Here is a 111959-nt window from a genome sequence, read left to right on the forward strand (position 1 = left end):
GAGATGGTCTTGAGCGCCGCGGCCTGCATCCAGTAGATGCCGACCGGCTTCTTGTAGCGGACGTCGTCCTGGAACCGGATATCGACGAAGTCGCCGCTCTCGACCATCTGCTTGGTCGCCTGGGCGAAGCGCACCTCGTCGCGGTCGATCGGCGGGATGGTGAAGAAGCCCGGCAGGAACAGCACCAGGCAGGTCAGCGTCAGGAATGCGATCGAACGCCAATGGCTGGCCGTCGCGAACTCGAACGCCATGAATAGCCTGCGGCTCGAATGCGCAGGTTTTACAGACTGTTGCCCTGCTCCAAAGCGCCGGGGTTGGAGGCTATCCACCATGGATTTCGCATACGATGAAACCGCAGCGCAAACAACCGTGCTGTTCCCCTTTCCACCCGTACCATTCCGCTTTCCCGCGCCATCATTGCACGCGGATCACAACGGTATCCGCCGCGCCGGTGGCGTCGATCACGGTCAGCCGCGCAAAACCCGGCCCGGGCGGCTCGATCAGGCGCTGCCGCCGGCTGTCGATGTCCCCGGCTGAGACACCATTCACGAGGACCGTCAGCGGCAGCACCCCGCCGGCGACCTTGACCGGCATCGCCGCATTGCGGCCGCCCTCGGATTGATCGACATCGATGCGCGAGCCGTTCAGCGGAAACTGGATATGCGGCGCCTGGTCGTTGCCGCTGCGGACCAGTTCGCCGAGCGGCCGGAACCGGCGCAGCGGCGGCGGCAGTTTTGCGTTGGAGGCGACCAGCACGCCGCGCGGCGGCTTGGGCAAGGCCGCCGGCATCTTCCCGGTGCGCGCGAAGGCGTCGAACAGGATCGGTGCCGCAGCCGTGCGGCCGACGAGACCCGGCACCGGTGCGCCGTCCGGACGGCCGACCCAGACGCCGATCGTGATACGGCCATCGAAGCCGACCGACCAGGCGTCGCGATAGCCGTAGCTGGTGCCGGTCTTGAACGCGATCCGGTTGTGCACGCCGTTCTCCGGCGGCGGCGTGCCGAGCAGGACATTGCCGACCTGCCAGGCGGCGGCCTGATCCATCAGCCGCATCGTGTCGCGGCGATCATTCGCCTGCACGATCTCGCGCAGCGGCCTGGTGACGCCGAGCCGCGCCAACCCGGAATAGAGCTGGACGAGATCCTGCAACGTGATGCCGACGCCGCCGAGGCCCATCGCAAGACCCGGCGCCTCGTCCTTCGGCAGCACCAGGCTGGTGCCGGCCTGCTTCAGCCGCGACGACAGCCGGCTCGCCCCGACCCGGTCGAGCAATGCGATCGCCGGCACGTTGAGCGACAATTGCAGGGCCTTGCGGATCGGCACCGTGCCCTGGAACGTCATGTCGAAGTTTTCCGGCGCGTAGCTACCGAAGCGGATCGGCCGGTCCTCGATCAGGCTATCGGGATGGACGAAACCATCCTCGAAGGCGAGACCATAGATGAACGGCTTCAAGGTCGAGCCTGGCGAGCGCACCGCGCGCGTCATGTCGACCTGCCCGGCCCGCCGCTCGTCGAAATAGTCTGCCGAACCGACCCGTGCGAGCACGTCGCCGGTCTCATTGTCGACCGCGACGATTGCGACGGAGACGTCAGGCCCCTGCGCGATGGCGCGGTCGCGCGCCAGCGCCTCCAGGTTACGCTGCAACGTGGCGTCCAGCGTCAGCTTGATGACGGGTGCATCCTTCATCGTCGCGACCGCCTGGTCAGCCGAGTGCGGCGCCAGGATCGGGATCTGCTTGCGCAGCTTCGGCACTGCCACGGCCCTGGCCTGCGCGGCATCGTCCGTCGACACCACGCCGTCCTCCACCATGCGGTCGAGCACGCGATCGCGCGCGGCATGAGCGGCTTCGGGGTAACGGTCGAGCCGCCGGCGCTCCGGCGATTGCGGCAAGGCCACCAGCAACGCGGCCTCCGCCAGCGACAGTCGCTTCGGCTCCTTGCCGAAATAGGCGATCGAGGCGGCGCGGACGCCCTCGAGATTGCCGCCGAACGGCGCCAGCGCGAGATAGAGATCGAGGATCTGGTCCTTCGAGAGCTGCCGCTCCAGCTCGACCGCCCGCACCATCTGCCGCAGCTTTGCGTAGACCGAGCGCTGATGCCGCGGCTCGATCAGCCGCGCCAGTTGCATCGTGATGGTCGAACCGCCGGACACGATATGGCCACGGGTGAGCAACTGGAATCCAGCGCGCGACAGCGCCAGCGGATCGACGCCGTGGTGCTCATAGAAGCGCTTGTCCTCATAGGCGAACAACAGCTTGAGGTAGCCGGGATCGATCGACGTCTTGGCGTCGACCGGCAGCCGCCAGCGCCCATCCGCCATCGCATAGGCGCGCAACAGCTTTCCGTTGCGATCGACGACCGTGGTCGAAACCTGCTGCGCCTTGTCGAGCGGCAACGGACCGAGCGAGACGACCCAGGCCGCGAAAGCGCCGGTGATCGCAACAAGCACGACCGCTATCGCAGCCGCGGCGCGCAGCACCAGACTCTTGCGACCGCCGTCATGGCCGGGCTTGTCCCGGCATGACGACTGTTGCTGGTTCACGGCTTCACTCATTTCGTCGGCTTTACCTCGACCGTGCCAGTGCCGCTGCGGCCGTAGCGCGAGGGGTTGTACATGTCCTCGACATAGGCCTGCGGCAGCACATATTTGCCCGGCGAGACCGCGCGCACCACATAGGCCACCGTGAACACCGACTTGTCGTTGGCGGCGCGGTCGATCGCCGCGGTGAAGCGATCATCGCGGAACTCGGTGTTCTTCGCCTCGACGCCGTCCTCGATCCACTCGAGCGTCCCGGAATCGCCCGACGACACCAGGTTCGGATTGTCGATCTCGAGCCCGGCGGGCAGATAGTCCGCCACCATAATGTGCCCGAACTCGGGTTTCGCCTCCGTGACCTTCAGGACAACCGCGAAGCGGTCGTTCTGTTTCGCCTTGGTGACATCGGCCGGCCTGCCGTCGAGCGTCAAATAGCTGCGCTCGATCTTGAAGCCGTTGGCAGCGGCGGGTTCCGGCGTCACCGGCGAGCCCGACACCGAGATCACCGCCTGCACCGGCGCATCGCCGGTGTTGGTGATCTTGAGCGGCTGGCCGGTCATCTCCTCGGCCTTGTAGCTGCGATAGACCGCGGTCTTGACGCCCTGGCCGTTGATGTCGAGCGCCAGCGTCTCCTTGGCGAGCGCACGCGCCGCCAGCACCATCCACGCATTCTCCTGCGTCGAGGTGTAGGGCGACAGACCCCGCGCCGCTTCCACCCGCAGCACGGCCTGCGTCAGCGTGGTGCGCGGCGCATTGCCTTCGCCCGCCAGCGAGACCAGGGCGGCCGCGTCGCGCAGCGCCGAGCCGTAATCGACCCGGCCGAACTCGAGCACCGGTTTCGGGTTCAGCGCGTCGAGCGCGGCTCCGTACACCCGCTCGGCCCGCGCCTTGTCACCGACCAGCGCCAGCGCCGCCGCGAGTTGCGCCTTGGAGATCGGCGTCGCCAGATTGTTCAGCTTGGTATCGGCGAGATAGCGCAGATCGCCGATCGGCGCCGCGCCGTTGCGCGCGAGCACATAAAGCCCATAGGCCAGATCACGGCCGCCATCCTTCTCCGGCTCGTTGGCATTGACCACCGAGTTCCTGACGCGGTCGAGCGCGTTCTTGAACAGCACGTCCGGCACCGCAAAGCCCTTTTCGCGGGCTCGGGTGAGGAAGTCGGTCACATAGGCATCGAGCCACGCGTCGTCGCCCCCCGCCGACCACAGGCCGAACGAACCGTTGGACCCCTGGCGCGCCAACAGCCGCTCGATCGCATCGCGGATGCGCTGGTCGACCGCGGTGTCCATCGCGAGATGGGCGCCGGCGGCGAGATCGTTGACATAAAGCAGCGGCAGCGCGCGGCTGGTGATCTGCTCGGAGCAGCCATAGGGATAGCGGTCGAGCGCCTTCAGGATGCTCGCGGCGTCGAGCGCGGTCGACAGGCTCGCCGAGATCGAGACGCTGCCGGTGCCCGGCACCAGGTCGGAGAACATGTCCGACGTCAGCGTCAGGCTCTCGCCCTTCGCCAGCGTGCGGATCGAACGGCGCGCCAGCACTTGCGTGGCCGGCTTGACGTCGAGCGCGTAGTGCCGCGTCAGCGTCAGCCCGTTCGGCCCGGAGATGTCGACATCGAAATCGGCACGACCCGCACCGCCGGCCTCGAGGCCGAGCGACAACGAGGTGCGCTGCTTGGCGGCGAGCTTCACGGTCGTGGTCGGATTGCCCGAGACTTTGATCGGGCCGCTTGCCTTGATGCTGACGGCATAATCGCCGGCGGCACCTTCGACATTGTCGATATCCATGCTGATGGTGCCCTTGTCACCGGTCAGCAGGAAGCGCGGCAAGGTCGCGGTCAGCACCACGGGATCGCGCACGGTCACGTCGACATTGGCGCGACCAAGCTTGGTGGCGCTCCACGCCACTGCCATCACGCGCGCGGTGCCGGCAAACTCCGGAATGTCGAAGCTGACCTCGGCCGTGCCATCGGGACCGACAGTGACGATGCCGGAATAGAGCGCGAGCGGCTTTTGCGTCGGCGGCGAGCCCTGTAGCTCGGCGCCGGCGGAATCGCCGCCGCTCCTGATCTGGCCGCGCGTGCCCTGCATGCCGTCGATCAGTTGGCCATAGAGGTCGCGGATCTCGGCGGTCAGACGACGCTGGCCGAGATAGTAATCGTCGGGCGCCGGCGGCTTGTAGTTGGTCAGATTGAGAATGCCGACATCGACCGCGGCCAGCACCACCTTGGCATCCTCGCCGGGATTGAGCCCGCCGAGCTTGACCGGAATCTTCAAGGTGGAGCCCGGCCGCACCAGGGCGGGCGGCGACAGCGTGACGGCGAGCGTGCGCGTCTTCTTGTCGATGCCGAACCATTTCAGCCCGATCGCGCGGCCCGGCATCCGCCCGGCCGCAACATCGAGCGGACGGCGCAGCGTCGTCATCACATAGGCGCCGGTGCCCCAGTCCCTGCCGACCGGCAGCTTGACCTGCTGGGTGCCTTCCTTGACGTCGACGCTTTGGGTCGTCAGCAGCCGGTCGCCGAGCACATAGACCGTGAGCTTGCCGGCGGTGCGCGCATTGACCGACACCGTCATGGTGTCGCCTGAGGCGTATTCCGGCTTGTCGATCGAGGTTTCCAGCAGGTCGGGCGTGTCGGCACTGCCGTCGGAGTACCAGCCGACGTCGAACTGCACCGAGGTCACCGGACCGTCGGCATCGGTCGATTTGACGTCGAGGCGGTAGCGGCCGGGCTGCGGCTGGAAGCTCAGGCGCAGCGGCTTGTCGGCCGTCAGGCTCGCGTCACCATCGGCCACGCGGCGCGTCGACTTGACTGGCTCATACTGCCAGGACGAATTCTGCCGGTACCATTGATAGCGCGACTCGAGCTTCAACAGCTCGTAGCGCAGCCCGTTGCGCGCCAGTTGCTTGCCGTCGGGCGCGACGAACACGACGTCGAATTCGGCCTTGTCGCCCTCGGCCACGCTCTTGTCGCCGAACAGCGGCTTGACGCCGATCAGCGAGGCGGCAGGGGCCACCGGCAGCACGATCTTGCGCTCGACCGAGCGGCCGCCGGTCTCCGCCATCCGGATAAATATCTGGGCCTCCTGCGGCCGGGTCGAGGTCGGGACCTTGTCGAGCTTCACCGGGAACGTCGCGGCACCATTGGCATCGGCCTCTGGCAGGTCCTCGATCGGGGTCCGCTCGTTGCTCGCGGTCTGCTCGTCGTCGACACCGAACTGGTAGCCGGCATAGCCGGGTCGCCCGCCTGCCGCCGGTGCGACCAGCATGTCGCCTTCGAGCTGCAAGCCCGAAGCCGGCGCGCCATAGAGGAAATGGCCGCTGACTTGAAGTTCCACTGGAACTTCAGCTTTGATCGTCTTTTCCTTGCTGGTCAGATCGAATTCGATCCGCTCAGGGATGTAATCCTCGACCATGAAGGTGGTCTCACCGACGGCCGAGCCCTTCGGATCGGTGAAAACGCGCGCCCGCCAGGTGCCGGTCGGCACCGCGGAATTCAACGCCACCGCCAGCATCCGGCCGCCGGCGCCCTGATCGGGCAGCACGGCGCGGCGAAACTCGACGCCGTCAGGCCGCTCGATCACCATGGTCAGCGGCGTGCCGGTCAGCGCGTTGCCCTGGCCGTCGCGCAGCAGAGCCGTCAAGTAAACGGTCTCGTTGGAGCGGTAGACGCCGCGCTCGGCGTAGACGAACGCGTCCGCGCCGACCGGGATCGCCCGGCCGGCGACGCCGCGGTCGGTGAGATCGAAGGCATTGCTCTTCAGGCTCAGGAAGGCGTAATCGGCCTTCTCGCCTGTCACCGTGAGTAGCGCCGGCGACAAGCCGCCCTCGCCGCGCGCCAGCCCCTGCTCGAACAGCACGTGGCCGGCGGCGTCAGTCTTCCGGGTGGCCAGGATCTCGTTGTTGCGGGCGACCAGCTTCACCTCGGCATTCGCGACAGCCTCGGTCGAGGCCAGCGAATTGACGAAGACGTGGATACCGTCGTTGCCGGAGAAGGCCGACAGCCCCATGTCGGAGACGATGAACCATTGCGTCGCCAGCGTGCCGTCATCGTCGCTGCCGGGGCCTTTGGCCGCCGCCGTCATCACATAGACACCCGGCTGCAAGTCGCCGAGCGCCTGGTCGACCGGAAATGCCGTGACGACGTCCTGGTTCAGCGTCGTGGCGGTCGCCAGCTCGCCCGACCAGACCTTGACGCCGCGCTGGTCGCCGAGATCGGAGAGCTGGTAGCGGCTCAGCGTGCTCTGGAAGTCAGAGTCGATCACCGTGTTGATCAGGTTGCGGTCACCGATCCGGAACACGTCGATCGTGACCGCCGGCGTGTTGACGCTGACCACCGGGATACCGCGCTGTCCAGTCCGGGGCAGCACATAGGCGCGCCCCGTGAAGCGCACGAACGGCTTGCGGTCGCGGACATAGATGTTGAACTCGGCCGATTTCGGCAGGCTCTCCTTGACCGTCGACGGCAGGCCGGCGCGCAAATTGATGTTGTAGCGTTCGCCGTGCTTCAGCCCGTCGACGCAGAGCTGCTGGCCTTCCGCCGACAGGGCCGGCTTGTCGGTGCCGGCCAGCGCCAGGAACGGCGCGAAGTCGACCCGTTTTGCCAATTCCTCGGAGAACTGGAAGCAGGCCCGCGGCGAGGCCGAATCGGAATCGACGGTATAATCGAGCAGCCGGAAGCCGTGCTCGTCGCGCATCTTCTCATATTGGCCCCTGACATCGGCGACCTCGCGCAGGTCGAGCGACAGCCGCAGGCTGTCGAGTGCCGGGCGCCACAGCTTGCGCTCGGCGAACGCCTTGCCGAGCACCGCCAGCGCATCGGCCTCCTCGGCCGGATTGCCGGCACGCTGATAGGCGATGTAGGCCGCCGTGGAGGCACGCTCCATCAAGAAGGTCTGTTCGGTAGAGCTGGTCGATCGAATCTGGAAGACGGTTTTGGCGAGCCGCAGCCAATTGGCGCCGTCCTCCGGCGCGGTCGCTGCGATCTGGCCGAGGATCTGCAACCCGCCGCGGAAATCATTGCGCCTGAAGGCGGCGTCCGCGTCGGTGCGCAACGTGGCAGCCGACTTGTTGACCGCGCCCGCCTCGCTCTTGATCTGCGCCTCCAGCTTGATCGCGGAATCGGCGAGGTCGTCGCGCTTGAAGGCCTTGTCCGCGGCCCCGGCGCTCACCAGGCCAAGCACCAGCGTGGCGCAAATCGCAGCGGCACGAACCAATCCGATCATGATGGAGCTCCTGAACGCCCCGCGGTCGAGCGCCGCGTTGGGATTAGAAAATGCGCGAAAAGGTGACGGAGTGAAGGCGCGGACATCAACGGGCGAAACGTCACAGATCGCATTGCCGACATTCCTTTGACCAGCCCCGGCGGCAGTGTCATGCCGGCTCGGGGGCTGGACCGGCCAACGCAGGCCGGGACCCCTGCTCGCCTTTGTCGTCCGCCCCCAGAAATCGGTTCGGACGGACTTGGCGGAAAGGCGGATTTTTCATAATGGCGGTGCTACAAGGCGGCCACGGTCCCGTAGCTCAACTGGATAGAGTAGCGGATTTCTACTCCGCGGGTTGCAGGTTCGAATCCTGCCGGGATCGCCAGCAAAAATGGCGCGCTGAAATCACTTCACAATCTGCCTCTGATTGACCCACTTTTTGGAACGCCTGTTCCGGTGGGTCACGTCGGCGGGAATATCGAAAAAAATTCCAAAGCCGATTGACCAAATTCTCGCGTTGACAACGCACGCGCCACTAAGGCGCCTGACTCGGCAGCACCCCTTCAGCATGGATCGACCGCTACAGCCTAATCAGCAACGGCAAGTGCCGATACACGGCGAAAGCGCATCATGAAGCCAACGCCGGCGAAGCCGAGGAGCATCATGGCCCAGGTCGATGACTCCGGCACCGACGGCGTGAAGATGCTGAAGTCAGTGATAGACCCCTCGAAAGAGAAGTTGGCTGTACCATCCAGCTGGGTCAGCGACGTGAAATCTCCAGCGTATGAATAAATGTCACCATTGTCGGCCTGGGCATGGAAGGAAATCTGCTTCACCACGGGCTGGACCTGGTAGTTCGACAGGTCGAGCGGAAAGATCGACGTCGAGCGGGTCGATCCATCCAAAATGATGGATATCCCGTCGCCTGACGCGGTGGATCCAGCCCATTGTGCCAGACCCGGCTGGTAAGAGACCTCAATATAGAGCGAGCCGCCGGCCCAATGAGTTCCATCCAGGTTCAACGAGATCGAACCGGCATTGTAGTAAGTTTCGTACACAAAGTTGGGATTCGCGGTGCAACTCGAGCACGACGCCGACGGATTGATCGTGAGGGTTCCGGAGAACTGATCGCCGATGTTGGCGACTGGCGCCGCAATTGCAGCGGTCGAAAAACAGAGCGCGGAAACAAGAACACCGACGCAACACGAAACGGCCTTCATTGCTAACAAACTCCCAACTGGTAACGGCCCATTTCTAAACATGTCCGTTTGGCAGTCAACCGACAGTTGATCGAATTGCCTGCTCCCCCGCGGCTTAGCTGCCGCGGTAACAATTCGCGCGCGCCACCTGATACGCAACAAGCGATCCAGACGCCGATCCCTTATGGCGAAGCAGGGTTCCACCACACGACGTCGTCCGAAACCAAGGCGACGAAATCGCCGCTCGCATCAAGGACACACGGTCATTGGTCGATTGCGATGATCACACAGAGATCACGTTGGCATTTGCCGCGCCGTGGCCGCGGCGGCGCTCACGTCGGCTAGCGATGATCGTGCCCGCGCGCTCCTCAGCGCCCAAGGCCGAGCTAACGCTCTCTTAACCACAAACGCGCGCTACGTGAGAGCGCGTGGGACGACTCTGCATCCATTCGCGTTGTCCGGCACCATGCGCATCATCGGTCATTCGCTGCTCGTTGCCGCGTGCAGCCTAGTTGTCCTCGCTGCACCGATCGCAACCGCCGACGCACAGCAGGTGCAGGCCGGGACGCTTGACTGTCATGGCGGCCCCGATGCCGGGTTCATCCTCGGACCGGTGACCAATCTCGATTGCGTGCTGCACGTCGATGCCGCGCCGGACAGCCGCTACGTCGCGGCTATTCGTAACTTCGGCGTATTCATCGGCGATCAGGACGTATCATTGACTTGGAAAGTGATGGCGACCGTGCCATGGATCGGGGTCGATGAACTGGCCGGCGGTTACGCCCACGCCGGCGGCACCGGCGCAAACGTTCTCAGCGGCGGCACCAATGCGCCGATCACATTGCATCCGCCGACCGAGCCAGACGGCACCTCGAAACCGCGGGTGCAAATCGAGGGCCTCGAACTCCGACCGGTGGATCACTGATCCCAGTCGTTTGCGCATCACCCCGAATGCACGACGCCGCCCGCTTGAAATACATGCGGACGGCGCCGGCACTAGCCCCAGGAAGGTGATGCAAAATCCTGACCGCTCCATGTCTGCACGTCCACGGCCGAGAAGCATGGCCCAAATGGGCTATCAGACGAAGCCGAAGCGAAGCTGGGTTCGGTGTCGGCTGCTCCCAGCATGGACCACGACGCGTTCATTGCTCTGATGTTCACGGTCTGCCCTGAATTCGCTTGGCGTTCTTATCATTCAGCGCACCGAATGTTTCCGTAGTTCTCCGTGCGTGAACCAGGTTCCGATTCCTTGTTGGATGCTGGATGCGAGCTGCTGGCGAAGCTCCTCATTCTCGCCGCGATTATAGGTCGGCGTGTTCGGTGATTTCTCGATCGATCGTCATTTTCAGCAAGAGCCCTTCCGAGCGCCGGCGCTCGCTATCGATACTGGAATTGTCATGGAAGATTCGGTCCAAGTCCGTTGCACGCGCTGCAAGAACGTCTTTCGCGACCGGGCCAAGCGGCTGCAGAACGGATATTCGCGCCAGTGCCCGAGCTGCGAGATCGTGCTGTTCTTCGACGAGGACTCGCACGATCCGAACATCAAGCGGGCGATGCGAGTGGCGCGGCGCGCGCGGAAGGCATTGCGAGAGAGCGAAGGCGCAAGCCCGAGAAGGGCCGAGCCGGCTCCCCGGCATTACAGCGGCCGCTCGGCCTCGAACTCACGGGGCACCGACGAAGAGGACAGCGATTGAACCTGGCGCGACCGACACAAGAATTTCGTCAGGAATGACGGTGTAGGAAAGGTCGTCGAAGGCCGGAGGACGCCATGCGGAACCTGAACACTGTGCTGAGCAAGCTGAACGACCGCCTGCTGCGGCTCGAAGGCGAGCTGTTCGTGTTGCGGTCGATCGCTCGCGCCTCGCTCACCGCAGGCGACGAGTCCGCAGTCCGTACCCGCAAACTGCTCGAGGGCGCCAAGCTCGCATTGTCCGACGAAGCCGAACGACCGCTGGACGCCGCGACCGGGAAATACGTTGCGGCCGCCGTCGCCATGGTCGATGAATTGCTCGAGCATCCCCGCGAGGCGGCGCCGCTGTTCCGGGTGATCGACGGCGGCAAGCGCGACGATTAGCGATCGAGTTGCCGACCAGGCCTAGCCCACGCCCAGGACCGCCCGGTCATAGGCCTCGATCGTCACACCGGCCCTGACGACAACATCGGCCGCCGTCATGCCCGGCTTGTAGAGGCTGCTGCCGAGGCCGAATGCGCGGATGCCCGCTCGCACATACTCCGCGAAATTCTGGTCGGAGACGCCGCCGACCGCGGCAATCATCACGTCCGGCGGCAGCACCGTGCGGATCGCGGTGATGCCGGAAGCGCCCAGCACGCTCGCCGGAAAGAATTTCAGGCTCGAAGCACCCACACGTGCCGCCAGCAATGCTTCGGTCGGCGAGAACACGCCGGGCATGGTGACCATGCCGTGGTGGCGGGCGCGAGCCAGCACGTCGACATCGACATTGGGCGACACCATGAGGCGGCCGCCGGTGTCACGGAGGCGATCGACGTCTGCGGCCGTCAGCACCGTGCCGGCGCCGATCAGGACGTCGGCAGGCGCGCGCTTCGCCGCGATCTCGATCGAGCGGAACGGCTCCGGTGAATTCAGCGGAATCTCGATCGCGGTCATGCCGGCCTCGATCAGCGCACTGACGATGCCGGCCGTTTCTTCCGGCTTGATCCCGCGAAGGATCGCGACCAGCGGACGCTGCATCGGCGGGAATGGAATGCTCATGCGTTGATCCTTCAGTTGCGCCAGATCGATGCCGCCGCGTGGCCGAGGCCACGGCGAACCGCCTCCTCCGCATCGATCACGTTGAACGGGATCGAAAGCCGTTCGAGTGCCGTTTGATAGAGTTGCCGAAGACGGCCCGAAGCGATCAGCGTGACCGGCGCGCCTGCCTCACGCTCCGCAAGGCCAGCGGCGAGCTCGGCGCCGATCAGCGTGCCCGAGATCGTCTCACGCGCCGACTGCGCGCTGCCGCCGAACAGCAGCTGCCGCGATCGCACCCGGAACAGCAGATTGGCCGACAGTGCCGGCGCCGCAAACACCGCCGCAACGGCCGAGCAAAACGCATCGCGATCGATCGCCCCCTCCGCGCCCGCGACCGCATGCGACAGGATGGTGTCGCGCGCGATCGCGCCGAACAGCTCTCCGGTCATGAAGGTCGCGAAGCGCTCGACCGTTCCGCTTCGTACCCGCACCCATTTGGAGTGCGTTCCCGGCAGGCAGACATCGGCGTCAATTGCCGCGTCCAGACCGAGTGCGCCGAGCAGCTGGGTTTCTTCCCCACGCATCACATCGGGTGCCGCGGCATCGCGCTGCGCGATCCCCGGCAGGATCCGAATGTCGCGCGCCGAGCCACGTACCGCGACAGCGCCGGTGAGGATGTCGGACAGACGTGCCGGCGCGTCGACATAGCCGGCCTCGACCCATCCCTGCCGCGCGCCCGCCATGCCGCAGATCACGACCGGAAGGTCGGCCGCAACACCCAGCGCATCGAGATGCGATTGCAGCACCGACGCAAAGCCGGTGCCGGCCGCGACCGTCATGCCCTGGTCGCTCCGGCGTTCGCCCAACACCTCGCCGTTCGCGTTCATCAGCCAGAGGCGGAAGCTGCTGGTGCCCCAATCGACCGCGACATAGGTAAGCCCGCTCATCGCTGTTCCACGCTCTCGGTTTCCGGCGCAACAACGGCGCCGCCGACCGAGACGCGATAAAGCCGTTCATCTTGCCGCGCAAGGCACGCCGTTATCGTGCGCCCTTCAACGTGCAGGAGGTCGTGCAGGTCGTGACAACGCCGTGGTCACATTTGATGCAGGCGTTGACGCACTGGTCCATGACCTTCGGATTGTACTGGCTGTAAAGATTGGACGCGCAGCTGTTGGTCGATCCCGTGACCTCCGGGTCGGACCAGCAACCGGACAGCAAAAATGCTGTGGCACCCAAAATGGCGACCTGGCGCATAAGGCCTCCTGCCACGCTGTATCCGAGTAACCTTGATAGGTTAGGTTAAATTCCGGTTTCAATTGCGACCTTATCCGGAAGCAGTATTGCTTATCCACCGGACACTTCCCCAAGGTCCGGGCCCACACCGGCAAGGCCGTCAGGCGACCCCGCCTGGCGGCCTTGTTGCCCTGCAATGCACAAGGATACCAACAAGATGGCCCGAAAGCCGCGGTGGTCGTTCAAGGAGGACCGGCGACTGATGGAATTGGCGCGTTCCTCGAAGTCACTGGAAGACGTCGTCAAGGCGACCGGCCGTTCGCCGGAGCGAATCAAGAAGATGGCGATGCGCCTCGGCCTGTCGATCAAGCCGCGCGGCGCCACCAAGAAGTAACCCAAGACGGCCGCGCCGCAGCGGCACAGCCGGCTAGAGTTCCGGCGGACAATCGTCCTTCGCCCGTACGGGAATTGCCCGGTTCTCGCCCACGGCCTCGGTTGCCCGGGTGCAGGTGGTGAGCACGAAAGCCACCCGGCTGCATTGCCAGTCCGGTCCGAGCCCGGCGCTCGACACCGGTTCGGGCGACGCCAGCGCCGCGAACAGATACGCCACCAAAACGGCACCCGCCGCCCCCGCGGCAGCCAGCGCCGCGCCCTTTACGGACCACAGCTTGGATATCATGGCCTTGGTTCCCGCCGATCTCTGGGAATCGATGAGACCGCCCGCCTGTCCACGCGTGACTGAAATCACAATCAGGACCAGACAGTTCGGGCTGAGTCTTTGGTTTTGATGTGGGAACGATATTGCACTGCCGCAAGATCGGATCAGCGTGCCGGCTCGATCACATTGCAGTTGGTGCGGCCCGACATCAGGCAGTCCTGCATCTTGCTCGCCGCAGTCAGGTCATGTGCAAGCCACAGGCCGACCGCGAGCATGACCACCGCGATCAGCAATCCGATCAGCGCGCCTCGGCGGTTGCCGCCGTCGTCGGATTCGCTCATGACCGCTGCGGTTCCCCTATTACCGTTGACCGTATCATGACCGTTTGCACGGTTGCGTGCGATCAATTTTGCAACACTCGTACAATGAATTGCGCACGCTCCGCGTCGGCGCTGCAATTCCATTGCGGGCGCCGGCGACTCGCGAAAAGCTGCACTCCGACGAGAGCGCGTGGTGCGGAGCGTGCCGGTGAGCGAACAAGAAGCGACCTACGACTATCAGCGTTACAGGCAGCTGCTCTCGGAGGCGGTCGACGAGACCAGCAGATTGCGCCTGATCAGCCTCCTGATCACCGAAAGGGCCCGCGACAGGCTGGAAGCCCAGCGCGCCTCGGACCGGAGCGCGATGACCGCCGAAACGGTCGCCCGCGTGCTGGGCAACGCCCGGCGCGAACAATTTCAACGCGGCTGAAATTCCGGCGCACCGGGTGACCAACCACTCACCAGGCCCCTGATCGGGTGGCTGCAACGGCCATGATCGATCGTTTGCTGTGCGCTCATATCTCCCTTGCTCCCCGGCGCGCCGTTCGCCACTGGCAATTTCGCCGCTGTTCACTTATTGAAGCGCCGAACCCCATCCCATCACTGAACAGAAAGCAGCAAGGCTTCCTCTATGAGTGGCTTCAAGGAACCGGGTTTTGCCGACCGCCAAAAGGCGGCCCTGCAGGCGCGGCAAAACCTCCTCAACAAGTTTCGCGCCCAGCCGGGTGCCGACGATCCCACTGTGAAGGCGCGGGCCGAGGAGCGTGCTGCGATCGCCGCGCGCCGCACCCAGGCCAAGGAGGCCCGCGAAGCCGAGAAGGCCGAGCAGCAGCGGCTTGCTGAAGAAGCCGCTGCGGCCGAGGCCGCTCGGATCGCGCGCGAGAAGGAAGAGGAAGCCGCCCGCGAGGAGGCGCTGCTCGCCGAGCAGAAGGCCAAGCGCGACGCCCGCTACGCGGCGCGCAAGGAGCGTGGCAAGAAGAAGCGCTGAGACGTGACCAGGCCCGCCACGACGGCGGGCCTGCTGACGACGAGGCGTGCCGGCAATCAGTTCTTCTTCATGCCGTCATCTTTCTTCATCATAGCGCCGCCATCCTTCTTCATGGCGTCGTCCTTCTTCATCATGCCACCGTCTTTCTTCATCGCATCCTTGGACATCGTGTCTTCCTTCTTCATCGCGTCGTCCTTGCCCATCTTGTCCTGAGCGAAGGCGGCCGGCGCCAGCGCGATGCTGAACGAGAGCAGTGCGGCGGAAAGGCCGAGGCGGGTCCTGGTGGTCATGATGATGTTCCTTGTTCGAATGTGAGCGCGACGACTGCCGCTCTCTGCTCGACGCATCCGCACCTTCAGCTGTTACCTCAATAACGAATTCTTGAACCATCGCGGCGCGCGCCCGAGTTGCGCCCCGTGCGTCGCCACGCCGCAGTGTGCGCCGCAACAAGGCAAGGACTTGCCGTCGCGCATCCGCCCGCACTATCAGGGCGCCTCGAACTATCAGATTAGAGAAAACTCACGCGAAGACCGGCTAAGCTAGAGCTCCGCGCCGGCCTAACAGCCACTCAAGAAGCTCTTCAGGGGAAGAACCATGCTCACACGCCGCCACGTCCTCGCATCCGCCCTCGCCGCGCCCGCCGTCTTGCGGATGGGCGTCGGGACCGCTCACGCCGCGACCACGCTGAAGATCTCGCACCAATTCCCCGGCGGCACGATCGACAAGGGCGACTTCCGCGATCGGCTGTGCCGGATGTTCGCAGCCGAGGTCGCCAAGCGCTCGGGCGGCGACCTCACGGCCGAGGTCTATCCGAACTCGTCACTGATCAAGACCAACGCGCAGTTCTCGGCGATGCGCAAGGGTGCGCTCGACCTCAGCCTGTATCCGATGCCGTATGCCGGCGGCGAACTGCCGGAGACCAATATCGGGCTGATGCCGGGCCTCGTCACCACCTACGACCAGGGCCTGCGCTGGAAGAAGGAGCCGGTCGGCAAGGCATTGAGCGACTTTCTCGCCGACAAGGGCATCCTCCTGATCTCCTGGGTCTGGCAGGCCGGCGGCGTCGCCAGCCGCTCCAAGGCGATCGTCGCGCCGGAAGATGCCAAGGGCATGAAGGTGCGCGGCGGCTCGCGCGAGATGGACATGGTGTTGCAGACCGCCGGTGCCGCGGTGCTGTCGGTGCCATCCAACGAGATCTACGCCGCGATGCAGACCGGCGCGTGCGACGCCGGCATCACCTCGTCGACCAGCCTGATCTCGTTCCGCCTCGAGGAAGTCGCGAAGTCGCTGACCTCCGGTGCCGGCGCGTCGTACTGGTTCATGCTGGAGCCGCTGATGATGTCGAAGGCGATCTTCGACAAGCTTCCGAAGAACCAGCAGGACATCATCCTCGCCGTCGGCGCCGAGCTCGAAGCGTTCGGCCGCAAGGGCGCGCAGGACGACGACGTCGAGGTCGCCAAGGTCTATGAAAAGGCCGGCGCCAAGGTCAGTGCGCTCGACGCCGCCATTGTCGGCAAATGGCGCGACATCGCCCGCGACACCGCCTGGAAGGACTACGGTGCCAAGACGGCGATGGCCGCCAACCTGCTGAAGCTCGCAAGCGACGTCCCCGCATGATGCATGGTCCGGTCGCGGATCAAGCCGAAACCACAGGCATCGCCACGGGCAATACACCCGTGGCCATGCTTGGGCGCGCGCTGTCCGTCTGCAACAACGTCATCGTGGTGTTCGCAGCCCTCGCCCTGATCGCGGCCTGCGTGATCCTGAGCTACAGCGTGCTCGGCCGCGCCCTGTTCCACAGCCCGAACTACTGGCAGGACGAGGCGGCGGTGTTCCTGCTGGTCGGCGCCACTTTCATGACCTCGGCCTATGTGCAGAGCCAGCGCGGCCATGTCAGCATCGAGGCCTTCGTCGGCCTGCTCTCGGCCCGCGCCAATGGCATCAGGCTGTGGCTGGTCGACGTCGCGAGCTTCGCGTTCTGCACCTTCTTCGCCTGGAAGTCCTGGACGCTCGCGCACGAGGCTTACGTCGACGGCCAGGTATCCAACTCGATGTGGTCGCCTCCGCTTGCGATCCCCTATGGCCTGATGGCGCTCGGCATGACCCTGCTCTGCGTCCAGCTGCTGCTGCAAATCCTCATTCCGTTGACCGGTGGCGCGCGCCGATGACCGTGTTTGGTATTGGCATCTCCTACGGACTTGCCACCCTGTTTGCGATGTTCTCCGGCATGCCGATCGCATTCGCGCTCGGCGCGGTCGCGGTCGTGTTCATGGCGATCTACATGCCGGCGGCCTCGCTCGATACCGTGACGCAGAACGTCTACGAGGAGATGGCCTCGATCACGCTGCTGTCGATCCCGCTGTTCATCCTGAAGGGCGCGGCGATCGGCAAGTCGCGCGCCGGCCAGGACCTCTATTCGGCGCTGCATGCCTGGCTGCACCGCGTGCCCGGCGGCCTCGGCGTCGCCAATGTGTTCGCCTGTGCGCTGTTTGCGGCGATGGCCGGCTCCTCGCCCGCCACCTGCTCGGCCATCGGCTCGGCCGGCATTCCGGAGATGCGCAAGCGCGGCTATTCCGGCGGCTTTGCCGCGGGGATCATCGCCGCCGGCGGTACGCTCGGCATCCTGCTGCCGCCCTCGATCACGATGATCCTGTTCGCGGTCGCCGCCGAGAAATCGCTCGGGCGGCTGTTCCTCGCCGGCATCGGCCCCGGCCTGCTGCTGGTGACTTTGTTCGGCCTCTACGCCGTGTTCCGCTTCCGCAAGGAATATGCGACGGCCAAAGCCGTCTATGACGCGACCGGCAAGGACGCTGCGATCCTGCAACGCGACGAGTTCACCATGGCCGAGCGCTTCAGCGCGCTGCCGCGGGTGATCCCGTTCGTGCTGTTGCTGACGGGCGTGATGATCGCGCTCTATGGCGGCTATGCCACGCCGTCGGAAACCGCGGGCCTCGGCGGCCTGTTGGCGCTGGCGCTGATCGCGGTGATCTACAGCGTCTGGAAGCCGAGCGACCTGTCGCCGATCCTGAAATCGACCATCCGGGAATCCACCATGCTGATGCTGATCATCGGCATGTCGCTGCTCTATTCCTACGTGATGAGCTATCTGCACATCTCGCAGTCGGCGGCCGAGGCGATCGTCGCGATGCATCTGCCGCGCTGGGAGCTGCTGTTTGCGATCCTGGTGATGGTGATCGTGCTCGGCTTCTTCCTGCCGCCGGTCTCGATCATCCTGATGACCGCTCCGATCATCCTGCCGCCGCTGCGCGCGGCCGAGTTCGACATCATCTGGTTCGGCGTCGTCATGACCATCGTGATGGAGATGGGCCTGATCCACCCCCCGGTCGGCCTCAACATCTTCGTCATCCGCAACGTCGCGCCCGACATCCCCTTGAGCGAGGTGATCTGGGGCACGCTGCCGTTCGTGCTGCTGATGATGCTCGCCGTGCTGCTGCTGTGTTTCGTCCCGGAGATCTCGACCTGGCTGCCCAATCTGGTGATGGGGCCGGACGGCGGGCGATAGAGCGCGCTTCGGATGGTTTGGCTAGGGGTCAGGCCGCTTCCTGCTCCCTGGCCGCGAGCGCCATTTCGATCCTGCGGACCAGCGACGCCGTCGGACGTCCCTCGCGCTGTAGCCGGCGCAGTTCATTCCATAGTCTGATGATTTCGCGGTCTCGTTCGGCATCCATGGCCGCATTCTCCCGAAGCGCCCCACTATGAACGAAACAGGAACAAAACTCAAGACGGAAAGATACCGGCCTGCATCCGGAACCAGACCGCCGCAACACGATTGGTTCCTCCATGAAAATGGCCAAGGCAATTCGCAAGCAGGCGCAAACCGCGGAACGGGTCGCTTCGGCGACGGCCGATGTCGTTGTCGCCGACGAGATGCGCTCCCTCGCCCGCGCCTTCAGGAGCCAGGCCGATATCCTGAAAAAGAAGGAGAAGATGGAGAATAAGCAGCCTTCCAGGCGGCCCTCGTCCAAATAGCCCTTTGCCGGTGAGGCACGGATCAGGGATAGCCGTCGCCTGGCGCATCGACCGCGACCACGTCGATCCGCGACACAGATTTGCCCTGCCTCAACTCCGCATACGACGTCGCCGCGCTGAGGCAGAACAACGTCCTGCGATCCGCTCCACCGAGCGCACAGGCCAGTGCGCGGCGCCCGGGGATGGCGATACGCCCACACTCCGCACCATCGCGGCCGATCCGGACGAAGGCGTCCTCCGTGAATGACGCGACCCAGGCCGCTCCATCGCGATCAAGGCAGATGCCATCGGGGTCGCTGACGCGGCCGAGCCGCCCACGGAGGTTCAGGCCGCCGTCCGACGCGATGTCGTAGTCGGCAAGGCAAGCGCCATCCATTTCAGCGACGACGAGCCGCCGATGGTCGGCGGAGACGGCAATGCCATTGGGAAACCGCAAGCCATCCGCGACGACGCGCGCGTTGCCGTCCGGCATCACCAGGATGATCCGGCCGACCGCGCCGCGGCCCTCCGGCGGCGGCAAGTCGAAGCCGAGATCGCCGACATAAGCGCGCCCCTGCCCGTCGACGATCATGTCGTCGATGGTGCCGATCGCGAGTTTCGAGAGGTCGGCATAGAGCGAGAGCGTCCCGCCGGAGAACCGCAGCAGCCGCTTCTTGAACATCGTCAGCACGACGATGTCCCCGTCGGGCAGCACGCCGAGACCACACGGCGTGTCATCGATCACTGCGGCATGCTCTTGCAGGTCACCCGACGGACTGACGCTAAGCAGCGTCCGCGCCATGCAATCGACGAACCACAGCCGTCCGCGATGCCAGCGCGGGCCTTCGAAATAGCGGCCGCCGTCCACAATGGTCGTGAGGCCAACCGTCATGGCGCGTTGGCCCGCAACAATTGATCCGTCCACGACATGCGCGCCCCCGGCCCTTCTCATCGAACATACAGGCCGGCCACGACCGGTCAAACCGCGATGTCGGCCCCCTGGACGCCCGTGGAATCCCGGTTCCGGCGGGTTCCACACGCCGCGTTCCATATTTCGCCGTGTTTTCCCTGTTGAGTTGCAGCCGCATTAACACTCGAGAATCGAGGGTGGTGGTAATCTGCGGCGGTTGTGCCGCCGTATGACGCGTTCTGTTGTGCCTCATGGTTTCTCAGGGGGGACCAGGGAATGAACCGTTGCCTACGTCCGCTGGCGTGCTTCGCCACCGCCGCAGCACTTGCGCTGTGTCCCGTTCAGGCCATCGCCAAGCCGCATCACCAGGCCAAGAGCGGCCACGGGGACAAGAAGGCGCTCAGCGCCAAGTCCAACACCAAATCGAACACCAAGTCCGCGCGCGAGGCTGCCTCCGGCAAGCGTCGCCATGCCAGACACAGCGCCGACAAACCCAAGTCAGCGAAGGCCAAATCCGTTCCGTCCAAGCCGGCTGAAACCGCGAAGGCATCCGAGCCGGAGAAACCCGCCGGGCCGCAACTGTCGGGCGACCTCGCCACGATCAGGGACGCCATCCTTGCCGCGCGCCGGGGCAAGACCGACGAGGCGACCGACATCCAGGCGAAGATCACCGACCCGGTGGGGCGGAAGCTCGTCGAGTGGTACCTGCTGCGGCATTCGGAATCGAGCGCGCCGTTCAGCCGTTACGCCGCGTTCGTCACCGCCAACCCGGACTGGCCAAGCGTCACGCTGCTGCGCAAGCGGGCCGAGGCGCGGTTGTGGCAGGAGCGCAGCGAGCCGGCCACGGTACACGGCTTCACCCTCGATCAGCCGATCAGCGCCAAGGGTAAGTTCGCGCTCGCCCGCACGTTGCTGGCCGAAGGCGATCGCGGTGGCGCCGCGCGGCTGGTGCGCGAGGCCTGGCGTTCGGAAGAGTTGCTGGACCGGACCGAGAGCGACGCCTACGACGCGTTCAAGGACCTGTTGACGTCGGACGATCATCGCGCCCGCATGGACAAGCGGATCGGCGCCAAGGATCTCGCCGGTGCCAGGCGCGCGGCGCAGCACCTCGGCAGCGACGCAGTGGCCATCGTGAAGGCCTGCGGGGCGGTCCGCGGACAATCGAGCAAGGCAGAGGACACGCTCAACGACGTGCCGGCCGATGCCCGCAGCGACCTCGGCTACACGCTCTGCCGCATCCAGTGGCTGCTCGCGAAGAACAGGATCGACGATGCGGCGCGCGTGACGATCGCGGCTGCGCCCGAGACGATGGCGCTGCAAGACACCGATCAATGGTGGCGCGAGCGCCGCATCCTCTCCCGCAAGCTGCTCGACCAGGGTGAGTACCAGGCGGCCTATGACGTGATCCGGGGCGCGGCGCCGCCGGACAACCCCTACTACCGTTCCGACATGCACTTCATGCGCGGCTGGATCGCGCTGCGCTATCTCGACGATGCCAGCACCGCCGCGGCGCATTTCGCTCACATCGACGAAGGCCAGACCAACCCGACCGTGCTGGCGCGCGCCGCCTATTGGCGCGGCCGGGCCGCCGAGGCGCTCGGCAACTCCGCGGCGATGCGGGCCGATTATCAGGCTGCTGCGCGCTACCCGACCGCCTATTACGGCCAGCTCGCGCTGGCCAAGCTCGGCCGTGATGGCATCGAGCTGCGCGCGCCGACATCAGCGGCCAACGCCGGCAGCATGGCCGCCGACGAGCGGGTGCGGGCCGCCGACATGCTCTACGCGATCGGCGAGCCGGACGTCGTGCTCTATTTCGTCGCCGACCTCGCCGAGGAAAGCACCGACGTCGGCATGCTCGAGGCGCTCGGCGAACTCACCGGTCGTCGCAACGATGCCCGCGCCATGCTGCAACTCGGCAAGATCGCGCTCGGCCGCGGCTTTGCCTTCGACCACTACGCCTTCCCGGTCATCGGCATTCCCAGGCACGCCCCGATCGCTCCCGATATCGGGCGCAGCATGACCTACTCGATCGCGCGTACCGAGAGCGCGTTCGACCAGCGCGACAAGTCGGCAGCCAACGCCGTCGGCCTGATGCAGGTGACGCCGGAAGCCGGCCGCGACACCGCCAAGCGCTTCAAGGTCAGCTACGACTGGGACAGGATGGTGTCCGATCCGGTCTACAACACACAGATGGGTGCGGCCGAGTTGAGCGCCCTGCTGTCGGAATACCGTGGCTGCCACATCATGACCTTTGCCGGCTACAATGCCGGCCGCGGCCGGGTCCGCGACTGGATCAAGGCCTATGGCGATCCGCGCGACCCCAATGTCGATGCGATCGACTGGGTCGAGCGGATTCCATTGTCGGAGACGCGCAACTACGTGCAGCGCGTGATGGAGAATTTCGCGGTGTATCAGGCGCGCTTCGAGGATGCAGGCACTGCGCTCGCAGCAAAGAGCAGCGACCGCGTCGTGACGCAGGAGAGCAACGCCGCGCCGGCGCAGTGAGATCAACTGCGGCCGCTACAGCAGATCGGTCTCCGTACGAACCTCGGCGCGGGCGAAAAACCAAGACACGCCTGCGACGAGGCAGGCGAACACCATCCAGGCAATCATCCCGCGGGCCTCACGCTGAGTGTCGATCCCGTAGTCGATGAAGAAGACCGGCAACAGGTACGCGAACGCAATTGTCCAAATACTCCAGAGCCCGCTTCGCGTCAGAATAAGGTAGACGAGGCCGCCGTAAACGAGCTGGACGATCAGCGCAGCAGCCAGGGCGATCAAGGACAAACGAAGAATGGCGCCTCCGGATGGAACGGGTGCACCATCCGACATCGCCCAATAGATCATCCATCCGACGAAGGCGACTGTAAAGGCGGCGCTGGAGACAAGCCAAGCAAGAACGAGATTCTTCATGGGCGCCCGCGCCGAAATGTGGACCGGCCTCTCAATCGACCTTCACATTGGCGGCCTTGATCATCGGCCACCATTTGGCGATTTCCGCCTTCTGCCAGGTACCGAGCGCTTCCGGCGTGAGCTGGTCCTGCGGCGGCATCTGCAAGCCGAGGTTTTCGAGCTGCTTCTTCACGGCGGGATCGCGCAGCGCCTGCACCGCCGCGGTGTTGAGCTTGGCCACGATCTCCTTCGGCGTGCCTTTCGGCACCCAGAGCCCGGACCACAGCGTCATGTGGAAGCCCGGCAGGCCGGCCTCGTCGACCGTCGGCACCTCCGGTGCGTTCGCAACCCGCTTGGAATCGGTGACGGCATAGGCACGGATGTTTCCGGCGCGGACCTGGTTGATCGAGTTCGAGGTCTGGTCGACGATGATGTCGATCTGACCGGCGACGAGGTCATTCAGCGCCGGCCCGGTGCCGCGATACGGCACGTATTGCAGCTTGATGCCGGAGACGTTCTCGAAATAGAGCCCGGCGATATGGCTGCCGCTGCCGGCGCCGGCGGTGCCCGCGGTCGGTGGCGATGGCCGCGACTTCAGCCACGCCAGCAGTTCCTTCAGCGATTTCGCCGGCACGTCGTTCTTGCTGACGATGATCATCGGGTTGCTCGGCAGCAGCACCACCGGCTCGAGATCGTCGACCAGGTCGTAGCCGAGCTTGTAGATCGCGCCATTCGCGACGTGGGTGCCGAGATGACCGAACGAGACGGTGTAGCCATCCGGCGCGGCGCGCACCGCGCGGCCGACGCCGATCGAGCCACCCGCCCCGGTCACGTTCTCGATCAGGACCACCTCGCCGAGCGACTGCTTCATGCGCTCGCCGAGGATACGCGCCATCGCATCCGATGGACCACCGGCCGCGAACGGCACCACGATGGTGATCGGGTGCGCGGGCCAGGTTTCCGCTGCGGCGGTTCCCGCGAACGCCACCATCGCCAGCACGGCCAGCACCAGCTTCCGCATCACGCTTCCCCTCGAATTTCGTTGTCGTATCATTTTTGAAGGGCCACCTTTCGACAAGATGGCCCTTCGGATGAGGCGTCAGAACTGCGAGAAGTCGATCGGCTTGTGCCGGTCGAGCGTGCGGGTGACCGGCGGCAACGGGTATTTCAGGCCGCTGGCGCAATTGAACAGCATCACGCGGTCGCTCTTGGTGACGCGGCCGTCGGCGAGGCTCTCTTTGTAGGCGGCGTAGGTCGCAGCCCCTTCGGGGCACAGCAGCAGCCCCTCCTCGCGCGCCACCTCGTTGAGCGCGGCAGAAATCTTGTCGTCATCGACGGCGATCGCAAAGCCCTTGCTCTCGCGCACCGCGCGCAGGATCAGGAAGTCGCCGATCGCCTGCGGCACGCGGATGCCGGAGGCGATGGTGTGGGCGTCCTCCCAGCGCGCCGCGTGTTCGGTGCCGGCCTCGTAGGCCCGCACCATCGGCGCGCAGCCTGCGGCCTGCACCGCGACCATGCGCGGCCGCTTCGAGCCGATGAAGCCGATCTTCTCGAGCTCGTCGAACGCCTTCCACATCCCGATCAGGCCGGTGCCGCCGCCGGTCGGATAGAAGATCACGTCGGGCACGTCCCAGCCGAGCTGCTCGGCGAGCTCGAGGCCCATCGTCTTCTTGCCCTCGATCCGGTACGGCTCCTTCAGGGTCGAGGTATCGAACCAGCCGACTTTCGCCTTGCCCTCGCCGACGATCTTGCCGCAGTCGTCGATATAGCCGTTGACGCGATAGACGGTGGCGCCCTGCAGCTCGATCTCGCTGACATTGACCTCCGGCGTGTCGGCCGGGCAGAAGATCGTGGTCTTGATGCCGCAGGAGGTTGCGTAGGCTGCCAGCGCCGCGCCCGCGTTGCCGTTGGTCGGCATCGCCATGTGCTTGATGCCGAGCGCCTTGCCCATCGACACCGCCATCACGAGCCCGCGCGCCTTGAACGAGCCGGTCGGCAGCCGTCCCTCGTCCTTGACGATGATCTCGCCGCCGCCAAGCTTCGCGCCGAGCTTCGGCAGCCGGATCAGCGGCGTCGTGACTTCGCCGAGGCTGACGATGTCCTGGCATTTGCGCACCGGCAGCAGCTCGCGATAGCGCCACAGATCGGCGGGACGCTGCGCCAGCGCATCCTTGGTCAGCGCCTTCTTCACGCCCGCCAGGTCGTAACGCACCAACAGCGGTTTGCCGGCCTTGGACAGATTGTGCACCTGGTCGGCGGGATAATGATCCCCCTCCATCGCGCATTCGAGATGGGTGACGAAGGTCGGGCGTTCGATGGTCAGGTTGTCGTTGTCTTTCATGGCTTCATCGCCTTTCTTGTTCTGATCTCATTGCTGTTGGACCCGTCACCCTGAGGAGGCCGCGCAGCGGCCGTCTCGAAGGGCGAACGGCCCCGCTGATCGATCCGGGCCGTGCATCCTTCGAGACGCGCTCCGCGCTCCTCAGGATGACGGGACCGTGGGCGCCGTCCGCGACCTCAAATATTCAGCACGCGCCCATAGGCGTCGAGCACCGCTTCCTTCATCATCTCCGACAGGGTCGGATGCGGGAACACGGTGTGCATCAATTCCTCTTCCGTGGTCTCCAGGTTCATCGCCACCACATAGCCTTGGATCAGCTCGGTCACCTCGGCGCCGATCATATGCGCGCCGAGCAACTGCCCGGTCTTCTTGTCGAACACCACCTTGACGAGGCCCTGGTCCTCGCCGAGCGCAATCGCCTTGCCGTTACCGACGAACGGGAAGCGGCCGACGCGGATCTCGCGGCCGCCCTCCTTGGCCTTGGCTTCCGTGAGGCCAACCGAGGCGACCTGCGGGTTGCAATAGGTGCAGCCCGGGATCAGCAGCTTGTCCATCGGATGCGGATGCAGGCCCTTGATCGCCTCGATGCAGATCACGCCCTCATGCTCAGCCTTGTGCGCCAGCATCGGGGGTCCTGCGACGTCGCCGATCGCATAGATCCCGGGGACGTTGGTCTTGCCGAGGCCGTCGATCACGATGCAACCGCGGTCGGTCTTGACGCCGAGCTTCTCCAGCCCGAGATTTTCGATATTGCCGACCACGCCGACCGCCGAGATCACGCGCTCGAATTCCTTGGTCTGGGGCTGGCCCTTGCCGTCGTCGATGGTCGCGACCACGCTGTCGGCCTTCTTCTCCAGCTTCGTCACCTTGGTCGAGGACATGATCTTGATGCCCATCTTCTCGAACCGCTTGCGTGCGAGCCCGGCGATCTCCGCGTCCTCGACGGGCAGGATCTGCGGCAACACCTCGACCACCGTGACGTCGGATCCCATGGTGTGGAAGAACGAGGCGAATTCGATGCCGATCGCGCCCGAGCCCACCACCAGCAGCGACTTCGGCATCCGCTCCGGCACCATCGCCTCGAAATAGGTCCAGATCAGCTTCTTGTCGGGCTCGAGCCCTGGCAGCACGCGCGGCCGCGCGCCGGTCGCGACGATGATGTGCTTGGCCTGATAGACGCCCTCGCCGCTGGCGCCCTTCGGCGCTTCGACCGCGGATTTCTTCACCGTGATCTTGCCGGGCGCGTCGATCGTGGCGTCGCCCCAGATCACCGTGACCTTGTTCTTCTTCATCAGGAAGCCGACGCCGTCGTTGAGCCGCTTCGAGACGCCGCGCGAGCGCTGCACCACCGCCTTCGGATCGAACGAGACGTTGTCCGCCGACAGCCCGTAATCCTTGGCGTGCTGCATGTAATGGTAGATCTCGGCCGAGCGCAGCAGCGCCTTGGTCGGGATGCAGCCCCAGTTCAGGCAGATGCCGCCGAGATAGGATTTCTCGACGATCGCGGTCTTGAAGCCGAGCTGGGCGGCGCGGATCGCGGTGACGTAGCCGCCGGGGCCGGAGCCGATGATGATGACGTCGAAGGATGTGTCGGCCATTATCTGTACTCCTGCCAGACCGTGCCGAGCAGCACGGCCCACACCAGCGCGAGCACGCCGGTCCCGATGATCATGATCCTGAACTGGATCGTGGAAATGAGGTCGCGGCTAACCGCGACGAGCAACGCGATGGCGATGGCCGCGAGGACGACGTACGGACCGTAGATCGCGTACATGGTCGATCCCCGTCAGACCATCATCATCACGGGGTTTTCGATCAGCTGCTTGAAGGCGCCGATCAGCTCGGCACCGAGCGCGCCGTCGATGGCGCGGTGGTCGCACGACAGGGTGACGCTCATCATCTGTGCGATCTCGATCTTGCCGCCACGTACGACGGGGCGCTCCTCCGAGGTGCCGACCGCGAGGATCGAGGCATGCGGCGGGTTGATCACGGCGGTGAAGTGGTTGATGCCGTACATGCCGAGGTTGGAGACTGCGGTGGTGCCGCCCTGGTATTCCTCCGGCTTCAGCTTGCGGGCGCGGGCGCGCGCGGCGAAATCCTTCATCTCGTTGGAGATGGTCGACAGCGTCTTGGTCTCGGCCTTGCGGATAATCGGGGTGATCAGACCGCCCGGCATCGCCACCGCGACGCCGACGTCGGAATGCTTGTGCTTGAGCATGCCGCCTTCGGTCCAGCTCACGTTGCAGTTCGGGATCTTCTGCAACGCCACCGCCATCGCCTTGATGACGAAGTCGTTGACCGAGATCTTGTAGAGCGGCTTCTTCTCCTTGTCCTTCGGCGCTGACGCGTTGATCTCCTCGCGCGCGGCGAGCAGCTTGCCGATGTCGCAGTCGATGGTCAGGTAGAAGTGCGGGATGGTCTGCACCGAGGCGGTGAGCCGCTGCGCGATGGTGCGCCGCATGCCGTCATGCGGCACGATTTCGTAGGAGCCCGGCTCGTACAGCGCCAGGATCTGCTTGTCCGACATCGACGGCGCGATGCTCGGGCCGGCCGCTGCGGGCGCGGCCGCCGGCGCCTTCAGGCCCTTGCCGGACTTGGCCTCCTCGACGTCACGCGCGACCACGCGGCCGTGCGGGCCGGTGCCGGCGATGCGGGCGATCTCGATATTGGCTTCCTTGGCGAGACGTCGCGCCAGCGGCGACGAGAAGATGCGGGCGTGTCCATTGGCCTGCGCCGCGGGAGCCGCTGCCGGCTGTGGCGCCGGTGCAGCGGCCGGTTTCGGCTCAGGCGCGGCCGCAGGAGCCGGCTTAGCTGCTTCGGCGGGCTTCGGTGCCTCGGCAGGCTTGGCCGCCGGTGCCGCGCCGCCTCCGGCGCTGGCCGCCGCCTTCACATCCTCTCCGTCGCCGGCGAGCACGGCGATGATATCGTTGACCGGCACATCCTGGGTCCCCTCGGGCACCAGGATCTTGGCGATCGTGCCTTCGTCGACCGCCTCGACTTCCATCGTCGCCTTGTCGGTCTCGATCTCCGCGATCACGTCGCCGGACTTGACCTTGTCGCCCTCTTTCTTGAGCCACTTGGCGAGGTTGCCCTTTTCCATCGTCGGCGACAGCGCGGGCATGAGAATATTGATCGGCATTGTCAGTGACCTTGTTGCGACCGCGGTTTGGTTTGGCCCATGTCGGTCGGCCGGGCGATTTCGGCTTCGAACATCTCGACGATGCGCGCGAGCGCTTCGTCCTCGGTGTATTCGCTCTCGCGCGAATAGGCACGCGCAGCATGGCGGGCGATGTCGACGAGCATCAGCCCCCACATGTCCGGCTCCTCGAAGGCGCGCTGGAACGCGATCGACAGGCCGCCATCGACGACGAAGGCGCGCAGCACCTCGATGGCATCGTCGCGCCCCATCACGTCGGGCGGCAGCGGCTGCTCTTTGGGACCGGCCATCGGCGTTACCGGTAGGACACGGCCTTGGCGGCCGCGACCACCTCGGCGACGGAAGGCAGAGCGAGCTTCTCGAGGTTGGCTGCGTAAGGCATCGGCACGTCCTTGCCGGAGACGCGCGCAACGGGAGCGTCGAGATAGTCGAACGCATGCTCCATGATGCGCGCGGCGACCTCGGAGCCGACACCGCTCTGCTGCCAGCCCTCCTCGACCGTGACCGCACGGCCGGTCTTCTTCACCGAATTGATGATCGTCTCGGTGTCCATCGGACGGATGGTGCGGAGATCGATCACCTCGGCCTCGATGCCTTCCTTGGCGAGCTCATCGGCCGCCTTCAGCGCATAGGACATGCCCATCGCCCAGGAGACGATGGTGACGTCCTTGCCGGGGCGCGCAATCCGCGCCTTGCCGATCGGCACCACGAAATCGGGCAGCTTCGGCACCTCGCCGGTGTGGCCGTACAGCATCTCGTTCTCGAGGAAGACCACCGGATTGGGATCGCGGATCGCGGCCTTGAGCAGGCCCTTGTAGTCGGCGGCCGAGTACGGCGCGATCACCTTGAGGCCCGGGATCTGCGAATACCAGGCGGCGTAGTCCTGGCTGTGCTGGGCGGCGACACGGGCGGCGGCACCGTTCGGGCCGCGAAACACGATCGAACAGCCCATCTGGCCGCCGGACATATACAGCGTCTTGGCCGCGGAGTTGATGATCTGGTCGATCGCCTGCATCGCGAAATTCCAGGTCATGAACTCGACGATCGGCTTCAGCCCGGCCATCGCGGCCCCGACGCCGACGCCGGCAAAACCGTGCTCGGTGATCGGCGTATCGATCACGCGCCGCGCGCCGAACTCCTGCAACAGGCCCTGCGTCACCTTGTAGGCGCCCTGATATTCCGCGACCTCTTCGCCCATGATGAAGACGTCGCCGTCGCGGCGCATCTCCTCGGCCATCGCATCGCGCAGCGCCTCGCGGATGGTCTGCGTGACCATCTCGGTGCCGGCGGGAATTTCCGGATCGGGCAGCGCCTCGCTGACCGGCGCGGCCGGCGCCTTCGCGGCCGGCGCTTCCGCCTTTGCATCCGACTTGGCGTCGGCAGCAGGTGCAGCCTCCGCGGCCTTCGGCTGCGGCGCCGCAGCGGCCGGCGCCTTGGCGAGATCGGCGGCGCTTTCGCCGTCGGCCAGGATGGTGGCGATCGGCGTATTCACCGCGACATCGGCGGTGCCTTCCGGAATCAGGATCTTGCCGAGCGTGCCCTCGTCGGTGGCCTCGACCTCCATCGTCGCCTTGTCTGTCTCGATCTCGGCGATGACGTCACCGGACTTGATGGTCTCGCCTTCCTTCTTCAGCCATTTGGCGAGGTTGCCCTTCTCCATGGTGGGCGACAGCGCAGGCATCAGCACTTGAATGGGCATATCGGCTCCCGAAATCGGTCTTGAAATTAGTCTGCGCGGGTGGGGTCAGCGGTAGATGTCGGTGTAGAGCTCGGACGGATCGGGCTCCGGATCGTGCTGCGCGAAGTCGGCGGCTTCGTTGACGATCTCGCGCACCTCGGCGTCGATCGCCTTGAGGTCCTGCTCGCTCACGCCTGAGGCCAGCAAGCGGTTGCGCACCTGCTCGATCGGGTCCTGGTCGTGACGAACCTTCTCGACCTCCTCGCGCGTGCGGTACTTGGCGGGATCGGACATCGAGTGACCACGGTAGCGGTAGGTCTGCATTTCCAGAATGATCGGACCATTGCCGCCGCGGCACCAGGCCGCAGCCTCATCGGCGGCGGCCTTCACCGCGCGCACGTCCATGCCGTCGATCTGCTTGCCGGGAATGTTGAAGGAGACGCCGCGCTTGGAGAAATCCTGCTGGGCAGACGCGCGCGACACCGAAGTGCCCATCGCATAGCGGTTGTTCTCGATCACATAGATCACCGGCAGCTTCCACAGCTCAGCCATGTTGAAGCTTTCGTAGACCTGGCCCTGGTTGGCCGCGCCGTCGCCGAAATAGGTCACGCTGACGTTATCGTTGCCGCGATAGCGGTTGGCGAATGCAAGGCCGGTGCCGAGCGACACCTGCGCACCCACGATGCCGTGACCGCCGTAGAAATGCTTCTCCTTGCTGAACATGTGCATGGAGCCGCCCTTGCCGCGCGAATAGCCGCCGCGGCGGCCAGTCAGTTCGGCCATCACACCCCTGGATTCCATGCCGCAGGCCAGCATGTGGCCGTGGTCACGGTAGCCCGTTATGACCTCATCGCCCGGCTTCAGCGCCATCTGCATGCCGACCACGACGGCTTCCTGGCCGATGTAGAGATGGCAGAAACCGCCGATCGCACCCATGCCGTAGAGCTGACCGGCCTTCTCCTCGAAGCGCCGGATCAGCAGCATGTCGCGCAGAGCCTTGAGCTCTTGTTCCCTGGTGAACTCGGGCGGCGAGCCAGCCTTCTCCTGCCCTGATTCTTTTGCGACGGTTTTCTTGGGTGCGGCCATGGCAATTCCGGGTGAGAGAAGTCGGAGAACCCTCTCTAACCCAACTCAAATCGCCTTGGAAGGATTGCGTTCGCTGGATGGAATTTTGCTATGCCGCAGTGCAGCGCGGCGCGACACTTTTGTGATAGCGCGTGAGTGTTTTTGAAATTTGAGAACGCAAGTCAGTTCGACTTGTTGATCCGAACCAGATCACGCGGGTTGACGTAGTCGAGCTGGAAGCGCGCACGCTCGTCCAGCATGTCGGGATCGACTCGATCCGACCGCAGCAGCGACACCCGCTGCTCGCCTTCGGCCCGCTCCTTCTTCAATCGCGCCAGCTCCGAAGTCAGCGCGATGATCTCCTGATCGAGCTCCTGGCGCGCGTTCAGGCCGTATTTGCCGGTGTAGGCGTTGACGCCGAAATAGCCGACCATCAGCGCCGCCAGCGTGTAGAGGGCGAGACCGGACAGGATCGATTTGAGGCGCGTGCGGGAAACCATGGCCGCGAAGATGCGGCCATGGCGGTTAACGGAGTGCTAAGGGCGCGACCATTTGACCACGAAAGCGCCGCGCGCTTCCGCAGCTCAGCGGTTCTGCTTTTCGACGAAGGCAGCGAAGGCGTCGAGATACTGTTGCAGCACGCCCTTGAGCGACTCCTTGGTCAGTTCGCCCTTGTCGTCGAAGGCATCGCCGACGCCATTGAGGTAAGTCTCCGGCTGGCCGAGGATCGGGCCGGCGATGCCGGGCAGGATGTTCTGCAAATGCTTCACCGCGCTGACGCCGCCGAGCGGTCCGGGCGAATTGCCGATCAGGCCGACCGGCTTGCCGGCGAACGAGCTCTTGCCATAGGGCCGCGAGCCGACGTCGATCGCGTTCTTCAGCACGCCCGGGATCGAGCGGTTGTATTCAGGGGTCACGAACAGCACGCCGTTCGATTTCTGGAGCTTCTCGCGGAACGCCAGCCAGTCGGCCGGCGGGGCCGCTTCGAGATCCTGGTTGAAGAAGGAGATGCCGTGCAGCGTCGTGACGTCGAGCTTGAGCGAGGCGGGCGCGAGCTTGGCCAGCGCATTGGCGATCTTGAGCGACAGGCTCTCCTTGCGGATGCTGCCGACGATGGTGACAATGTTATAGGCCATAGCAATTCCCCTCGGGTTGCGCGTGAAAGCGTCGACCTCACCTACCGGCGCGCCAAGAACGATGCAAGTGCATGGATCGTCCAATTCCGGAAACGCAGCGTTCACGAAATTGACCGAACGAGCCCTGCTCCTCTGCCTCTTGGGCGAGCGCCGTCCGGCGCCGTTAAGGGCCATTCCGCCTGAAAGCCGGCTCAGACGCAACCCGGGGCCAATTGTCGACATGTTCCTCGAACCATACTGTGGCTCGATTCCATGCACCTTTCCGGTTGACCGACGAGCACGCCATGGCAGAGCGTAAGATACGGGTCGCAATCCTGTTCGGCGGGCGATCGGCCGAACATGACGTGTCGCGGGCGTCGGCAGCGAACGTGCTTCGCTCGCTCGACCCGGATCGCTACGAGACCACGGCGATCGGCATCACCCGGGACGGCCGCTGGATCGCAGCCGACGCAGGCAACGGCGCCGGCGCAGGCAGCGGATCACTCACCATTCCAGACCACGGCCCGCAACTCGCCTTGCTGCCGGGCGGACAGGGCCGCGTCGTCGTGCTACAGGGATCGGCGGCACCTGCGGAATTGCCGGCGTTCGATGTCGTCTTCCCGGTCCTGCACGGCCCGAACGGCGAGGATGGCACCGTGCAGGGTGCGCTCGAACTCTCCGACGTGGCCTATGTCGGCTCGCGCGTGATGGGCTCGGCGGCCGGCATGGACAAGGACGTCGCCAAGCGCCTGATGCGCGAGGCGGGATTGCCGATCGTCCCCTTTGTCGTGATGTCGGCAGCGGCTCCGATCAGCTATGCCGATGCGGTCAGCGCGCTCGGGTCGCGCGAACTGTTCGTCAAGCCCGCCAACATGGGATCATCGGTCGGCGTGTCGCGGGCAGGCAATGCGGAGGAGTTCGAGAGCGGCTGCCGATTGGCGCTCCGCTTCGACAGCAAGATCCTGATCGAGCGCTGTGTCGCGCCGGTCCGGGAAGTCGAATGCGCCGTGCTCGAGGATGCCGAGGGCCGCGTCCGGGCCTCCCAGCTCGGAGAGATCGTGCCGTCCGACAAGCACGGCTTCTACTCATACGACGCAAAATATCTCGATGCCGACGGCGCCCTGCTTCAGGTGCCCGCCGACGTCCCGCCCGCCGTCGCCGATCGCATCAAGGAGCTCGCGATCAGGACGTTCGGCGTACTCGGCTGCGAAGGCATGGCGCGCATCGACTTCTTCCTGCACGGCGAGCAGGCTTACGTGAACGAGGCGAACACCCTGCCCGGCTTCACCAATATCAGCATGTATCCGCGGCTGTGGGAGGCCAGCGGCCTGCCGCAACCCGCGCTGATGGATGTGCTGATCGGCCATGCCCTCGAGCGTCACAAGCGCTCCAGGGGGCTGGCATTCGAGCGCGAGTAGAATTTGCCTCGGGCAGCACGACCGCCCGACGACGCCCATCGGTCTGGTGGAACGCTGCGCGCCTACCGTTTCGGGTTGCGCCGGCGGATATGGTCGAAGCCTTGCTTGATTGCGGCGAAGCGCGCGTCGATGATCGGCTCGAATTCGAGGTCGGTGAAGATATAGGGCCAGTCGTTTTCGACGCCTTCGCGGACCAGCTCACCGACATACATGGGATCGATGCCTTGGGAGATGCGTTCCCGGACCAGATTGATCCGTTCGGCAATGGGGCCCGACGTCGGCAAGACACGGAGCTCTCCCTCGAAGCGCTGCGGCAGGTTGCGCCTTGAGTCCACGATTTGAGTGCGGATGAACCCGGGACACAGCACCGATACGCCAATCCCACGGGGCGCCAGCTCGAGCCGCAGGCCCTCGGACAGCGCGACAACGCCGTACTTTGAAACGTTGTATGCCGTGCTCCCTCCCGAGATAAGCCCAGCAATCGAGGCTGTGGACACGATGTGTCCACCTTCGCCATGCTGCTCGATCAACGGCCCGAAGATCTCGATCCCCCAGATGGTCGCCATCAGGTTGACGCCCAGGGTCCAATCCCAGGACGCATCGGTCCAGGCGCCATAGGGCCCACCGCCACCGACGCCCGCATTGTTGACCAGGATATGCACCTTGCCATAGCGAGCAATCGTGGCTTCGGCCGCCGCCACGAGTTCGGACTTGAGCGAGACGTCCGCTTTCACGCCGTCGACATCGGCGTTGGTGCGCTTCAATCGCTCGATCGCCGCGGACAGGGCTTGTTCTTCGATATCGCAAAGCATGACTTTCGCCCCCGCCTGGGCGAGAGCAGTCGCGATCCCCAGCCCGATGCCTGAGGCAGCACCGGTCACGAACGCGGTCTTTCCAGCGAGTTCTTTCACGCGCATTCTCCTTCCGCAGACCGAGACGCTGGCCCAAAACGCCAAGCGTCTCCGGACGGAATATGACCGCGATTTCCAGCGATTGGGAAGCGCGCGGATGTTCGCTTCTGCGCCAAGCTTGGAGCTGCCCGGGGACAGCCTTTCGCTTCGATCCTCAGCCCTTGTTCGGGTTGATCAGGAATTTCTCGCCGGTTGCGCGCTTGCCATAGACGGCGATGTTGTCGAGCTGCAAGGTTTCCTGCAACGACACCACCTTGGTGTAGTGACTTGCGAACGTGGTCTTCAACTCGGCCACCACGCGCTGGCGCAGCTTGTTGCCGGCCTCCGGGCCGATCTTCATCAGGAACGGGAACAGCAGCCAGCCGCCGACGCCCCAGGCCATGCCGAAGCCGCGCGGCAGCTCGATCGAGCGGGTGTCGAGGCTGCCATAGACATAAACCTGCTTGTGCACATTCGAGCCGTAACGGCTGTAGGCCTTGGCGGTCTTGTTGATCGCGGTTTCCATCGCGACCAGGATCTGCCCGGCGAGCTTGCCGCCGCCGATCGCGTCGAAGGCGATGGTCGCGCCGGTCTCGACCAGCGCGCTGGTCAGATCGTCCATGAAGCTGGGTGCGCTGGAATCGACGACGTGCTTGGCGCCGATCCTGTGCAGGATGTCGGCCTGCTCCTTGTTGCGTACGATATTGACGAGGCCGATGCCGTCCTTGAGGCAGATCTTGTTCAGCATCTGGCCGAGGTTCGACGCCGCCGCGGTATGCACCAGCGCCTTGTGTCCCTCGCGCCGCATCGTCTCGGTCATGCCGAGCGCGGTCAAAGGATTGACGAAGCAGGATGCGCCTTCCGCCGGCGTGGTGCCTTCGGGCAGCGGCAGGCATTCGTTGACGCGCAGCGTACGGTATTCCGCATACATCGCGCCGCCGATCATCGCGACCGTCTTGCCCATCAGCGCTTTCGCGGCGTCCGAGGAGCCGGTCTTGATCACGACGCCGGCGCCTTCATTGCCGACCGGCATCGACTCGTCGAGCCGCGCGGCGAGGCCGGCCATCGCCGCCTCCGGCACCCGGGCGGTCACCACGGGCAATTCCCTGCTGCCGGAAACCTTGGCCGATGACATGTCGGCCGGGCCGATCAGGAGGCCGAGATCGGACGGATTGATCGGGCTCGCCTCGACCCGGACCACGACTTCGTCGGGGCCGGGCTCGGCGGTCGGGACATTGACCAGCGATAGCTCCAGTTCGCCATTCTTCTTGAGCAGCGAACGCAGTTGCAGCCCATTCTTGCCGTCACTCATCGCACATCCTCCCTCGACTTCCATTTGCTGCCCTGAAGTTGGACGCTCCCCAGGGTCGGCCCGTTACCTTCGGCCCTGCCGATATGGGCCGGGTCGACAACGATGTCCAGCAATTGGCGACTTCAAAAGGATAGTTTCAAGACGACGGCTTTGGCGTAGGCATTTTTACCCAGCGCTGCGGTGTCGCGCGCGCCCGCGCGCGGCGGGGTCATCTTGCGCCTACGGCATCAGGCCGCGCCGCACCGCGTGCGACAACGACGTGTCGATCGTCCCCATGGCGGCCGGATTGCTCCTGAACGTCGTGATGTTGCGGACCGCAAGAAGCTTGTCGAGCTCGTTCTGCTCGATCAGTCCCGTTGCGAGCATCTCTTCGATCCTGAAGTCATCGACCACGAATGGCTTGCCGGCAGACCGGCAGACCGTCTTGATCGGGCAATAGACGTCCCCCTCAATCGCCGTGACCTGCGCGGCCTCGCGCTCGATGGTTCGCTCTCTCTTCGCAAACTGCTCGGCAAACTGCGGATCGAACAGGACGAGCAGCGTTTCCTGACGATCCGACGCGAGAAGACGAAACAGAAGCAGCGACACGACCGTAATCTTGGCGGCGGATCCCGATAGGTGTTTGGCCAGCGGACTGCTTTCGAGTGATGCACATGTGACGCCGATCGCGATACCGAGCGCCAGGATCAGATCGAACTCGGCATTTCCGTATATCTTGTCACCAAACCATTGCACGATGCAGGAGGCCAGGGCGATCGGAACGTGAAGGGCCGTGAATCTGGCGCCATCCGTGCTGCTGGTGAACACCCAGCAAAGCCAGATCAGCGCGGCAAGCGCGGACCACTGCAGATGACCGAGATTGCCGATCAGGTGAGCGATGTCGTAGTCACGGGCCGTGAACAGGTTGCGGAAAAAATCGGATCCGAAGATTGCACCACACAGCGCGAGCCCGGCGGTCGCGGCGATCACGCTGGCGACGACCGCGGGGATCGCGCTGGCGCGGCGGCGTGCGAGGAGCCAGATCACCGCAGTCAGCGGGATCGCGATCATGCTGTGCTTCCAGAAGCCACCGATGACCATGACGAGCAGCGGACCAAGCGCCGATCGCACGCCCGATCGTTCCGAGGTCAGGAGCCATGCGAGGCCGCCCCCCATGATCGCCTCGCCGGCAAGTTGCGGATCATTCGCCCCAACATAGTTCGTGAAGTTGTGGGACATGATCGCGACGTACCACAATGCCCCGATGGCGGGACCGAAGATCCCGCCCGCCAGTGCCCGAACGCAGACGAAGATTTCGACGCTTACGGCGATCAACGCGACCAGCGACAGCCAGCGCCCGACAAAGAGATTGTCCGCGAGAAGATTGCCCAGCGAGCCAACGCAGTAGAACGAGAGCGGCGGATAGTTGTTGACGACGAGAGCGCTCGGGGCCGGATAGATCGTTTTCCAGGCCGCCGCAGCGTCCTGGAAGTAGGCGTTCCAGGTTTCCGTGAACCAGATTTCGATCAGGAATTGCGATCGCCAGACCGGGTAGAAAAAGAAGTAAAGCGCGACCAATGCCGTCGCCCCGATAAGGGCGGCATCAACCCGATCAAGAACAGTTGGGACGTCGAGAGAGAGTTTCCGGTTACTCGCCCCGACAACGGAAATGTTCGACAACACGCTGAAACAGTGGCCGAAGGAGCGACCAATGGCAACCGAAAGGTAAGACAGTAATGATCCGGAGTTGCCTTGTTCACGAAATGCGGGGCTTCCGCACGCGGACGCCGGAGTCATCACCCGCTACCTGGCGACGCCATACACGTCGCCAGCCCAATCGACTGCTCACAGCGCGAGGACGATGGTAAGCCTCGTTACCGCGCGTGAGCTTGGCGTGCCTTACGACAGCGCCTTCAAGGCCGCCCTGCCCGCGTATTTCGCCTGGCTACCGAGTTGCTGCTCGATGCGCAGCAGCTGGTTGTACTTGGCGGTACGGTCGGAGCGCGCCAGCGAGCCGGTCTTGATCTGCCCGCAATTGGTGGCGACAGCGAGGTCGGCGATCGTGGAGTCCTCGGTCTCGCCGGAGCGGTGCGACATCACGGCGGTGTAGCCGGCCTTGTAGGCCATCTCGATCGCCGCCAGCGTCTCGGTCAGCGTGCCGATCTGGTTGACCTTGACCAGGATCGAGTTGGCGCGGCCATGCTTGATGCCGTCGGCGAGCCGGGTGACGTTGGTGACGAACAGATCGTCGCCGACCAGCTGGCACTTGTTGCCGATCGCGTCCGTCAGCTCCTTCCAGCCCTCCATGTCGTCTTCCGACATGCCGTCCTCGATGGTGACGATCGGATAGCGGCCGACCAGATCGGCGAGATACTTCACCTGCTCGGAACGCGAGCGGGTCTTGTTCTCGCCGCCATAGACGTAGGAGCCTTCCTTGAAGAACTCGGTGGAGGCGCAGTCGAGGCCGAGCACGACGTCGTCGCCCGCCTTGTAGCCGGCCTTGCCGATCGCGTTCATGACGAATTCGAGCGCGGCATCGGCCGACGGCAGGTTCGGCGCGAAGCCGCCTTCGTCGCCGACATTGGTGTTGTGGCCGGCCTTCTTCAGCTCGCCGCGCAGCGTGTGGAAGATTTCCGAGCCGCAGCGCAGCGCTTCGGCGAAGCTGCTGGCGCCGACCGGCAGGATCATGAACTCCTGGAAGTCGATCGGGTTGTCGGCATGCACGCCGCCATTGATGATGTTCATCATCGGCACCGGCAACGTCCGCGCCGAGGTGCCGCCGACATAGCGATACAGCGGCATGTCGAAGGATTCCGCGGCGGCCTTGGCGCAGGCCAGCGAGACGCCGAGGATGGCGTTGGCGCCCAACCGGCTCTTGTTCGGCGTGCCGTCGAGCTCGATCATGATCTGGTCGATCGCGACCTGCTCCTCGACGGCCTGGTCGCTGAGCGCCTCGAAGATCTCGCCATTGATGGCGGCGACCGCCTTCTCGACACCCTTGCCGAGATAGCGCGACTTGTCGCCGTCGCGCAGTTCCACCGCCTCATGGGCGCCGGTGGAAGCCCCCGACGGCACCGCCGCGCGGCCAATCGACCCATCCTCCAGCACCACATCGACCTCGACCGTGGGGTTGCCGCGGCTATCCAGGATTTCGCGGCCGATGATGTCGACGATGTCAGTCATGAGAACCTCTTTTGGCAGTGCGGGGGGCAGATGGCGGTGCTTCTACCGCAATGCATCGAGGGGGAAAAGGCCGGGTGACGGGCGCCCCCGCATTGGATAAGAGGACGCCACGGAGACGCTCTGATGGCAAAGAAATCCACCAAATCAACCACCTCCCCCGACCTCCAGCTCGGCCGCGCGGTGGAATGGCCCGATGCGCCGGAAAAGGCGCAGCTCGACCGCGTGCCCAACCCACAGGCTGGTACCGATTACCTGGTCCGCTTCACGGTGCCGGAATTCACCTCGATCTGCCCGGTGACGGGCCAACCGGACTTCGCGCATCTGGTGATCGACTTCGTGCCGGGCCGCTGGCTGCTCGAATCCAAGTCGCTGAAACTGTTCGCCGCAAGCTTCCGCAACCATGGCGCGTTCCATGAGGACTGCACGGTCATGATCGGCAAGCGGATATCAGACGAGATCAAGCCGAAATGGCTCCGTATCGGCGGCTACTGGTACCCGCGCGGCGGCATCCCGATCGACGTGTTCTTCCAGACCGGACGACTGCCCAAGGGCATCTGGGTCCCGGATCAGGGCGTCGCGACGTATCGCGGGCGGGGCTAGGGCGGCCCCCTTTAACCTTCGCTTCAACTCTGCTTCGCTACGGTCGTGTGGACTTTCTTGTGCAACCCGCAGGCCACACGTGAATGACACTTCCAATTCGGCCACCTTTGACGCTCGTCAACTTCGCTTCTGGCTAGCAACCCTTTCTCCCGGCGATCTGTCTGTAAATGAAGGCGCGGCAGCTCACCCCGGAAGCCTGATGATCACCAGCATCGGAAGCCCCAATGATGCGTTGTGGTCGCAGATGGAACGCGCGGGTTGGGCGCAACAGATCGCGGGCGATGACCTCTCCATCGCGGGCGTAGCGAGTACCTACGCTTTCACGGAGCTGGGCGCGCATGCAGTGACGAAGGCACTCACCGAACTCGCCTCCTGGAATGCCGAGGTAATGGCGTTATTCAAGGGATTCGACGCGCCGGAGCACGTGCGACAGCTCAGCAGTGTCTTTAGCCGATTGTTCCTTCGAACAGAGGCCCAACTCGCCATCGCAAAGAAAACGAGTCCCGCAACAGAGGAAGGTCTGGTTCGGCAGCGTGACTACGTCCTGGCACTGGACGAGATCAGCAAGGGCGTCCGGATGGCGGGGCAGTACATCATCGAGGCCCTTGCGCTTGGTCCGGACAGCGACCTTGGTCGAGTCCGCGTAGAGCGAAGCACGGCCGGCCTGCGCTATGCGGAACAATGTCTGACGGAATGGGCAGCCGAGATGCGCACTCAGCAATCCGACAGTTCGTCGCCGTCGTCCTGATCTAAGCCTCGACATCCGGCCGCGCCGCCGCATCCGTCGGTCGCGTCTGCTTCAAAAATCTCGCGCAGATGAAGCCGAGTACGACCATCACGGCGGCGGCCGAGACCAGCGTTGCGGTCTTGCCGGCATGTTGCAGCCCAAAACCGTAGGCGATCGGGCCGACGGTCTGGCCCATGAAGAAGAAGAACGAGTGCAGCGACAGCGCGGTGGCGCGCGCCTCGACCGAGAGCTCGCTGGCGAACACCTGCAAGCAGCCGTGGATCATGTAGAAGCCGAGGCCCATCACCATGAGGCCCGCCATCTGCAATTTCCAGTGCGGCCCGAAAGCGACGCCGACTAATTGAATTGCCACCAGCGTCGCACCCGCGATCATCATCCCCCTCACCCCGATCAGCGGCAGCATCCGCGCCACCGTCAGCGTGTAGAGCAATCCGCCGATCGCAAAGCCCGCGATCACGATGCCGGCGATCGACAGCGAGGTCTCGCCGAGCTCGAACAGGAACGAGGCGATGAAGGGAAACAGCCCAAGGACGCAGCAGCCTTCGATGAAGACAGCCGAGTAGCAGATGCGCGCGTTCGGATTGGTGAAGATGGTGCGATAGCCGTGGCGCAGCGCCTTCAGGCTGGTGCGCGGCGGACGGTTCAGCGCGGCGCCGCGGAAACCGGCTGCGACCGCGAGCGCGACGATGATCACAAGGCCGCCGAGCACCGCGAGTACGCCGCGCCAGCCGAGGAAGTCACCGATCAGGCCGGAGGCCGTGGCGCCCAGCAGATTGCCGGTCATCGAGCCTGCGAGAGTCCGCCCGATCGCAAGCTGCCGCTTGTCCGGCCCGACCAGGTCGCTGGTCAGCGACAGCGCCACCGGAAACACGCCGCCGGAGCCGATGCCGGCCAGGATGCGGGTCACGAACAGCATCGGGAACGAGGTCGACAGCGCGCCGAGGATGCTGGCGACGCCGAGCAGTCCGAGGCAGATCGTCATCAGGCGCGCCTTGCCGAACAGATCGGCGGCGGCGCCGATCGCCGGCTGGATGATTGCGAAAGTGAAGGCGAACACCGCGGCAAAGCTCGCCGCGGTCGCGATGCTGACGCCAAAATCGTCGGCGACATGCGGCAGCACCGGATCGAGCGCGCGCACCGACAGGCTCGCCGCGAAGGTCGCCAGCGTGATCACGTTGAGAACCGGCGGCATGCCGCTCTTTGCGGTCATGTCGCAGTCCGTCTGTCAGGTTGCGGTTTTGGCGAGTGCGTCGAACTGCATCAACCGCCTGACGAGGGCCTCGAAGTCGCGGAGCGGCACCATGTTCGGACCATCCGACGGCGCGTGATCCGGATCGGGATGGGTCTCGATGAACACGCCGGCGACGCCGACTGCGACCGCGGCGCGCGCCAGCACCGGCACGAACTCACGCTCGCCGCCCGACGAGGTGCCCTTGCCGCCCGGCTGCTGCACCGAATGGGTGGCGTCGAAGATCACGGGCGCACCGGTGGTGCGCGCAAGGATCGGCAGCGCGCGCATGTCGGAGACCAGCGTGTTGTAGCCGAACGACGCGCCGCGCTCGGTGACCAGCACGTTGGCATTGCCGGCGCCGGTGATCTTGCTGACCACATTGGCCATATCCCACGGCGCCAGGAACTGGCCCTTCTTGACGTTGACGACCTTGCCGGTCGCAGCCGCAGCCAGCAGCAGGTCGGTCTGCCGGCACAGGAAGGCCGGGATTTGCAGCACGTCGACCGCCTGCGCCACCTCGGCGCACTGGCTGGCTTCGTGCACGTCGGTCAGCACCGAAAGCCCGAGCGACGAGCGGATCTCGGCGAAGATCGGCAGCGCCTGCGCAAGCCCGATGCCGCGCGCCGCGGTCGCGCTGGTGCGGTTCGCCTTGTCGAACGAGGTCTTGTAGACGAGGCCGATCTTCAGCCGCGCCGCGATCTCCTTCAACGCGGAGGCGACTTCAAGCGCATGTGCGCGGCTCTCCAGCTGGCAGGGACCGGCGATGATCGAGATGGGCGAGGCGTTGCCGAATTCGGCCGATCCGACGGCAACGATCGGCGCGGCGGCCCGCGCGGAAACCTGGTTGGTCAAAATGCTGCATCCTTTTGGCCTGCGACCATGCAATCCCGCGCGGGGCGGATCAAGCCGTCCCGCGCGATGAGGGGGTTGCGCTGGCGCCGTGGGTGCGCCGTGCTATCACAATCCTGCCCTATCAGCCCCTATAGACTGCCGCGGAACAGATTCCCAAGACCGGATTTCAGACCGGATTTCAAGACCGGATCGTACGAGGAACGAGATGCGCATTTCGCTGGTGCTCGGAGCCGCGGCCGCCCTGTCGGCAATATCGGGACTGGCCCATGGCCAGGCCAACAGCCAGCCCGGCGTCGTCACCAGCGGCGCCGCCGGCGTCACCATCAACGGCAAGCCGGCCGCGCGCAGCGGCGATACCACCAGCAATGGCGGCCCGCTGGTCGAGGGCGTGCCCAACGTGCTGATCAACGGCAAGCCGGCGGTGGTCATGGGCGACCGCACGCATTGTGGCGGCAAGACCACCTCGGGCAGCCACGGCGTCTTCATCAACGGCAAGCCGATGGTCCGCGAAGGCGATCAAACCTCGGGTTGCCCGCAATAGCCGTCGCAGGGGGCGCGACAAGACCAATCATCGCGCCCTCAACTCCGCGCCCGTGCTACTTCACCGACGAGAACGCGGTCGGCACCAGCAGCTGGTTTTCGATGGTGAGAACGATCTGGCCGTCCTCCTCGGTCTTGGCGCGCGCGGCGAGCCATTCCGGGTCGGTTGCGAACGCCGTCCATTTTGTCTCGCGCTCGGCCAGCGATTCCCAGGCCAGCAGATAGGTCAGGTCCTGGTTGGATTCGCCGACCAGCGTCGTGAAGAAGCCGGCCTGCCTGATGCCGTGCTTGTCCCAGAGCTTCAGCGTGACGGTCTCGAAGCGCTTCAGCAGCGCCGGTAAGCGGCCCGGCAGGCAGCGATAGACGCGGGTCTCGTAGATCATTGGCGGTCCTCCCAGATGGTTGTGCGGGCGGTTATACCGAGCGGGTTCCAGACTGTCTTGAGGGGGTGACAACATGGCACCCCTGCTCGCCCGCGGCGGCCATTCCCGCAATGTTGTTGCAATGTTACTTGCCCTAGAACCAGCCGTGGGAGCAGGACGAAGAACACATGCGGATACTGCTGGTTGAAGACGAGGCCGAGATGGCGGCGGCGCTGGCGCAGGCGCTGAAAGGCTACGACATGGTGGTCGACCATGTGCCGAACCTTGCCGAGGCCGAGGAGGCGATTTCCGCCGACGTGCATGGCGCGGTGCTGCTCGACCGCCAGCTGCCCGACGGCGACGGGCTCTCGCTGATCCCGAAGCTGCGCGCCAAGGCCGACGGCGTTCCGATCATCGTGCTGACCGCGCGCGGCGACCTCGCCGATCGCGTCAGTGGGCTCGACAGCGGCGCCGACGACTATCTGGCCAAGCCGTTCGCGGTCGAGGAGCTGATGGCGCGGCTGCGCGCCGTGCTGCGCCGACCCGCCGGCGTGCAGTTCGAGATCATCAAGGCCGGCCGCATCGCGTTCGATTGCAGCCACCGCGAGGCCAGCATCGAGGGCCGCCCGTTCGAGCTGCCGCGGCGCGAGCTTTTGGTGCTGGAGACGCTGCTGCGCCGCATGGGGCGCACCGTGCTGCGCGCGACGCTCGAGGAAGCGGTCTACAATTTCGAGGACGAAATCCAGTCGAACGCGCTCGACGCTCACGTCTCGCGGCTCAGGCGCAAGCTCGCCGACGCGGGTGCCGGCGTCGAGATCCACAGTATCCGCGGCGTTGGCTATCTGCTGAAACAGACGTCATGAGCGAACAGGCCGATCACTATTGCCTGCGCTCCAAATTGAGCTGGCGACTGGTGGCGCTCCAGGCGCTGCTGCTCGCGATGCTGATCGTCTGCCTGATCAGCGCGCTGTGCGCCACCGGTTTCCTGATCGTTCCGCGCGACGAGGATCACGTCATCTCCATCGTGCAGAGCGCGATCGCGCGCGATGCGCAGGGCAATCTGGTGTTGCGCCCGACCGCCGACCTCAAGCAGCTTCGCGACAACACGCCGGACCTCTGGTTCCTGGTGCGCGACCGGGGCGGTCACTCGCTGTCGGAAGGCGCGGTACCGCCCGAATTCGCCAGGATCGGCGATGCACTCGACCAGATCAGCCAGGCCAGACTCGGCTGGCAGATGTTCGAGGACGATCCGCGCAAGCCGCCGGCCCGGCTGAAGCGCGTCAATTCCGACGCCGGCCCGGTGCAGGTGCTCACGGCCACGCAAGGGCCGACGTCGAGCCTCAAGACGGCACTCGCCACGACGCTGGCATTCCTTGCCATCGCCCTGCCCGGCCTGTTGCTGATGGCGTGCGCCACATTCATCGCGACGCCGATGGTGGTGAAGCGCGCGTTCGCCGGCCTCGACACCGCGGCCGACCAGGCGCGCCGGATCGACTTCCAGCAGCGCGGCAGCCGGCTGTCGGCCGACCATTTGCCGCTCGAGGTCGCACCGCTGGTGACCGCCGTCAACGATGCGCTGACGCGGCTCGACGACGGCTATTCGCGCCACCAGCGTTTCGTCGCGGACGCCGCGCATGAATTGCGCACGCCGATCGCGATCCTCAACACCCGGCTGGAGTCGCTGCCGCCGGGCCCCGAAAAAAACCGCCTGCTCGAGGATTCGGCGCGGCTGGCGACGCTCGCCGAGCAGTTGCTCGACATCCAGCGCTTCGACCAGTGCCGCAATCCGTTCGAGCGCGTCGATCTCGTCGCGGTCGCGCGCAATGTCGCCGCCGACCTCGCGCCGCTTGCGATCGCGGCCGGTTATGAATTGTCGCTCGAGACTGCAATCGATCGGATCGAGACGCAAGGCGATCGCGCCGCGCTGGAGCGCGCGCTGACCAATCTCGTGCAGAATGCGATCCAGCATGGCGGCCGGCGCGGCACCATCACGATCCATGTCGGCAGCGCCACGACCATCGACGTGTCAGACGAAGGCGACGGCATTCCGCAGAACCAACGCACGCGGATCTTCGATCCGTTCTACCGGCTCGCGCCGCTCGATCGCGGCGCCGGCCTCGGGTTGAACATGGTGCGCGAGATCGCAAGGCTGCATGGCGGTCACGTCTCCGTGCTCGACGGACCGAAAGGCGGCGCGTGCTTCCGGCTCACATTGCCGCCAGCGCCGTTCGCGTCATGACGCGAGCAACATCGCGCAATGTTGGCGCAATGCAAGTGCCGCAAAGAAGATGGCGCGCCACGCAGATGAGTCGAGGCGCTGCGACACTTTGCTGGGAATCCCAATGGCACATGATCTCCTCTCATTCTTCACGGCGTGGATGGCAGCCCCCGGCCGCGTCGGCGCCATCGCGCCGTCGGGCGCGGCGCTCGCCGAACTGATCACGCGCGACATCACCGCCGAGACCGGCCCGGTGCTCGAGCTCGGTCCGGGAACGGGCGCCTTCACCTATCAGCTGCTGAAGCGCGGCGTGCGCCAACAGGACCTCACGCTGATCGAATACGGTTCGGATTTCATGCGGCTGTTGCAGCTGCGCTTCCCCGGCGCGCGCGTGCTGTGGATGGATGCGGCGCGGCTGGCCTCGGAGCGGCTCTATGACGGCGCGCCGGTCGGCGCCGTGGTCAGCGGATTGCCGCTGCTCAACATGTCGCCGCGCAAGGTGATCTCGATCGTCAGCGGCGCGTTCAGCTATATGCGTCCCGGCGGCGCGTTCTACCAATTCACCTACGGCATGCGCTGTCCGGTGCCACGGCCGATCCTCGACCGGCTCGGCCTGCGCGCCACGCTGGTCGATCGCGCGATCATGAACGTGCCGCCCGCCGCGGTCTACCGGCTGACGCGACGTCCGCAATACAAGCTAATGACGCGGGACGTCACGCCCGCGGCGAATGCGGGTGTTTCGCCCTCCACGAGGGAACGCAAGGCCAGCATCGTGCCGGTATGAACCGGTCGGCTGACCAGCTTACGAAAAACGCTGCCACGCGGCTTGACGCGATACGCCGAGCGCCTGCCCGATCGCTTCCCAGGTCACGCCGCGCGCGCGCAGCGCGTCGACGTGACCGTTGAGGAAGTTGCCCGCGGTCTCGGCGACCGCAGCCGAGCGCGGCAGCAGCTTGAGCAAGTCTTGCTCGGAGTATGTGGTCCAGTCGGGACTGAGCACCGCAACCGGCTCGCCCCCGAGGTGCTTGTTGCAGAGCCCGACGCACTCGTCGCAGATGAACACCGATGGTCCGGCGATCAGCGCTTTGACGCTGTCGGAATCCTTGCCGCAGAATGAGCAGAACAATGACGGCGTCGGCGTGGTCGCAGCATTGGCCTTGGTCGACACGGCAAGCCTCCTTGTCAAGGGAGGCTTGACAATAGTCCGCCGCGCAATGCTGTCAAGACACCCTTGACAGCCGCCTACACCAGCCGGCTCTGCTTCGCCGCCGCCTCGATGAACGAGGCAAACAGCGGATGCGGCTCGAAGGGCCGCGACTTCAGTTCGGGGTGGAACTGGACGCCGATGAACCAGGGATGGTCCTCGTACTCGACGATCTCGGGCAGCACGCCATCGGGCGACATGCCGGAGAAGCGCAGGCCGTGCTGCTCGAGACGGTCCTTGTAGGCGGTGTTGACCTCGTAGCGATGGCGGTGCCGCTCGGAGATTTCGGTCGCGCCGCCATAGACCTGCGAGACCCGGCTGCCGCGGTTGAGCGCGGCCGGATAGGCGCCGAGCCGCATGGTGCCGCCGAGATCGCCGCTCTGCGAACGCTTCTCGAGCTCGTTGCCGCGCAGCCATTCGGTCATCAGGCCGACCAGCGGCTCCTTGGTCGGGCCGAACTCGGTCGAGTTGGCGTTCTCGATGCCGACCAGGTTGCGCGCCGCCTCGATGACAGCCATCTGCATGCCGAAGCAGATGCCGAAATACGGCACGTCGCGCTCGCGGGCGAACTGCGCCGCGCGGATCTTGCCCTCGGCGCCGCGCTGGCCGAAGCCGCCGGGCACCAGGATGCCGTTGACGTGCTCGAGGAACGGCGCCGGGTCCTCGTTCTCGAACACCTCGCTCTCGATCCAGTCGAGGTTGACCTTCACCTTGTTGGCGATGCCGCCATGCGACAGCGCCTCGATCAGCGATTTGTAGGCGTCCTTCATGCCGGTGTATTTGCCGACGATGGCGATGGTCACCGCGCCTTCCGGATTGCGGACGCGCTCGTTGATCACGTTCCAGCTCTGTAGCGCCGGCGGGATTTTCGCGGTGATGCCGAACGCGGCCAGCACCTCGTCGTCGAGGCCGGCGGCGTGATAGGCCTCCGGCACCGCGTAGATGTTGTCGACGTCGCGCGCCTCGATCACGGCGCTTTCGCGCACGTTGCAGAACAGGCCGAGTTTGCGCCGCTCTTCCTTGGGGATTTCGCGGTCGGTGCGGCACAGCAGGATGTCCGGCTGAATGCCGATCGAGCGCAGCTCCTTCACCGAGTGCTGCGTCGGCTTTGTCTTGAGTTCACCGGCACTTGGAATGTACGGCAGAAGCGTCAGGTGAATGTAGACGGCGTGATCGCGCGGCAGCTCGTTCTTGAGCTGGCGGATCGCCTCGAAGAACGGCAAGCCTTCGATGTCGCCGACGGTGCCGCCGATCTCGACCAGCACGAAATCGTAGTCGTCGTTACCCGACAGCACGAATTCCTTGATCGCATTGGTGACGTGCGGCACCACCTGGATGGTCGCGCCGAGATAGTCGCCGCGGCGTTCCTTGGTGATGATGTCCTGATAGATGCGCCCGGTCGTGATGTTGTCGGCCTTGGTGGCCGGCCGACCGGTGAAACGCTCGTAATGGCCGAGATCGAGATCGGTCTCGGCGCCGTCGTCAGTCACGAACACTTCGCCGTGCTGATACGGCGACATCGTTCCGGGATCGAGGTTGAGATAGGGATCGAGCTTGCGAAGGCGGACTTTGTAGCCCCGGGCCTGCAGCAAGGCGCCGAGCGCCGCTGATGCCAGACCTTTTCCGAGCGAGGAGACCACGCCGCCGGTGATGAAGATGTACCGCGCCATGGGACCTTACCTTTAATCCGCCTCAGCCGATTCGCAAAACGAATCGGCTGTTCCCGGCAAACAAGCCACCGGGCTGTGGGTTACGTTAAATTGGGTGCTATTTCAGAGTATTAATGGGGGTTCCTGATGCAGGATGCCAGCGCAGCATCCTGCATGGCCACCCTGCTTTATTGCGACCGAGGCGCCTGCGGGCCGCTCGGAGCCTGAGGCGCCTGCTGCTCGTCAGCCTTCTTCAGCGAATCGAGGATGCCGCCGGAGGTCGGCGCGTTCAGCGGCGTGCCACCGGCCGGCTGCGTCTGGGCCGGCGCACCGGTCCCGATGATCGAGCTCGGCTTGCGGTCGTAGCCCGCATACCAGGACAGGAACAGGCTGGTCAGGAAGAAGCCGACCGCAAGAATTGCGGTGGTCCGCGTCAGCAGATTGGCGGTGCCGCGGCTCGACATGAAGCCGGCGCCGCCACCCATGCCGAGGCCACCGCCTTCGGATTTCTGCAACAGCACAGCGCCGATCATGACGGCGACGATCATGAGATGAATAATGATAACGACAGTCTGCATCGCAAGCCTTCCGTCATAAGCCGCCAAGCAGCCAGACAAACGGCGCTATCGGCTCTGCGGTTTTCGTGAAGTCGCGCCCTGTTACACGATTGGACCGGGCATTGTCACCCCCGAGATAGTCGCATCGGCCGACATCTCAAGCCGTGCCGCTTGCGCGCACTCCTACCTTGATCAGGACCGGCATATTCCATTATACTAGACAAATGGATACTTTAGTAGACGTTCTGAGCGAACGCCTGGCGCAGCGGATCAGGCTCGAGCGCGACAGCCGGGGCTGGTCGCTGGCCGAGCTCGCCGAACGCTCCGGCGTCTCCAAGGCAACGATCAGCAAGATCGAGCGGGCCGAGGTCAGCCCGACCGCGGTGGTGCTGGTGCGCCTCGCCTCGGCCTTCGACCTGACGCTGGCCGGCCTGATGCTGCGCGCCGAGGGCCAGGGCGAACGGCTGTCGCGCGCCAACGCGCAACCAATCTGGCGCGACCCCGAAACCGGCTATCTGCGCCGGCAGGTGTTCAGCCGTCCGGATCATCCGGTCGAGCTGGTGCGGGTCGAACTGCCGCCGAAGCAGTCGGTGACCCTGCCCGCTTCGTCCTACGCCCACATCCGCCAACTCGTCTGGGTCTTGAGCGGCAGCCTCGTCATCACCGAAGGCGGTGTACGCCACGAGCTTGCCGCCAGCGATTGCCTCGGCTTCGGGCTGCCGGCGGACACCACCTTCGCCAATGAGACCAATGCCGGGTGCACCTATGTGGTCGCCTTGGCCCGGAGCTGACGCATGCCGCACTTCGCCATCAAGCCGCTCGCCGATGCGCCCGCGATTCGCGACGCGCTCAGCGAGCTGTTGATCGAGACCGTCGCCATCGGCGGCTCCGTGAGCTTCATGCATCCGCTGGCAAAGGATGATGCCGAGACGTTCTGGCAGGACTCGCTCGGCGCCGTCGCGCGCGGCGAGCGCATCGTGCTCGGCGCGTTCGACGGCGACGATCTGGTCGGCACGGTGACGTTGCTGTTGAAGCTGCCGCCGAACCAGCCGCACCGGGCGGAAATCGCAAAAATGATGACGCGGGTCGCGCACCGCAATCGCGGCGTGGCGACAGCCCTGATGTGCGCTGCCGAAGCGCTTGCGATCGCGGACCGACGTACGTTGCTGGTGCTCGACACCGCCGAAGAGGACGGCGCCGGTCCTTTCTATGAGCGACTCGGCTTCAAGCTGACCGGGCTGATCCCGGACTACGCGCTGAAGCCACGTGGTGGCCTCACTGGGACGCTGATCTATTGGAAGAGGATCGGCGCGGCGGTGGCGGCTTAGCCTGAACCGTCATTGCGAGGAGCAAAGCGACGAAGCAATCCATCGTTCCGCATCGGCGGCGCGATGGATTGCTTGGCTTCGCTCGCAATGACGTGGAGTCGGCCCCTAACAGCCCGCGGCGATCGCCAGGAAGTCCGACGCCTTCAGGCTGGCACCGCCGACCAGCGCGCCGTTGACGTTGGCAACCGCCATCAACTCGGCCGCGTTCGACGGCTTCACCGAGCCGCCATAGAGGATTCTGATCCGGTTTCCCTCGCCCTTGAAGCGATCGGTGAGCTGCCCCCGGATAAACCGATGAACTTCCTCGACATCTTTGGTTGTCGGAGTGAGGCCGGTGCCGATCGCCCAGACCGGCTCATAGGCCACCACAAGATTGGCCGCGGTCGAGCCATCGGGCAGCGAGCCGGCGAGCTGGGTACCGCAGACGTCGAGCGTCTTGCCGGCGTCGCGCTGCTCGCGCGTCTCGCCGATGCAGACGATCGCGGTCAGCCCGGCACGCCAGACGGCCTGCGCCTTCTCGCGAATCAAGGCGTCGGTCTCGCCATGGTCGGCCCGCCGCTCGGAATGGCCGACGATGATCGCGGTGGCGCCGAGATCCTTGAACATTTCGGCCGACAAATCGCCGGTATGGGCGCCTGAAGCCTTGGGATGGCAATCCTGGGCGCCGACGGCGACCTTCGAGCCGCGTGCCTTGTCGGCGAACGCCCCGACCAGTGTTGCCGGCGGACAGACCAGGAGATCGGCCTTGGCTGCGACATCGCCGGCGCCGGCCAGCATCGCGTCGAACTCGGCAAAAGAGGATTTCAGGCCGTTCATTTTCCAGTTGCCGGCGATCAGCGGCCGGATGGCGTCGGTCATGTCGGATGTCCCATCTTCTCAACGTCGTCATGCGCTATCAGAGCCGCGCGATGACTTCCAGAGCGTGACTCCGCGCCCGCTGCGCGACGCATTACCGCTCCGGTCCGACCCCTCACCCATGGTTGCGGGGGGGCTTCGGCCACTTTATAAGCGTTTTCAATTCGGTGACGCCCCGCTGCCGGACAAAAAGTCCCGACTTTTGGTCCCATTTGGGTATGACCCGGTTCCCCTCCTGTAAAACAAGTTGGACCCATGCTTCGAGGAATGCGGAAAGCCTCATCAAACTGGCTCGGCAAGACGATTATGGCCGTCGTGATGGGCGTTTTGATCGTCAGTTTCGGAATTTGGGGCATTGCCGACATTTTCAAGGGGTTTGGCCAGTCGACCTTCGCCAAGGTCGGTGGAACCGAGATTTCGGCCGAGCAATTCCGCCAGATCTATACCGACCGCCTGCAACAGCTTGGCCGCCAGTTCGGCCGTCCGCTGACGCCCGAGCAGGCACGCGCCTTCGGAATCGACCGCCAGGTGCTGCAACAGACGCTCGCGGAAGCCGCGATGGACGAGGAAGCGCGCCGCATGGGCCTCAACCAGTCCGATGCCGAGGTGCTGCGCGCGATCTACAACGATCCGAACTTCAAGGGCCTGAACAACCAGTTCGATCCGCAGCGCTTCCAGTCCGTGATCCGCAATTTTGGCTATACCGAAGGCCGCTACATCGCCGAGCAGCGCCGCGTCGGGCTACGGCGGCAGATCGCCGGCACCATCTCGGCCGGGATCGAGCCGCCCAAATCGATGGTCGAGGCGCTGACCCGTTTCCAGAACGAGCAGCGCTCGATCGATTACGTCACACTCGGCGCCGCGCAGGCCGGCACCATCGATCCGCCCTCGCCCGAAGCGCTCGCCGCCTATTTCGAGGACCACAAGGTCCAATTCCGCGCGCCCGAGTACCGCAAGATCGCCTTCGTCGCGATCACGCCGGAGGAAATCGGCAAGTGGGAAGCCGTGTCCGACGAAGATGCCAAGAAGCTCTTCGAGGAGCGCAAGGACCGCCTCAGCACGCCAGAGAGGCGCGAAGTCTCACAGATCGTGTTTCCGGACGCCGGCGAGGCACAGGCCGCCCGCGCCCGCATCGCCTCCGGCACCTCGTTCGACGACATCGCCAAGGAGCGCAAGCTCAATCCCGCCGACGTCAACCTCGGGCTGGTCGCCAAATCGGCGATCCTCGATCCGGCCGTCGGCGATGCCGCGTTCTCGCTGCCCGCGGGCGAAGTCAGCCAGCCGGTCCAGGGCCGTTTCGGCGTCGCGCTGGTCAAGGTCGGTAAGATCGAGCCCGGCGTGACCCCGAGCTACGAGAGCCTGGCGCAGCAGGTGAAGAACGAGATCGCGTCCGAGCGCGCCCGCACCAAGGTCGCCGAACTGCGCGACAAGATGGAAGACGAGCGCGGCGGCGGCGCCAGCGTCATCGAGGCGGCGCAGAAGCTGAAACTGACCCCCGTCACGATCGATGCGGTCGATCGCTCGGGGCGCCTGCCGAACGGCCAGGTCGCGTCCAGCATTCCGCGCGGCCTCGACGTGGTGTCGCAAGCCTTCAACAGCGACGTCGGCGTCGACAACGACCCGATCCAGTTCAACAATGGCTATGTGTGGTTCGACGTGCTCGGTATCACGCCGTCGCGCGAGCGCACCCTCGACGAGGTCCACGACCAGGTCGAGGCGAAGTGGCGTGAGGACCAGATCTCCGCCAAGCTGCGTGCCAAGGCGACCGAGATCGTGCAGAAGCTCGATGGCGGCGCCAAGCTCGCCGACGAGGCCGCTTCCGCCGGCGTCAAGGTCGAGACCGCCGCGAACTTCAACCGCGAGGCCTCGCTGCCCAACGTGCCGGCCGGCGTGATTGCCGCGGCGTTCCGCACCGCCAAGGACGGTGACGGACAGACGTCTGTGGCAGGCGGCAGCCAGTGGGTCGTGTTCCGCGTCACCAACGTGACCGTGCCGCCGGTCGACTTCGCGTCCGACGCGGTCAAGCAGCTCACCGAAGCGGTGCGGCGCTCGCTGAGCGACGAACAGGTCGCGCAATATGTCAGCAAGATCGAGTCCGACATCGGCGTGACCGTCAACCAGGCCGCCTTCGCACAGGTGACAGGCGCAAATAATTGAGCACAATCCCAGCGCAAACGCGTTCCGCGTTTGTCGCGCTCCAACAACAGACCTGAGCCAGCGAATGGACGACCTGAAATCGATCATCGGAAAAGTCGCCACCGGCGCCACGCTGACACGTGACGAGGCGGCGTCCGCCTTCGACAGCATGATGTCGGGCGAAGCGACGCCCTCGCAGATGGGCGGGCTGCTGATGGCGCTGCGGGTGCGCGGCGAGACCGTCGAGGAGATCACCGGCGCAGTTACCGCGATGCGCGGCAAGATGCTGCCGGTCAAGGCGCCGGCCGAGGCGGTGGACATCGTCGGCACCGGCGGCGACGGCTCCGGCTCCGTCAACGTCTCGACCTGTGCCGCCTTCATCGTGGCCGGCGCCGGCGTGCCGGTCGCCAAGCACGGCAACCGCGCGCTGTCGTCGCGTTCGGGGGCCGCCGACGTCCTGGCCGCGCTCGGGGTCAAGCTCGACCTGACGCCGGCGCAGGTCGGGCGCTGCGTCAAGGAAGCCGGCATCGGCTTCATGTTCGCGCCTTCGCATCATCCGGCCATGAAGAACGTCGGTCCGACCCGGGTCGAGCTCGCCACCCGCACCATCTTCAACCTGCTCGGACCGCTGTCGAACCCCGCCGGCGTCAGGCGGCAGATGGTCGGCGTGTTCTCGCGGCAGTGGGTGCAGCCGCTGGCGCAGGTGCTGAAGAACCTCGGCTCCGACAAGGTCTGGGTCGTGCACGGCTCCGATGGCCTCGACGAGATCACCCTCACCGGCCCGACCTTCGTGGCGACGCTCGAGAACGGCGAGATCAAGACCTTCGAGGTGACGCCGGAGGACGCCGGGCTCGGCCGCGTCGACGGCGAGGCGCTGAAGGGCGGCGATGCCGATGCCAATGCGATCGCACTGTCGAGCGTGCTCCATGGCAAGCCGAGCGCCTACCGTGACGTCGCGCTGCTGAACGCCGCCGCCGCGCTGATCGTGGCGGGCCGCGCCAGGGACCTCAAGGAAGGCGTTGCGATCGGTGCGCAGTCGCTCGACAGCGGCGCCGCCGCCGCGCGGCTGAAGCATTTGGTCGCGGTGTCCAACAGCTGAGAGCGATCGCCATGTCCGACATCCTGACCAAGATCGAGGCCTACAAGCGCGAGGAGATCGCCGCGGCCAAGCGCGCGCGTCCACTCGCCGATGTCGAGGCGCAGGCGAAATCCGCCTCGGCCCCGCGCGGCTTCGTCCGCGCCATCAAGCACAAGCACGCGCGCGGCGACTATGCGCTGATCGCCGAGGTGAAGAAGGCCTCGCCCTCGAAGGGGCTGATCCGGGCCGATTTCGATCCGCCCGTTCTCGCCAAGGCCTATGAGACGGGCGGCGCCGCCTGCCTGTCGGTGCTGACCGACGCCCCGTCGTTCCAGGGTCATCTCGACTTCATGGTCGCGGCCCGCGCCGCGACCAATCTGCCGGTGCTGCGCAAGGATTTCATGTTCGACACCTACCAGGTCGCGGAAGCCCGCGCCCATGGCGCCGACTGCATCCTGATCATCATGGCCGCGCTCGACGACGCCGCGGCCAGCGAGATCGAGGATGCCGCGCTCGGCTACGGCATGGACGTACTGATCGAGATCCACGATCGCGCCGAGCTCGACCGCGCCCTGAACCTTCGCTCGCCGATGATCGGCGTCAACAACCGCAATCTGCGCACCTTCGAGACCACGCTCGCGACCAGCGAGGCGCTCGCGCCGCTGATCCCGCGCGACCGCCTGATGGTCGGCGAGAGCGGCATCTTCACCCCTGACGATCTCGCTCGCCTCGAGCGCGTCGGGATGTCGACCTTCCTGGTCGGCGAAAGCCTGATGCGCCAGCAGGACGTCACCGCGGCGACCCGCGCGCTGCTGACGCGACAGGCCGCTGCGCGCGCCACTGGCGCCCGCTGACGCGATGGCGCGGAAGACCATGGCCAAAGGCAAAGCCCAGCCATCGGGCACCGGCACGGCTCTGACCCATATCGACGCCAAGGGCGACGCGCGGATGGTCGACGTTTCGGCCAAGCCGGCGACCGAACGCACCGCGGTCGCCGAAGGCCGCGTCCTGATGAGCAAGGCAACGCTTGTATTGATCGAGCAAGGCCAGGCCAAGAAGGGCGACGTGCTGGCGACCGCGCGGATCGCCGGCATCATGGCGGCGAAGCGGACCTCGGAGTTGATCCCGCTGTGCCATCCGCTGGCGCTGGCCAAGGTCACGGTCGATATCGCAACCGACGCCAAGCTGCCGGGCTGCATCGTGCGCGCCAGCGTCAAGGTGACCGGGCCGACCGGCGTCGAGATGGAAGCGCTGACCGCGGTTTCGGTCGCATGCCTGACGATCTACGACATGATCAAGGCGGTCGAGCGCGGCGTGCGGATCGACGCCATTCATCTCGTCGAGAAGATCGGCGGCAAGTCCGGGCATTATCGCGCGGGCGAATGATCGCGAGTGCGCCCGATTGCGTCGGCGTGACGTTATTTCAATGAGCCGCTGATCGAATTGAAGGTGCCCGAGAGCTTGGTGCCGACGCCTTTCACAGCAGCGATGATGGCGATGGCGATGCCGGTTGCGATCAGCCCGTATTCGATCGCCGTGGCTCCGGTCTCGTCGGCCCAGAAACTCTGTAGAAGCTGCTTCATCATGGCACTCTCACACACTGAACTTTGCGCAACGACACGCAAACAACGTGCCGACGATGGCATCGAGCATCGTCATGGACTTAGATCGTAAACGAGCTCTTGCATCGATCGCGGAGGCGGCAAATGATTCCGCGTGTCGCGTGGTGACCGGCAAAGTCTGCAGTTCCGCGGCAGGAACTTGTTGTGCCGATACCGGTCAGGCCTCGAAGCGACGTCGGCTGCAATTCCGCCATTTCGTTCGATCGCAGCGAACAGTGCCGGCCGGCGCCGGATGCGACACGCCCGCAACCATTCGTTAACCAGTCTCGCTAACCGGCGCTCCATCTCGTTTGGTTACGACTTTCGCGGGCCGGAGGTGCGCAAAAGCTACTTCCGGGCGAAACGCCTGGAACCGATTGCGTCAGATGAATCCAAACGGCAGCACCTCGTTCAACATCAATTCGGTGATCGGCACCGGTCCGATCCGCTGGCTGATCCTTGGCGGCGCCGTGCTGATGGCTGCGATCGCGATCGGCGCGACGTTGATGGCGGAGAATTTTCGCGAGCGCGCCTTGCACAACAGCGAACGCGAGCTCGAGAACACCGTGCTGCTGCTGGCGCGGCACTTCGACCAGCAGCTCGACGATCTCGAAGTCGTGCAGCGCGATTTGGTCGCGTTCATGCGCGACAGCGGGATCGCGACGCCGGAGAACTACCGGAGCCGGATGTCGTCCGACGACATCCACGCGATGCTCAAATCGAAGATGGAGGCGCTGTCCAATGTCGGCAGCCTCAACGTGTTCGATGCCGACGGCGTGCTGATCAACAGCTCGGGCGCCTGGCCGACGCCGCAGGCCTCGATCGCCGACCGCGACTATTTCCAGATCTTCAAGTCGAGCCCCTATTCGCCCGACATGCTGGTCGCGCCGGTGGTCAGCCGGATCAGCGGAAAGTGGACCACCGTGATCGCCCGCAAGGTCACCGGTCCGCATGGCGAGTTTCTCGGCGTGGTCGGCCGCGGTATCGCGCCGGCGACCTTCGAGAGATTCTTCTCCACCGTCGCACTCGGCGAAGGCGCCGCGATCTCGATGCATCACCGCGACGGCACGCTGCTGGCGCGCTATCCGCATGTCGAAGAGCTGATCGGCAAGAACTTCCGCACCGGCCCGGCCAGCCAGCAGCAGGTGTTCGAGCGGCCCGCGAGCACCTCGCGCCTGACCAGCCCGGTCGACGGCAAGGACCGCCTGGCGTCGTCGCGGGCGCTCACCAAATTCCCGATCGTGGTGGTCGCGACCACCACCACGGAGGCGGCGCTCGCCAACTGGCGCGAGCAGATCGGCATCCTGATCGCGATCACCAGCATTTCCGTGCTGGCGATCGCCATTCTCCTGACGCTCGTGGTGCGCAAGCTGTTGCAGCAGCACCGCGCCCAGCAGCAGCGCCTGACGCTGGAGAAGCTCCGGCTCGACACCGCCGTCAATAACATGACGCAGGGGCTGTTGCTGTTCGATTCCACGCAACGCCTGGTGATCTGTAACAAGCGCTACATCGAGATGTACGGCCTGTCGGCCGACGTCATTAAGCCCGGTTGCAGCTTCCGCGACGTCATCGTGCATCGCCATTTGACCGGTTCGTTCCAGGGCGAGGTCGAGCGCTATGTCAACCTCGTGCTGCGCGATGTCAGCGTCCGCAACACCATGGTGATCACGACGCCCGACGGCCGTTCGATCCAGGTCGTCAACGAGCCGCTGGCCGATGGCGGCTGGCTTGCGACCCACGAGGACGTCACCGAGCGCCGGCGCGCCGAGGAGCGCATCACGCATCTCGCGCACTATGACGCCCTCACCGACCTGCCCAACCGCGCGCTGTTCCACGAGGAGATCAAGCGCGAGCTGCCGCATGTCACCGCCGACAGCCAGCTCGCGGTGCTCTATATCGACATCGACGAGTTCAAGGGCGTCAACGACTCGCTCGGCCACATGGTCGGCGACGAATTGCTCAAGTCGGTCGCCAGGACGCTGAGCGGCGTCATCGGCGACGGCGATTTCGTCGCGCGGCTCGGCGGCGACGAATTCGCCATCGTGCAGACCGGGGTCAGAAGCGAGATCGAGGTCACCGACCTCGTCGCGCGCATCTACGAGGCGATCCGCTCGCCCTATCAATGCGTCGGTCACCAGGTCACGACCGACGCCAGCATCGGCATCGCGCTGGCGCCGAGGGACGGCACCGATCTCGACCAGATCATGAAGAACGCCGACCTTGCGATGTATGCGGCGAAGTCGGCCGGCCGCCGTGTCTCGCGCTTCTTCGAGCCGGCAATGGACGCCGACGCCCGCGCCCGCCGCGAGTTGGAGATGGAGCTGCGCCAGACCATCGCCGCCGGCCACGGGCTCGAAGTCTATTACCAACCCTGCGTCGACCTGCGCAGCAACGAGATCACCGGTTGCGAGGCGCTGGTGCGCTGGCGCCACCCGTTGCGCGGCATGATCTCGCCGGCCGAGTTCGTGCCGATCGCCGAGGAGACCGGCCTGATCAACCAGCTCGGCGAATGGGTGCTGGTGACGGCCTGCAAGGAAGCCGTGAACTGGCCCGACCATATCAGCCTCGCCGTCAACGTCTCACCGGTCCAGTTCCGCAGCGGCACGCTGGCGCTGAAGGTGATCGCGGCGCTCGCGGCATCGGGGCTGTCAGCGGGCCGGCTGGAGCTCGAGATCACCGAAGCGGTGTTGATCCGCGACGACGAGACTGCGCTCGCCGCGCTGCATCAGCTCCGCGCCATCGGCATCCGGATCGCGCTCGACGATTTCGGCACCGGCTATTCGTCGCTGAGCTACCTGAAGCGCTTCCCGTTCGACAAGATCAAGATCGACCGCTGCTTCGTCACCGACATCGCCGATCCGCAAGGCTCGGCCGGCATCGTCGAAGCGGTGGTCAACATCGCCGCCGAACGTAGCATGACGACGACCGCAGAAGGCGTCGAGACCGCGCAGCAGCAGCAATTGCTGCGTGAGCTCGGCTGTTCGGAAATGCAGGGCTACCTGTTCAGCCCGCCGAAGCCCGCGGCGCAGATCCGCGAGCTGCTGGCCGGGCACCGCCGCGGTCCCGCCGCGGGCGCCGGCACCACGCGCCGGCGCAAGCCGATCGCCCGCACCGCCTAGTTCGGCACCGGCCGCTTCTGCGCGGTCTTGGTGTCGGCGCTCTTCGCATCGACATTCTTGGCATCGGCGTTGATGGTGACACCGCGGAGCTGGTTGAAGGCCGCAGCCAGCGCCTTGTCGTTCTTCTCGTCCGGCGGCACGTAGGACTGCGAGCCGGTCTGTTCGGCGCCCTCGGCGGAGAGATGGCCGCGCATCGAGGCCTCGCCCTTGATCTCGGAGCGGGTCTTGAACTCGTCCGGCACGTCTTGCAGCACCTCGATGTCGGGCTTGATGCCGAGCGCCTGGATCGAATGGCCCGACGGCGTGAAGTAACGCGCCGTGGTCAGCGCCAGCGCGCCGTTGCCGGCGCCGAGCGGAATGATGGTCTGCACCGAGCCCTTGCCGAACGAGCGGGTGCCGATCAGGGTCGCGCGCTTGTGGTCATGCAGCGCGCCGGCGACGATCTCGGAGGCCGAGGCCGAGCCGCCATTGATCAGCACGACGAGCGGCTTGCCCTTGGTCATGTCGCCGCCATGGGCGGTGAAGCGCTGGGTCTCTTCCGGATTGCGGCCGCGGGTCGAGACCACCTCGCCGCGCTGCATCAGCGTCGAGGTCACCGACACCGCCTGGTCGAGCAGGCCGCCGGGATTGTTGCGGAGATCGATGACATAACCCGCGAGCTTGTCCTGCGGGATCTCCTTCTGGATCTCGGTGATCGCCTTGCGCAGGCCCTCCGTGGTCTGCTCGTTGAACGAGGTGATCCTGATATAGCCGATGTCGCCGCCCTCGGCGTGGAACTTGACCGGACGGACCCGGATGATCTCGCGGGTGATCGAAACCTCGATCGGCTTGTCGGCATCCTTGCGGACGATCTTCAGCCGGATCGAGCTGTTCGGCGCGCCCTTCATCTTGTTGACGGCCTGGTCGAGCGTCATGCCCTGGATCTGCTCGTCGTCGATCGAGGTGATCACGTCGCCGGACATGATGCCGGCGCGCGAAGCCGGCGTGTCGTCGATCGGCGCCACCACCTTGACGAGGCCGTCCTCCATCGTGACCTCGATGCCTAGTCCACCGAACTCACCATGGGTGGTCTCCTGCATCTCCGCCCAGCCCTTCTCGTTCATGTAGCGGGAGTGCGGATCGAGCGAGGAGATCATGCCGTTGATCGCGCCCTCGACCAGCTTGGAGTCCTCGGGCTTCTCGACGTAGTCGGTCTTGATCTTCTCGAACACCTCGCCGAACAGGTTGAGCTGCGAATAGGTGTTATCGGAATGCGCGGCGGCATTGGCGACGGCGAACAGATGCGCGCCCTGCGGCGAGGCCACGAGCAGGGTGAGACACGCTCCCGCAACCGTCCCGAGGAAGAAGCCAGCATGTTTGCGCATTATCCGTGATCCCTTCTAACGGCCGGCAACGTTTCGCAACATCCGGCCCGCTTCACCCCGACGCGGGGCACCACACAACGGCTTTTTGGTCGGATCAAGGCCGCCTCGTCACCGGACCATTACGGTCCTGTTAGAGTGCCCTGGCCGCACCAGCCCGACCATCGAACGTAAGCCTCAAGACAGTTCCTTGCCAGTGTCGCCGGCTGCCAGGGGCTCCTCCCGCAACCCGTTCTGCCAGGTCGACGGCTGGGTCCCGAAGCCGCGCTTGGCCCGGCTGCCCAGCCAATAGCCAAACTGCGGAGGAACATTGCGAAATGGTCCTTCAACCCCGAGTTTCAGCGCGGCATCCATCGGCCAGTTCGGGTTATTGAGGATTTCCCGGCCGACCGCGATCAAATCTGCTTGTTTATCGCGCAGGATTTGCTCGGCCTGGTCACCATGGATGATCAGGCCGACCGCCATGGTCATGATATCGGCATGCGCCCGGACATATTCCGCAAGCGGCACCTGATAGTTGTATTTGATCTCCTTGCCCAGGATCGGCGCCATCTCGCTGATTCCGCCCGACGAGCAGTCGATGACATCGACGCCCTTCCCTTTCAGGACCCTGGCCAGCCGCGCGCTCTGCTCCGGCCCCCAGCCGGCATTGTCCTCGACTGACAGCCGCACGAACAACGGCTTGTGATCCGGCCAGTGCGCGCGCACCGCTTCCGTCACCTCGATCAGGAAGCGCATCCGGTTGGCTTCCGAGCCGCCGTATTGGTCGGCGCGCTGATTCGAGCGCTCCGAGAGGAATTCGTGGACGAGATAGCCATGGGCGCCGTGCAGTTCCAGAACGTCGAACCCGGCCTCATGCGCGCGCCGTGCCGCCTGTCCCCAGGCGGCGACGAGGTCCTTCACTTCCGCCGTCTCCAGCGCCCGCGGCACCGGCCAGCGCCCGCTATGGGCGATCGCGCTCGGCGCCACCGGCGTCCAGGCATCCCAATCCTCGATCTCGGCGCTGCGCTCGAGCGGACGGTCACCTTCCCAGGGGCGGCTCGCGCGCGCCTTGCGGCCGGAATGGCCGAGCTGGATGCCGGCGACCGCATTCTGCTGCTTGATGAAGCCCGCGACGCGGCCAAGGGGTGCTACGAACTTGTCATCCCAGATGCCGAGATCGCCGACCGTCCCGCAGCCGCGGCGTTCGACCTTGGTGGATTCCACGATCACGAGGCCCGCGCCGCCGGCGGCGAATTTGCCGGCATTCATCAGGTGCCAGTCGGTCGCAAAGCCTTTCTCCGCGGAATATTGGTGCATTGGCGGCACCACGATGCGGTTCTTCAGCGTGACGCCGCGGATGGTCATCGGCGAAAACAGCAGCATCTCGGACATGGTTTCCTCTTGTCGCGTCGCCTGCCCGGCACGCGCCGAACCGATCCTGTTGATGACGACGATAGCCGTCAGTCGCGGCAATCGGTAGAGGGCCTCCGGCAAATCTGATCAGCGCTGCGACCTGCAATCGCTCACAGCCATTTCGGCACGTCGCTGCGCACGAAATGACGCAATTGCCCGATCAGCACGACGGGATCGGGATCGACGCAAATCGAATGCCGGTGCGCCGGCGGCAGGAACTTGCACGTCACCATGTGGTCGATGAACGCCAGGAACGGCTGATAGAATTCGGCGATATTGAGCAGGCCGACCGGCTTGTCGATCTCCGACAGCTGGTTCATGGTCCAGACCTCCATCATCTCCTCCATCGTCCCGATACCGCCGGGCATCGCGATGAAGGCGTCGGCAAGTTCGGCCATCCGCTCCTTGCGCTTGCGCAAGGTGGCGACGATCTCGCTGCGATGAAGATTGGGATGCGTATGGCCCTTCAGCCGCAGCGCCTCGGTGATGACGCCATGCGCGGTGCCGCCGGCCTCGATCAGCGCATCGGCGACCACGCCCATCAGGCCCTTGGTGGTGCCGCCATAGATCAGGGTGATGCCAGCCTCCGCCATGGCCCGGCCAAGCCGGCGCGCGCCGTCGGCATAGGCATCGGAGTTGCCGAAGTTCGAGCCGCAGAACACGGCGATGCTGGAGATCGATCGAGACATCTGGACGCCCGGACGACATTTCGCTGCGAATGGCGTAGCCGGTGCCGCACCGTTGCGCGAGCGCAACATACATTCGGTGACAGGGACTGCAATATGTTGTCTGCTCTACGTCATGCGGGCGCAAACGCATATCTGCCGTCGGCTACTTCCAGTCAGCGGGCTCCGGTCAAAATCGCCGATGCGTTCGACGAGGCGCAGGCCGCCCGACGCAACCAAGAGCGGCATTTCCTGCGGAAAGATGCTGCGCATGCGCCAGCTGTTCGTGAAAAAGTCCCTCTCCTGCTCGCTCGACCAGTACCACTCGACGTCGCTGACCTGTGCAATCGGATCGTAGTGCCGGAACGCCTCCTCGACCGTCAACCTTCCGAGCGTGTCGTGGGTGACCGCCGCCGCCAGTTCGCGCTGGCCCGGCTTGCGGCTCAGCAGGTCGAAGTTCGGCATGAAGGCGTCGAACACCAGCCGGCCCTCCGGGGCGAGATGCCGTCCCGCCGCACGAAGAAGCCTTCGAAATCGGCCAGGCTGTGCAGATGCAGGATCGCGTTCGCAGCCAGGATGATGGTGTCGAAGCTGCGTTCGAGGTCGAAATTTCGCATGTCGAGTTGAATGAGGTCGAGCTCGACCGCCTCGGCCCGCGCAAGCGCGCCCGCTCGCGCCAGCATAGCGGCGGAGAGATCCGCTCCCGTGACCGATAGCCCGGCCCGCGCCAGCGGAATGGCGAGACGGCCGCTTCCGCAGCAGCAATCGAGAACGCTGCCGCCGCGCTCGGAAGCCATCTCGACATAGAAGCGTTCAATGACCGGATCGTGCGCGCCCATCAGGTCGTACAAATCGGGATGGTCGTAGAGGCTGTTCTGTTCCATAAGGAGGATCGTATCGGCTGAAGCGCATCAAAACCAGCAGTCAAGCCACGATGGCGCGAATCGCGTGCCCTTGCGCAAACCTGAAGTCGGCCAATAGACTGCACTCCGCAAGACTTCCGCACAACGGCTTCCAGCTCCATCAAACACGAGACGTGTCGTGCAGCTACCGCGCAGGCCCAAGGCAGTCATCTTCGATATGGATGGCACGTTGATCGATACGATCCCGATTTATGCGTCGGCAATGGTCCAGGCCGGACTGGACGTCGGGCATCCGGTTTCGCAAGACTATGTCCTGACGCTCGCGGGGTTGCTTGGCGCCGAGCTGGAAGCGAGATTGGTCGCGGATTTGGGTGCGACATTCCCCGTCGCCGCCTATTTTACTTCGGTGTCCGTGCACCTTGCGCCGCTGCTGGCCGCCGGCGTCCCGTTGAAGGCCGGCGCGCGCGAACTGCTGGAGGCGCTGTCCGACGCCGGCGTGCCGTTGGCGATTGCGACCTCAATGAAGCGTTCGGAGGCCGTCCATCATCTGGAGGCAAACGGCATCGGCCAGTTCTTTCTACACGTCGTGGGACGGGACGATGTGGCACGTGGCAAGCCTCATCCCGATGTCTATCTGGAAGCGGCCTCCCGCCTCGCCATCGCGCCGCATAATTGCGCGATCCTCGAAGATTCTTTCAATGGCGTGAAAGCGGCCCACGCGGCAGGCGCGATGACCATCATGGTCCCCGACGTCCTGGCCCCAACGGACGATGTTCGGGAGCTGTGTGCGGTCGTGGCGCCAAGTCTACACGAAGTCAACAAGATGCTCTGGCCAACGGTGCGACGGATCACCGTTTGAGGCGGTCGCCACCCCGAGTGGGCAACTTCGCGATCTCATGCGACCGTCCGCCAGTTCGCCATATGCAAAGGAAACAGACGCCGGCCTCTGATAGTATTCCCGCGGAGCCGCATTCCCTGGGATCAATCCATGACCGAAGCCATCGTGCGCACGGCGGCAGACCACGATCTGCCTCAACTGTTGAACCTTTACCGACATCTTCATCCGCACGATCCGGAACTGGACACAGCCGCTGCCGAGCGTGTCTGGTCGAACTTGCTCGCATCCGGCTTCACGACCGTGATCGTGGCGCAGGCAGCGGAGCTGCTGGTGTCCTCCTGCACGCTCGCAATCGTACCCAACCTGTCTCGCGGCGGCAGATCATACGGGGTGATCGAGAATGTGGTGACCCACGCCAGCCACCGCCGGCTAGGACTGGGCCGGCGGGTTCTTGCCCATGCGGTCGACATTGCCAGTCGGGCCGACTGCTACAAGGTGCTGCTGGCGACTGGCTCGAAGCGGGAGACCACCTTGCGCTTCTATGAGGGAGCGGGCTTCGAGCGTGGCGGCAAGACCTATTTCGAAATACGCCGCCCCACGCAAGCGTAGCCCGGAACAACGAATGCGATGCCGGACGCGGTCGCTGCGCTCATGGAAGCCGGAAAGGGCCGGTCGTGTTGAAGCTTGATCATCTGACCGTGATCGCGCCGAATTTAGCCGAAGGGGTTGCCCACATCCGAGCATGCCTTGATCTCGACGTCCCGTTCGGTCAGCGCCACGACTACATGGGAACGCACAATCACCTGCTCCGGCTTGGCGGCTCCGTTTATCTGGAGATCGTTGCCGTGGACCCCGACGCCCAACGCCCGCTTCGAGCCCGGTGGTTCGGGCTGGATGACCGCAAGCGTGTAACGACCGAGTGGGACGCCGGTCGCCGTCTAAGGGGATGGGTCGCACGGACGGACGTGATGGACGGGATGCTCGCACGCTGGGGCGACATCTTCGGAAGCAAGGTCGCCTTGCCGCCGGCGAACTCGACCTTTGACTTCGCCATTCCCGACAACGGCTCCCTTCCGCTCGACGGCGCCGCGCCTTCCCTGATCGACAGGCGCGGCAAGGAGCGCTCGATGGCGAACATTGCCGACCTCGGCGCGCGGCTGATCTCGTTTTCGCTTCAGCATCCCGAAGCCACGTCGATCTCGGAATTCTATCGGACGCTGGATATCGATCAGCCGCCAACGATCCTCCACGGCAGCGATCTTCGCTATCGAGCGCGGGTCGAGACGCAAGGTCGCCTGAGAGAGCTCTCGTGAATCGATCACCACTGAATTGCAGTCGACGCAGTCCGGATGAGCACAGCGATATCCGAGGCCCCGTTGGCCGAACATGAGTGACACCCGCCCCTTTGCTTCGCCCATGCGGGCCACTCGCGGGTTGATCGCGCGGAGCCATGCACCTACAAGGAAGCGAACCAATGGCCACCCAACGGACAAACGCAAATGACGGCAATCGTCAAGGTCGACCGAAGCGGGATTATCACTTGTTGGAACGCGGCCGCGGAACAGCTTTTCGGGTTCACTGAACTTGAGGCAATCGGAAACCCGCTGGAATTGATCATTCCGCAGCCGTCCCATGCCTGCCATCGGCAAGGCTTTGCGAGCTATATCGAGTCGGGCGTCAAGACACTCCCCGACACGGTGACTGCGGTGGGTCGCCACAAGGACGGGCAACTGGTCAAATTTCAGATTTCTACAACGGCCGTGGTCGATGCCGAAGGCATGGTCGCGGGGGTAGAAGGTCTGATGCGCGCCAGTTGACTTCTCCGTTGCGAAGCTGCTGCAACATAGCAACGCGAACTATTTGCCCATACCGTACACATCCGGGTCAAAACTCGAGCTTGGATGAGCGAACGCGTTGCGCAGTTCGGGCGACATCGGGACGTGGTAGTTGATACCCTTCGGCGGGGTCGGCGCCTCCAGCCACTTCCGGTACATGACCTCGATCTCCGGGCTCTTGTAGAGCTCCGCGGTGGCGCGGTCGGCGAGCGCCTTGAACGGCGCGTCCTCCCGGCGCAGCATGATGCCGAACGGCTCCGCCTTCGAGAACGCCTCCTCGCTGATCATGTAGAGCGCCGGCGCCTTCGAGCGCGCGATCGCAACTGCCAACTGGACGTCATCGAGCGCATAAGCCTGGGCGCGATCGGTCTCCAGCATCAGGAAGGCCTCGGCCTGGTCCTTCGCCGGAAGGATGTTGATGCCGAGCTTGCGCTCGTTGTTGACCTTGATGAGCTGCGCCAGATTGACCGATCCCGCGACCGCGGTCACCGACTTCCCCTTCAGGTCGTCGATGGTGTTGATGTTGGACGATCTCTTGGCGGCGAACCGCGTCGCGCTGAGGAAATGCGTGTTGGTGAACGTCACCTGCTTCTGGCGATCGGCGCTGTTGGTGGTCGCCGAGCAATGCAGATCGATCGTGCCGTTGACCATCAGGGGAATCCGGTTCGACGAGGTCACGGGGAGATAGTCCACGGCGATCCCGGGCATGCCCAGGTCCTTCTTCACTGCATCGACGATCCTGAGGCAGATATCGAGTGCGAAGCCGATCGGGCGCGCGTTGTCGTCGAGATAGCTGAAGGGAACCGAGGCCTCCTGATAGCCGAGCGTGACCTTGCCGGTTTCCTTGATCTTTTGCAGCGTGCCCGACAGCTCTTCAGCGGCCGCGGGACCTGCGGCGAGTATGAGAGCGAAGAGGATGGCGGGCAAACGCATGGGCTACTCCTGTCCGGTCGTCGTGACGAGGGTTGCGTACCCGAGCCAAGAGTGCCGAAGCGACGCATGGCGTGGTGATAGCCGACCGGCGGCTCCCGGGGGTAGATGAGGATGTGTCTATCAGTTATCGCGCTTTGCGATGATCCGCTGCGCAGCGCTACGACAAACCAACCCGATGTCAGAATGACGAGTCCCATCCACGACATCCGCCGCGGCGTATGGGTCCCTGCTTTCGCAGGGACGACGCGTGGAGAGGCGATGGATTCTCCTGCACCGGCCGCGAGACTGGTCGCATACCTGCCGCACAAATCGACCACATTGCCGCCTGCCCGCAATTTTCGTACACGGTTCACGCAATGACATCGCAACTCTCTCCCGATTCCGTCGACGTGCTGCTGTTCGATATCGGCCGCGTCGTGATCAACATCAGCTTCGATCGCGTGATGGCGCATTGGGCGGAGCATGCCGGTTGTGCGCCGGCGGACCTCGCAAGCCGCTTCGTGGTCGACGACAGCTTCAAGCATCACGAGACCGGCCGGATCGACGACGCCGCGTTCTTCGCCAATCTGCGCCAGTCGCTCGGCATTCGCCTCAGCGACGCCCAGTTCCTCGATGGCTGGAATTCGATCTTCACCGGCGCGATGCCGGGGATCGCGCCGCTGCTCACGGCCGCCGCCGCACGGATGCCGCTCTACGCCTTCTCCAACACCAATCCGGCCCATGTCGCGCATTTCTCGGTCGCCTATGCCGATCTGCTCAGCCATTTCCGCACGGTGTTCCTGTCCTCGAGCATCGGCTTCCGGAAACCCGACGCCGAGGCCTATGATCATGTGGTAGAAGCGATCGGCGTGCCGGCGTCGCGGATCCTGTTCTTCGACGATTCGGCCGCCAATATCGAAGGTGCGCGGGCACGCGGCCTTCATGCCGTCCACGTGACATCGACGGATGACGTGGCACGGGCGCTGGGCGCGCTCGGAATTGACAGGTCTGGTGTTTGACCCATTGGAATTGCCCTTGAGAATTGCCTTTGGAAATTGCCTTTGGGATTTCCCTGTGGGAATTGCCCTTGCGAATTGAGGAGCTCCGAGCGTGGCCCTGATGCCGGTTGCCGATGCCCTGTCCGCCATTCTCGCCGGCGCCGAGCCGTTGCCGTCGGAGCTGGTCGCGCTCGATGCCGCCTACCACCGCACGCTGGCGGGTGATCTCGCGGCGCGGCGTACCCAGCCGCCCCAGCCGATGTCGGCGATGGACGGCTATGCCGTGCGCGCCGCCGATGCCGCCGATCTCTCGGCCCGGCTCAAGGTGATCGGCGAAGTCGCCGCCGGCCGGCCGTTCGAGCGCACTGTCGGCGCCGGCGAAGCGGTGCGGATCTTCACCGGCGGGGTGATCCCCGATGGCGCCGACGCCATCGTCATCCAGGAAGACACCGCGGTCGACGGCGACCACATCACGATCACTGAGACTGCCACGGCGGGACGGCACATCCGCCCCGCCGGCGTCGACTTCCGCGAGGGCGACGTGCTGCTCACCGGCGGCAGCCACCTCTCCGACCGCGCGCTCTCGCTTGCGGCCGCCATGAACTATCCGGAACTCGCGGTGCACCGCCGCCCGAAGGTCGCGGTGCTGGCGACCGGCGACGAGCTCGTGATGCCGGGATCGCGGCCCGGTCCCGGCCAGATCGTCTATTCCAATGGCTATGCGCTGCGGGCGCTGGCGCGCGCGGAAGGCGCCGAGACCGTCGATCTCGGGGTTGCCGCCGACACCGTGGAGGCGACCACGGTCGGCATCCGCCGGGCGCGCGAGGCCGGAGCCGACGTCCTGATCACCACCGGCGGCGCCTCAGTCGGCGACCACGACCTGGTCAAGCAGTCGCTCGAAGCCGAGGGCGTCGCGATGGCGTTCTGGCGGATCGCGATGCGGCCGGGCAAGCCGATGATGCACGGCCGGCTCGGCGCGATGCGGGTGATCGGCCTGCCCGGCAATCCGGTGTCGTCCTATGTTTGCGCCTTCCTGTTTCTGGTGCCGTTGATTCGTGCGCTGAGCGGCCGCAAGACCGTTCATCATGTCCGCACGAGCGCGCTGCTCGGCCGCGACCTCGCCGCCAACGACCAGCGCGAGGACTATCTGCGCGCCCGTCTCGAGGAGCGCGCGGACGGCTCGCTGGTCGCCACGCCCGTCATGCAGCAGGACTCGTCGCTGCTCGGGAATCTCGCTGCGGCGCGGGCACTTCTCGTGCGTCCGCCGTTTGCGCCCGCCGCTGCCAAGGGCAGTGAGTGTGAGATCCTGACGCTGCCGGAGTGAGGCTTTCGCGGCTCGCTGGTTGCGTGTTGCCTTGACCCGTTCACCGGAAATTAAGAGGTTGCGGAACACATATCGAACATATAGTGTCCGTTCATGATTTGTTTCGAGTACTGGTGTCTACAAACGGGAGGCCGCCAGGGAGCGCTTGCAGCAAGCACCATGCTCCCGAGGTCAGGCCCGGCCTGCAGGCCCCACTGAAGAGTCTCGGAATCGAACGACGCTATCAACCGGGGGAATACTCGAGATGCTCACGCGCAAACAGTACGAACTTCTGCGTTTCATCAATGAACGTCTGAAAGAGGCCGGCGTGCCGCCCTCCTTCGACGAGATGAAGGATGCGCTCGACCTGCGCTCGAAGTCCGGTATCCACCGCCTCATCACTGCGCTGGAGGAGCGCGGCTTCATCCGCCGCCTGCCCAACCGCGCCCGCGCCATCGAAGTCATCAAGCTGCCCGAACTCTCCGCCGGCGGCGGCAACGGCCGCCGCGGCTTCACCCCGAGCGTCATCGAAGGCACCCTCGGCAAGCGTCCCGCGACCCCGCCGGTCGCCGAGGACGACGGCAACCGCCCGGTGGCGGTCCCGGTGATGGGCCGGATCGCGGCCGGTACGCCGATCGAGGCGCTCCAGACCCGCAGCCACACCATCAGCGTGCCGCCCGACATGCTCGGCACCGGCGAGCATTATGCGCTGGAAGTGCGCGGCGACTCGATGGTCGATGCCGGCATCCTCGACGGCGACATGGCGCTGATCCAGCGCAACGACGTCGCCAACACCGGCGACATCGTGGTGGCACTGATCGACGAGGAGGAAGCCACGCTGAAGCGCTTCCGCCGCCGCGGCGCGTCGATCGCGCTGGAGCCGGCCAACACTGCCTATGAAGTGCGTATCCTGCCGCCGAACCGGGTCCGCATCCAGGGCAAGCTGATCGGGCTGTATCGCAAATACTGAGCGCAAATACGTGTACTGAGCCGCAAATACTTGCGGCGGCGAGGAACGAGCGACACATCGGATCGTTCCTTGGAAGATAGCGCAAGGTGCAGTCTGCCCGATGCGCTCCGATACCTCCCACGCAGCGTCGCGTGTTTGTGATCGGAGCGTTCAACGGCCAGTCGTACAATCGCCTCGAAACGAGCCGACACTCGTTCGCTATCGTCCACTCTGGTAGAGGCCCATGCCTCAAGGAGAGGCACGGGTCGCTACCTCGAAACGAGGAGCCATCCGATGTGTGACTATAGTCTGCACGCCGTGGCATCGCGCCCCGCCATTGTCGGAGAGACGCTGATCACGACGACCTTCCGCGGCACGTCGACCCGCGGTTTTGCTTCGGAGAACGATCCCACTGTGGCGGTCTGCATGCTGCCGGGTACCGAGCTCGCTTTCGCCGAGAACGTTCGCTACGACAGCCGCTGGATCTGGACCAAGACGATGGGCTTCCGGGTCGGCGTGTTCAACGAAGTCGAGCCCGACGTTCCGGATCGACATCATGACGCGGTCGAATTCCCCGACGGGAGCCATGTGCTGGTGACCCAGCTGGTCGAGGGGCAGCGCGTCAGCGTGCTGCAATTGCCGGCGCTGCATCCGGCGGTCGAGCACAAGCCGAAGGCTGTGGAGCGGCGGCCCTCCGCATTCGCGTCGCTGTTTTTGGGTTAAACGCATCGTCGCCGCGGAATGAGCTGTTCGGCGGCGAATGACCAAAGCGATTTCGAGCGACCCCGGACGTCGGGTTCCGGGGCGCGCTGGAAGATTTGCGTCGGCGGGCGCCTTGGCGCATCATCGCGCGCGGAGCATGTGCACCCACGGAGAGTGCACCCAAGGAAAGCCGCGCAGTGGTCGACAAGGTCACATGGCAGAAGGCTGGACGCGTCACGGAACCGGGTCGCTACATGTTCCGGTTCGGCTGGCTGACGGTGACGGCCGACGATTTGAAGGTCTGGGAGCAGTTTCCCGAGGCGACCTTCACACTCGTCAGGAAACCCGACGCCGGCCCCGATTCCGATGAATATCATCTCGGCCTGTTCGAACTGCCGACCGGCCCCTCGCCGGACAACGGCTAATCCTCGCCCTGTAGATCGCCCTCAGCCGGCGTCGCGTCCACGGCGGGCCGTGGCGCGGCGGCAGGCGCGCGCAGCGATGTCTCGCTCTCGCCGTCGCCAGGAACCGCAGGCGACCACGGCCGGTCGACCCCGCCGGGCCTGACCGCGTCGATGGCAAAGCCGTCCTTCGTCCGCCGCAGCACCAGCGCGCCGTGGCGCCGCAGCCGGTCGCCATCGACCACGGCGGCCGCGCAGCCTTGCGGCGCCGGCCGTGCCGTCACGATCAGCACCGCGCGCTCGCAATCGTCGGCCAACGCCTCCGGCCGCATCGCCAGCGCGACGAAGCCGCCGGGCCCCTGGCTCACGCAGCCGCTCGCATCACAGGACACGCCTTCGCCGAGCGAGGCATCGGTGGCGGTCCTCGCATCGGCGTCGGCCGCCAGCCACTCCTTCACCAGGAAGGCATCCTTGGCGCTGTGCATCAGATGCAGCCGCCCGTCGCCGCCGCGTACCGCGACGTTGCGGCCGTCGGCGGAGACCAGCACATCCGGCTGCGGCACCCGCACCGCCCACGCCGAGGCCACCACCAGCAGTACGGCGCCCGACCAGCGCAGTGGCGTGCGCAACAGCCCGAGCAGGATGATGCCGGCGCTGGCCAGGATCATCGGTCCGGTGCCAAACGCCGCCATCCGCCCAACCGCGCCGGGCAGCGCGGCGACCCATTGCGTCACCAGGATCATCCAGTCGATGCCAAATCCCATGATCGCCCAGAATACGCCGTCGAAGCCGAACGGCATGGCGGCGAGCCCGAGCAGGCCGGCCGGCATCACGACCGCCGACACCACCGGCATCGCCGCGAGGTTCGCCAGCAGCCCATAGGGCGTCACGCGATGGAAATGGAACGCGGCGTAGGGCGTGGTCGCGAGCCCCGCCACCAGCGAGGCCAGCATCAGCACCATGAGCTCGCGCCCGCCCCACAGCGCCACCCGCGCGGTCACCGAATGGTCGGGCGAAGCCAGGAGGTTCGGCAGCCCGATCTGCACCAGCGCGACCAGCCCGAGCGTCGCGGCAAACGACATCTGGAAGCTCGGGTGCACCAGCGCCTCCGGCGCGATCGCGAGTACGATCAGCGCCGCCACCGCCAGGGTGCGGAAGGTGATCGCACGGCGGTCGACGATCACGGCGATCAGCACCACCGCGGTCATGAAGAACGACCGCTGCGTCGCGACCTCGGCGCCTGAGAGCAGCAGATAGAATGCCGCGGCGACGAGCGCGGCCGCCGCCGCCCACTTCTTGATCGGATGTGCCGCCGTCAGCGCCGGAAACAGCGCAAGCAACGCCCGCACCGTGAAGAACACCACGCCGGCGACCACGGCCATGTGATAGCCGGAGATCGACAGCACATGGCCGAGCCCCGAGATGAACATCGCATCATTGACCGGCGTCGTGATCGCGTCGCGCCGCCCGGTAAGCAGCGCGGTGGCGATCGCGCGCTGGTCGCCATCGAGCGTGGTGCGGATGCGGGCGTCGATGGCGTCGCGCAGGCCTTGCATGAAGGCAGCGTAGCGCAGCGCGAAGCCGCCGGCCGCGGGCGGCTCCCTGGTCTTGACTGCACCCATCACGAAGCCGGACGCGCCGATGCCCTGGAAATACAGGTCGCGGCCGAAATCATAGGAGCCCGGACGCTGCGGCCCGAGCGGCGGCATCAGTCGCGCCTTCAACTCGACGAAGCTGCCGACCTCGGGCGCCGTGCCCTTCTTCACCGAGAGCCTGACGCGCTCCAATCTGGTGTTGTCGCGCGGGCTCTCCATCGACACCACGCGCAGCACGAAACGGTCGGTCTTCTCCCGGATGTCGCGCGTCTCGACGAACCCGGTCAGCGCCACCGAGAACATCGGGCGCGCCAGCACGGCATGCGCGATCCTCGCCGTCTTCCAGGTCGCCGTCGCAAAGCCTGCGGCGACCGCGGCCAGCAGCACCAGCGCGGCAAACACCCTCCGCCGCCGCAGCAGAACAGCGAGCAGGCCGAGCGCAATCGCGACGATGGCCGCGACCGCCAGCACCGGCTCATGCTCGGCCGCGAAATAGAACGCAATGCCGGTCCCGAACGCCACCGGCACCCAAGGTAGCAGCCGGCCAGCGCCCGCCTCCGCGCGCGCCCATTGCCGCAGCGTCTCGACGAAAGGCCGCCAGGTGCTGGCGGACACCGGGACATAGCCACCGGCCGGCACAGCAGCGCGCGGCGGCCACGTCCCGGCATAGCCGCGTTTGCCGCCCGGGGTGGTGCCCTGCTCCGCCATTCCGCTTGCGATCCCTGCCGGGCGGCAGGCTAGCGGATGCCGCAGTCACCCGACTAGCGGAACGGAACCGAAACACGCAACCGGGGGCTGTGACCTGTGGGGACAGCCGGGCGCTGGCAGGAGCCTAGATCAGCGGTGTCTGCGACGAGACGTGGTGGCAGGCGATCTTCCAATCGCCCTCCTCGCGCGTGATCACCCAGGTGATCTTGACGACGAGCGACGGCGCGTCGCCGTCGAGGAAGAAGGATGCGATGCCCGCCATGTTGACGAGACCGTCGTTGACCCGATCGGTCCTGACATCGCTGAATTGAACGCGCGGCGCGCGCCAGCGCGGCAGGCCGGCAAAATAGGCTTTGACGCCGTCGCGGCCGCGATACAGCGTCGGGTTGGAGCCGAAGAAGAACGCGTGCTGCGAATAGAGCGCCGAGAGCGCGTCGGCGTCGAGCGTGCTGAATCCGGCAGACCATTTGGCAATGATGCCGGAGGCGATATCGTCGGTTTCACTTGGCATCGATCGCGTCCGTCTGTTGTCGCTCTACTGCGCTAGCTCTTGCCGCCGACTTCCTTGGCGAAGGTGTCGCGCAGGCCGATGGTGCGGTTGAACACCAGCCTGTCGGGCGTCGAATCCGCATCGCGGACGAAATAGCCCTGCCGCTCGAACTGCATCGCGTCGGGCGAATTGCCCTCGGCGATCGCGGGCTCGACCCGGGCATCGCTGAGCACTTCCAGCGACTGCGGATTGAGGTCGGCGGCGAAGCTGGCGGCGTTCGGGCTCGGGTTGGCGAACAGCTGGTTGTAGACGCGGATCTCCGCGGGCTTTGACTGCGCCGCCGGCAGCCAGTGCATCGTTGCCTTCACCTTGCGGCCGTCAGGCGCGTTGCCGCCCTTGGTCAAGGGATCATAGGTCGCGCGCAGCTCTGTGACCTCACCGGCGTCGTTCTTGATCACGCCCGTGCATTTGATGAAGTAGGCATAGCGCAGCCGCACCTCATTGCCGGGCGAGAGGCGGAAGAACTTCTTCGGCGGGTTCTCCATGAAGTCGTCGCGCTCGATATAGAGCTCGCGCCCGAACGCGATCCTGCGGGTGCCGGCTTCGGGATTGTCGGGATGGTTGATCGCCTCGAGCTCCTCGACCTGGCCTTCCGGATAGTTCTCGATCACGACCTTCAGCGGCCGCAGCACCGCCATGCGGCGCAGCGCGGTGCGGTTCAGCTCCTCGCGGATACAGAATTCGAGCATGCCGACATCGACCACGCTGTTGGCCTTGGCAACGCCGATCCGCTTGATGAATTCGCGCACCGCCGCCGGCGGCACGCCGCGCCGCTTCAGGCCGGCGATGGTCGGCATGCGCGGATCGTCCCAGCCGGAGACATGGCCGTCGCGGACGAGCTGGGTCAGCACGCGCTTGGACAGCAGCGTGTAGGTCAGATTGAGCCGCGCGAATTCGTACTGATGCGGCTTCGAGGGTACCGGCAGCTTGTCGAGCAGCCACTCATAGAGCGGGCGGTGATCCTCGAACTCCAGCGTGCAGATCGAATGGGTGATGCCTTCAATGGCGTCCGACTGGCCGTGCGCATAGTCGTAGCTCGGATAGATCGACCATGTGTCGCCGGTCCGCGGATGGTGCGCGTGCAGGATGCGATAGAGCACCGGGTCGCGCAGATTGATGTTGCCGGCGGCCATGTCGATCCTGGCGCGCAGCACGCGGGCACCGTTGGAGAACTCGCCGGCCTTCATGCGGCGGAACAGGTCGAGGTTCTCCTCGACCGAGCGGTCGCGGAACGGCGAGTTCTTGCCGGGCTCGGTCAGCGTACCGCGCGAGACGCGGATCTCCTCCTGCGACTGGTCGTCGACATAGGCATAGCCCGCCTTGATCAGGCCCTCGGCCCAATCGTACAGGCGCTCGAAATAATCCGACGCGAAGAAGAGGTTTGTCCCCCAATCGTAGCCGAGCCAATGGACGTCGGCCTGGATGGAGTCGATGTACTCCTGCTCCTCCTTGGTCGGGTTGGTGTCGTCGAAGCGCAGATTGCACTGGCCACCGAACTCCTGCGCGATGCCGAAATTCAGGGCAATCGACTTGGCGTGGCCGATATGCAGGTAGCCGTTCGGCTCCGGCGGGAAGCGGGTCACGATCCGGCTGTGCTTGTGGGAGGAGAGATCGGCCTGGACGATGTCGCGGATGAAGTCGCGCCCTGCCTCTGCCGTCGTGTCAGTCGTCATCAAATGGTTCCCTGGAGGAGTCTGGCTGATCTTCTGCCAAATTCGGGCCGTCGGGCCAAGCCCGGTTTGCCCGCTCAAATGCCCGCCCAAGCCTTTAGTTATGTTCGGTTCCTGCTATACACCACCGCCGTTCACACATACGTCTTGCAGCAACATGACCGATTCCGTCGTTACCCGCTTCGCCCCCTCGCCGACCGGCTTCCTCCATATCGGGGGTGCCCGCACCGCGCTGTTCAACTGGCTCTACGCCAAAAAGCTCGGCGGCAAGATGCTGCTCCGGATCGAGGACACCGACCGCCAGCGTTCAACCAAGGAGGCGATCGACGCCATCCTGGACGGCCTGAAGTGGCTGGAGCTCGATTGGGACGGCGACGTCATCTACCAGTTCAGCCGTGCCGCCCGCCATCGCGAGGTCGCCGAGGGCCTGCTTGCCGCCGGCCGGGCTTACCACTGCTATGCGACGCCTGAGGAGCTGACGGCGATGCGCGAGAAGGCGCGCACCGAGGGCCGGACCCGGCTCTATGACGGCATGTGGCGCGACCGCGACCCCGCGACCGCCCCTGATGGCATCAAACCGACCATCCGCCTCAAGGCGCCGCAGACCGGCGAGACCGTGATCGAGGACCAGGTCCAGGGCCGCGTGGTCTGGCAAAACGAGAACCTCGACGACCTCGTGCTGCTGCGCGGCGACGGCACCCCGACCTACATGCTCGCCGTCGTGGTCGACGACCACGACATGGGCGTCACCCACATCATCCGCGGCGACGACCATTTGATCAACGCGGCACGCCAGAAGCAGATCTACGACGCGCTGGAGTGGGAGCTGCCGAGCATGTCCCACATTCCGCTGATCCACGGTCCAGACGGCTCGAAGCTGTCGAAGCGCCATGGCGCGCTCGGCGTCGATGCCTATCGCGCGCTCGGCTATCTGCCGGCCGCCTTGCGCAATTACCTGGTCCGGCTCGGCTGGAGCCATGGCGACCAGGAGATCTTCTCGACCCAGGAGATGATCGACGCATTCGACCTCCCGGGCATCGGCCGCTCCGCGGCGCGGTTCGATTTCGCCAAGCTCGAGAACCTCAACGGCCACTATATCCGGCAGAGCGACGATCAATCCCTTGTGACCCAGTTCGAGAGCGTGCTGGATTATGTGCCGGAGGGCGCCGCGCTGAAGGCCAAGCTCAACGACACCACCCGCGCGCAATTGCTGCGGGCGATGCCGAGCCTGAAGGAGCGCGCCAAGACGCTGCTCGAGCTGATCTCGGGCGCCTACTTCATTTTCGCCGATCGGCCGCTCGAGCTCGATCCGAAAGCTGTGGCGCTACTGACGCCGGAAACGCGCGCATTGATCGGCCGCCTGCGCACCGCGCTGGAAGCCGTCAACGACTGGACCGCGGAAACCACCGAGACCGCGATGCGGAATTTCGCCGAGCAGAACAATCTGAAACTCGGCGCCGTGGCCCAGCCGCTGCGGGTGGCGCTGACCGGACGTACGACGTCGCCGGGCATCTTCGACGTGCTGGCGGTGCTGGGACGCCAGGAGTGCCTCGCCCGTCTCGCCGATCAGGCGGCGTGATCCTGCATGGACCCCCTCCAGGGTCCATCTTGCAGCGCACATTGCAATGAGCTACCCATCCCCGGACGCTTTCTCCACAAGCCGTTCCGCCCGGCCATGGGCCGCAATTTAGCGACTGGGCATGGTCGGTTTTCGCAACGAATTCATCGGGGATATCACGATGGACGCAAAATCCAGCAAGACAGCCACACTTACCATCGGCAACAAGAACTACGATTTCCCGATCCTGAGCGGCACGGTTGGGCCTGATGTCATCGACATCGCCAAGCTCTACGGCCAGGCCGGGGTGTTCACCTACGACCCCGGCTTCACCTCGACCGGCAGCTGTCAGTCGAAGATCACCTATATCGACGGCGACGCCGGTATCCTCGAATACCGCGGCTACCCGATCGAGCAACTCGCCGAGCACGGCGACTTCCTCGAGACCTGCTACCTGCTGCTCTACGGGGAGTTGCCGACCCCGGCGCAGAAGAAAGAGTTCGACTACACCGTCACGCACCACACCATGGTGCATGAGCAGATGGCCCGCTTCTTCCAGGGCTTCCGCCGCGACGCCCATCCGATGGCGATCATGGTCGCTGCCGTCGGCGCGCTGGCTGCGTTCTATCACGACTCCACCGACATCAACGATGCGAAGCAGCGCGAGATCGCCTCGATCCGGATGATCGCGAAGATCCCGACGCTGGCGGCGATGGCCTACAAGTACACGGTCGGCCAGCCCTTCGTGTATCCGAAGAACTCGCTGTCGTTCGCCGAGAACTTCCTCAACATGTGCTTCGCGGTGCCCTGCGAGGAGTACAAGATCAATCCGGTGCTCGCTGACGCGCTGGACAAGATCCTGATCTTGCACGCCGACCACGAGCAGAACGCCTCGACCTCGACCGTGCGCATCGCCGGCTCCTCGGGCGCCAACCCGTTCGCCTGCATCGCGGCCGGCATCGCCTGCCTGTGGGGTCCGGCGCATGGCGGCGCCAACGAAGCCGCGCTCAACATGCTCTACGGCATCGGCAAGGTGGAAAACATTCCGGACTTCATCGCCAAGGTGAAGGACAAGAACAGCGAAGTCCGCCTGATGGGCTTCGGCCACCGCGTCTACAAGAACTATGATCCGCGCGCCAAGATCATGCAGAAGATGTGTCACGCGGTGCTCAAGGAGACCGGCCACGGCGACGATCCGATGCTCAAGGTCGCGCTCGAGCTCGAGAAGATCGCGCTGAGCGATCCCTACTTCATCGATCGCAAGCTCTACCCGAACGTCGACTTCTATTCGGGCATCACGCTGAAGGCGATGGGCCTCCCGGTGTCGATGTTCACCGTGCTGTTCGCGGTTGCCCGCACCGTCGGCTGGATCAGCCAGTGGAGCGAGATGATCGAGGATCCGCAGCAGAAGATCGGCCGTCCGCGTCAGCTCTACACCGGCGTCGCGCGGCGCGACTATGTGCCGATCGACAAGCGCAAGTAAGCATCGTCGCTAACACGTTCGAAACGGCGCCATCATTCCTGCTGGCGCCGTTTTCTTTTGCCTCGGGCGACTTCGGTGGCGAGTGCGTCAAGGCGTGGCAGCCACAATGCCCTGAACCGGTCGAGCCAATCATCGACCTCGCGCAGCCGCCGCGGCTCGACGGCATAGATGCGACGCGTGCCGTCGGCACGCACCGTCGCGAAACCGGCGTCGCGCAGGATCCTCAGCTGCTGCGACACCGCCGATTGGGTGATGCCAAACTCGCGCTGCACGACCGCGACGACATCGCCCGAACTGTGCTCGCCGGTCGCCAGCAACTCCAGGATACGCCGGCGGACGGGATCGCCGAGGATGTCGAAGGCGTGCACGACGCGCTAGCCTCCGCTGCCCGGCTCGGGTTCACCCAGATAGAACGCTGTCGTGTTGGCTTGCGCCCTGCGCGCGGCCGCCTCGTCGGTGCCGGCCTTGATCGAAGCGCGACACCAGTCCTCGCTGCTGCGGCGGATGAAATCCTTGCCGCCGTCCGACGCAGGCCACGCCGCGGCGGCCGCGCGGTCGAATGGCTGTCCCGGCGGCGTGGCGAAGTAGAGGGCGAGCCCCACCAGAGCGAGGTCCCAGCCGACGCCAACCGCGCCAGGCCCGTAGCGATCCCAGAAATCACCTTCGATGAGCGAGAGATGCTCGAGTTCCAGGCGTGTTCCCCTGGCGCCGTCATCAGCCAACGTCACGGTCACCCAACTGACCGTGTCCGCAAACTCCCAGGTCACCGCGAGCCGACGCGGCGGCTCGCAGGCCGTGATCTGGCCGCGGGCCTGTCCCTCGAACTGGTAACGGCCGCCGAGTTTCAGATCGCCTGAGATTGGCAGGAACCAGCGCGGAATGCGCTCGGGATTGATCAGCGCGTCCCAGAGATCGGCGATGTCGGTGTCGTAGCTGCGCGTCGCAATCACCGCCCGCGCCGGCTTGCCATCGCGTTCCCTGACGGTGACCTCTCGAATGACAGCGCCGACATAGGCGACAGGATCGATTCTCATGGGCGGCTCCGTACTAATATTATCTATTACTAATATTAGTACGGCCTAATGATTGGAGGCAAGTGGAACCTGTGCGGCCGGATGTCGCCGCGACCAATATGATGAACCGTAGCTAGGTCGAACGCCGGTCCATTTCAGCCAGCACGATGTCGGCGGCGCGGACGCTTGGCGGCTGGTCGCCGGTCGACATCTTTCCGTCCATCGTCGCGAACGCCACGAGTTGCCGCAGCCGCTCGGGCGAATCCGCCAGCACCTCGCCCAACGCTTGGGCCAGCTTGTCCGGCGTGCAGTCCTCTTGCAGGAACTCGGGAATGATGTCGCTGCCGATCACGAGATTGGCGAGGATCACCGACGACACCCGGATGGCACGGCGCAAAATGAACGCCTCGGCAGCACCGACGCGATAGGCCGTCACCATCGGAATGCCCGACAGCGCGAGCTCGAGCGTCACCGTGCCCGATTTTGCCAGCGCCGCGCGCGCCACGCGGAACGCGGCGCGCTTCTCGGTCTCACCGACCGCGAGTCGCGGCACCACCGGCCATGACGCGACGCCTTCGCGCACCATCGCCTCGAGATGCGGCATGGTCGGAAGCACGAGCTCAAACGCGGTCTGCTTGTTGAGCTGGCCGAGCGCCGCGCCGAACAGCGCCAGATGATGCCTGATCTCGCTGCGCCGGCTGCCGGGCAAGACCAGCAGGACCGGCGGCTGCGCATCACGCCGCTTGTGCTCGTCCTCGTTCGGGCGCAGCGAGGCAAGTTGTTCGGTCAGGGGATGACCGACGTAACTGCAAGGCGGTCCGTGCAGCTTGCGGTACTCCTCCGGCTCGAACGGCAGCAGCGCCAGCACGTGATCGACGTAGCCGCGCATCGCACGTGCCCGGCCCGGCCGCCAGGCCCAGACCGACGGCGAGACGTAGTCGATGATCGGGATATCCGGATTGCGCGCGCGAACACGGCGGGCGACGCGATGGGTGAAGTCCGGGCTGTCGATGATGACCAGCATATCCGGCGCGTCGGCAAGCACCGCGTCGGCGGTGCGGCTGATCAACCGCAGGATCTTCGGCAATTGCTTCACGACGGCGGCGAAGCCCATGATCGAGAGCTCTTCGATCGGGAATAGCGGGACGATGCCCTCGGCGGTCATCGCCCGGCCGCCGACACCGGAGAATCGCACGGCATCGCCAAGCCGTTCGCGCAGCACCTGCATCAGCGCCGCACCAAGGCGGTCGCCGGATTCTTCCGTCGCGATCAGGAATATCTTGCGGCCGATGCTGAGGCTTTGCGCTTGCATCAGCCGGCCAGTCCGATGACGAACAGCCCTTTGGCGTCGGCAGTCTCGATCAGCGCCTGCGGCTCGGCTGCAAGCGTGTTGCCGGCGATCACGGCAATGCCGGCGATGCCCGCCGCCGCGGCGCCCTCGACCGTTCGCGGCCCGATGGTCGGCAGATCGAAGCGCAGGTCCTGCTTGCTCTTCGGCGCCTTCACCAGGACGCCGCGACCGGCCTTGGCGCGGATCCGGCCCTCGGCGCGCAACCGCGCCACGCGCGCCAGGAGCCCGTCAGTACCTTCGATGTCCTCGACCGCGACCACGTGACCGTCGATCACCACCGCGGCCTGGCCGATGTCGAACGGACCGAGCGCATCGAGCACGCCGCGGCCGCGCGCGATGTCGGCGAGCGCGGTGCTGTCCGGCGTCGTGCGCGTCACCGCGCCCTCCGGCATCAGGAGATCGGGCGCAACGTCCTTGATCCCGACCATGCGGAATCCCTGCTGCTCGAGGATGCGGCCGACGCTCGACAGCAGATGATCGTCGCCGCCGCGAAACGCGCGCACGACATGGCCAAGCAGGCGCAGCGTGCCCCAGTCGAGCCGGATCTCCGACAATGCGGGACGCACCAGGGTCCCGATGAAAATCAGGTCGCGGCAGCCTTCATCCCGGAACAGCCGGGTCGCACGCCCGAGCTGGCCGACCGAGATCCAGCGGTGGCGAAACCGCTGCGCGCGCGCCGGATCGCAGGCACCACGCAGCGCGAACAGCACCGGCGTGATACCGCGCGCGGCGAGCTGCTCGGCGACCGCGAACGGCATGGCGCCGCCGCCGGCGATCACGCCAACCGGCGAGGAAAGCGAGGGAGCCGCTGACGTCATGCTGGCGGCCATCCCCTGCTCAGTTGCTGTCGGCGGGAAGGCAGAGCGGTCGCAGCTTGCCGCCCGCGATGAAGGTGAGGATCTCCGCGATCGCGGGATCTTCGCCGGCCAGCGGCTGCACCGCGGCGAGCCGCTCCGCGAAGATACCGGGGCCGTGGAACAGCTTCTGATAGAACGCACGCACGGTTGCGAGCCGCGCCTTGGTGAACTGGCGCCGCCGCATGCCGATGATGTTGAGGCCTTCGAGCACCGCGTACTGGCCATTCGCAAGTCCGAACGGAATGATGTCGCCGCGCACGCCGCAGACGCCGCCGATCATCACCTGTGAGCCGACGCGGGTGAACTGGTGCACCGCCGAGAGGCCGCCGATGTAGACGAAGTCGCCGATCTCGCAGTGGCCGCCCAGCGTCGCCGAGGTCGCGAAGATCGCGTTGTTGCCGACCATGCAGTCATGGCCGACATGGCTGTTGTTCATGAAGAAGCCGCGGTCACCGACGCGGGTGAGCCCGCCGCCCTTGACCGTGCCGACGTTCATCGTCACGCCCTCGCGGATCGTGCAGGCTTCGCCGACCTCAAGGCGGGTCGGCTCGCCGCGATAGCTGAGATCCTGCGGCGGCCCGCCGAGCGCGGCAAACGGCGAGATGACGCAACCGGCGCCGATCCTGGTGTGCCCGCTGATCGTGACATGGGCGATCAGCTTGCAGTTTTCGCCGAGCACGACGTCGGGGCCGATGATGCAGTACGGACCGATCTCGGTGCCGGCCCCGATCACAGCGCCGTCGGCAATCCGCGCAGTGGGGTCGATCATGCTCATGCAGGTACGGTCCGGAATTCGTGAGTGGCGCCAAAGCGCTATGCTGTCGGGTTCGGCGGTCGTTAGCGCGACTTTGCCTGCCCTGTCCAGTGACGTATCATGACCGCCTGTTGCAAACGAGAAGGTCGCAACCGATCCATGGTCCGGGCCGCCGCGCTCATCCTCAGCCTGTTCTCCGCGCCGGTCGTCCCGGAGACGATTGATCTCGGCCGCGGCGCGCCGGTCGATCTCGCGAGCTTCGAATGCCGCGACATCAACCGCAGCACGATCGTGCAACGGGTCTGCTACAGCACGGCGGATCGTGCGCTGCTGGTCGCGGTCAGGGGCAGTTACCAGCGCTATTGCGGCGTGCCCGCCGCAACCTTCGACGCGCTGATGAGCGCACCGTCGATCGGCATCTATCTCAACCGCGTGCTGCGGATCGCGGGCGCCGACGGCCGGTACGCGTGCAGGACGTCGTGACCTCGGCGCGTCGAAAACGCTCTAATCGGTCAGCATCGCCCCGACATCGGCTTCGGCGACGACCTGGCCGTTGACCTTGGCGTCGCCGTGAAACCACCACATGGTCTTGCGGCGGCCGAGCGAGCGCATGTGGTATTCGATGGTGTCGCCGGGCATCACCGGCTTCCTGAACTTGCACTTGTCGATGGTGAGGAAATAGACCGCGCGCGGCTTCTCGGTGCCGTCGACCGACTTGATGCCGATCACGCCGGCGGTCTGCGCCATCGCCTCGATCATCATCACGCCGGGATAGACCGGCCGATCCGGGAAATGCCCCTGGAACGGCGGCTCGTTGAAGGTGACGTTCTTGATGCCGATGCCGCTATAGTCGGTGCGGATCTTGACGACCCGATCGATCAGCAACATCGGAAAGCGATGCGGGAGCGTCTTCAGGATATCGTTGATATCCACCAGCTCGAACCTGACCGGTGCCTCCTCCATCACTCCTTACCCTCGCCTTTTGTTTCGTTGTCGCGCACCAGGCGCTCGACAGCGATGATTTCCCTGAACCATTGCTTGGTCGGCTTGGCAAAATGCCCGCCCCAACGGCCGTTGGCCGGGATGTCGTCCTTCACCGCGCTCATCGCCGTCACCTGGGCACCGTCGCCGATCTTGAGGTGGTTGTTGATGCCCACCTTGGCGCCGAGCGCGACATTGTCGCCGATCGTCAGGCTGCCTGCGAGCCCGATCTGGGCCGCGAGCAGGCAGTGCCTGCCGATGATCACATTGTGGCCAATCTGGACCTGGTTGTCGACTTTGGTGCCCTCGCCGATCACGGTGTCGCGCAGGGAACCGCGGTCGATGGTCGAGCCGGCGCCGACCTCGACATGGTTCTGGATCACCACGCGACCGGTCTGCGGCACCTTCACATGCCCGGCCGGGCCGAAGAAGATGAAGCCGTAGCCGTCCTGGCCGATATTGCAGCCGGGGTGGATCAGCACGTTGTTGCCGATCAGCGCGAACTGAATGGTGGTCTTGGCGCCGACATTGCAGTCGCGGCCGATCTTGACGTCGGCCCCGATCACCGCGCCGGCCCCGATGATGGTGCCCGAGCCGATCTCGACCCGCGGGCCGATCACGACCAGCGGATCGACGATGACGCCGTCCTCGAGGCGCGCGGTGGGATCGATGACCGCCGACGGCGCGATGCCTTCGGTACCGAACCAGGATTGCGGCCGCAGCGCGTCGGCGTGCCATTGGCGGGCGAGTTCGACGAACACCTGGAACGGTTTCGCGGCCCGCAGCACGGCGGTGCCCTTGGGCACCTGCGCCTCGAAGCGCGGGCTGACCAGGCAGGCGCCGGCCTTGGTGGCGGCGAGCTGGTCGGCATATTTGAGATTATCGAAGAAGGCGAGATGCATCGGACCGGCCTCGTCGAGCGAGGCCAGCCCCCTGATCTGAAGCGCTCCCCTCTCGGGGTCGACCAGTTGCGCCTTCGTCAGCGCGGCGATTTCAGCCAGCGTTGACGAAGGAGGACTCTTGAAGAAGATCGGCTGCGCCATTCCATCCGTCGCAGTCCGGTCGGCTAGCGGACTTAGAAAGTCGTACCGCCGCCAAACCGGAATTCTTGCACGCGGTCATACGCGCCCTTGGTCAGCGGGATCGCATAGTCGAAGCGCAGCGGACCAAACGGCGACTGCCAGATCAGACCGACACCGACCGAGGTACGGACAATCTTGCTGTCGTCGTAGCTCAGGCCAAGGCAGGTGCCCGGCGACGGCGGATTGTTCGTCGGCTTGATACACCCGGGCTGGTTGACTTCGCCGGTCGCCGCCCACGAGGTCGGGCCCTGGTAGTCGTACAGGCCGCCGGCGTCGGCATAGACCGCGCCCTTGAGTCCGACTTCCTTCGGCAGGAACCAGAACGGCATCTGCAATTCCGCCGACACGCCCCAATACTTGGTGCCGCCGATGGCGTCCATGGTGCCGTAGGGATTGATGTCACGCGGACCGATACCGTTCGGCGCGAAGCCGCGGACCAGGTTCGGGCCCATCTGGAAGTGATCCAGCATGCGCAGATCCTGGCTGCCGAGCTTGTTCAGGATACCGCCCTGGGCGTGAATCACGCCGACGATGTCCGAAACCAGCGGGGTGTAGTACTTCGCGTCGATCGCGCTCTTGATGTAGCTGACGTCGCCACCGACGCCGGCGAAATCCTGCTTGAAGTCGACGATCAGACCGTCGGTCGGGTTCTTGTTGTTGTCGAGCGTGTTGTAGTTGAGCGTATAGCCCAGCGCCGACGTGAGGGTCTTGCCGCCCGCCAGTTCCTTGCGGACCGGCAGCGAGGCTTCGCCGTCATAGAAGCAACCGAGACCATTGGTCGACACCAGGCTGATGCCGTTCAGGTTTGCATAGGCCGGGCTCGGATTGAACGCCGGATTCGGCGTTCCATCCGGCAGCGTCGGCACGTTGTTACAGTTGTTCAGCGTCGACGGCAGGGTGATTTCCTGCTGATAGATCGAGTAGCGCAGTTGCAGCGACAGATCTTCGCGCAGGCTGAAGCCGAGCCGCGGGCTGAAGCCCAGCGTCTTGGTGCCGTAGGCGATGTAGCTGTTGGACAGTTGCTGGCGCTGATAGAGATCGAGGCCGAGCGCGACGCGGTAGTCGAGCAGATAGGGTTCGACGAACGACAGCGAGTAGCCGCGGGCGTACTGGCCGTAGGTCACCGACGCCTTCGCGAACAGGCCGCGGCCGAGCAAATTGCGCTCGGAGACGCTGACTTCGGCCAGCGCGCCGTCGGTGGTTGAATAGCCGCCCGACACCGAGAAGTCGCCGGTCGACTTTTCTTCGAGATCGACGATCAGGATGACGCGATCGCTGGAGGAACCCGGCTCGGTGGTGATCTTCACCGTCTTGAAGAAGTCGAGGTTCTTCAGCCGGCGCTCGGCGCGGTCGACCAGCGCACGGTTGTAGGCGTCGCCTTCCGAGATATCGAATTCGCGGCGGATCACGTAGTCGCGGGTGCGGCTGTTGCCGCGGATGTTGATGCGCTCGATATAGGTGCGCGGGCCTTCGTCGATCGCGAAGGTGATCGACACCGTGTGGTTGTCGAAGTTGCGGTCGCCACGCGGCCGGACCACCGCGAAGGCGTAGCCGCGGCGGGACGCCTCGATCTGCATCTCCTCGACGGACTTCTCCAGCGCCTCGGCGTTGTAGAGCGAGCCGACATTGACGCGTGAATACGAGCGCAGCGCATCGGGATTGAGCGTCGCGATCGACGACGAGAAGTTGACGGCAGCGACGCGGTACTGCTGGCCCTCCTCGATCTTGAAGGTAACCAGGAAGCCCTTCTTGTCGGGATCGTATTCGGTCAGCGCGGCCACCACCTGAACGTCGGCATAGCCGTTCTTCAGGTAGAAGCGGCGCAGCAGGTCGCGGTCGGCCTCGACCCGGTCTGGATCGTAGACGTCGTTGCCGCCGAGGAAGCTCAGCAGGTTCGATTCGCGGGTCTTGATGACGTCGCGCAGACGGGATGCCGAATAGGCGTTGTTGCCGACGAATTCGATCGACCGGACACCGGTCTTCACGCCTTCATTGATCTCGAAGACCAGGTCGACGCGGTTATTCGGCTGCTCGATGACCTGCGGATTGACCCGCACGTCATAACGGCCGGAACGGCGGTAGATTTCGGCGATCCGCAGGGCGTCCGACTGCACCATCGGGCGCGAGAACGTGCCGCGCGGCTTGGACTGCACTTCGGCGGTGAGCTGCTCGTCCTTGATCTTCTTGTTGCCTTCGAAGGCGACGCGACCGATCACCGGGTTCTCGACCACGACCACGACAAGGCGTCCGCCCCGTTGATCAATGTGGACGTCCTGGAACAGGCCGGTCTCGATCAGCGCCTTCAGACCGTCGTCGATCTGGGCCTGGCCCAGCCGACCGCCCGGCCCGCCATGGAAATAGGAACGGATGGTTTCCAGCTCGACGCGGCGGTTCCCCTCCACCGTGATCGAATCGACCGACTGCGCAAACGCAGGCGCAGACACAGTTACGGTCGCCAAGGTGGCGACCACCGGCACGGCGAACATGACCAAGGCGGCGAACAAGCCCCCCCTCACTCGCATTCCAAACATCATGCGCGACGCGCCCTTATCTTACCGATGCCGGATCGTTCCCCAACGCCCCGACAGATTCCCAACCTACCGCTCAGCTTGTAACCAAATTTGCCAAGGCGGCAAACTTACTAGAGCTGAACATTTCCATTTTCGTTCCAAGACGTTGCCCATTGGCAACGCCACAGAAAAGCCCTGATTCAGGACCCAGCGATTCTAAGGATGTCGTTATACGTCGCGAACACCATCAGCATCAGAACCAAACCCAGTCCGATTCGGAAACCCACTTCCTGCGTCCGCTCCGAGAGCGGACGGCCGCGCAGCGCTTCGGCGCTGTAAAACAGCAGGTGGCCGCCGTCCAAAAGCGGGATCGGGAACAGGTTCAGCAGCCCGATCGAGACCGACAGGATGGCACACAGATTGACAACGAACTGAAAACCCGCGCTCGCGGCCTGCCCGGACAGCTTTGCTATTCCAATGACGCCGCTCACCTCCCCGGGATTGCCGGTTCCGACGAACAGCGACCCGAGGAACTTGAACGTGCTGGAAATGATGTACCAGACCTGCTCGACCCCGATCTTCAGGGCTTCCAGGACGCCGACCGGCGCGCTGGTCGCCTCACCGACCTGAGCCTTATGCTCGATCCCGAGCACGCCGATCTTGTGCGCGTTGCCGAACGGATCCTTGACCTCCCTGAGCGCCGGCGTCGCTTTGAGCGCGACAATCGCGCCATCCCGCTTCACCTTGAACCCAAGCTCTGAACCGGCGCTCGATGCTACGATCCGTTGCATGTCGGCAAAGCTCTGGATCGCACTGCCGTCGATCTCCGTGACGACATCGCCGACCTTGAAACCGGCATTGGCGGCAACACCTTCGACCACCAGACCGTCGACCCGGGCAATCGTGCTCGGTTTGCCGTAATACAGCGCCATCGCCGCGAAAATCAGCGCGCCGAGGATGAAGTTCGCGATCGGGCCGGCGGCCACGATGGCGGTGCGCTTGCCAACCGACTTATGATGGAAGCTGCCCTCGCGCTCTTCCGCCGTCATGGTGGACAGCGTCTGGGTCGACGGCGTCGATGCCTCGCTGTCGTCGCCGAAGAACTTGACGTAGCCACCAAGCGGGATGGCCGAGATCTTCCAGCGCGTGCCATGCCGGTCGTTGAAGCCGGCGAGCTCCGGCCCGAAGCCGAGCGAGAATGTCAGCACCTTCACGCCAGCCCAGCGCGCGACCAGAAAGTGGCCGAGCTCGTGAAAGAAAACAACGATCGTCAGGACGAATAGAAACGGAACGATATAACCGAGGAGCCCATGGCTCAACGCATTGATACTATGAAGAAAAAACTCGGGCATCCGATTTCCCCTCGACAAGAGCCAAAGGCTCCGTCCCCAACCCTCTAGGATGCCTTTAAGGCAATTTGAGGCAATAGGGCGGCAGCTTTATTTCGCGAGATATGGTCAACGGAAATCGCGTCATCCGCCGAATGCAGTGGTGGCTGATTCCCCGACCTGATCCAATCATTCATCGTCGCCTCGACCAGCCGCGCGATCGCGCCGAACTTGATCTTGCCGGCGATGAACGCTGCGACCGCGATCTCGTTCGCGGCATTGTAAACCGTGGTCGCGCCGTGCCCGAGCCGCAACGCCTCGTAAGCGAGCCGCAGGCCCGGAAAGCGCTGGAAGTCCGGGACCTCGAAGGTGAGCTGCCCGATCTTGGCAAGATCGAGCTTGGCTGACGGGCCGACGATACGCTCGGGCCAGCCCAGGCAATGCGCGATTGGAATCCGCATGTCCGGGGTGCCGAGCTGGGCCATCACCGAGCGGTCGGAGAACTCGACCATGCCGTGGATGATCGACTGCGGATGCACCAGCACGTCGATCTCGTCGGGCGCCAGCGCGAACAGATAGGACGCCTCGATCACCTCGAGGCCCTTGTTCATCATCGATGCGGAATCGATGGTGATCTTCTGGCCCATGCTCCAGTTCGGATGCTTCAGCGCCTGTTCCAGCGTGGCCTGCTCGATGTCGGCGGGCGCCCAGGTGCGGAACGGTCCGCCGGACGCGGTGATGATCACCCGCACCAGCTCTTCCCGATTGCCGGAACCCAGCGCCTGGAACAGCGCATTGTGCTCGGAATCCGCGGGCAGGATGCAGGCGCCGGCCTTCTTGGCCCGCTCCATGAAGATGTCGCCGGCGCAGACCAGGCACTCCTTGTTGGCGAGCGCCACCGTGGCGCCGCGATCGACCGCGGCAAGCGCGGGCTTCAGCCCGGCCGCCCCGCTGACCGCCGCCATGACCCAATCGGCCGGACGTGCGGCCGCCTCGATGATGGCACTCTCCCCGGCCCCGCACTCGATCCGGGTTCCAGCCAGTGCGTCCTTCAGCTCGGAAAGTTTGCTGGCATCGGCAATGGCGGCGAACCGCGCGCCGAACTCCCTGGCAAGCTTGGCCAGTGCCTCGACATTGCTGTTCGCGGTCAGCGCCTCGACCTGGTAGCGGTCGCGCGCGCCACGCAGCAGATCCATCGTGCTGTCGCCGATCGAGCCGGTGGCACCGAGGACGGTCACGGTCCGCGCGGCTGACGCCACCGCGGCCTTGTTGTTACGCAATGGAACTGCGCTCATCTCATCACCAAACCATAAGACCGCGCCCAACGCCATCGGCGCCACCGCGGAGAAAGCCGAAAATCGCCGCCACAATGACGGCTGCGACAAATCCGTCCAGGCGGTCCAGCAGGCCGCCATGGCCGGGAATGATATGGCTCGAATCCTTCACGCCGAACCGGCGCTTGACGGCGGATTCGAACAGGTCGCCGAGCTGCGACACCACCGACAACACGGCACCGAGCAGCAGCAGCGGCCCGGTGGTGCCGATCTCGAAGACGGCAAAGCCGGCCGCGACGAGCAGGCTCGCCACGAAGCCACCGATAGCGCCCGCCCAGGTCTTCTTCGGGCTGACCCGCACCCAAAGCTTGGGACCGCCGATGCTGCGACCCGCGAAATAGCCGCCGATATCGGTGACCCACACGATCAGCAGCACGAACATCAGGGCGGCAAAGCCCTTCACCATATCGAGCCGCAGCAGCACGGACGCGATCTCGGCAGCGGCGGCGTAGAGCAATCCGGCAACCGCCCAATTGCGCCGTGCCCCCGAAGTCAGAACCACCACGACCGCACCGACGGCGATCACGACCAGGGCCGCGTCCAGTCGACCGGCCATCAGGCAAAAACCGGCGAGCAGCAGCGCGAGCACACCCGGCACCATGGCGCGGAGTTCACGCCCTTGTCCGGTGACCGCAAGCCATTCCGCGAACAATCCGACCGACACCAGCGTCACCAAGAGCGACCAGGCGACGCCACCCAGATAGGCCAACCCGATCGCGAGCGGCGCCAGCACCAGCGCCGCGACCACGCGCATCACGAGGTTGCGCGACCCCTGTTCGCTTGCTGCCGCCGGCGCGGCTTCGCCCTCGCTCACGAGCCGGTTTTCGCGGCGAGGCCGCCGAACCGGCGCTCGCGCTTGCCGTATTCCGCGATCGCGCCTTCGAGCGCCGCTTTGTCGAAATCCGGCCAGTGAATCGGTACGAACACCAGCTCGCTATAGGCAGCCTGCCACATCAGGAAGTTCGACAGACGCTGCTCGCCGCTGGTGCGGATGATCAGATCCGGATCCGGAATGTCGGGCGCGTCGAGATATTGTCCGAGCGTGTCGGCATCGATCGAGCTGGCGTCACGCTTGCCGTCGGCGACCTCGCGCGCAAGCCGCCGCGCCGCGGCGGCGATCTCCGCCCGCGAACCATAGTTGAAGGCGACCACGAGGTTGAGCTTGACGTTGTTGCGGGTCAGCTCCTCGGCCTCGCTGAGCAGCGCGCAGATGTCGGGATCGAGCCCGTCGCGCGCGCCGATCACGCGCACGCGCACGCCGTCGCGATGCAGCGTCGCCAGATCGTTGCGGATGAAGCGCCGCAGCAGGCCGAACAGATCGCCGATCTCGCTCGCCGGCCGCGACCAGTTTTCCGAGCTGAACGAGAAGATCGTGAGATAGAGGATGCCAAGTTCATGGGCCGCACGGACCACGCGGCGGAGCGCCTCGACGCCACGGCGATGGCCCTCGACGCGCGGCAGGCCGCGCGAAGCGGCCCAGCGCCCGTTGCCGTCCATGATGATCGCCACATGCAACGGACTGCCGGAGCGATCCGGTCCGTCAGTTGCTGGGGCGGCGGCGTTCGACATCGGCTGTTCCCGGGTGCTTCTCAGACCGTCAGGATTTCCTTTTCCTTGGCGGCAAGCAGCTGATCGATTTCGACGATCATGCCGTCGGTCGCCTTCTGCACCTCGTTCGACAGGCGCTCCTGATCGTCCTCGGAGATCTCGTGATTCTTCTCGAGCTTCTTGATTACGTCGAGGCCATCGCGGCGCACGTGGCGGACCGCGACTTTCGCCGCTTCCGCGTATTTATGCGCGACCTTGACGAGCTCCTTGCGGCGCTCCTCGTTGAGCTCGGGAATCCGCAGGCGCAGCACCTGGCCTTCGGTCGCCGGCGACAGGCCGAGGTTGGAATCGACGATCGCCTTTTCGACCGCCTTCACCATCGTCTTGTCCCAGACCTGCACCGACAGCAGGCGCGGCTCGGGCACGCTGATGGTCGCAACCTGGTTGAGCGGCATATGCGAGCCGTAGGCCTCGACCTGGACCGGCTCCAGCATGGAGGCCGCGGCGCGGCCGGTACGCAGACCGCCGAGCTCGTGCTTGAGCGATTGTGTGGCGCCCTGCATGCGGCGCTTCACGTCGTTGATGTCAAAACCAGGTGCGGCCATGACGTTCTCCCTTTCATTAGAAACCGGCTGCCGACGCCCTCGGGTCCAAAGTCTGGACCCGGAGGCGCAGCAATCAGCCGGCGACGACCGTGCCGTGTCCGGATCCGCGCAGAATCGCACCGATCGAACCGGGCTCCGCGATCGAGAACACGATGATAGGCAGCGACGTCTCGCGGGCAAGCGCGAAAGCGGTCGCGTCCATGACCTTGTAGCCGCCCTCGATCGCCTGCGAATGGGTCAGTCGGTCGAAGCGCTTGGCTTTGGGGTCCTTCTTCGGATCGGCGCTGTAGACGCCGTCGACATTGGTGGCTTTCAGCACCGCCTGCGCGCCGATCTCGGCCGCGCGCAGCACGGCAGTGGTATCGGTGGTGAAGAACGGATTGCCGGTTCCGCCGCCGAGCAGGACGATACGACCCTCGGCGAGGTATTTGTGCGTCGCACTACGGGTGAACAGCTCGGAAATCTCCGGCATCACGAATGCCGACAAGGTCCGCGCTGGTGTCCCCTTGCGCTCGATCGCCGCCTCGAGCGCGAGGCAGTTCATCATGGTCGCAAGCATGCCCATGGTGTCGCCGGTCGGCCGCGAAACGCCGCGCGCGGATACCTCGACGCCGCGGACGATGTTGCCGCCGCCGATCACGACCGCGACCTCGACGCCGAGCTTGCGCGCCGCGATCAGGTCGTCGGCAACACGATCGACCGTCGGCTGATCGATACCGAAGCCGTGAGAGCCGGCCAGATATTCGCCGGACAGCTTGATCACCACGCGACGATAGATCGGCTCGGCCATGATGCGATCGCTTTCTTGTCCCGCGCAGGCAGGCCTCCGGCGCGCACGCCGGACGCCCGCTGTCAGCGGTTACTTCTTGCCGCTGGCGGCCGCGACTTCGGCAGCGAAGTCGCTTTCCTGCTTCTCGATTCCCTCACCGAGAGCATAGTTCACAAAACCGGCGATTTTGATCGGGCCGCCGACCTTACCCTCAGCTTCCTTCACCGCCTGGGCAACCGACTTGCCGCTGTCGTGGATGAAGGCCTGATCGAGGAGGCAGACCTCCTTGTAGTAGGTCTTCAGGCCGGAATCGACGATCTTCTCGATAACGTTCTCCGGCTTGCCCTGCTGGCGGTACTTGTCGGCCAGCACGTCCTTCTCGCGCTTGACGGTCTCCGGATCGAGCCCGGCCGGGTCGAGCGCCAGCGGCTTCGCGGCGGCAACGTGCATCGCGAGCTGGCGGCCGAGCACTGCGAGTTCGTCGGTCTTGCCGGCCGACTCCAGCGCCACGATCACGCCGATCTTGCCGGCGCCCTCGACGACGGCGTTGTGGACGTAGCTCGACACCACGCCCTTGCTCACCTCGAGCGACGCGGCGCGGCGCAGCGACATGTTCTCGCCGATGGTGGCGATCGCGTCCGAGATCGCGCGCTCCACCGTGAAGTCGCCAACCTTGGCGGCCTTGATGGCCTCGACGTCGGAGCCGTGCTTCAGCGCGACCTGCGCGATCATCTTGACCAGGCCCTGGAACTGCTCGTTGCGCGCAACGAAGTCGGTCTCGGAATTGACCTCGACCAGCACGCCCTTGGTGCCCGAGGTCAGCGCGCCGATCAGGCCCTCGGCGGCGACGCGGCCGGCCTTCTTGGCGGCCTTGGAGAGGCCCTTCTTGCGCAGCCAATCCTGCGCAGCGGTCATGTCGCCGTCGGTCTCGGTCAGCGCTGCCTTGCAATCCATCATGCCCGCGCCGGTCGACTCGCGGAGTTCCTTGACCATCGCTGCGGAGATCGTTGCCATCGTTCAATGTCCTTCTTGCCTGTACGGAAAGCGCGGCGCCCGATGGCGCCGCCGTCGGCGACAGGGAAATCGTTGTTCGTGGAATAGAAGCGGCGGCCGGGAAACACCCGGCCGCACCGCGTAACTTTTATTCCGCTTCGGCGAGCGTCTTGGCCTGGGCGACCCAGGCGTCGGCACGGCTCGGCAGACCGACTTCTTCGCCGATCTTGTGCGCGGTGTCGTGGTCGAGCTCGGCGAGCTGCCAGTAGTGGAAGACGCCGAGGTCGTTGAGCTTCTTCTCGATCGCACCGGACACGCCGGTGAGCTTCTTGAGGTTGTCGGCGGTGCCACGAGGACCGGCGAGCCCCTGGAAGCCGGACGGCGCGGCCGCCGGGAGGTCTTCCTGCACGGGCGCGGCCGAGGCACCGATATCGATGCCGGAATCACCCTGGGCGCGGGAGATGCCATCGATGGCGGCGCGCGCGACGAGGTCGCAATACAGCGAGATCGCGCGGCCGGCGTCGTCATTGCCCGGCACCACATAGGTGATGCCCTTCGGGTCCGAATTGGTGTCGACGATCGCGGCGACCGGGATGTTGAGCCGCTGGGCTTCCTGGATCGCGATGTCTTCCTTGTTGGTGTCGATCACGAAGATCATGTCGGGAAGACCGCCCATGTCCTTGATGCCACCGAGCGAACGGTCGAGCTTGTCGCGCTCGCGTTGCAGCGTCAGCCGCTCCTTCTTGGTGTAGGAATTGGCTTCGCCGGACGACAGCACGTCGTCGAGGTGACGCAGGCGCTTGATCGAGGCCGAGATCGTCTTCCAGTTGGTCAGCGTGCCGCCGAGCCAGCGCGAATTGACGAAATACTGCGCCGAACGCTTGGCAGCGTCGGCGACGCCGTCCTGCGCCGAACGCTTGGTGCCGACGAACAGGATGCGGCCGCCCTTGGCGACGGTATCGCTGACCGCCTGAAGGGCACGGTGCAGCATCGGCACGGTCTGCGCGAGGTCGATGATGTGGATGTTGTTGCGGGCGCCGAAGATGTAATCCTGCATCTTCGGGTTCCAGCGGTGGGCCTGGTGGCCAAAATGAACGCCAGCTTCAAGCAACTGACGCATAGAAAAATCGGGCAGCGACATAGTGATAATTCTCCGGTTGGTTCCTCCGGAAACGTGTGAGCAGACGAGCCTTATGGCCCGGCTGCCACCGGACGGCCTTTTGAGCCATGTTTCCGTGTGAGATGGCGCGGTATATAGCGCGATTTGCGCCAGAAGCAAGGAAATACGGCCGGTTACGCCGGCCGGATAGGCCCAAATCGAGCCGAAACGGCCCTGTTTGGCGGCCCAAGGGCTAGCGCGGGCGAGCGCGGCCAAAATATCGAAAAACAACCCCATGCAAAGGAGCTGGCAACCTACAGCGTCTGCACGTCGACCACGCCGGCGACCGCCTTGATTGCGCCGGCGATCTGCGGCGAGACCTTGTAGCGGCCGGGCAGCTTCATCTCCACCTCGGTCTCGAGGTCGAGCATCATCACCAGCGAGACGTCGCCGTCGGCTGCACCTGCCGGCGGCGCGGCTGCCGGTGCGGACTTGGCCGCCGGCGGCCTTGCGGCGCCACCCGGCGCGGGTGCGGCATCCGGCATGTTGAGCCGGCGGGCGATCGACTCCAGCGGCTTGGTGTCGCGCACGAAGATGCGCAGCCCCTTCTGGGTCTTGGCGGCGGCGTGATCCAGCGGTTCGGCGTGCAGCACCCTCGCCCGCACGTCCTCGCCCTGCAATTCGGCGCCGAGTTGCAGCAGCACGGCGGCGCCCGGCTCGAGCACGTCGCGGTACTGCGCGAGCCCTTCGGAGAACAATACGGCCTCGAAATGGCCGGTCGGGTCGGACAGGCCCATGATGCCCATCTTGTTGCCGGTCTTGGTGCGCCGCTCCATGCGCGACACCACGGTTGCCGCGACCTTGCCCGCGGTCGCGCCGGTCTTCACCGCGCGCGAGAATTCCGCCCAGGATTGCACCCGCAGCCGTTTCAGCGCGGTGGCGTAGTCGTCGAGCGGATGGCCCGACAGGAAGAAGCCGATCGCGTCATATTCGCGTCGCAGGCGGTCCGCCGGCAGCCACGGCTCGACCTGCGGCAGCATGATGCTGGGCGCATCCGGCGCGCTGCCGAACATGTCGTTCTGGCCTGACGTGGCCGCCTCGTGGCTGCGCTGGCACGCCGCGAGGATCGAATCGGCGCCAGCGAACACGCGCGCGCGATTCGGATCGAGCGTGTCGAACGCGCCAGCCGCCGCGAGACTCTCGATGATCCGCTTGTTGACGGCGCGCGGGCTGACCCGCGCAGCGAAGTCGGCCAGCGAGGTGAAAGCGCCCTTCTTGTTGCGCTCCTCGATGATCTGCTCGACGGCCTGGATGCCGACGCCCTTCAGCGCCGCGAGCGCGTAGTAGATCGTATTGTCGCTGACCTCGAAGGTGGCGCCGGAACGATTGATGTTGGGCGCCTCGACCTTGATGCCGAGCCGCTGCGCCTCGGAGCGGAATTCGGACAGCTTGTCGGTGTTGTTGAGTTCGAGCGTCATCGACGCTGCGAGGAACTCGACCGGATAATGCGCCTTCATGTAGGCGGTGTGGTACGACACCAGGGCATAGGCCGCCGCGTGGCTCTTGTTGAAGCCGTAGTCGGCGAACTTGGCGAGCAGTTCGAAGATCGTCTCCGCCTGGCCCTTCGCTACGCCGTTCTTCATCGCGCCGGCGACGAAGATGTCGCGCTGCTTGTCCATCTCGGCGCGGATCTTCTTGCCCATCGCGCGGCGCAGCAGGTCGGCCTGGCCGAGCGAATAGCCTGCCATCTGCTGCGCGATCTGCATCACCTGTTCCTGATAGATGATGACGCCGAACGTCTCCTTCAGGATCGGCTCCAGGATCGGATGCAGATATTCCGATTCCTCGTCGCCGTGCTTGCGCGCGCAATAGGTCGGGATGTTGGCCATCGGACCCGGGCGATACAGCGCCACCAGCGCGATGATGTCCTCGAAGCGGTCCGGCCGCATGTCGATCAGCGCGCGCCGCATGCCCTGGCTTTCCACCTGGAACACGCCGACCACATCGCCCCGCGCCAGCATCTGGTAGCTCGCCGCATCGTCGATCGGCAGCGTGGCGAGGTCGACATCAACGTCGCGCTGCTTGAGCAGCTTCACCGCGACGTCGAGCACCGTCAGCGTCTTGAGGCCAAGGAAGTCGAACTTCACGAGACCCGCGGGCTCGACCCATTTCATGTTGAACTGGGTGACCGGCATGTCGGATTTCGGATCGCGATACATCGGCACCAGCTCGCTCAGCGGCCGGTCGCCGATCACGATACCCGCGGCGTGGGTCGAGGCGTGCCGCGTGAGACCTTCGAGGCGCTGCGCGATGTCGAAGGCGCGCGCCACCACCGGGTCCTCGTCGCGGAACGCTTGCAGCTTGGGCTCGCCCTCGATCGCCTGCGCCAAGGTCACGGGAGCCGCGGGATTCTGCGGCACCAGCTTGGTCAGCTTGTCGACCTGCCCGTACGGCATCTGCAACACGCGCCCGACGTCGCGCAGCACGCCGCGCGCCTGCAACGTACCGAAGGTAATGATCTGCGCCACCTGGTCGCGGCCGTAGCGCTCCTGCACGTACTGGATCACCTCGCCGCGGCGGTCCTGGCAGAAGTCGATGTCGAAATCCGGCATCGAGACGCGTTCCGGATTGAGGAAGCGCTCGAACAGCAGCGCGAATCGCATCGGGTCGAGGTCGGTGATGGTCAGCACCCAGGCGACCAGCGAGCCCGCGCCGGAGCCGCGGCCCGGTCCGACCGGGATGCCCTGCGCCTTCGCCCATTTGATGAAGTCCGACACGATCAGGAAGTAGCCCGCGTATTTCATGCGGGTGATGACGTCGAGCTCGAAGGCGAGTCGCTTGCTGTAGTCCTCTTCGGTCATGCCCGGCGAGAGACCGTGCACCCGCAGGCGATTCACGAGGCCCTCCTCGGCCTGGCGCTTCAGCTCGGCGGCCTCGTCGGCGGCGGCATCTGCGCTGGCGGCGGCACCGACGGTGAAGAACGGCAGAATCGGCTTGCGGGTCTTCGGCCGGAACGAGCAACGTTCGGCGATCTCGACCGTCGAGGCCAACGCCTCCGGGATGTCGGCGAACAGCACCGCCATTTCGGCGCGGGTCTTGAAGCGGTGATCCGGGGTCAATTGCTCGCGGTTGGTCTCGGCAATCAGATGGCCGCCGGCGATGCACAGCAGTGCGTCATGCGATTCGTAGTCGTCGCTGCTGGCGAAATACGGCTCGTTGGTCGCCACCAGCGGCAGGCCCTTCGCATAGGCGAGATCGATCAGCCCGCCCTCGGTGCGGCGCTCCTTGTCGATGCCATGGCGCTGCAATTCGACATAGAGGCGGTCGCCGAACAGGCTGGCCAGTCGTTCGCAACGGGTGGTCGCCAGCGCTGCCTGCTCGGCACGCAGCGCCAGCGCGATCGGCCCGTCCGGACCGCCGGTCAGCGCGATCAGATCCTCGGCGGCGTCGGTGAGCCAGTCGAGCTTGATGTGCGGTGTCTGGTTCACCGGCGTCTCCAGGAACGCCCGCGAGTTCAGCCGCATCAGGTTCTGGTAGCCGCGCTCGCGTGCCGCCAGCAGCACGATTCGCGTCGGTCCGGTGGTCGCCAGGATGCTTCGCGTGTTGGGGTCGACGTCGCCGAAATCGACCGCAACCTCACAGCCGACGATCGGTTGGATGCCGTAGCCGGCCATCTTGTCGGAGAATTCCAGCGCCCCGAACATGTTGTCGGTGTCGGTCAGCGCCAGCGCCGGTTGGCGGTCGGCCTTCGCAAGCTCGCCGAGCTTGGCGATCTTGATCGAGCCCTTCAGCAGCGAATAGGCGGAATGGACGTGAAGATGAACGAATCCGGCATTCGGCATGGCTGCTTACGGGGTCTCTTGAGGCAGGGATGGCGCGAGTGCCAAAGCCGGAGCGCGAAAGCGTCAGGCCCGACTCGCGCCCCATCGTGGCGCCTGGACCCCGCCAAGTCCACGCCGAACGCGGCGTGGTGGCAGGTCGTCCCGGTTTTCCCCAGCGGGCATTCGAGGGTCGCCAGGGGCCAGCCATGCCCCTACCCTCGCGGGGAAATTTCAGAACTGGGTGATCAGCTGGGCCCATACCGCGATCATCCCGACGAACAGCGTGATCGATGCCAGCGCCGCAGCTTCCTGCACGAAAATCTTCAACATGGCCGCTCTCCCTGAACTGGAACGTATGCAGAACATTGTTCCTTTTTTGTTCTAGGAGTCAAGCGACGGTGGTGGAGCAGTTTGGAAACTGTCCCCGAAAGGAATCCCTTGGTTAATCATGGCAGGAGTTGGCAGCGCGCCCGGCAGAGGTCCCATTCCCGGATTGCAGCGAGAACACCGCAGTTGGTTGGGGTCTCTGGGCCGCGTTGGATCCGCAGCGATCGAGAACGATGGTCAATCCGTGCCGGCAACAAAAAACCCCGGGCCGAAGCCCGGGGTTTTCGATGTCGCTTGAATTAAGCGAGCGATCAGTAACGCGCGATGATCGGGCCACCGAACTTGTAGTTCAGACGGCCGAGGACCATGTCGGTGTCGCCACCGGTGTAGAAGCCGGGAACCGCGACGCCGGTCGGGGTCACGAACGTTGCACCGTGGCTGTCCTCGAAGATGTGGTTGTATTCGACGCCGAGCGACCAGCCCTGCGAGAATGCGAATTCGAGGCCAACACCAACGGTCGGGCTCCAACGGGTGTCGTAGCCGGTCTGCGAAGCCAGACCACCACCGGGCGCCAGGAACTGGTAGTTGCGATCGGTGACCGCAGCACCGCCCTTGGCGTACAGCAGGACGTTGTTCCAGGCGTAGCCGATCTGACCGGTGAACAGGCCGAACGCATCGGTCTTCGAGCGAACGGTGCCGCCCGGGACGACGATGTTGCCGGTGCTGCCCGAGAAGTCAGCCCAGTTGCCCTGAGCTTCCAGACCGAACACCCAGCCGCCAGCCTGCCAGCGGTAGCCAACCTGACCACCGACGGTTCCACCGTTGGCGTCGTAGCTGCCAACGCCGCCGACACCGGCGATGCCACGGTTGTCGTGGCTCTGGCCCCAACCACCGTTGATACCGATGTAGAAGCCGGTCCAGTCATAAACAGCGGCAACCATGGGCGGCGGAGCCTTGGTGTAAGGGCGAGCCGCGAGGTCAGCCGCGGAAGCAGCCGTCGCGCTGAGCGCAATCATGCTGGCGGTGACAAGCAAAATCTTCTTCATTTTTCCCGTTCCAACTTTTTCTACAGGCCCCCAAGGCCGCGAGACACCGTCATAGCAGCCCTCATCGGAATTGCTGTAACTTCGCTGCAACAGGAGGGCCCAAACGACTTCGCTCAAATTTGAAGTTAATACTGTATTACGGGCACTTCTTGGAACTTTTGCCACATAGCCGCCGCACAATTTTCACAATTCAAATCTGCGTGCACAGTTGCGCGAAAGATCGAGTTGACCGGAACCCGCTTGTCCGATTTGGATCCTCACCGGGACTGAAATTTTCGCGAGCCAAAGGAATGCACATGCGGACGATGATTCTCGCTGCGGCGTCTGTCGCCGCACTCGCCGGGCTCGGCGCGGCGCCCGCGCATGCGGTCGGCGTGCGTTACCCGTTCTGCATTCAGGGCGACCGCTACCCTGGTCTCAGCACCTGCTCGTACCCGTCCTATCAGGCGTGTATGGCCACCGCGTCGGGCATCGGGCAGACCTGCGTCGCCAACCCATATTATGCCGGCGACAACGATCCGCGCTCCTATCTTCACACGCGCGCGCGGGAGCGTGGCGACAGCTTCTTCGACCTGTTCATCCACTGACACAGCGAGTTGCAGACAACCAAATTGCAGGCAACGCCGACGCGAATGTGAGTTGATGCATATTCGGTTGCGTCGCCTACTGGCGCGACGTCGGCGCGTCCTCGCGGACGGCTGATTGACCGGAGATTCCGATGCGCTTCCTGATTCTGGCCTTGCTCGCTGTCGGCACCGTCGCAAGCACGCCGGCAACCGCGCAGAAATACGATTCGACCTCGCCGGTCTGCAAAACCAACTATCGATGGGGCGGCGAGGATACCGACTGCGGCTACACGTCGCTGGCGCAGTGCCAGGCCTCGGCATCCGGCCTGTCCGCGGTGTGCATCAACAATCCCTATTACGCGGGGCCGCCGCTCGATCGGCGGCCGCACGCGTCCGGCAAACGATCGCACCGGGCCTATTGAGACCAGGCTGTGAGCAGCCGGGCCGGCTTCACTCGACAACGCTCTATTCGAGCTCGACGATCTGCCCGTTCGCAAGCGAGACCCGGCGATCCATCCGCGCGGCGAGATCGAGATTGTGGGTCGCGATCAGCATCGCGACCCGGGTCGCTTTGACGAGTTGCATCAACGCGTTGAAGACGTGATCGGCGGTGCCGGGATCGAGATTGCCGGTCGGCTCGTCCGCGAGCAGCACCCTTGGGGCGTTGGCAACCGCGCGCGCGATCGCCACGCGCTGCTGCTCGCCGCCGGAGAGCTCGGCCGGACGATGGGTGATGCGGTCAGCGAGCCCGAGATAGGACAGGATCTCGGTCGACCGTTTCACGGTCTCGGAGCGCTTCAGCCCGCGAATCATCTGCGGCAGCATGACGTTCTCGAGCGCCGAGAACTCCGGCAGCAGCCGGTGCGACTGATAGACGAAGCCGATATCGGAACGGCGAATCTGCGTGCGGTCGACGTCGGACATCTGCGAGGTCGGCGTGCCGGAGACGTAGACCTCGCCATCATCGGGGCTCTCCAGCAGGCCCGCGATGTGCAGCAATGTCGACTTGCCTGATCCCGACGGCGCCACCAGCGCCACCGACTGACCCGGCCACAGCGCCAGCTTGGCGCCGTTGAGGACCGTCAGCGTCGCTTCGCCCTGCCGGTATTCCCGCTTGATATCATGAAGATAGACGACCGGTACGTCTTCAGCCCCCTCAGCCATGCGTGCGCCTCACTCGTACCGGAGCGCATCGACCGGATCGAGGCGCGCGGCACGCCACGACGGGTAGAGCGTCGCCAGGAAGGACAGCGTCAGCGCCATGATCAAGACGGCGAGCGTCTCGCCGAAGTCGACCTCGGCCGGCAGTTTCGAGAGGAAATACAACTCGGGCGAGAACAGCTCGGTGTTGGTCAGATATGACAGGAATTGCCGGATCGATTCGATGTTCAGGCAGATCAGCATGCCGACCGCAAAGCCGGTCAGCGTTCCGACCACGCCGATCGAGGCGCCGGTGATCAGGAATATCCGCATGATCGAGCCTTGCGAGGCGCCCATGGTGCGCAGGATCGCGATGTCCTGGCCCTTGTCCTTCACCAGCATGATCAGCCCCGAGACGATGTTGAGCGCCGCGACCAGCACGATCATGGTCAGGATCAGGAACATCACATTGCGCTCGACTTGCAGCGCGTTGAAGAAGGTCGAGTTGCGCTGTCGCCAGTCGACCAGGAAGACCGGCCGCCCGGCCGCCTCCGTCACCAGCTTGCGATAGGTGTCGATCTTGTCCGGATTGGTGGTGAACACCTCGATCGAGGACACATCGTTGTTGCGGTTGAAATAGGCCTGCGCTTCGGCCAGCGGCATGAACACGAAGGTCGAATCGTATTCCGACATGCCGATCTCGAACACCGCCGATATCCGGTAGGGCTTGATGCGCGGCGTGGTGCCCATCGGCGTCACCGCGCCCTTCGGCGAGACCAGCGTGATCATGTCACCGGCATGCAGCGAGAGCTGATCGGCAAGACGCCGGCCGATCGCCACGCCCTGCCCCTCGTCGAACCCCTCGAGCGTGCCCTGCTTGATGTTCTTGGCGATCGAGGTCAGGTTGTTGAGGTCGTCGGCCCGGATGCCGCGGATGAAGACGCCGGCGGCGTTGAACGGCGAGGATCCGAGCCCCTGCCCGTCCACGACCGGCGCCGCGAGCCGAATGCCCTGGACCTGGCTGATGCGGTCGGCGACGTCCTTCCAGTCGGTCAGCGGCGATTCCAGCGGCTGCACCAGAAGGTGCCCGTTAAGGCCGAGGATCTTGTCCAGCAGTTCCTTGCGGAAGCCGTTCATGACCGCCATCACCACGATCAGCGTGGCGACGCCGAGCATGATGCCGAGGAACGAAAAGCCGGCGATGACCGAGATGAATCCTTCCTTGCGGCGCGCGCGCAAATAGCGTCCGGACAGCAGCCATTCGAATGGCGCAAAAGGCGGGGTACGGACTGGCTCGTTCATGGTCTCATCCATCTCTCGATAATCCCATGATTCGGGCCAAATGTGGCCGGATTACCCCGCCGATCACGCGGCGTGAATAAACTTTAACCCGCGAGCTTCGCGACGACGTCGGCCGGGCTCATATTGTCGCGTGAACCGTCGCTGCGGCGCTTCACCTCGACCTTGCCCTCCGCGAGCCCCTTCGGCCCGACCAGAATCTGCCAGGGGATGCCGATCAGATCGGCCGCGGCGAACTTGGCGCCGGCACGCTGATCGGTGTCGTCGTAGAGCACGTCGACGCCCTTGGCGAGAAGATCGCGGTAAAGCTGTTCGCAGGCGCCGTCGACCGCGGCATCACCTTGCTTGAGGTTGAGGATCGCGGCGCGGAACGGCGCGACCGCCTCGGGCCATTTGATGCCGGCGTCATCGTGACAGGCCTCGATGATCGCGCCGACCAGACGCGACACGCCGACGCCGTAGGAGCCGCCATGGATCGGCACGTCGACGCCATCGGGACCGGCCACCATCGCCTTCATGACGTCGGAATATTTGGTACCGAAATAGAAGATCTGGCCGACCTCGATGCCGCGGGTGTTGAGTCGCTTCGCTTCAGGCACCTCCTGCTCGAAGCGCGCCGCCTCGTGGACGTCCTCGGTCGCAGCATAGACCGAGGTCCATTGCTTGATGATCGGCGTGAGGTCACCGTTGTAATCGACGTCCTCGCCCGGCACCGGCAGGTCCAGCACGTCGCGGTTGATGAAGACGCCGGACTCGCCGGTCTCCGCGAGCACGATGAATTCGTGGCTGAGATCGCCGCCGATCGGCCCGGTCTCGGCCCGCATCGGGATCGCCTTCAGGCCCATCCGCGCGAAGGTGCGCAAGTAAGCCACGAACATCTTGTTGTAGGAACGCCGCGCGCCGGCCTCGTCGAGGTCGAACGAATAGGCGTCCTTCATCAGGAATTCGCGACCGCGCATCACGCCGAAGCGCGGACGCTGCTCGTCACGGAACTTCCACTGGATGTGGTAGAGGTTGAGCGGCAGGTTCTTGTAGGACTTGATGTAGGAGCGGAAGATCTCCGTGATCATTTCCTCGTTGGTCGGTCCGTACAGCAGCTCGCGCTTGTGGCGATCGAGGATGCGCAGCATCTCCGGGCCATAGGCATCGTAACGACCGCTTTCACGCCAGAGATCGGCAAGCTGCAACGTCGGCATCAACAGCTCGAGCGCGCCGGCGCGGTCCTGCTCCTCGCGGACGATCTGCTCGATCTTCTTCAGCACCCGGAAGCCGAGCGGCAGCCAGGCATAGATGCCGGCCGCCTCCTGCCGCATCATGCCCGCACGCAGCATCAGCCGATGCGAGACGATCTCCGCCTCTTTCGGATTTTCTTTCAGGATGGGCAGGAAAAACCGCGATAATCGCATGGCATTACTCGGGAATCAGGAAAGCGTGGGAAGAGTTGCAGTGAAACCGGATCGGCTGTGAAAACACAAGGCCGCCTCAGGTCAAAAACCCTTCAAATCAGGCGAATTTCGGCCATTTGATCGAATTGCGTCCCACCGATGTCCCCAGCGCGCGGACACCGGCCTCATCTGACCTCGAAATCGTCTTCCAGTGTCACTTTCGTGAAATCGGTCACCAGGGCATCGATCTGCATGTGCCAGCGGCCGGGGACCGGCAGCGGCACCTTCTTCACGTGCCAATAGCCATCGGGGCCGAGTGCGGCACTGCGTTCCATCGGCTCGACGCCGCGATCCGGCAGGCTCAGCGTCAACGTCGCCTCCTTGGCTGCGAACGGGCTGGCATCGCCGTTCATCAATTGCAGCACGAAGTCGTTCTGCCCGACCTTGCCCGGCGCGATCAGCACCTGGAACATCGCCGCATCGGTGTGGATGTGGACCGCGAGCGGAACGTCGGTCGACATCGCCAACACGCGCGGCGGCGGCGTAAAGCGCCATAATGCGACGAGGCCAAGGATGCCGATCATCAGCACGAATTCGAGCGCGATCGAGCGCTGTAGCGGTCGCGTGCGATGCAAATCGCGCGCGATGGCGGGCGTGAACACCAGCCGGTTCAGCGCGGCAAGCGCCAGCAGCAGCGACACCAGCGCAAGCTTGGCCAGCAGGACGTTGCCATATCCGGTGTCGAACAGCGCGCCGAAACTCTCGAGCTGGACGACGGCGAGCGCGAGGCCCGACAGGGCGATCAACGCCACCACCGGCACCGCGAATATCGAAAAGCGCGTCAGCACCGGCAACAGCGAGTCCTTGCGCTGCCAGGCCAGCACCGCCAGTGGCGCGAGCGCACCCATCCAGAACGCCAAGCCAACGCCATGGCTGAACAGCGCCGTGCGGGTCAACCATTGTGGCGAAGCCGTCGCGGCATGGCCGCTGACCGCAAGCGACAAGCCGACGCAGATCATTGCGACAGCGGTGCCGACAAGGGCCACACGGAATGACGGGCTGCGCCAGACGACCGCCGCGGTCAACATCGCGCCGATTGCCAGCAGCAGGGCCGGAAACAGGCTGGTGCCGGCGGCACTAGCCCATGCCGCCCAGGTCAGGATTCCCGTGATTGGCAGGTTCAGCAGGTCGACACCTTGCAGGCCAAGCGAGCTGACCGCACCGACCAGGCCGATCGCCAACGACCACATGATCAGCGGTCCGCCGGCCGGCCCCTGCCCGATCCACGCGGCAAAGAACACGCCGCCGACGCCGGCGAACAGGCCCAGATAGAGCCCGAGCCGTGCCAGCCAGATCAGCGCGTGGAGCACGCCGTCGCCGGATGGCGCCGCCGAGCCGGTGACGACCCCGATCGAGAACAGCAGCGAACCCGCCACCGGATGGCCGTCCTGCGATACGACGCGATAGCTCACCACCTGCGTCCCCTGCGGCAGGTCCGACGGCAGCGTGACCATCACCGATTGATCGAGGGCGCGGAACGCGACGTCACGCGGCTTGCCGGCGGCGTCGAGCAGGCTGACCGCCGTCGGCGCCACCGCTTCGTTGAAGCGGAGCACCAGCATTTTCGGTGCTTCCGCCAGCACGCTGCCGTCCGCCGGCTCGGCGCCGATCAGGACGGCATGGGCATGAGCCGAGGTCGCAAGCCACAGCGCCAGCAGCAACGCGACGAGACTTGCTCTGACAAGACTTGCGACCAGCCGCACGGCTTCAGGACTTCGGCAGCAGTTTGACACCGGGCGCCGGCGTCTTGCTGCCATGGTCGTGGCCGCCGCCCTGCCCGTCGGCCGGAATATCGATCCAGCGGCTCACGCCCTGTTCGCATTCCTGCACCACGGGAAAATACAGCACGGTGTTCGGCTTCAGCGTATCGGTGAGGAACGTCTGCATCACGAACTCATCGTAGTTCTGGTCCGAGAGCTTGCCGCCGCTCCAGGCCACTTCCTTCACGCCCTCGGAGAGCTTGGCACCGTGATAGTCGTACTGCGTGGCGTATTTGCCGGTGACGATATCGAGCGTCCAGCCCGGCTTCGGCATCGGCTTCACCCCGATCACGCCCTCCGGAATCTGCACGCGAAGCTTGACCGTCGCCGATCCCGCGCAGCCATGCGGCACGGCGAACACCGCCTTGTAGTACGAGCCGACCGTCGTCTGCTTTGCCTCGAGCGTGACATGCGCGATCGCCGGCCGCGCTGCGAACAGCGCGGCCGTGACAATGAGGAGCGTCGATGACCGCATGGCCGCCTCACATCTTCTTCATGTCCATGTGACCGGAATGGTCGCCATGGCCGGAATGATCGCCACCCGGCGCCTGCGCGCCGACCGCCTGCACATCGAGCGAAACCGAGACCTTGCCGGCCTTCTCGAACTCCAGCGTCACCGGCACCTTGTCGCCCTGCTTCAGCGGGTTCTTCAGGTCGAACATCATCAGATGATAGCCGCCGGGTGCGAGCTTCACGGTCTTGCCGGGCTCGATGGTCAGGCCCTTGTCGAGCGCGCGCATCTTCATCACGCCATTGTCCATCGACATCTCGTGGACCTCGACCTTGCCGGCGACATCGGCGGAGCCTGACACCAGCCGATCCGGTGTCGTGCCCTTGTTCTCGATCGTCAGATAGCCGCCGCCGATCTTGGCACCGTTCGGCGTGGCGCGCGTCCAGGCCTGCGTGATCACGAGGTCACCGGCCTTGACGTCCTCGGCACGCGCGGAGGTGGACATGACAGCGGCCAGCGCTGCGAAAGCAAGGATACGGGAGAGCGTCTTCATGGCGACGGGGTCCTTTCAGGTTGAAGTCGTCGTGTCATCGGATTGCTGCGGCCTGGGCTTCAGACCATTTGTTCAGATCGGCCATTTCGGCCGACCCTTCGATCGTCGTGATGGTCCCATCACGGGCAATCAGCATGGTTCGCGGGATATCGCCTTGCCAGGCCGGATCGATCTCGAAGCGCAACCGCTCGGCGAAGCCGTCGCCGAACATCCAGTTCTCGGCTGATGCCAGCCCTGCGCTAGCCAGCATCGATCGGGTCGCCTCCGGCAGGTTCGGCACCAGGTCGGCGCTGATCGTCACGACGTCGATCCCGGGATGATCCTTCATGAACTGGCCAAGCTGCGGCAACTCGACCTTGCAGGGTCCGCAGGTGACGCCCCAGAAATGCACCAGGGTCGGATGCCCGGCATGCGCATGCAGCAGCTTCTGCCAGCTGCCGCGTTCGAACGGCTTGGGTGCGCCCGCGTCCACCGCCAGCCCGGGCGACAGCGTTGCGAGCAGGATCAGGGTCGCGAGGAAGCGGCGCTTCATGGTTCGCCCTCGATCGCTTGAAAATGATAACCGTCCGCCTTCGTCATCCACGACAAATAGGTCTGCCGGCCATCGGTCACGAGCAGCGGATGATCGGAACTGTCGCTGGTGTCAGCAATGACGGCGGGTTTCGACCAGCTCGCTCCGTCGTCGTGCGACATCATCAGATTGATCGAGGTCTTCTGGCCGTCGAACTCCTTCCACGCCATCACCAGCCCCTGCGGGCCTGCGATGATCTGCGGCCGCGACGGGCTCCGGTTCGGTTGCCCGATCGGAAGCGGATCGGAGAAGGTTTTGCCGCCATCGCGCGACCGCGCGTAGAACAATCCCTTGCGCGCCTTGCCGTTGGTGTACCAGGTCACATGATAGGTGCCTTCACGCGAAATGGTCAGGCTCGGCCCATGATGCGGACAGGCCGCGATCTGCCAGTCGTCGCGGCTCACCCGATGCAGTTCGCCGGGCGTGGCCAGATCGGTAAATGTCACGATCGCATGGTCGCGCACACCGCCTTCGAAGATGTTTCGAAACACCACCACCGGACGGCCTGCGCCATCGAACGCCAGGGCGAGACGGCAGCACTCGCAGGTATTGTCGGCCGCCAGCCGCGCGTCGGAATAGGTCGCGCCATCGTCCTTCGACGACGCGAAGAACAATCCGGCACCGTCATACTTCTCGCCCCGCTGTTGCGCCGGCACACGGTTGCGCTTGTCGAGCCAGACCGCGAACACCGTGCCGGCGGGATCGAAGCCGATCGCCTCGAAGCGCTGGCTCTCATTGTTTGCGGTGATCGGCTTCGGCGGATCGAAAGTGCGCCCGCCATCGGTCGAACGCGAGGTCAGCACCTGGCCGTTGAAGGCCTGATCGCGAAAGATCGAGAACGCCAGCGCGATGTCTCCCCTGGCGTCGATCGCAAGCTTCGGGCGCGCATCCGGGCCCCAATCCAAATTGAGCCGGTCCCGCGTCACCTGCACCGGCGCGGAAAAGCTCTTGCCCCGATCCTTCGAGCTCGCGACCGATATCTGACCTCCGGCCATCCAGGCCAGCCACAACGTCCCGTCCGGCCCGAACGCCGGAGTGACCTTGCTCGCGCAACGCAGGATGGTTTCCTCGCACGCCGCTTCCGAGGCGTGCTGGTGACTCATCTGCGCCCTGGCCGGATCGGGCAAGGTCCCGAGCAGCAGCATCGCCAGCGCGATCCGAACGGCAGGTCTGCGAGACGTCATCGATGCGCTCCTCATTTGAACGCGATCTTCATGCCCGCGACAAACGCCCGCGGCGATCCGGCATAGATCGAGCCGGTGGTGTTCGCCAGTATGCTCGCGGGATTTTGAACGCCCGCCGCCGTCACCGAGTTGGCGATATTGTTCGCGGAGGCGATGTAGGTTCGGTCGAACACGTTCCGCACCTCGAGATACAGATTCAGCGACTTGAAATAGTCGGAGATCAGACCTGTCGTGTAGTGAACGTTGAGATTGACCAGTTCGTAACCCGGCGCCCGCAGCAGATTGGCGTTGTCCATGTAGAAGCCATCCTTCCACTGGACTTCGACGAACCCGCCGAGTCCCAGGAACGGCCCCGACATTTGGTCGTAGCCCAAACGCGTCGTCAGCTCATTTGGCGAAATGCCGGGAATCTTGTTGCCGACCCGATTGAATGTGAAGCCGCTGATGCTTTCCGTGTAGTCGGTATATACCTCGTCCAGATAGGTGTAGGCCGCCGTGAACTGCCATCCCTGGTAAAAGGCCCATTGGGCGGCAAGTTCGACGCCGCGATGCTCCGAGCGCGGTGCATTGAAGGTGTATGTAACGCCCGCCACCGGCGTCGCCTGAGAAACAAGCTCATTGTTGAAGAACTCGTAGAAGGCGGTGGCGCTGACCTTCACGCTCTTGTTGGGGGACCAGTCCGCGCCGAGGTCGTAGCCGAGGTTGGTCTGGGTCTTGAGCGACGTGTTGTTGCCCGATAACCCACTCGGCAGAACGAACAGATTGCTGACTTGCGGCGTACCGTAGCCGGTCGCCACGCGAGCGCGTAGTTGCCATTCATTGTCCGGCTTGTAGATCAGCGCGAACTCCGGCGCGGTATTGGTGAACACAGGCGCCGCTTTCGTCACGGTGGCTCCCACGATTGCGGGATTGTTGATGACCGGATAGGACAGCGCGGTGTTGACACCGTTCAGCGTGGTCGTTTCCCAGCCGATCCCGGCGATCGCCGTCACCGTCGGAATCAGCTTGATCTCTTCCCGCGCCCGGACGCCATAATTGGTTGTCGATTGATACAGGCTGCTCTGTGGCAGTCCGAGTGTCGCATTGCCCGCAGGCGAAACGTTCCAGGTCGTGCCGGTCGTCGTGAGGGTGTTGTACCAACCGCCGACCATCGTGGTCGAATCCATCCCAAGCAATTCGCCGCGCTTGGTCAAATCGCTCATGAAATTGTACGAAGGATAGTCACCCAGCGCGCTGGTCGATCCCGTCGGCTGATTGATGTTCCTGTCGTCGAACACGAACTGGTTGCGCCACGTCGTCGTGTTGTCGAAATCGTGCTCCCAGCGGCCGCCAACGATCGTCCGGCGGTCATCGCGGCCGAGGCCGGCTTGCACCGCAGTCTCGGTGGATTTGGTTCCGTTGAAGCCGTTGTTGAACAGGGAGACGGTTCCGCAGCCAGGTGCCGCCGTGGCGCCGGTCGCGCAGCCCTGCTGGAACGGGTTCTGGTAGAACTGGTTGAGCGACGAGCGGATCGGCAGGCGCGCCGTCAGATCGTTGTTGATCAGCTTGAACGTGAAGCGGTCGTCCGGCGTCGCCTGCAAGGTGCCGAGGAAGTTGACAGTCTGGGTATTGAACCAGCTGTTGCCGATATAGCCATCGCCGCGCGCGTCGCTGGCGAACAGCGAGCCCTCGAAATTGCCGACCTTCTTGCCGGCGGCCAGATAATTGTTGAGATAGCCGAAGCTGCCGCCGTCGACGCCGTATTCGACGCCGTCGATGGTGCCGCCCGGCCGGGTCCGGAAGTTCAAGGCGCCGCCGGTCGCGTAATTGCCGTACAGCGCCGACGATGGCCCGCGGACCACGTCGATCGCGCCATAGGCATGCGGATCGATCAGGTCGCTGCGCGACAGGCCGTCGGGCTGGGTGACCGGGAACCCGTCGTCGAAGATGACGAGGTTGCGGATGCCGAAGCCGTTGCGGGCGTTCGAGCCGCGGATCGAGATCCCGAAGTCACGCGGGCCGTTGCCCTGCTTGATCGAGATGCCCGGGCTGTCGCGCAGCACGTCGGCGACCGAAAACGACGGTCGGTTGTCGAACTGGCTGCGGTCGATGGTGGTCTGGGTCTGGCCGGCTGGCGCCCGGTTCAAACCATCCCGCGCCGCCCCGGCCGTTTCCCCCGGCTTGGCGCCGCCGGCCGCAGCCACCGCGGGCGCGGCTCGCGGCTTGGGCGGCCGCCGGACCGATGCGGTACGCGCGTGCGGCCTGGCCGCGACGCGCTTGGCACGCGCCGCCGGCTGCGGTGCCTCGACCGTGACTGACGGCAGCGCGGTCTGGGCCTTTGCCCAACAATTAATCGTGGAAAGGGCCGCGCCCAGCATCAGCGCGCTTGCCCCACCCCGTGGGTGAAACCGAAACATGGAAGAATCCTGACACCGGCCCCTTCGGCCGGCCTGCTCAAGGGCACTCGCCGGCGCGGGACACGCACCGGCAGCGGCTACTCGTCAGGAAAAAGTCGGCGGCGCGCGCGCTTGCGCGGCGAGACCTGCCCGCGAACCATCGAATTCGCCGGCGAAATCGAGCCAAGCGATGCGACTCGGGACACGTTCAATGGCGCGGGCCGCCACTTCGGGATGATCGACGGGCGCACCGGTTTGCAGCACGCTGCACGCCGGGCAACAGTCATGAACGCCATGACCGGTCTGGTCGTCCTGCCCGGCTCCGCCATTGCCATGGCAAATCGTGGCGGCCGCGAGCGGATCCGACATGGCAAGGCTCGCCGCCCAGCAGGCCCCGATCGGCGCGAAAATCTGCGCCAGCAGGGCAACCAGGACTATGGGCAGAAAATTCTTCAGCCGCCGGCGCATTGCAAAACCCATCCGGGAGGGAACTAACCACCATGGGCGTCGGAAGTCGAGATCGGCAACGCTGCCGGTTTCTTCCCCACCGACGGAATCGGCGCGGCGTGGCAGTTGCGTC

General features: G+C 65.0%; 108 protein-coding genes, 1 tRNA gene and 2 pseudogenes (1 of these 111 running past the window's edge). 40 read left to right on the forward strand and 71 right to left on the reverse strand.

What is annotated here, in order from left to right:
- The 3 genes from B2W55_RS21730 to B2W55_RS21740 form a co-directional block, all read right to left on the reverse strand.
- On the reverse strand, positions 1-251 hold a 251-nt coding region (locus B2W55_RS21730), incomplete at its 3' end, for an ArnT family glycosyltransferase (protein ID WP_414631656.1).
- 163 nt (positions 252-414) lie between these two features.
- The gene (pbpC, locus tag B2W55_RS21735; protein ID WP_371412442.1) at positions 415-2457 is read right to left on the reverse strand and encodes a penicillin-binding protein 1C; all 2043 of its coding nucleotides are present in this window, start codon (positions 2455-2457) and stop codon (positions 415-417) included.
- A gap of 92 nt (positions 2458-2549) precedes the next feature.
- A complete protein-coding gene (locus B2W55_RS21740) occupies positions 2550-7757 on the reverse strand; it encodes an alpha-2-macroglobulin family protein (protein ID WP_024583596.1) in 5208 nt (1735 codons plus the stop codon).
- A 287-nt stretch (positions 7758-8044) separates the two neighbouring features.
- Here B2W55_RS21740 and B2W55_RS21745 point away from each other — a divergent pair.
- Positions 8045-8121: transfer RNA gene (locus tag B2W55_RS21745), tRNA-Arg, on the forward strand.
- Between the two features lie 202 nt (positions 8122-8323).
- Here B2W55_RS21745 and B2W55_RS34260 read toward each other — a convergent pair.
- Positions 8324-8431, reverse strand: a pseudogene (locus B2W55_RS34260) (PEPxxWA-CTERM sorting domain-containing protein); the annotation flags it as partial.
- A gap of 958 nt (positions 8432-9389) precedes the next feature.
- Between B2W55_RS34260 and B2W55_RS21755 the strand changes: the two are divergent.
- From B2W55_RS21755 to B2W55_RS21765, 3 genes are all read left to right on the forward strand, one after another.
- Positions 9390-9860, forward strand: coding sequence for a DUF992 domain-containing protein (locus B2W55_RS21755; RefSeq protein WP_052506901.1), 471 nt, complete (start codon positions 9390-9392; stop codon positions 9858-9860).
- 388 nt (positions 9861-10248) lie between these two features.
- Complete coding sequence (locus B2W55_RS21760; protein WP_244442291.1) at positions 10249-10629, forward strand: Zn-ribbon domain-containing protein; 381 nt, start codon at positions 10249-10251, stop codon at positions 10627-10629.
- Between the two features lie 74 nt (positions 10630-10703).
- Positions 10704-11009 (forward strand): hypothetical protein, encoded by a 306-nt coding sequence (locus B2W55_RS21765; protein ID WP_024583592.1) that lies wholly within the window; start codon positions 10704-10706, stop codon positions 11007-11009.
- Between the two features lie 21 nt (positions 11010-11030).
- Here B2W55_RS21765 and B2W55_RS21770 read toward each other — a convergent pair whose 3' ends face one another.
- Together B2W55_RS21770 and B2W55_RS21775 are read right to left on the reverse strand one after the other, a co-directional pair.
- Positions 11031-11666: a 2-dehydro-3-deoxy-6-phosphogalactonate aldolase gene (locus B2W55_RS21770; RefSeq protein WP_024583591.1), complete on the reverse strand. Its 636-nt coding sequence runs from the start codon at positions 11664-11666 to the stop codon at positions 11031-11033.
- Positions 11667-11677: 11 nt separating this feature from the next.
- Entirely contained in the window at positions 11678-12592 is a 915-nt protein-coding gene (locus B2W55_RS21775; RefSeq protein WP_024583590.1) for a 2-dehydro-3-deoxygalactonokinase, read from the reverse strand.
- 503 nt (positions 12593-13095) lie between these two features.
- Here B2W55_RS21775 and B2W55_RS21780 point away from each other — a divergent pair.
- The gene (locus B2W55_RS21780; protein ID WP_168200206.1) at positions 13096-13272 is read left to right on the forward strand and encodes a hypothetical protein; all 177 of its coding nucleotides are present in this window, start codon (positions 13096-13098) and stop codon (positions 13270-13272) included.
- Positions 13273-13305: 33 nt separating this feature from the next.
- On the opposite strand, the gene B2W55_RS21785 is transcribed toward B2W55_RS21780, so the two are convergent.
- Positions 13306-13557 (reverse strand): hypothetical protein, encoded by a 252-nt coding sequence (locus tag B2W55_RS21785; protein WP_024583589.1) that lies wholly within the window; start codon positions 13555-13557, stop codon positions 13306-13308.
- A 143-nt stretch (positions 13558-13700) separates the two neighbouring features.
- Positions 13701-13877, reverse strand: coding sequence for a hypothetical protein (locus B2W55_RS21790; protein WP_168200205.1), 177 nt, complete (start codon positions 13875-13877; stop codon positions 13701-13703).
- Between the two features lie 187 nt (positions 13878-14064).
- Here B2W55_RS21790 and B2W55_RS21795 point away from each other — a divergent pair, with 187 nt between their 5' ends.
- Together B2W55_RS21795 and B2W55_RS21800 are read left to right on the forward strand one after the other, a co-directional pair.
- Positions 14065-14286 carry a hypothetical protein gene (locus tag B2W55_RS21795; protein ID WP_024583588.1) on the forward strand — a complete coding sequence of 74 codons (222 nt, stop codon included), beginning with the start codon at positions 14065-14067 and terminating at the stop codon, positions 14284-14286.
- A 201-nt stretch (positions 14287-14487) separates the two neighbouring features.
- Positions 14488-14844 carry a DUF6481 family protein gene (locus B2W55_RS21800; RefSeq protein WP_024583587.1) on the forward strand — a complete coding sequence of 119 codons (357 nt, stop codon included), beginning with the start codon at positions 14488-14490 and terminating at the stop codon, positions 14842-14844.
- A 56-nt stretch (positions 14845-14900) separates the two neighbouring features.
- Here B2W55_RS21800 and B2W55_RS21805 read toward each other — a convergent pair whose 3' ends face one another.
- Positions 14901-15134, reverse strand: coding sequence for a pentapeptide MXKDX repeat protein (locus B2W55_RS21805; protein ID WP_024583586.1), 234 nt, complete (start codon positions 15132-15134; stop codon positions 14901-14903).
- 304 nt (positions 15135-15438) lie between these two features.
- On the opposite strand from B2W55_RS21805, the gene dctP reads away from it, so the two are divergent.
- The 3 genes from dctP to B2W55_RS21820 are packed head-to-tail and all read left to right on the forward strand — an operon-like array spanning position 15439 to position 18367.
- Positions 15439-16461, forward strand: coding sequence for a TRAP transporter substrate-binding protein DctP (dctP, locus tag B2W55_RS21810; RefSeq protein ID WP_024583585.1), 1023 nt, complete (start codon positions 15439-15441; stop codon positions 16459-16461).
- Entirely contained in the window at positions 16458-17012 is a 555-nt protein-coding gene (locus tag B2W55_RS21815; RefSeq protein WP_024583584.1) for a TRAP transporter small permease, read from the forward strand. Before dctP ends, B2W55_RS21815 begins: the two co-directional genes overlap by 4 nt.
- Complete coding sequence (locus B2W55_RS21820) at positions 17009-18367, forward strand: TRAP transporter large permease (protein WP_024583583.1); 1359 nt, start codon at positions 17009-17011, stop codon at positions 18365-18367. The genes B2W55_RS21815 and B2W55_RS21820 overlap by 4 nt, the downstream gene beginning before the upstream one ends.
- A gap of 28 nt (positions 18368-18395) precedes the next feature.
- Here B2W55_RS21820 and B2W55_RS21825 read toward each other — a convergent pair whose 3' ends face one another.
- On the reverse strand, positions 18396-18533 hold the full coding sequence (locus tag B2W55_RS21825; protein WP_160306758.1) for a hypothetical protein: 138 nt from the start codon (positions 18531-18533) through the stop codon (positions 18396-18398).
- A gap of 112 nt (positions 18534-18645) precedes the next feature.
- Here B2W55_RS21825 and B2W55_RS21830 point away from each other — a divergent pair, with 112 nt between their 5' ends.
- Complete coding sequence (locus B2W55_RS21830) at positions 18646-18834, forward strand: hypothetical protein (RefSeq protein ID WP_024583582.1); 189 nt, start codon at positions 18646-18648, stop codon at positions 18832-18834.
- 22 nt (positions 18835-18856) lie between these two features.
- Here B2W55_RS21830 and B2W55_RS21835 read toward each other — a convergent pair whose 3' ends face one another.
- Entirely contained in the window at positions 18857-19705 is an 849-nt protein-coding gene (locus B2W55_RS21835) for an SMP-30/gluconolactonase/LRE family protein (protein WP_024583581.1), read from the reverse strand.
- A gap of 294 nt (positions 19706-19999) precedes the next feature.
- Here B2W55_RS21835 and B2W55_RS21840 point away from each other — a divergent pair, with 294 nt between their 5' ends.
- Positions 20000-22228 carry a lytic transglycosylase domain-containing protein gene (locus tag B2W55_RS21840; protein ID WP_024583580.1) on the forward strand — a complete coding sequence of 743 codons (2229 nt, stop codon included), beginning with the start codon at positions 20000-20002 and terminating at the stop codon, positions 22226-22228.
- 15 nt (positions 22229-22243) lie between these two features.
- Here the strand turns inward: B2W55_RS21840 and B2W55_RS21845 are convergent, their stop codons facing one another.
- The 11 genes from B2W55_RS21845 to B2W55_RS21895 all read right to left on the reverse strand — a co-directional run bounded on the left by B2W55_RS21845 (position 22244) and on the right by B2W55_RS21895 (position 31992).
- Complete coding sequence (locus B2W55_RS21845; RefSeq protein WP_024583579.1) at positions 22244-22636, reverse strand: hypothetical protein; 393 nt, start codon at positions 22634-22636, stop codon at positions 22244-22246.
- 31 nt (positions 22637-22667) lie between these two features.
- Positions 22668-23636 carry a tripartite tricarboxylate transporter substrate binding protein BugD gene (locus B2W55_RS21850; protein ID WP_024583578.1) on the reverse strand — a complete coding sequence of 323 codons (969 nt, stop codon included), beginning with the start codon at positions 23634-23636 and terminating at the stop codon, positions 22668-22670.
- 78 nt (positions 23637-23714) lie between these two features.
- Positions 23715-24956, reverse strand: coding sequence for a threonine synthase (locus B2W55_RS21855; protein WP_024583577.1), 1242 nt, complete (start codon positions 24954-24956; stop codon positions 23715-23717).
- 176 nt (positions 24957-25132) lie between these two features.
- Complete coding sequence (gene lpdA, locus B2W55_RS21860; RefSeq protein WP_024583576.1) at positions 25133-26554, reverse strand: dihydrolipoyl dehydrogenase; 1422 nt, start codon at positions 26552-26554, stop codon at positions 25133-25135.
- The gene (locus B2W55_RS21865) at positions 26554-26730 is read right to left on the reverse strand and encodes a hypothetical protein (protein ID WP_168200204.1); all 177 of its coding nucleotides are present in this window, start codon (positions 26728-26730) and stop codon (positions 26554-26556) included. Before B2W55_RS21865 ends, lpdA begins: the two co-directional genes overlap by 1 nt.
- Before the next feature lie 12 nt (positions 26731-26742).
- A complete protein-coding gene (locus B2W55_RS21870; protein WP_024583575.1) occupies positions 26743-28095 on the reverse strand; it encodes a pyruvate dehydrogenase complex dihydrolipoamide acetyltransferase in 1353 nt (450 codons plus the stop codon).
- Positions 28096-28097: 2 nt separating this feature from the next.
- On the reverse strand, positions 28098-28403 hold the full coding sequence (locus tag B2W55_RS21875; RefSeq protein WP_024583574.1) for a DUF5076 domain-containing protein: 306 nt from the start codon (positions 28401-28403) through the stop codon (positions 28098-28100).
- Between the two features lie 5 nt (positions 28404-28408).
- Positions 28409-29812 (reverse strand): pyruvate dehydrogenase complex E1 component subunit beta, encoded by a 1404-nt coding sequence (locus B2W55_RS21880; protein ID WP_024583573.1) that lies wholly within the window; start codon positions 29810-29812, stop codon positions 28409-28411.
- A gap of 45 nt (positions 29813-29857) precedes the next feature.
- Positions 29858-30877, reverse strand: a complete 1020-nt coding sequence (pdhA, locus tag B2W55_RS21885) for a pyruvate dehydrogenase (acetyl-transferring) E1 component subunit alpha (RefSeq protein WP_043855714.1) — start codon at positions 30875-30877, stop codon at positions 29858-29860.
- A gap of 161 nt (positions 30878-31038) precedes the next feature.
- Positions 31039-31356 (reverse strand): FtsB family cell division protein, encoded by a 318-nt coding sequence (locus B2W55_RS21890; protein ID WP_024583571.1) that lies wholly within the window; start codon positions 31354-31356, stop codon positions 31039-31041.
- Between the two features lie 84 nt (positions 31357-31440).
- Entirely contained in the window at positions 31441-31992 is a 552-nt protein-coding gene (locus tag B2W55_RS21895) for an NADPH-dependent FMN reductase (protein ID WP_024583570.1), read from the reverse strand.
- A gap of 284 nt (positions 31993-32276) precedes the next feature.
- Between B2W55_RS21895 and B2W55_RS21900 the strand changes: the two genes are divergently transcribed.
- The gene (locus B2W55_RS21900; RefSeq protein WP_024583569.1) at positions 32277-33389 is read left to right on the forward strand and encodes a D-alanine--D-alanine ligase family protein; all 1113 of its coding nucleotides are present in this window, start codon (positions 32277-32279) and stop codon (positions 33387-33389) included.
- Positions 33390-33451: 62 nt separating this feature from the next.
- Here the strand turns inward: B2W55_RS21900 and B2W55_RS21905 are convergent, their stop codons facing one another.
- The 4 genes from B2W55_RS21905 to eno form a co-directional block, all read right to left on the reverse strand.
- Positions 33452-34300, reverse strand: coding sequence for an SDR family NAD(P)-dependent oxidoreductase (locus B2W55_RS21905; protein WP_024583568.1), 849 nt, complete (start codon positions 34298-34300; stop codon positions 33452-33454).
- A gap of 154 nt (positions 34301-34454) precedes the next feature.
- Positions 34455-35591, reverse strand: coding sequence for a zinc-binding dehydrogenase (locus B2W55_RS21910; RefSeq protein ID WP_024583567.1), 1137 nt, complete (start codon positions 35589-35591; stop codon positions 34455-34457).
- Between the two features lie 219 nt (positions 35592-35810).
- Positions 35811-37367: a hypothetical protein gene (locus tag B2W55_RS21915; RefSeq protein WP_145987168.1), complete on the reverse strand. Its 1557-nt coding sequence runs from the start codon at positions 37365-37367 to the stop codon at positions 35811-35813.
- A 102-nt stretch (positions 37368-37469) separates the two neighbouring features.
- Positions 37470-38753 (reverse strand): phosphopyruvate hydratase, encoded by a 1284-nt coding sequence (gene eno / locus B2W55_RS21920; RefSeq protein WP_024583565.1) that lies wholly within the window; start codon positions 38751-38753, stop codon positions 37470-37472.
- Between the two features lie 123 nt (positions 38754-38876).
- Here eno and queF point away from each other — a divergent pair, with 123 nt between their 5' ends.
- Both queF and B2W55_RS21930 read left to right on the forward strand, forming a co-directional pair.
- Positions 38877-39353 (forward strand): preQ(1) synthase, encoded by a 477-nt coding sequence (gene queF, locus B2W55_RS21925; protein WP_024583564.1) that lies wholly within the window; start codon positions 38877-38879, stop codon positions 39351-39353.
- Positions 39354-39432: 79 nt separating this feature from the next.
- On the forward strand, positions 39433-40101 hold the full coding sequence (locus tag B2W55_RS21930) for a hypothetical protein (RefSeq protein ID WP_145987167.1): 669 nt from the start codon (positions 39433-39435) through the stop codon (positions 40099-40101).
- Position 40102: 1 nt separating this feature from the next.
- Here B2W55_RS21930 and B2W55_RS21935 read toward each other — a convergent pair whose 3' ends face one another.
- On the reverse strand, positions 40103-41311 hold the full coding sequence (locus tag B2W55_RS21935) for an MFS transporter (RefSeq protein ID WP_024583562.1): 1209 nt from the start codon (positions 41309-41311) through the stop codon (positions 40103-40105).
- 15 nt (positions 41312-41326) lie between these two features.
- The gene (gene kdsA, locus B2W55_RS21940) at positions 41327-42184 is read right to left on the reverse strand and encodes a 3-deoxy-8-phosphooctulonate synthase (RefSeq protein WP_024583561.1); all 858 of its coding nucleotides are present in this window, start codon (positions 42182-42184) and stop codon (positions 41327-41329) included.
- Positions 42185-42389: 205 nt separating this feature from the next.
- Between kdsA and B2W55_RS21945 the strand changes: the two genes are divergently transcribed.
- Positions 42390-42725 (forward strand): PAAR domain-containing protein, encoded by a 336-nt coding sequence (locus B2W55_RS21945; protein ID WP_024583560.1) that lies wholly within the window; start codon positions 42390-42392, stop codon positions 42723-42725.
- Between the two features lie 55 nt (positions 42726-42780).
- Here the strand turns inward: B2W55_RS21945 and B2W55_RS21950 are convergent, their stop codons facing one another.
- Positions 42781-43107 (reverse strand): NIPSNAP family protein, encoded by a 327-nt coding sequence (locus B2W55_RS21950; RefSeq protein ID WP_024583559.1) that lies wholly within the window; start codon positions 43105-43107, stop codon positions 42781-42783.
- Between the two features lie 167 nt (positions 43108-43274).
- Here B2W55_RS21950 and B2W55_RS21955 point away from each other — a divergent pair, with 167 nt between their 5' ends.
- The 3 genes from B2W55_RS21955 to B2W55_RS21965 all read left to right on the forward strand — a co-directional run bounded on the left by B2W55_RS21955 (position 43275) and on the right by B2W55_RS21965 (position 46088).
- Positions 43275-43949: a response regulator gene (locus tag B2W55_RS21955; protein ID WP_024583558.1), complete on the forward strand. Its 675-nt coding sequence runs from the start codon at positions 43275-43277 to the stop codon at positions 43947-43949.
- Positions 43946-45325, forward strand: coding sequence for a sensor histidine kinase (locus B2W55_RS21960; protein WP_024583557.1), 1380 nt, complete (start codon positions 43946-43948; stop codon positions 45323-45325). The genes B2W55_RS21955 and B2W55_RS21960 overlap by 4 nt, the downstream gene beginning before the upstream one ends.
- Before the next feature lie 103 nt (positions 45326-45428).
- Entirely contained in the window at positions 45429-46088 is a 660-nt protein-coding gene (locus B2W55_RS21965) for a class I SAM-dependent methyltransferase (protein WP_029879764.1), read from the forward strand.
- Positions 46089-46304: 216 nt separating this feature from the next.
- Here B2W55_RS21965 and B2W55_RS21970 read toward each other — a convergent pair.
- From B2W55_RS21970 to secG, 3 genes and pseudogenes are all read right to left on the reverse strand, one after another.
- Positions 46305-46430, reverse strand: a pseudogene (locus B2W55_RS21970) (ClpX C4-type zinc finger protein); the annotation flags it as partial.
- Positions 46431-46546: 116 nt separating this feature from the next.
- Positions 46547-48178, reverse strand: coding sequence for a CTP synthase (locus tag B2W55_RS21975; RefSeq protein ID WP_024583555.1), 1632 nt, complete (start codon positions 48176-48178; stop codon positions 46547-46549).
- A 167-nt stretch (positions 48179-48345) separates the two neighbouring features.
- Positions 48346-48735, reverse strand: a complete 390-nt coding sequence (gene secG / locus B2W55_RS21980) for a preprotein translocase subunit SecG (protein ID WP_024583554.1) — start codon at positions 48733-48735, stop codon at positions 48346-48348.
- A 203-nt stretch (positions 48736-48938) separates the two neighbouring features.
- On the opposite strand from secG, the gene B2W55_RS21985 reads away from it, so the two are divergent.
- Positions 48939-49505: a helix-turn-helix domain-containing protein gene (locus tag B2W55_RS21985; protein WP_024583553.1), complete on the forward strand. Its 567-nt coding sequence runs from the start codon at positions 48939-48941 to the stop codon at positions 49503-49505.
- A gap of 3 nt (positions 49506-49508) precedes the next feature.
- Positions 49509-50042 (forward strand): GNAT family N-acetyltransferase, encoded by a 534-nt coding sequence (locus tag B2W55_RS21990; RefSeq protein ID WP_024583552.1) that lies wholly within the window; start codon positions 49509-49511, stop codon positions 50040-50042.
- Positions 50043-50147: 105 nt separating this feature from the next.
- Here the strand turns inward: B2W55_RS21990 and tpiA are convergent, their stop codons facing one another.
- On the reverse strand, positions 50148-50900 hold the full coding sequence (tpiA, locus tag B2W55_RS21995; protein ID WP_024583551.1) for a triose-phosphate isomerase: 753 nt from the start codon (positions 50898-50900) through the stop codon (positions 50148-50150).
- A gap of 252 nt (positions 50901-51152) precedes the next feature.
- Here tpiA and B2W55_RS22000 point away from each other — a divergent pair, with 252 nt between their 5' ends.
- From B2W55_RS22000 to moaC, 4 genes are all read left to right on the forward strand, one after another.
- Positions 51153-53054, forward strand: coding sequence for a peptidylprolyl isomerase (locus tag B2W55_RS22000; RefSeq protein WP_024583550.1), 1902 nt, complete (start codon positions 51153-51155; stop codon positions 53052-53054).
- A 64-nt stretch (positions 53055-53118) separates the two neighbouring features.
- Positions 53119-54132: an anthranilate phosphoribosyltransferase gene (trpD, locus tag B2W55_RS22005; protein ID WP_024583549.1), complete on the forward strand. Its 1014-nt coding sequence runs from the start codon at positions 53119-53121 to the stop codon at positions 54130-54132.
- 11 nt (positions 54133-54143) lie between these two features.
- A complete protein-coding gene (gene trpC / locus B2W55_RS22010; protein ID WP_024583548.1) occupies positions 54144-54965 on the forward strand; it encodes an indole-3-glycerol phosphate synthase TrpC in 822 nt (273 codons plus the stop codon).
- A gap of 19 nt (positions 54966-54984) precedes the next feature.
- Entirely contained in the window at positions 54985-55497 is a 513-nt protein-coding gene (gene moaC / locus B2W55_RS22015; RefSeq protein WP_371412439.1) for a cyclic pyranopterin monophosphate synthase MoaC, read from the forward strand.
- Between the two features lie 32 nt (positions 55498-55529).
- Here the strand turns inward: moaC and B2W55_RS22020 are convergent, their stop codons facing one another.
- Positions 55530-55694 carry a Flp family type IVb pilin gene (locus B2W55_RS22020; RefSeq protein WP_024583546.1) on the reverse strand — a complete coding sequence of 55 codons (165 nt, stop codon included), beginning with the start codon at positions 55692-55694 and terminating at the stop codon, positions 55530-55532.
- Positions 55695-56098: 404 nt separating this feature from the next.
- Between B2W55_RS22020 and B2W55_RS22025 the strand changes: the two genes are divergently transcribed.
- Positions 56099-58831, forward strand: coding sequence for a bifunctional diguanylate cyclase/phosphodiesterase (locus B2W55_RS22025; RefSeq protein ID WP_024583545.1), 2733 nt, complete (start codon positions 56099-56101; stop codon positions 58829-58831).
- Here the strand turns inward: B2W55_RS22025 and B2W55_RS22030 are convergent.
- The 5 genes from B2W55_RS22030 to B2W55_RS22050 form a co-directional block, all read right to left on the reverse strand.
- Positions 58828-60195 carry a S41 family peptidase gene (locus B2W55_RS22030; protein WP_024583544.1) on the reverse strand — a complete coding sequence of 456 codons (1368 nt, stop codon included), beginning with the start codon at positions 60193-60195 and terminating at the stop codon, positions 58828-58830. The genes B2W55_RS22025 and B2W55_RS22030 overlap by 4 nt on opposite strands.
- A gap of 174 nt (positions 60196-60369) precedes the next feature.
- The gene (locus B2W55_RS22035) at positions 60370-61566 is read right to left on the reverse strand and encodes an NADH:flavin oxidoreductase/NADH oxidase (RefSeq protein WP_024583543.1); all 1197 of its coding nucleotides are present in this window, start codon (positions 61564-61566) and stop codon (positions 60370-60372) included.
- 131 nt (positions 61567-61697) lie between these two features.
- Entirely contained in the window at positions 61698-62276 is a 579-nt protein-coding gene (locus B2W55_RS22040) for a TIGR00730 family Rossman fold protein (RefSeq protein WP_024583542.1), read from the reverse strand.
- Positions 62277-62381: 105 nt separating this feature from the next.
- Entirely contained in the window at positions 62382-62732 is a 351-nt protein-coding gene (locus tag B2W55_RS22045) for a hypothetical protein (RefSeq protein WP_051404345.1), read from the reverse strand.
- Complete coding sequence (locus B2W55_RS22050) at positions 62696-63136, reverse strand: class I SAM-dependent methyltransferase (protein ID WP_051404344.1); 441 nt, start codon at positions 63134-63136, stop codon at positions 62696-62698. The genes B2W55_RS22045 and B2W55_RS22050 overlap by 37 nt, the downstream gene beginning before the upstream one ends.
- Positions 63137-63293: 157 nt before the next feature.
- Between B2W55_RS22050 and B2W55_RS22055 the strand changes: the two genes are divergently transcribed.
- The 4 genes from B2W55_RS22055 to B2W55_RS22070 all read left to right on the forward strand — a co-directional run bounded on the left by B2W55_RS22055 (position 63294) and on the right by B2W55_RS22070 (position 65770).
- Positions 63294-63974, forward strand: coding sequence for an HAD family hydrolase (locus B2W55_RS22055; protein WP_024583541.1), 681 nt, complete (start codon positions 63294-63296; stop codon positions 63972-63974).
- Positions 63975-64103: 129 nt separating this feature from the next.
- Positions 64104-64562, forward strand: coding sequence for a GNAT family N-acetyltransferase (locus B2W55_RS22060; protein WP_024583540.1), 459 nt, complete (start codon positions 64104-64106; stop codon positions 64560-64562).
- A 65-nt stretch (positions 64563-64627) separates the two neighbouring features.
- Positions 64628-65266, forward strand: a complete 639-nt coding sequence (locus tag B2W55_RS22065) for a VOC family protein (RefSeq protein WP_024583539.1) — start codon at positions 64628-64630, stop codon at positions 65264-65266.
- 186 nt (positions 65267-65452) lie between these two features.
- Complete coding sequence (locus B2W55_RS22070; RefSeq protein ID WP_024583538.1) at positions 65453-65770, forward strand: PAS domain-containing protein; 318 nt, start codon at positions 65453-65455, stop codon at positions 65768-65770.
- A gap of 39 nt (positions 65771-65809) precedes the next feature.
- Here B2W55_RS22070 and B2W55_RS22075 read toward each other — a convergent pair whose 3' ends face one another.
- Entirely contained in the window at positions 65810-66721 is a 912-nt protein-coding gene (locus B2W55_RS22075; RefSeq protein ID WP_024583537.1) for an amino acid ABC transporter substrate-binding protein, read from the reverse strand.
- A 356-nt stretch (positions 66722-67077) separates the two neighbouring features.
- Between B2W55_RS22075 and B2W55_RS22080 the strand changes: the two genes are divergently transcribed.
- The 5 genes from B2W55_RS22080 to B2W55_RS22100 all read left to right on the forward strand — a co-directional run bounded on the left by B2W55_RS22080 (position 67078) and on the right by B2W55_RS22100 (position 71077).
- Entirely contained in the window at positions 67078-67719 is a 642-nt protein-coding gene (locus B2W55_RS22080; protein ID WP_024583536.1) for an HAD family hydrolase, read from the forward strand.
- Positions 67720-67810: 91 nt separating this feature from the next.
- Entirely contained in the window at positions 67811-69022 is a 1212-nt protein-coding gene (gene glp / locus B2W55_RS22085) for a gephyrin-like molybdotransferase Glp (RefSeq protein WP_024583535.1), read from the forward strand.
- A gap of 244 nt (positions 69023-69266) precedes the next feature.
- The gene (lexA, locus tag B2W55_RS22090) at positions 69267-69971 is read left to right on the forward strand and encodes a transcriptional repressor LexA (protein ID WP_024583534.1); all 705 of its coding nucleotides are present in this window, start codon (positions 69267-69269) and stop codon (positions 69969-69971) included.
- Positions 69972-70244: 273 nt separating this feature from the next.
- Complete coding sequence (locus tag B2W55_RS22095) at positions 70245-70673, forward strand: hypothetical protein (RefSeq protein ID WP_024583533.1); 429 nt, start codon at positions 70245-70247, stop codon at positions 70671-70673.
- A 176-nt stretch (positions 70674-70849) separates the two neighbouring features.
- The gene (locus B2W55_RS22100; RefSeq protein ID WP_024583532.1) at positions 70850-71077 is read left to right on the forward strand and encodes a hypothetical protein; all 228 of its coding nucleotides are present in this window, start codon (positions 70850-70852) and stop codon (positions 71075-71077) included.
- Here B2W55_RS22100 and B2W55_RS22105 read toward each other — a convergent pair.
- The 3 genes from B2W55_RS22105 to B2W55_RS22115 all read right to left on the reverse strand — a co-directional run bounded on the left by B2W55_RS22105 (position 71074) and on the right by B2W55_RS22115 (position 75579).
- A complete protein-coding gene (locus B2W55_RS22105; protein WP_024583531.1) occupies positions 71074-73356 on the reverse strand; it encodes a ComEC/Rec2 family competence protein in 2283 nt (760 codons plus the stop codon). The two genes, B2W55_RS22100 and B2W55_RS22105, sit on opposite strands and share 4 nt — an antisense overlap.
- Positions 73357-73480: 124 nt before the next feature.
- Complete coding sequence (locus tag B2W55_RS22110) at positions 73481-73867, reverse strand: YybH family protein (RefSeq protein ID WP_024583530.1); 387 nt, start codon at positions 73865-73867, stop codon at positions 73481-73483.
- A gap of 32 nt (positions 73868-73899) precedes the next feature.
- On the reverse strand, positions 73900-75579 hold the full coding sequence (locus tag B2W55_RS22115; RefSeq protein ID WP_024583529.1) for a glutamine--tRNA ligase/YqeY domain fusion protein: 1680 nt from the start codon (positions 75577-75579) through the stop codon (positions 73900-73902).
- A 154-nt stretch (positions 75580-75733) separates the two neighbouring features.
- Between B2W55_RS22115 and gltX the strand changes: the two genes are divergently transcribed.
- Both gltX and gltA read left to right on the forward strand, forming a co-directional pair.
- On the forward strand, positions 75734-77155 hold the full coding sequence (gene gltX / locus B2W55_RS22120) for a glutamate--tRNA ligase (RefSeq protein ID WP_024583528.1): 1422 nt from the start codon (positions 75734-75736) through the stop codon (positions 77153-77155).
- Between the two features lie 160 nt (positions 77156-77315).
- Complete coding sequence (gene gltA / locus B2W55_RS22125; RefSeq protein ID WP_024583527.1) at positions 77316-78617, forward strand: citrate synthase; 1302 nt, start codon at positions 77316-77318, stop codon at positions 78615-78617.
- Positions 78618-78649: 32 nt separating this feature from the next.
- On the opposite strand, the gene B2W55_RS22130 is transcribed toward gltA, so the two are convergent.
- The 5 genes from B2W55_RS22130 to lpxA all read right to left on the reverse strand — a co-directional run bounded on the left by B2W55_RS22130 (position 78650) and on the right by lpxA (position 82613).
- On the reverse strand, positions 78650-78985 hold the full coding sequence (locus B2W55_RS22130; protein WP_024583526.1) for an ArsR/SmtB family transcription factor: 336 nt from the start codon (positions 78983-78985) through the stop codon (positions 78650-78652).
- Between the two features lie 6 nt (positions 78986-78991).
- Entirely contained in the window at positions 78992-79651 is a 660-nt protein-coding gene (locus B2W55_RS22135; RefSeq protein WP_024583525.1) for an SRPBCC family protein, read from the reverse strand.
- A 112-nt stretch (positions 79652-79763) separates the two neighbouring features.
- Positions 79764-80942 (reverse strand): lipid-A-disaccharide synthase, encoded by a 1179-nt coding sequence (lpxB, locus tag B2W55_RS22140; protein WP_024583524.1) that lies wholly within the window; start codon positions 80940-80942, stop codon positions 79764-79766.
- Entirely contained in the window at positions 80942-81799 is an 858-nt protein-coding gene (locus B2W55_RS22145; RefSeq protein ID WP_035636671.1) for an LpxI family protein, read from the reverse strand. The genes lpxB and B2W55_RS22145 overlap by 1 nt, the downstream gene beginning before the upstream one ends.
- Before the next feature lie 19 nt (positions 81800-81818).
- Positions 81819-82613 (reverse strand): acyl-ACP--UDP-N-acetylglucosamine O-acyltransferase, encoded by a 795-nt coding sequence (gene lpxA, locus B2W55_RS22150; RefSeq protein ID WP_024583522.1) that lies wholly within the window; start codon positions 82611-82613, stop codon positions 81819-81821.
- Between the two features lie 138 nt (positions 82614-82751).
- Here lpxA and B2W55_RS22155 point away from each other — a divergent pair, with 138 nt between their 5' ends.
- On the forward strand, positions 82752-83075 hold the full coding sequence (locus tag B2W55_RS22155; RefSeq protein WP_024583521.1) for a KTSC domain-containing protein: 324 nt from the start codon (positions 82752-82754) through the stop codon (positions 83073-83075).
- 21 nt (positions 83076-83096) lie between these two features.
- On the opposite strand, the gene fabZ is transcribed toward B2W55_RS22155, so the two are convergent.
- The 13 genes from fabZ to B2W55_RS22220 form a co-directional block, all read right to left on the reverse strand.
- Positions 83097-83555 (reverse strand): 3-hydroxyacyl-ACP dehydratase FabZ, encoded by a 459-nt coding sequence (gene fabZ, locus B2W55_RS22160; protein ID WP_024583520.1) that lies wholly within the window; start codon positions 83553-83555, stop codon positions 83097-83099.
- On the reverse strand, positions 83555-84616 hold the full coding sequence (gene lpxD / locus B2W55_RS22165) for a UDP-3-O-(3-hydroxymyristoyl)glucosamine N-acyltransferase (protein WP_024583519.1): 1062 nt from the start codon (positions 84614-84616) through the stop codon (positions 83555-83557). Before lpxD ends, fabZ begins: the two co-directional genes overlap by 1 nt.
- 32 nt (positions 84617-84648) lie before the next feature.
- Positions 84649-87189, reverse strand: coding sequence for an outer membrane protein assembly factor BamA (gene bamA, locus B2W55_RS22170; RefSeq protein ID WP_024583518.1), 2541 nt, complete (start codon positions 87187-87189; stop codon positions 84649-84651).
- Positions 87190-87365: 176 nt separating this feature from the next.
- Entirely contained in the window at positions 87366-88517 is a 1152-nt protein-coding gene (rseP, locus tag B2W55_RS22175; RefSeq protein ID WP_024583517.1) for an RIP metalloprotease RseP, read from the reverse strand.
- A gap of 44 nt (positions 88518-88561) precedes the next feature.
- Positions 88562-89788 carry a 1-deoxy-D-xylulose-5-phosphate reductoisomerase gene (dxr, locus tag B2W55_RS22180; RefSeq protein WP_024583516.1) on the reverse strand — a complete coding sequence of 409 codons (1227 nt, stop codon included), beginning with the start codon at positions 89786-89788 and terminating at the stop codon, positions 88562-88564.
- Between the two features lie 4 nt (positions 89789-89792).
- Positions 89793-90641, reverse strand: a complete 849-nt coding sequence (locus B2W55_RS22185; RefSeq protein ID WP_024583515.1) for a phosphatidate cytidylyltransferase — start codon at positions 90639-90641, stop codon at positions 89793-89795.
- Positions 90638-91396: an isoprenyl transferase gene (locus tag B2W55_RS22190; RefSeq protein ID WP_024583514.1), complete on the reverse strand. Its 759-nt coding sequence runs from the start codon at positions 91394-91396 to the stop codon at positions 90638-90640. Before B2W55_RS22190 ends, B2W55_RS22185 begins: the two co-directional genes overlap by 4 nt.
- A 20-nt stretch (positions 91397-91416) precedes the next feature.
- On the reverse strand, positions 91417-91980 hold the full coding sequence (frr, locus tag B2W55_RS22195) for a ribosome recycling factor (RefSeq protein ID WP_024583513.1): 564 nt from the start codon (positions 91978-91980) through the stop codon (positions 91417-91419).
- 73 nt (positions 91981-92053) lie between these two features.
- Positions 92054-92770 (reverse strand): UMP kinase, encoded by a 717-nt coding sequence (gene pyrH / locus B2W55_RS22200; protein WP_024583512.1) that lies wholly within the window; start codon positions 92768-92770, stop codon positions 92054-92056.
- Between the two features lie 69 nt (positions 92771-92839).
- Positions 92840-93763: a translation elongation factor Ts gene (gene tsf / locus B2W55_RS22205; protein ID WP_024583511.1), complete on the reverse strand. Its 924-nt coding sequence runs from the start codon at positions 93761-93763 to the stop codon at positions 92840-92842.
- A 127-nt stretch (positions 93764-93890) separates the two neighbouring features.
- Complete coding sequence (locus tag B2W55_RS22210; protein WP_029879753.1) at positions 93891-94883, reverse strand: 30S ribosomal protein S2; 993 nt, start codon at positions 94881-94883, stop codon at positions 93891-93893.
- 272 nt (positions 94884-95155) lie between these two features.
- Positions 95156-98683 carry a DNA polymerase III subunit alpha gene (gene dnaE / locus B2W55_RS22215; RefSeq protein ID WP_024583509.1) on the reverse strand — a complete coding sequence of 1176 codons (3528 nt, stop codon included), beginning with the start codon at positions 98681-98683 and terminating at the stop codon, positions 95156-95158.
- Between the two features lie 617 nt (positions 98684-99300).
- Complete coding sequence (locus tag B2W55_RS22220) at positions 99301-100035, reverse strand: outer membrane protein (RefSeq protein WP_024583508.1); 735 nt, start codon at positions 100033-100035, stop codon at positions 99301-99303.
- Between the two features lie 296 nt (positions 100036-100331).
- On the opposite strand from B2W55_RS22220, the gene B2W55_RS22225 reads away from it, so the two are divergent.
- On the forward strand, positions 100332-100622 hold the full coding sequence (locus tag B2W55_RS22225) for a DUF3551 domain-containing protein (protein WP_024583507.1): 291 nt from the start codon (positions 100332-100334) through the stop codon (positions 100620-100622).
- A gap of 131 nt (positions 100623-100753) precedes the next feature.
- On the forward strand, positions 100754-101023 hold the full coding sequence (locus tag B2W55_RS22230) for a DUF3551 domain-containing protein (RefSeq protein WP_024583506.1): 270 nt from the start codon (positions 100754-100756) through the stop codon (positions 101021-101023).
- A 43-nt stretch (positions 101024-101066) separates the two neighbouring features.
- Here B2W55_RS22230 and B2W55_RS22235 read toward each other — a convergent pair whose 3' ends face one another.
- The 10 genes from B2W55_RS22235 to B2W55_RS22280 all read right to left on the reverse strand — a co-directional run.
- Positions 101067-101765: an ABC transporter ATP-binding protein gene (locus B2W55_RS22235; protein ID WP_024583505.1), complete on the reverse strand. Its 699-nt coding sequence runs from the start codon at positions 101763-101765 to the stop codon at positions 101067-101069.
- Between the two features lie 9 nt (positions 101766-101774).
- The gene (locus tag B2W55_RS22240; RefSeq protein ID WP_024583504.1) at positions 101775-103055 is read right to left on the reverse strand and encodes a lipoprotein-releasing ABC transporter permease subunit; all 1281 of its coding nucleotides are present in this window, start codon (positions 103053-103055) and stop codon (positions 101775-101777) included.
- Between the two features lie 71 nt (positions 103056-103126).
- Complete coding sequence (gene proS / locus B2W55_RS22245; RefSeq protein WP_024583503.1) at positions 103127-104446, reverse strand: proline--tRNA ligase; 1320 nt, start codon at positions 104444-104446, stop codon at positions 103127-103129.
- A 164-nt stretch (positions 104447-104610) separates the two neighbouring features.
- A complete protein-coding gene (locus B2W55_RS22250) occupies positions 104611-106188 on the reverse strand; it encodes a copper resistance CopC/CopD family protein (protein WP_024583502.1) in 1578 nt (525 codons plus the stop codon).
- Between the two features lie 4 nt (positions 106189-106192).
- Complete coding sequence (locus B2W55_RS22255) at positions 106193-106720, reverse strand: YcnI family protein (protein WP_024583501.1); 528 nt, start codon at positions 106718-106720, stop codon at positions 106193-106195.
- A 7-nt stretch (positions 106721-106727) separates the two neighbouring features.
- On the reverse strand, positions 106728-107249 hold the full coding sequence (locus B2W55_RS22260) for a copper chaperone PCu(A)C (RefSeq protein ID WP_024583500.1): 522 nt from the start codon (positions 107247-107249) through the stop codon (positions 106728-106730).
- Between the two features lie 34 nt (positions 107250-107283).
- Entirely contained in the window at positions 107284-107781 is a 498-nt protein-coding gene (locus B2W55_RS22265; protein ID WP_024583499.1) for a TlpA family protein disulfide reductase, read from the reverse strand.
- Positions 107778-109004: a sialidase family protein gene (locus B2W55_RS22270; protein WP_024583498.1), complete on the reverse strand. Its 1227-nt coding sequence runs from the start codon at positions 109002-109004 to the stop codon at positions 107778-107780. Before B2W55_RS22270 ends, B2W55_RS22265 begins: the two co-directional genes overlap by 4 nt.
- Positions 109005-109015: 11 nt before the next feature.
- Positions 109016-111400, reverse strand: a complete 2385-nt coding sequence (locus B2W55_RS22275; protein ID WP_024583497.1) for a TonB-dependent receptor family protein — start codon at positions 111398-111400, stop codon at positions 109016-109018.
- A gap of 84 nt (positions 111401-111484) precedes the next feature.
- On the reverse strand, positions 111485-111959 hold the 3' portion of the coding sequence (locus B2W55_RS22280; RefSeq protein WP_244442289.1) for a DUF2946 domain-containing protein. 29 nt of this gene lie beyond the right edge of the window; the window shows 475 of its 504 coding nt (coding positions 30-504); the start codon falls outside the window, past its right edge; its stop codon occupies positions 111485-111487.

This window comes from Bradyrhizobium sp. UBA2491 (assembly GCF_002341725.1).
GTDB lineage: Bacteria > Pseudomonadota > Alphaproteobacteria > Rhizobiales > Xanthobacteraceae > Bradyrhizobium.

What these genes read in the sequence shown, in the direction of transcription:
- B2W55_RS21740 (WP_024583596.1), bottom strand. Translation starts at nt 7,757, where the DNA reads ATGATCGGATTGGTTCGTGCCGCTGCGATTTGCGCCACGCTGGTGCTT.
- B2W55_RS21765 (WP_024583592.1), top strand. Translation starts at nt 10,704, where the DNA reads ATGCGGAACCTGAACACTGTGCTGAGCAAGCTGAACGACCGCCTGCTG.
- B2W55_RS21770 (WP_024583591.1), bottom strand. Translation starts at nt 11,666, where the DNA reads ATGAGCATTCCATTCCCGCCGATGCAGCGTCCGCTGGTCGCGATCCTT.
- B2W55_RS21775 (WP_024583590.1), bottom strand. Translation starts at nt 12,592, where the DNA reads ATGAGCGGGCTTACCTATGTCGCGGTCGATTGGGGCACCAGCAGCTTC.
- B2W55_RS21780 (WP_168200206.1), top strand. Translation starts at nt 13,096, where the DNA reads ATGGCCCGAAAGCCGCGGTGGTCGTTCAAGGAGGACCGGCGACTGATG.
- B2W55_RS21785 (WP_024583589.1), bottom strand. Translation starts at nt 13,557, where the DNA reads ATGATATCCAAGCTGTGGTCCGTAAAGGGCGCGGCGCTGGCTGCCGCG.
- B2W55_RS21790 (WP_168200205.1), bottom strand. Translation starts at nt 13,877, where the DNA reads ATGAGCGAATCCGACGACGGCGGCAACCGCCGAGGCGCGCTGATCGGA.
- B2W55_RS21800 (WP_024583587.1), top strand. Translation starts at nt 14,488, where the DNA reads ATGAGTGGCTTCAAGGAACCGGGTTTTGCCGACCGCCAAAAGGCGGCC.
- B2W55_RS21805 (WP_024583586.1), bottom strand. Translation starts at nt 15,134, where the DNA reads ATGACCACCAGGACCCGCCTCGGCCTTTCCGCCGCACTGCTCTCGTTC.
- dctP (WP_024583585.1), top strand. Translation starts at nt 15,439, where the DNA reads ATGCTCACACGCCGCCACGTCCTCGCATCCGCCCTCGCCGCGCCCGCC.
- B2W55_RS21815 (WP_024583584.1), top strand. Translation starts at nt 16,458, where the DNA reads ATGATGCATGGTCCGGTCGCGGATCAAGCCGAAACCACAGGCATCGCC.
- B2W55_RS21820 (WP_024583583.1), top strand. Translation starts at nt 17,009, where the DNA reads ATGACCGTGTTTGGTATTGGCATCTCCTACGGACTTGCCACCCTGTTT.
- B2W55_RS21825 (WP_160306758.1), bottom strand. Translation starts at nt 18,533, where the DNA reads ATGGATGCCGAACGAGACCGCGAAATCATCAGACTATGGAATGAACTG.
- B2W55_RS21830 (WP_024583582.1), top strand. Translation starts at nt 18,646, where the DNA reads ATGAAAATGGCCAAGGCAATTCGCAAGCAGGCGCAAACCGCGGAACGG.
- B2W55_RS21835 (WP_024583581.1), bottom strand. Translation starts at nt 19,705, where the DNA reads ATGACGGTTGGCCTCACGACCATTGTGGACGGCGGCCGCTATTTCGAA.
- B2W55_RS21840 (WP_024583580.1), top strand. Translation starts at nt 20,000, where the DNA reads ATGAACCGTTGCCTACGTCCGCTGGCGTGCTTCGCCACCGCCGCAGCA.
- B2W55_RS21845 (WP_024583579.1), bottom strand. Translation starts at nt 22,636, where the DNA reads ATGAAGAATCTCGTTCTTGCTTGGCTTGTCTCCAGCGCCGCCTTTACA.
- B2W55_RS21850 (WP_024583578.1), bottom strand. Translation starts at nt 23,636, where the DNA reads ATGCGGAAGCTGGTGCTGGCCGTGCTGGCGATGGTGGCGTTCGCGGGA.
- B2W55_RS21855 (WP_024583577.1), bottom strand. Translation starts at nt 24,956, where the DNA reads ATGAAAGACAACGACAACCTGACCATCGAACGCCCGACCTTCGTCACC.
- lpdA (WP_024583576.1), bottom strand. Translation starts at nt 26,554, where the DNA reads ATGGCCGACACATCCTTCGACGTCATCATCATCGGCTCCGGCCCCGGC.
- B2W55_RS21865 (WP_168200204.1), bottom strand. Translation starts at nt 26,730, where the DNA reads ATGTACGCGATCTACGGTCCGTACGTCGTCCTCGCGGCCATCGCCATC.
- B2W55_RS21870 (WP_024583575.1), bottom strand. Translation starts at nt 28,095, where the DNA reads ATGCCGATCAATATTCTCATGCCCGCGCTGTCGCCGACGATGGAAAAG.
- B2W55_RS21875 (WP_024583574.1), bottom strand. Translation starts at nt 28,403, where the DNA reads ATGGCCGGTCCCAAAGAGCAGCCGCTGCCGCCCGACGTGATGGGGCGC.
- B2W55_RS21880 (WP_024583573.1), bottom strand. Translation starts at nt 29,812, where the DNA reads ATGCCCATTCAAGTGCTGATGCCTGCGCTGTCGCCCACCATGGAGAAG.
- pdhA (WP_043855714.1), bottom strand. Translation starts at nt 30,877, where the DNA reads ATGGCCGCACCCAAGAAAACCGTCGCAAAAGAATCAGGGCAGGAGAAG.
- B2W55_RS21890 (WP_024583571.1), bottom strand. Translation starts at nt 31,356, where the DNA reads ATGGTTTCCCGCACGCGCCTCAAATCGATCCTGTCCGGTCTCGCCCTC.
- B2W55_RS21895 (WP_024583570.1), bottom strand. Translation starts at nt 31,992, where the DNA reads ATGGCCTATAACATTGTCACCATCGTCGGCAGCATCCGCAAGGAGAGC.
- B2W55_RS21900 (WP_024583569.1), top strand. Translation starts at nt 32,277, where the DNA reads ATGGCAGAGCGTAAGATACGGGTCGCAATCCTGTTCGGCGGGCGATCG.
- B2W55_RS21910 (WP_024583567.1), bottom strand. Translation starts at nt 35,591, where the DNA reads ATGAGTGACGGCAAGAATGGGCTGCAACTGCGTTCGCTGCTCAAGAAG.
- B2W55_RS21915 (WP_145987168.1), bottom strand. Translation starts at nt 37,367, where the DNA reads ATGACTCCGGCGTCCGCGTGCGGAAGCCCCGCATTTCGTGAACAAGGC.
- eno (WP_024583565.1), bottom strand. Translation starts at nt 38,753, where the DNA reads ATGACTGACATCGTCGACATCATCGGCCGCGAAATCCTGGATAGCCGC.
- queF (WP_024583564.1), top strand. Translation starts at nt 38,877, where the DNA reads ATGGCAAAGAAATCCACCAAATCAACCACCTCCCCCGACCTCCAGCTC.
- B2W55_RS21935 (WP_024583562.1), bottom strand. Translation starts at nt 41,311, where the DNA reads ATGACCGCAAAGAGCGGCATGCCGCCGGTTCTCAACGTGATCACGCTG.
- B2W55_RS21945 (WP_024583560.1), top strand. Translation starts at nt 42,390, where the DNA reads ATGCGCATTTCGCTGGTGCTCGGAGCCGCGGCCGCCCTGTCGGCAATA.
- B2W55_RS21950 (WP_024583559.1), bottom strand. Translation starts at nt 43,107, where the DNA reads ATGATCTACGAGACCCGCGTCTATCGCTGCCTGCCGGGCCGCTTACCG.
- B2W55_RS21955 (WP_024583558.1), top strand. Translation starts at nt 43,275, where the DNA reads ATGCGGATACTGCTGGTTGAAGACGAGGCCGAGATGGCGGCGGCGCTG.
- B2W55_RS21960 (WP_024583557.1), top strand. Translation starts at nt 43,946, where the DNA reads ATGAGCGAACAGGCCGATCACTATTGCCTGCGCTCCAAATTGAGCTGG.
- B2W55_RS21965 (WP_029879764.1), top strand. Translation starts at nt 45,429, where the DNA reads ATGGCACATGATCTCCTCTCATTCTTCACGGCGTGGATGGCAGCCCCC.
- B2W55_RS21975 (WP_024583555.1), bottom strand. Translation starts at nt 48,178, where the DNA reads ATGGCGCGGTACATCTTCATCACCGGCGGCGTGGTCTCCTCGCTCGGA.
- secG (WP_024583554.1), bottom strand. Translation starts at nt 48,735, where the DNA reads ATGCAGACTGTCGTTATCATTATTCATCTCATGATCGTCGCCGTCATG.
- B2W55_RS21985 (WP_024583553.1), top strand. Translation starts at nt 48,939, where the DNA reads ATGGATACTTTAGTAGACGTTCTGAGCGAACGCCTGGCGCAGCGGATC.
- B2W55_RS21990 (WP_024583552.1), top strand. Translation starts at nt 49,509, where the DNA reads ATGCCGCACTTCGCCATCAAGCCGCTCGCCGATGCGCCCGCGATTCGC.
- tpiA (WP_024583551.1), bottom strand. Translation starts at nt 50,900, where the DNA reads ATGACCGACGCCATCCGGCCGCTGATCGCCGGCAACTGGAAAATGAAC.
- B2W55_RS22000 (WP_024583550.1), top strand. Translation starts at nt 51,153, where the DNA reads ATGCTTCGAGGAATGCGGAAAGCCTCATCAAACTGGCTCGGCAAGACG.
- trpD (WP_024583549.1), top strand. Translation starts at nt 53,119, where the DNA reads ATGGACGACCTGAAATCGATCATCGGAAAAGTCGCCACCGGCGCCACG.
- trpC (WP_024583548.1), top strand. Translation starts at nt 54,144, where the DNA reads ATGTCCGACATCCTGACCAAGATCGAGGCCTACAAGCGCGAGGAGATC.
- moaC (WP_371412439.1), top strand. Translation starts at nt 54,985, where the DNA reads ATGGCCAAAGGCAAAGCCCAGCCATCGGGCACCGGCACGGCTCTGACC.
- B2W55_RS22020 (WP_024583546.1), bottom strand. Translation starts at nt 55,694, where the DNA reads ATGAAGCAGCTTCTACAGAGTTTCTGGGCCGACGAGACCGGAGCCACG.
- B2W55_RS22025 (WP_024583545.1), top strand. Translation starts at nt 56,099, where the DNA reads ATGAATCCAAACGGCAGCACCTCGTTCAACATCAATTCGGTGATCGGC.
- B2W55_RS22030 (WP_024583544.1), bottom strand. Translation starts at nt 60,195, where the DNA reads ATGCGCAAACATGCTGGCTTCTTCCTCGGGACGGTTGCGGGAGCGTGT.
- B2W55_RS22035 (WP_024583543.1), bottom strand. Translation starts at nt 61,566, where the DNA reads ATGTCCGAGATGCTGCTGTTTTCGCCGATGACCATCCGCGGCGTCACG.
- B2W55_RS22040 (WP_024583542.1), bottom strand. Translation starts at nt 62,276, where the DNA reads ATGTCTCGATCGATCTCCAGCATCGCCGTGTTCTGCGGCTCGAACTTC.
- B2W55_RS22050 (WP_051404344.1), bottom strand. Translation starts at nt 63,136, where the DNA reads ATGGAACAGAACAGCCTCTACGACCATCCCGATTTGTACGACCTGATG.
- B2W55_RS22060 (WP_024583540.1), top strand. Translation starts at nt 64,104, where the DNA reads ATGACCGAAGCCATCGTGCGCACGGCGGCAGACCACGATCTGCCTCAA.
- B2W55_RS22070 (WP_024583538.1), top strand. Translation starts at nt 65,453, where the DNA reads ATGACGGCAATCGTCAAGGTCGACCGAAGCGGGATTATCACTTGTTGG.
- B2W55_RS22075 (WP_024583537.1), bottom strand. Translation starts at nt 66,721, where the DNA reads ATGCGTTTGCCCGCCATCCTCTTCGCTCTCATACTCGCCGCAGGTCCC.
- B2W55_RS22080 (WP_024583536.1), top strand. Translation starts at nt 67,078, where the DNA reads ATGACATCGCAACTCTCTCCCGATTCCGTCGACGTGCTGCTGTTCGAT.
- lexA (WP_024583534.1), top strand. Translation starts at nt 69,267, where the DNA reads ATGCTCACGCGCAAACAGTACGAACTTCTGCGTTTCATCAATGAACGT.
- B2W55_RS22095 (WP_024583533.1), top strand. Translation starts at nt 70,245, where the DNA reads ATGTGTGACTATAGTCTGCACGCCGTGGCATCGCGCCCCGCCATTGTC.
- B2W55_RS22105 (WP_024583531.1), bottom strand. Translation starts at nt 73,356, where the DNA reads ATGGCGGAGCAGGGCACCACCCCGGGCGGCAAACGCGGCTATGCCGGG.
- B2W55_RS22110 (WP_024583530.1), bottom strand. Translation starts at nt 73,867, where the DNA reads ATGCCAAGTGAAACCGACGATATCGCCTCCGGCATCATTGCCAAATGG.
- B2W55_RS22115 (WP_024583529.1), bottom strand. Translation starts at nt 75,579, where the DNA reads ATGACGACTGACACGACGGCAGAGGCAGGGCGCGACTTCATCCGCGAC.
- gltX (WP_024583528.1), top strand. Translation starts at nt 75,734, where the DNA reads ATGACCGATTCCGTCGTTACCCGCTTCGCCCCCTCGCCGACCGGCTTC.
- gltA (WP_024583527.1), top strand. Translation starts at nt 77,316, where the DNA reads ATGGACGCAAAATCCAGCAAGACAGCCACACTTACCATCGGCAACAAG.
- B2W55_RS22135 (WP_024583525.1), bottom strand. Translation starts at nt 79,651, where the DNA reads ATGAGAATCGATCCTGTCGCCTATGTCGGCGCTGTCATTCGAGAGGTC.
- lpxB (WP_024583524.1), bottom strand. Translation starts at nt 80,942, where the DNA reads ATGCAAGCGCAAAGCCTCAGCATCGGCCGCAAGATATTCCTGATCGCG.
- B2W55_RS22145 (WP_035636671.1), bottom strand. Translation starts at nt 81,799, where the DNA reads ATGACGTCAGCGGCTCCCTCGCTTTCCTCGCCGGTTGGCGTGATCGCC.
- lpxA (WP_024583522.1), bottom strand. Translation starts at nt 82,613, where the DNA reads ATGAGCATGATCGACCCCACTGCGCGGATTGCCGACGGCGCTGTGATC.
- B2W55_RS22155 (WP_024583521.1), top strand. Translation starts at nt 82,752, where the DNA reads ATGGTCCGGGCCGCCGCGCTCATCCTCAGCCTGTTCTCCGCGCCGGTC.
- fabZ (WP_024583520.1), bottom strand. Translation starts at nt 83,555, where the DNA reads ATGGAGGAGGCACCGGTCAGGTTCGAGCTGGTGGATATCAACGATATC.
- lpxD (WP_024583519.1), bottom strand. Translation starts at nt 84,616, where the DNA reads ATGGCGCAGCCGATCTTCTTCAAGAGTCCTCCTTCGTCAACGCTGGCT.
- bamA (WP_024583518.1), bottom strand. Translation starts at nt 87,189, where the DNA reads ATGATGTTTGGAATGCGAGTGAGGGGGGGCTTGTTCGCCGCCTTGGTC.
- rseP (WP_024583517.1), bottom strand. Translation starts at nt 88,517, where the DNA reads ATGCCCGAGTTTTTTCTTCATAGTATCAATGCGTTGAGCCATGGGCTC.
- dxr (WP_024583516.1), bottom strand. Translation starts at nt 89,788, where the DNA reads ATGAGCGCAGTTCCATTGCGTAACAACAAGGCCGCGGTGGCGTCAGCC.
- B2W55_RS22190 (WP_024583514.1), bottom strand. Translation starts at nt 91,396, where the DNA reads ATGTCGAACGCCGCCGCCCCAGCAACTGACGGACCGGATCGCTCCGGC.
- frr (WP_024583513.1), bottom strand. Translation starts at nt 91,980, where the DNA reads ATGGCCGCACCTGGTTTTGACATCAACGACGTGAAGCGCCGCATGCAG.
- pyrH (WP_024583512.1), bottom strand. Translation starts at nt 92,770, where the DNA reads ATGGCCGAGCCGATCTATCGTCGCGTGGTGATCAAGCTGTCCGGCGAA.
- tsf (WP_024583511.1), bottom strand. Translation starts at nt 93,763, where the DNA reads ATGGCAACGATCTCCGCAGCGATGGTCAAGGAACTCCGCGAGTCGACC.
- B2W55_RS22210 (WP_029879753.1), bottom strand. Translation starts at nt 94,883, where the DNA reads ATGTCGCTGCCCGATTTTTCTATGCGTCAGTTGCTTGAAGCTGGCGTT.
- dnaE (WP_024583509.1), bottom strand. Translation starts at nt 98,683, where the DNA reads ATGCCGAATGCCGGATTCGTTCATCTTCACGTCCATTCCGCCTATTCG.
- B2W55_RS22220 (WP_024583508.1), bottom strand. Translation starts at nt 100,035, where the DNA reads ATGAAGAAGATTTTGCTTGTCACCGCCAGCATGATTGCGCTCAGCGCG.
- B2W55_RS22225 (WP_024583507.1), top strand. Translation starts at nt 100,332, where the DNA reads ATGCGGACGATGATTCTCGCTGCGGCGTCTGTCGCCGCACTCGCCGGG.
- B2W55_RS22230 (WP_024583506.1), top strand. Translation starts at nt 100,754, where the DNA reads ATGCGCTTCCTGATTCTGGCCTTGCTCGCTGTCGGCACCGTCGCAAGC.
- B2W55_RS22235 (WP_024583505.1), bottom strand. Translation starts at nt 101,765, where the DNA reads ATGGCTGAGGGGGCTGAAGACGTACCGGTCGTCTATCTTCATGATATC.
- B2W55_RS22240 (WP_024583504.1), bottom strand. Translation starts at nt 103,055, where the DNA reads ATGGATGAGACCATGAACGAGCCAGTCCGTACCCCGCCTTTTGCGCCA.
- proS (WP_024583503.1), bottom strand. Translation starts at nt 104,446, where the DNA reads ATGCGATTATCGCGGTTTTTCCTGCCCATCCTGAAAGAAAATCCGAAA.
- B2W55_RS22255 (WP_024583501.1), bottom strand. Translation starts at nt 106,720, where the DNA reads ATGCGGTCATCGACGCTCCTCATTGTCACGGCCGCGCTGTTCGCAGCG.
- B2W55_RS22260 (WP_024583500.1), bottom strand. Translation starts at nt 107,249, where the DNA reads ATGAAGACGCTCTCCCGTATCCTTGCTTTCGCAGCGCTGGCCGCTGTC.
- B2W55_RS22265 (WP_024583499.1), bottom strand. Translation starts at nt 107,781, where the DNA reads ATGAAGCGCCGCTTCCTCGCGACCCTGATCCTGCTCGCAACGCTGTCG.
- B2W55_RS22270 (WP_024583498.1), bottom strand. Translation starts at nt 109,004, where the DNA reads ATGACGTCTCGCAGACCTGCCGTTCGGATCGCGCTGGCGATGCTGCTG.
- B2W55_RS22275 (WP_024583497.1), bottom strand. Translation starts at nt 111,400, where the DNA reads ATGTTTCGGTTTCACCCACGGGGTGGGGCAAGCGCGCTGATGCTGGGC.